Below are 114,186 nucleotides of genomic sequence, written 5' to 3'. Positions count from 1 at the left end.
CTACTTCTTAGCGTGCTACGGCGCGTCATCCCAGCACAAGACGCGGATGATTCAAGATTTGGTAAGGAATTGGTAAAGAAGAGTGACACGTATACGTGTCATCGAGGCAATGCGAGGATGGCGCGATGAAGCTCGACGAGAGTGTGTGGTCGCTGATCCCGGACTTCTCCGGCCAACTGAGCGCTGCGATGGATCGTGCCGGCATGTCCGCCCGCGAGGTTGCAGAAGCCCTGCAGCAGCTCGGCTTCGGCACTTCGCGCAACCAGATCAACCGGCTCGTTGCCGGCGAACTCGACCGGACCACAGGGCAACGCCGCCGGTCCAACCCGACCCTGATCCTGCTGGCCGGACTCACCGAGGTGCTCGAGGTGCCGCCTGCCTGGTGGTTCGAGCGGTCACCCGAGGTGCTCGCTGCTCAGATGGAACGGTTCTACTCCGAACGATCCAGGAAGCGCACCAGCTGACCGTCCTCAGCCCGTATGACGAAGCGCGTCAGCTGTCGCGCGGCTTCTTGATCGGGAACACGTTCGTCGTCACCACGATGGCCTCGGCGTCCGGAATGTCCTCTCGGGAGTGCGCCATCGACGCGTACTTCTGGCACACCGTGACCAACTCGTCGGTCAGCGCGGATACCTCGTCGCGGGTCAGCCGCAGCCAGTAGTCGTAATTGAGCACGGCCTCGCGCCACTCGTCTGACCAGCCGTTCTCCTGATCGGCCCACTCGCGCAGCAGAACCATCTGGGTTTCGACATACACCCGCATCCAGCGAGCCATCGTGTCCTGGTCGAAGTCGGTCTCCAAGCCCGTCAGCCGCATGCCGCCTTGTATCGCGCGCCAGGGCCGGAACCGCAGTTGCTTGCCCGATCCGTCGTCGACAGAAGTGATGAAGCCGACCCGGTCCATCTCCTGCAGATTGCGCATCATCGTGGCCTCGGAGGTGCCGACGCTCTGTGCGAGTTGGCGGGCACGTAGTGGACCGTGCACCCGCAGCAACTGATAGGCCCGCCAGCGCACCGGGTCGCACATGACGTCGAAGATCTCAGGCGTCGGGTCCGGCGTCCGCTCTACTGGCACGCGCCGAGCCTAATCGCAGCTAGCTGCCGAGCGCGCGAGCCACTATGCTTCACATGTGTTGCAGCCGTGTGTGCGCACACGGCCTGCTTACCCGGTTGAATCCCCCAGATCGGAGTCCCCTCATGAAGGTTCGCGGCAGCGGCGGCTAACGTCCCCCACCTTAATCACCGAAAGACCCGTGGCAGTTGCCCGGGTCTTTCGTCGTTTGGCCGTATGACGGGGCTCATCGGCCGGCCAGCCGGCGCACACCGCCGAGCTTGTTGCCGACCACCGAGACCAGCTCCTCCACCTCGCGCACATGCAGTCGGCGGGCGATCACGACATACAGGGCCATGAAACTCACGGCGGCACCGAGCAGGATCACCAGGTTGGCCGACCGGGTCTCGTCGCCGAGCGCGAGGGCGAGGGCGAAGCGCACTGCGAACGCGATCACCAGCGCGAGCACACCCGCGACGGCCAGTCGCACCCAGGTCTGCATCACGTCGACGATGTGCAGGCGGGGAAGTCGGCGCTGTCGGAGCCAGCGGAAGCCGACGACCGCTTCGACGACGTAGGCGATCGATCCGGCGATGCCGACGCCGAAACCGATCCAGGGGTCGGGCAGCAACAGCGATGGAAGTGCGACGAGCGCGGTCACCACGGTGCATACCGCCTGCATGACGAACGGGGTGCGCGCGTCCTCGTAGGCGAAGAAGACCCGCTGCACCACGACGATCACGGTGAACGGCACCAGCCCGAGCATCATCGCGATCGTCTGCCGCTCGACCGCGTTGCCCAACTCAGCACCGTAGAAGAAGTGCGCGAGCGGGCCGGCCGCCACGAGTGAGCCGAAAGTGGCCGCGATGGTCGCCACCGACGACAGGCGAAGACTGAGCCGGGCGTCCTCGGTCACCGCCCGCGTCGACCCGGCGTGCGCGGATCGCGACATCCGGGTGAACAGCGCGGTGATCAGGCTGAGCGTGACCAGTGAGTGCGGCAGCATGAAGAACAGGAACGCATAGCTCTGCGCCAGGGTGGCGGACGCGTTCTTGGCCGCGTTGAGCACGTTGGTGTTGATCAGTAGCACGCCGACCTGCTGGACCACGACCGCCGCGAACGCCCAACCGGCGATCTTCGAGGTGCTGCGCAGCCCCACACCGCGGAAGGTGAAGTCCGGGCGCCAGCGGTAGCCCGAACGCCGCAGCGGGATGATCAGCACCAGCGCCTGGGCGACGATGCCGAGTGTCGCGCTGCCGGCCAGCACCACGGTCTGGGTCATCGTCCAGTCACCCGGGTCACTCACCGGTCGCTGATCGGTGGAGAAGAGCAGCCAGACGATGCCGGCGATCGCGAAGAGGTTCGCCAACGCCGGCGCCCACATCAGGGCGCCGAACCGGCTGCGCGCGTTGAGCACCTCGCCGAACAGGGTGTAGAGGCCGTAGAAGAACAGCTGCGGCATACACAACAAGGTGAAGAGCACACCGAGCTTGAATGTCTCGCCCGATGCCGACACGTAGCCGATCTTGAAGACCAGCGGCGACGCAATCGCGAAGACGATGGTGGCGCCCAGCAGGATCGTCATCGCCAGCGTCAGCAGCCGGTCGGTGTAGGCCTGCCCGCCGTCCTTGTGGGTCAGTGCCCGGGTGATCTGCGGCACCAGCACCGCATTGATCACGCCGCCGGCCAGCAGGATGTAGATGGAGTTGGGCAGCTGATTGGCGGTCGCCCAGACGTTGCCGACCGTCTGATAGATCAGCGCGCCGAGCAGGATCGTCCGGACGAAACCGAGTAGCCGGGAGACCATCGTGCCCGCGGCCATGATCGCGCTGGCCCGGCCGATGCCGCCCGCCGCGGACTGCTGCGGTGCGGGTATGGCGCCACCCGCGCCCTCCGGGCTGGTCGCCGAGGCGGCGCTCGCCTCCGCCTCCAACTGCTCGCGCCGGGCGGCGACCACCTCCGGATCGGCGACCGGCAGGTAGCCGGAGTCCTCGCCGATCCACTCCGCATAGAGCGCGCCCAGGCTCGCCTGCGACTCCGGGGCTCGCGACGGGCGTGCGGCGGCCTGCTCGGAATACAGCTGTCCCAGACTCGGGCGGCTGTCCTCAGTCATCGGTGGTGCTTTCGGTCGTTCGGTGCGGGGCGTCGGGCAGTTTGGCCACGCGCTCGCCGGCGTCGACGATCGCGTGGTCCGGTGCCGGGGCGCCCGCAGGAGCCGGTGCCGAAGCGGTGCGAGGACCGCGCCGCAGCGCGCGGCGCAGGCCGAAGATCAGCACGAGCACGGCGAGCGCGCCCAGCACCCACATGATCCACCCGGATGTCGGCCGGACGTTGACCGTCAGCTGCGCGGGCGCGTCGGAGCCCGGCCAGGCGGACCCCTTGGGCGTGCTGAGCAGCACGTCGATCGGCACGTTGCCGCTGCCGACCGCCTTGATGCCGAACTTGGCGGCGCCGCGCGAGTTGGCACGGACCGCAACGGTTTTCGACGGGTCCTCGATCTGGAGCTGGTATTTGCGCGGCTGCAGGGTCAGGGTCACGTCGTGCACGGCCCGGTTGAGGTCGTTGGTGACCGTGACTGTGATGTCACCGGAATTGGCGAAGAAGTTGATCGACGAGTCGCGCACCGAGACCTTGTCCAGCACCGCAACCACCGCGGACGCGTTACGGTCCGCGACCGACGCGGCCGCCGAACCCTGACCTCGCCAGCGCGCGGACCCGATGACGTCGAGTCCGCGACGGCGGTCGTCGACCACGTCGTCGCCGTCGACCAGGATCGACTGCAGTGCCGACAGCCGGCGTCGCGACTCGGGCAACTGCTCCAGCAGGGCTGCCGAGACGGCACTCTTCCCAGGCGTCGGGTATGCCGGGCCGGGCCGCGGAGTGGGCAACAACCTCGTGGTCGGCGCGGCCTGCAGGTCGGCGGCGGTCTCCGTCGCGTCGCGCAGCTGCACCCACGGCGCCGCCTGCATGGCCTTGACCTCGGCGGCGAGCACCGCGGGACTCGCGCCACCGGTGCGCGGGGCCACCAACGCAACCGATCGCTGCGTTCCCGGCGACTGCTGATAGGTCGCCATCAGATGGGCGAGCAGCAGGTTGGCTCGTTGTCCCGCAGAGTCGGCCGCGGTGCCGAACGTCTTGGAGAGGCTCTCGTCATACGCCAGCACGCCGCGGGTGCCGGCGAGTGAGCCGGTCGCCGAGGGCACGTCGCGAGCAGGCAGGGCACGGGAGGGCACCAGCGCGATCGGCTGCGACTTGTCGCCGGCGGACACCGTCTTGGCGGCGTCGGTGACCGCGCCGGCCGGGACGTCGCCGGTGGGTGCGAGCACGCGCTGCGTGCTCACGCTCTTCAGGTCGTCCGGTATGCCGCGGGTCAGGTCCCGGGTGGCGAGTGCCTGCCCGGGCTTGCCCGCGGACCGGAGCGCGCCGAGATCCGGGTCGTCCCACGGCAGCCACCACACCGACTGACCCGAGGTCAGACCGGTCAGCCGTCCTTTCAGACCGGCGACCAGGCTCGCGACGCTGTCGGTCTCTTCGGTGGGTGCCGTGCTCGAGGACGACGAGGAGGAGGACGAGGACGCGTCGCTCGGCGACGAGGACGAGTCGGTCGGGGCGGGCGACTGCGCAGCCGCGGAGCCGTCGCTGCCGGCGGTGGAGGTCGCGGACGGCGACCCGGTCGGCGACCCGCTCGGCGATTCACTTGGCGACGGACTCTCCGCCGACGCGGGCGGGACGTTGTCGTCGGCAGGAGCCGGCGGGTCGACGAGTTCGGGATCGATCGCCCAGATCACCGGCGTGCCGTCGAGCGCGTCCAGGGTGCGCTGGACCTGCGAGTCGGGGCCGATCGCCCGCCGCCAGGCCGCCGTGCGCTCCTCGCCGCTCGGGCCGAACAACGCGGGGTCGGCGGGCAGGGTGAGCGGGACGACGACGCTCACCTGCAACGGGTGGTCAACGCTGCCGGTGCGAAACTCCAGCGTGCTGCGGGTCGTGCCGCGCACCGCGGACCCGGACTGGGCCGCGTCATCGGTGACCGCCACGCTCATCGGCAAGGAGGCGAGCCCGTAGCGGTATTGCAGTTTGTCGGCGGGAATGGTGACGCTGAACGTCCCCGACTTGCCCGGGTCGATCGTCCCCGTTTGCGTGGACGCGACCTCCGTCAGCGGCAGTTGCAGCTTGCCGGCGCTCCACGAGTCGACCTCGGAGTGGGTGTCCAGCAGGCGATCCGACAGCGAGAGCCGCACGACGGGCTGCTCGATCGGCTCCGACCCTGAGTTGGTGATGGTTCCGGACACCCGTACCTGCGCGCCCCGGGTCGCCACCGCCGGGTCGTTCGCGCCGAGCCGGATGTCGGCCGACGAGGCGGAGTCCGTGGCCGCGTGCGCGGCCCCCGTCATACCGAAGGGGAGGAGGACCAGGAGTGCCGCCAGGACGACGGCGAGCAGACGGTTACGCGGTGCCGGCGAGATGTTGCCAAGCGGTCTGGACGATGCGGCGCTCATTGGGGAAGGTCAGCCTGCGCTGCACCCGGTCGAGCCGGAACCAGCGCGCGTCGACGGCCTCGTGATCGGGGTCGCCGTCGATGCTGATCTCGCCACCGAGTGCCTCCAGCATGTAGTGATGCACCCGCTTGTGGATGCGGAATTGCGGGGTGCTGAACCAATAGTCGATCGTGCCGAGCGTCAGCAGGGCACGTCCGATGATGCCTGTTTCTTCTTTGACTTCACGAACCGCCGTCTCGACCAGCGTTTCGCCCGGCTCCACGTGGCCCTTGGGCAGGCACCACTCCAGCCGGCCCGCCCGGTTGTGCCGCGCGATCAGCGCGATCCAGCCGAACCCGCCGGCGACATCGATGATCACCCCGCCCGCGGACGTCTCCTCCACAGCCGGCAGCCGCCGCACCGAGCGGCCGGCGCGCGGAGTGTGGAGGGTCATTCAGACACTGTAAACCGCACTTGCTGTCACACCGTCCGGTTCCGGTGATTCGCTGACCTACCCTTGACTCTCGTGCCGACGTCCGACCCCTCCGACTCGTATGACGCGCTGCGCCGCCGCGCCGTGAGCCACCTCGCGCCCTCGCTGCCGCTGCTGCAGGAACTCGGTGACCTCTTCGCCGCCGCCGGCCACGAGCTCGCGCTCGTCGGCGGACCGGTGCGCGACGCGTTCCTCGGCCGCAGCTCCCACGATCTGGACCTGACCACCTCGGCGACACCCGACCAGACCGAGGCCCTGCTGAAGCCCTGGGCATCGGCAACCTGGGACATCGGCCGCGACTTCGGCACGATCGGGGCACGCAAGGGCGACAGTGTCGTCGAGGTCACCACCTATCGGTCGGACGTCTACGACCGGCAGTCCCGCAAACCGCAAGTCGCGTTCGGCGACTCGCTCGAGGACGACCTGGTGCGGCGCGACTTCACCGTCAACGCGATGGCGCTGCGGCTGCCGTCGCTGGATTTTGTCGACCCGTATGGCGGGATCGCCGCGCTCGCGGCCCGCACCCTCATGACACCGTCCCCGCCGGAGGTGTCGTTCGGCGACGACCCGCTGCGGATGATGCGCGCGGCCCGGTTTGCCGCTCAGCTCGGCTTCGCGGTGGACCCGCGAGTGCGTGCCGCGATGAGCGAGCTCGCCTCGTCGATCGAGATGATCTCGGCCGAACGGGTGCGGGACGAACTCATCAAGCTGCTGCTCTCGCCGGACCCGCGCTCCGGGCTCACTCTCCTGGTCGACACCGGCATCGCCGACTACGTGCTGCCCGAGCTGCCCGCGCTGCGGCTGGAGGTCGACGAGCACCACCGGCACAAGGACGTCTACGAGCACTCGCTGACGGTGCTGGAGCAGGCGATGGCGCTGGAAGGTCCGCGGGTCGTGCCCGGGCTGGACGAGCCGGAACTCGTCGGCGGCCCGGACCTGGTGTTGCGCCTGGCCGCGCTGTTGCACGACGTCGGCAAACCGGCCACCCGGCGCTTCGAGTCCGGCGGCGGCGTCTCCTTCCATCATCACGAGATGGTCGGCGCGAAGCTGGCCCGAAAACGACTGCGGGCGTTGCGTTTCGACAAGGCCACGATCAACGACGTGTCGCGGCTGACCGAGCTGCACCTGCGCTTCCACGGGTATGGCGATGCCCAGTGGACCGACTCGGCGGTGCGCCGCTACATCACCGACGCCGGACCGCTGCTGTCCCGGCTGCACCTGCTCACCCGCAGCGACTGCACAACCCGCAATCGCCGCAAGGCAGCGGCGCTGGCTGCGTCATACGACGGACTGGAGGGGCGCATCGCGGCGCTGCGCGCGCAGGAGGAGCTGGACGCGGTGCGACCGGAACTCGACGGCAACCAGATCGCCGAGGCATTGCAGATCAGGCCGGGCCCGGTGCTCGGGCGCGCGTACAAACACCTGCTCGCCTACCGGCTGGATCATGGCCCGGTCGGCGAGGACGCCGCCCGCGAGGAGCTGTTGCGGTGGTGGGCGGAGCAGCCGGAGTCGAGTGCATCCTGATGCGAGCTACTCCGTCATTACCAAATCTTTGCCTGGGGACGAGCACAGAAGCGTGTCGCGCAATGACATGTTGACGTCATGAGTGTCGACGCCACTTCCCGCTGGACGCCGCGTCAAGTGGTCGGCGTCGGCCCGTTCCGCCTCTTGCTCGGGGTCACGTTCCTCGACGTGACGGCGGATTCCATGTGGTACCTCATGCTCGGCTGGGTCGCCGCGTCGGCATCCAACGGCCTGGTCACCGGCGTGATCCTCGCTGCGGCCGCGATCCCGCAGGTGGCGTTCATCCTGGTCGGCGGTCTACACACCGATAAGTACGGCGCGGGCACCATCGTCCGGCGCACCACGCCGATCCGGTTGGCGCTCTTTCTGCTCTGGTCGGTGATCGCGATCGTCGCGCTCGACGTGACCCGATTTGTCGCGATCATCGCGGTGTCCCTGCTGGTCGGCGCGGTCGCCGGCTTCCACGACTCGGCGATGTCGACCTACCCGACCGAGTATCTGGTGCCCGCCGCGCGTGGCACCGCGGTCTCGGTGGAACGGGTCGCGATGCGTGCGGCCCAGGCGGCGGGCGGCTTCCTCGGCGGTCTGCTGCTGGGCGGCGGCGGAGTCTCCGCTCCGACGGTCGGTGCGGCAGCGTGCCTGCTGATCGTGGCCCTGCTGCTGTCCCGACTGCGGCACCATGCACGGATCCCCGATGCTCCGATGCCCGAGGGCGAGGAGGCACCGGAGCTGACGATCCGCGCCGGGTTCGACTTCGTCCGCCGGCATCCGGTGCTGTCGGCCACGATCCCTGCGCAGGGTGTGGTCAACCTGGTCAACGGTGGCGCGTTGATGGCCTTGCTCCCGATCAAGGCGCACCGGATGGGCTGGGGCGCTGGCGATTACGGTGCCGCGATCGGGTCCGCCGGATTGGGCATCACGCTCGGCACCGTGCTCTCGCTGACACTGACCCGGTTGTCGACGCGAGCTCGCACCCTGCTCGGCATCAGCCTGACCATCATCACCTGCTTGGCCGTCTCGACGATCGGCATTGCCGACTCGCGCGCCGCCGCGGCGACCACGGCCTTCGTGATCGGCCTGGCGGTTGGGCCGGTCGGCCCGCTGCTCACCGGCTACGCGCGGGAGCAGACGCCGGCGGCACTGGTCGGCCGGGTGATGTCCATCCTCGGCCTGGTCACCGTCGGGATCGAGCCACTCGGGTCGTTGCTCACCGGTGGCCTGGTTGCCGCCATCGACGTCGACCCGGCGGCGATGGCGCTCGGTTTGGCCGGTGCGGCAATCTGCGCGATCAGTCTGGTGCGGTTGCTGCCGCGGCGGAAGTTCACCGCGGCCCGCACCCACTGATCAGCTATCCGCGATGAGCGACACAACCACGTGGTCCGTGCGGGACGTCGCGGGGATCGCGCAGTTTCGGTCCTATTGGGTTGCCACCGTTGCTGATTCGGTGGCCGCAGGGTTGTGGTCTGCAACGCTGCTCTGGGTCGGCGCAGGTGCCGCAAACCACATCGCCGGCAGCCTGGTGATCGCGGCGGGCGTTGCTCCTGCCCTGCTGCTCGCGCCCTTTGGTGGCATCGTCGTCGACCGTGTCGGCTCCGGCCGCATTCTGGTGGTGACGACCGCGCTGCGCACCGTCCTGCTGGCGGTGTGGGCCGTTCTTGGGGTTGGGGACGTGGACAATCTCGTCCTGCTCGGCCTGGTGGCGATGGGGTTCGACGGTCTCGCCGGTCTGCACAACCCGGCCATTGGTGCCTACGTCTCGACCTTCCTGCCGCCCGATGCGGCGCCGGCGGCCCGGTCTGCGGAAGCGACCGGGCAGCGAGTCGCGCAGCTGGTCGGGATTGCGCTCGGCGGTAGCCTGCTGGCTGCTTCCCTGGGACGCGCGGTCGTCGGCACCGTGGCCGTCGCGGCCTCCTTGCTCGGTTTCGTCCTCTACGCCCTGATCTACCGGTCGGCCGGCGACCGCACCGGGTCGCAGGCTCGATCCCGTGTGGGTGGCGAGCCGTTCGGGCGACGCGTGCTGCGCGGCCTGCAGATCATCGGACAGCACGTCGTCCTGCGCCGCACCATCACCACTCAGCTGGTCGGCAGCGCGATGGCCGAGGGTGCGGTCATCGTCGGCGTACCGTTCTTGATCCGGGAGCACCAACTGCCCGGGATCGCCTTCCCCCTCGGCGTCACCGCGACCTTCCTGGGCGTCTTCGTCGGCACCCTGGCGACGGCCCTGCGCGTCGAACGGATCGGCCACCTGCCGCGACACGGACTGCTCGCGTTCGGCAGTGCTGCCGTCGCGATTGTCGCCATCGGGCTCATCGGTGGCCGGGCGTGGCCGGTGACCGTGCTGCTGGCCGGAGCCGTCGGCTTCGGCATGGCCAGCGGCGGACCAGCGCTCACGGGGTGGGCCGGCCGTCAGGTCCAAACAATGGCCGAGCGCAATGGTGAGGCCGTGATGGGCCGATTCAGCGCCGTCATCGCAATCGCTATGCAGGCCGACAACGTCGGCGTCATCGCGGTCGGCGTGCTGGCCGCGTGGTGGGGCATCGATGCGGCGATCGTGGCCTTCGGGGTGGTCTTGTTGCTGACCGTCGCGTGGGGCCTGAGCGCACGCGCAGTTCGCGAGGCGTGAGCGCTCAGCGCGGGGTGAGTTCGACGATCGGGATCTTGCGCTCGGTCCGTCGCTGATATGCGGTGTAGCGGTCCGCGTTGACCTTGTTGACGATTTGCCAACGGCGCGCGAAGTCGGGGTCGTCGGGCAGCGTTACACGAGCGTGCACCGGGATGCGGCGACGGCCCACCTGCACCTCGATCGTCGGGTCGGCCTTCACGTTGGCCAGCCAGCCCGGTGGCTTGCGGGCGCCGCCGTTGGAGGCGACCACCAGGTATGCCGCGCCGTCGCGTCCATAGGTGAGCGCATTGGTGCGCGCCTTGCCCGTCTTGCGGCCGGTGGTGCGCAGCAGCAGCGTCGGGTTGCCGAAGAGCAGCTTGTGCCCGAGTGCGCCGCCGGACTTGTCGTAGATCCACTGGTGCGCCTGCAAAACCTTGCGGCCGATCTGTTCCGCTCGCGAAGAAGCCATGGCCGCACGGTAAGCGGGTTCTACGGCTGTAGCAAGGGTGCCCGATCGGACGACCACCGATTTTCCAATTATCTAGTGAGTATGCGATTATCGGGATATGGCCTTTGACCACTACCTGCGACACCCCCGGCCCTTCGACGAACGCCCGGTCTATGACGCACTCGGCGAGTTCGGCAAGGTCTTCGCAAACCCGGTGCGGCTGCGACTGCTTGACGTCATACAACAGGGCGAGTGCACGGTGGAGGATCTGGCCGATCGGTCCGGCATCCCGCTGAAGAACACCTCGGCCCAGCTGCAGCAACTGCGGGCGGCACAGCTGGTCACGGCGCGGCGGGACGGGGTGCGGGTCTACTACTCGATCGCCTCGGCGGCCGTGGAGCAGTTGCTGCGCGCGTTCACCGGGTTCGCCGAGCAGCACGTCGCAAACGTGCGCCGCGCGGTCGATGACTACTTCGCGACTCAACCGCACCTCACCCCGGTCTCGGCCGAGCAACTGGCCGAGCTCGGGGACACTGTCACCCTCGTCGACGTGCGACCCGCCGAGGACTTTGCCCGCGGCCACATTCCGGGTGCGATCAGTGTGCCGCTTCCCGTCCTGGAACGGCGCATCACCGACATACCGGGTCATCGGGATGTGGTCGCCTACTGTGAAGGACCCTACTGTCTGGCCAGCCCGAAGGCCGCGGAAATGCTTGCTGCACAAGGGCATTCGGTGCACACAGTGCTCGGCGGGTTCACCGCCTGGAGTCGCGCCGGACTGGAGGTCGCACGGTGAGCGACCTGGTCATCGACGTGCACGCACACCTTTGGACGCACGCCTACCTCGACTGCCTCACCGCCGCCGGGATCGACTGGACGGACATGTATTACCAGCTCGGCGCGACGGACAGCCAAGCCGATCTGGACGCGCGGTTCGAGCTTATGGATCGTGCCGGGATCGACCGGCAGATCCTGTCCTCGGCGCCGCTCGCGCCGCACCTGCCCGATGAGCCCGCGGCGGTCGCCGCGGCTCGGCAGGTCAACGACGAGTATGCCGAGCTGATCGCGACGCACCCGGACCGGTTTCTCGCGTTCGCCTCCCTGCCGCTGCCGCACATGGACGCGGCGCTGGAGGAACTCGCGCGCGCCCTCGACGACCTGTCCTTCGTCGGGGTTGCGGTGACAACCGACATTCTCGGAAAAACGCTGTCGGACAGCATATTTCAGGACCTGCTCGGAGAACTCGACCGGCGCGGCGGGGTCCTCTACGTGCACCCCGCCGGGCAGGACGCACGCAGCGGGCTGATCACAGGGCGCCCGATGCGCTGGTCGGTCGGCGCGCCGATCGAGGACACGATCGCGTTGGCCGACCTGCTCGTGCAGGGCATCCCGGCCCGATACCCGCGGATGCGGATCGTCGGGTCGCATCTGGGCGGGGCGTTGCCGATGGTGCTACCCCGGATGGATGCGCAACAACCCTGGGAGTCGCCGGACACCCCGGAGTCGCCGAGTCAGGGAGCCCGGCGGATGTGGTTCGACACTGTCGCGCATGACAATAGACCGGCCCTGCGGGCCGCCGCGGACGTGCTCGGTGCAGACCGCCTCGTGCTGGGGACCGATTTCCCCTTTCAGCCGGGAGCGGAGTTCCTGACGGCGACGGCGAATGTCCGCGACGAGCTGTCGGCTTCGCAGGCGGATGACGTGCTGTCGGGCAACGCGACCCGACTCTTCAATAGCCGAATGTCCAACAACTGCAAGAAACAGGAGTAGATCATGCTGCTCGACCACACCATCGTGCCGGCCCGGGACAAGGTCGCCTCGGCGCAGTTCGTCGGCCACGTCCTCGGGCGGACGATGAAGCCCAATCCCGGACACTTCGCCCAGCTGCCGATCAACGAGAGCCTGACACTTGACTTCGCGGATGAGATCGAGGATTGGGGTGGACCGGGTTTCGATCCGATGGTCGGGAAGAGTCATCACTTCGCTTTCGTCGTGACGCCCTGGGAATACGACGACATCCTGGCGCGCATTCGGGCGGACGGAATCCCTTATGGCAGTGGGCCGTTCCGGCACACCGACGGCCGTGAATACACAGCTCGTGGCGGTCGCGGGGTCTACTTCGAAGACCCCGCGGGAAACATCTTCGAGGTGATGACCGTGCCCGAGACCGGCTACCCCGAGGGCTTCACCCAGCAGCCGGTAGAGGCCGAGGCATGACCCGCACCTATCGTGTCGGCTGGGCGACCCGTGGGATCAATGGTGGGTATGCGTGGCTGACCAGGCGCGGCGTCGGCGCGGCATACCGGCACATCCTGACGGTGCGCGGACGACGTTCCGGGCAGCCTCGCTCGACCCCGGTCGACGTGATGGTTCTCGATGGCGAGCGGTACCTCGTTGCGCCATACGGGGTGGTGGCGTGGGTGCACAACCTGCGGGCGTCGGGCGAGCTCGAACTCTCTCGGGGGCGTATCCGGGAGAAGCTGAACGCCGTTGAACTTCAGCCATTTCCGGCAGTGCCGGTGATTCGTCGGTACATCCGCGACGTGCCGGTCACTCGCCCCTACTGGGAGGTCGGGGTGGACGCGAGTGATGCCGAGATCGCGGCTATCGTGCCGAAGCACCCGGTGTTTCAACTCGTGCCGCCAGATCCGGCCGCGTGACTAGCGGCCCGCGTGTCCACACGACAAGTGGCGCGGTCGTTGGGACGGATCTCGGCGCCGTCCATGCTTTTCGGGGCATTCCCTACGCCGCCGACCCGGTGGGTGCGCTGCGCTTCGGCCCACCGCAACCCCACCCGGGCTGGCGCGGCCGACTGACCGCGCAGCGATCCGGACCCGCAGTGCCGCAGAGCGCGTCACGGCTGGAGGCGGTGATGGGATCGCGTGACGGGACACCGATGAGCGAGGCCGGTAGTCTGACGCTCAACGTATGGGCGCCAGCCGCGGCCGTTAGCGACTCCCGCAAACGCCCAATCCTGGTGTGGTTGCACGGCGGCGGCTTCACCAGTGGATCCGCCGGCTGGGACTGGTATGACGGGGCGCGCCTCGCCGAGGCCGGCGACATCGTGGTCGTGACGGCGAACTACCGCCTGCACGCACTGGGGTTCCTCTGGTTTCCCGAGATCGGCGCCGACAACCTCGGGCTGCAGGACCAAGCCGCCGCGCTGCGCTGGGTGCACGGAAACATCGCCGCGTTCGGGGGAGACCGTGAGCGGCTCACCATTGGCGGCCAGTCCGCTGGCGCGTACTCCGCGTTGGCATTGTCCTGCGATCCGGCGACACAGCACCTCGGCCGGCGGATCATGTTGCAGAGCACGCCCTTCGGTATACGGCCGGCGGACCCATCCGTGGCACGCAGGACCACGACGACGTTGCTCAAGCTGCTCGGACTTCCGCCGGACGAGCGGGCCGCGCCGATGTTGCGGTCGGTCCCGGTCGATGAATTGCTCTCTGCTTATGGCGAACTCACTGCGATCGGACCGTCAGGGCAGGTTGCGCCACCGATGTATCCGGTGCGTGACGGAGCGGGGATGCACTTCGCGTGGCACGCCGCCGCGGCCCGCGCCTTGCGAAAGGATGTCCTGGTCGGGCGCACCGCACACGAGTCGACGGCCTTCCTTGCCGGCGGTGGAACTCCGCTGCCGGACGGCGCCCCTGACGGACCGAGATGGCGTGCGGCGACCGCAGCGGTGTTCGGCGACGGACTCGATGCATTCACCGGCGCACTCACCGCCGCGGGAGGCTCGCCACACGAATATTGTTTCGACCGTATCAATCCCGAACGCCCCGACCTCGGCGCGACCCATTGCGCCGACCTGCCGTTCGTCTTCGACAACCTGGACGCGTATGCGGGGGCGCCGATGCTGGGGCGAGTCCGAGGCGCCGACCGGGCACTCGCAGTCAGCTGGAGTACGGCGGTCGGCGACTTCGTCAGGACCGGCCACGTTCAATTTCGTTGAGCTGCACCGCTATTCGGTGTGTTCGACTGACATCCGCCACCGCGGAGGGCGGCGAGGGCGTTGTCGACGGCCCGATCGGCGACTGCATTCGTGATCGGTTCCCCGCTCACGAGCAGGCGGTAGTAGATCGGCGCGACCACCAGGCCGATGAGTTCGCCGGCATCGATGTCGATCGCGATGTCATGCCGTTCGCCCGCGGCTGACACGATGGCTTCGGCTTGGGCATACCTGCCCGCAAAGAAGTCACGCTTGAGCGTCGCAATCTCCGGGAGCGTCGACGCCTCGGAGAAGAAGGCATGCAGCACCCCTCTCACCCGTGGAGACCGACTGTTGAGCAACCGCACCAAGGTGCGCGCGAAGTAGCGGAGGTCGTTCACCAGCGATCCCGAGGCCTGCACCGGGAACTGCTGGCTGACCAGATCCGCGACCGCCGCCGCGACCACGGCATCCTTGCTCTGCCAACGCCGATAGATGGTCGTCTTGTGGACACTCGCCCGTGCGGCGATGCTCTCGATCGTCAGGCCTGCGTAGCCGTCCTCGTGCAGCCCGTGCAACGTCGCGTCGTAGACCGCGACGCGAACTCGCTCCGAACGTCCGCCGGGTCGTCGTTTGGGCTCGGCCACCACCACCCCCTAACGCAACTTGCCGTTGCCATCGACTGGACGTCGGACCAGGGTATCTAACGCAACAAGAAGTTGTATTAGCTACCTGAGGAGCGAGATGAGTTCTGCGACAACGCTGAAGCGGCGCGGACGGCACCTGCCGGTCGGCTACCACTCGCTGCATCCCGACCGCAGCGTCAATTTCCAGCTCAACAGATTCTTCGGTTGGGTCGGGACCCCTGACATGCTGACCGACCTTCGCCGCGCGACCGCGGGGCTGGACGACTATGGCCGGCTCTCCGAGGCGCTTCTCGAACTCGCGGACGCCCGCCCGCTGCACGATGCGCTGGAGCGGGCCGCCTACACCCGGATGGCGGAGTTCTTCATCCCGTCAGGGGACCCACGCAAGAACCCCGCTCGAGAGTCCTTCCTGCGCACTGTGAAGGACTACTACCGGATCGAGGACGGCGAGCAGTTCCGCGTCCCGTACGGCGCGAATCACCTGCCGGCATACCGGTTTACGCCGACCGAGCCGAAGGGCACCATCGTGGTCTTCGGTGGTTTCGACAGTTACATCGAGGAGTGGTTCAGCGCCGCCTTCCAGCTGTATAACGACGGCTACGACACGGCGCTCTTCGAAGGCCCGGGGCAGGGCGCTCCGTTGGAGGACGACGGACTGACCTTCACTGCGGATTGGCAGCGCCCGGTCGAGGCGATCCTGGACTACTTCGAACTCACCGAGGTCACGCTGATGGGCTTCTCGATGGGTGGTGGTCTGGTGCTGCGGGCCGCCGCGGCGGAGAAGCGTGTTACACGAGTGATCAGTTACGGCGTGATGCCCGATCTGTTGGACATCCAGTTGCACGCGGTCCCCGCATCGCGACGGCGGCGACTGCGCGAGCTCATCGCAGCAGGCGATGCCGACGGTGTCGATGCGCTGATGCGCGATACCTCGAGCGGTCATCTGCTCCTCGAGTGGGCGCTGCACCAGGGACGGCACGTGACCGGGAAGAGCACGCCGTTCGAGGTGTTCCAGGCATACACCGAGTACGAAACCGACTCGATCTCGTCGCTGATCGCGCAAGACGTTCTCTTGCTGCACGGCAACCAGGACCACTACGTCCCGAACGATCAGTTGCTCCGCCAAATCGGCACGCTGACCAACCCGCGGTCGGTGACGATTCGCGTCTTTTCCGAGGCCGAACAGGCCCAAAACCATTGCCAGGTCGGCAATTACCCAGCCGCGCTGCGGCAGATCACCGGCTGGCTGGCGGCGGTCGGTCAACCCGAAGGTGGGTTCGCTCGATCAGGTGCTGACCAATCCCTTCAATGATCGGTGGCCGGGGGTCGCGGTTGGCCATCGCGCGCCGGTCACGGCCCGCACCACGCTGTCGGCGTCAAGGCCGTATGCCGTCAGCAGGTCAGCGCGCTCGCCCGCCGGGAGAAAATCCACCGGAAGCCCAAGCGGTATGACGCGAGTCGCGAGCCCGGCACGATGCGCCGCGACCGACAGTGCGGCGCCCAGGCCACCGCCGATTGCGTTGTCCTCCAACGTGATCACGATGTCGTGATCGGACACCATGCTCATCAGCTCCGGCGTGACCGGGTGGATCCAGCGCGGGTCGACCACCGTCGCCGACACCCCCAGCTCGGCCAGCCGCTGGGCCGCGTCCACCGCGACAGCCGCCAGCGGGCCGCTGGAGACGAGCAGTGCCTGCGAGTGCAGTTGCCGCGGAGTCAGCACGTCCAACGAGCCGAAACGACTGTGCAACGGGATTGGTGCCGGCGCGAATCCCTTCGGGTAACGCAGCACCGTCGGCCCCGACTCATGGGCGAGCGCTTCGCGCAGGAGCTCTCGCAGGCGCACTTTGTCGCGCGGGGCGGCGAGCCGCAGGCCAGGCACGCCCCGCAGCAGCGTCACGTCCCACATCCCGTGGTGTGACGGACCGTCGGGGCCGGTGACTCCTGCCCGGTCGAGCACGAAAGTCACTGGGAGCCGGTGCAATGCGACATCCATCAGCACCTGATCGAAGGCGCGACCGAGGAAGGTCGAATAGACCGCGACCACCGGGTGCAGACCGCTGCTGGCCAGGCCCGCGGCGCACGTGACGGCGTGCTGCTCGGCAATTCCGACGTCGACCAGCCGATGCGGGAAGCGTTCGCCGAATGCTCCAAGCCCGGTGGGCAACCGCATCGCCGCTGTCAGCGCGACGACGTCGGAGCGTTCCTCACCGATCGCGACGAGTTCCTCACCGAACACGTCGGTCCAGGCTTGCTTCGCAGTCACCGCCGAATCAGTGCTCACCACAGTGGGTTTCGGCGCCGGGCTGACCGTGTGCATCCGGTCTGCTTCGTCCTCCTCCGCCGGGGCATATCCCATTCCCTTACGGGTGACGACGTGCACCACCACCGGACCGGTCGCATCGCGTGCCTCGGTAAGCGCGACGTCCAGCGCACCCAGGTCATGACCGTCCACCGGACCGAGATAGTCAAACCCGAGGATCCGCAGCAGGTTCGGCGCCGATCCGTCGGTGGACGTCCGCAACGCCGATAGGTGTGCCGGCAACGCGCCGATCGTCTCGTCATACGACCGGCCGTTGTCGTTGAGGATCACGACCACCCGTCGGCGGGACGCGCCGATGTTGTTCAGGGCCTCCCACGCCATGCCGCCGGTGAGTGCTCCGTCGCCGATGACGGCGACCGTGTGCCGTCCCTGCCCGGTGAGTTCGAGTCCCCGGGCCAGGCCGTCGGCATACGACAATGACGTTGAAGCGTGGGAGTTTTCGACCAGATCGTGCTCGCTCTCGGCACGGCATGGGTAGCCGGACAGACCGCCGGCGGTGCGCAGTGTCTCCAGCCGGTCGGCACGGCCGGTGAGCATCTTGTGCACGTAACTTTGGTGACCGGTGTCCCAGACGATGCGGTCGCGAGGCGCATCGAAGACACGGTGCAGCGCGATGGTGAGCTCGACAACCCCGAGATTCGGTCCGAGGTGGCCACCGGTGCGGGACACCACGTCGACCAGGCGTCGGCGGATCTGGGCTGCAAGTTGCGGCAGCGACTGCTGCGGCAACACCTTGACGTCGGCCGGACCCGCGATCCGACCGAGCAGATCCGGCGCGGACATCAGGCCACCGCCGCCCGGATGGTCTGCTTCAGCGAATCCATTGTCGCCAGAACGGCCGTCGGCTCGTAGCCGCAGTGCGCCATACAGTTGGCGCAGCGCTCGTCCTTGCCACGACCGAAGGCCTCCCAGTCGGTGTCTTCGATGAGCTCCTGATAGGTCGACACGTAACCATCGTCGAGCAGGTAGCAGGGCCGCTGCCACCCCTTCAGGCTGTATGACGGGATCGCCCAGGGCGTGCACTCGTAGTCGACCTTGCCCTCGAGGAAGTCGAGGAACAGCGGCGAGTGGTTGAGCCGCCACTTCTTGCGTCGCCCGTCGCCAAACGCCTTGGCGAACAACGACCGGGTCTCTTCGACCCCGAGGAAGCCCTCCTGGTCGGGTGCCTTCCAGTAGGCATATCCCGGAGCGATCTGCATGTTGTCGACCTTGATCTCGTCGTTCAGGTAGTCGAGCACGTCGATCACGTCCTGCGGCGAATCACTGTTGAACACAGTGGTGTTCGTCATCACCCGGAAGCCACGCGACTGCACCAGCTTGATCGCGTCAATGGCGGCTTCGAACCCGCCCTCCTTGCTGACCGACGCGTCGTGCCGCTCCTTCATCCCGTCCACGTGCACCATCCAGGCGAAGTTGCGGTGCGGCGTGAACTTGTCGATGTGGCGAGCCATGAGCAACGCGTTGGTGCAGAGGAACACGATCTTCTTGCGGTCCAGCAGCTCCTGCACGATCTCGTGGATCTGCGGATGCATCAACGGTTCCCCGCCGGCGATCGAGACCATCGGGGCACCACATTCCTCGATAGCCGCGACGGCCTGCTCCACCGGCATCCGCTGCTTGAGCATGGCCGCTGGCTCCTGGATCTTGCCGCAGCCGGTGCACTTGAGATTGCAGGCGAAGAGCGGCTCGAGCTCGACCAGCAGTGGGAACTTGTCGCGTCGGGCGACCTTTTGCTTCATGAGGTACTGGCCGAGACGGATGGACTGGCGAAGTGGCATGTGTGGCATGGGATCTCTACACGACCTCTCGGGGCAGGGTGAATTGAACGGTCTCGGTGACGCTGCCGTGGCGGGTCTGCGTGATCTCGCCGAACGCCGACAGCGCGGTGATGAGTTGGTCGACCAGGGCCGGGGGAGCGGACGCCCCTGCGCTGACGCCGACGCGGCGGACGCCGGTCAGCCACTCCAGACGCAGGTCGCTGGCGTCCTCGATCAGGTGCGCGCGGGTCCCGGCTGCGCGCGCGACTTCGACCAGGCGCATCGAGTTCGACGAGTTGGCCGATCCGAGCACGAGCACCAGGTCGGTATCCACCGCGACCTCTCGTATGGCGTGCTGCCGGTTGCTCGTGGCGTAACAGATGTCGTCACGGCGCGGCGCCTGCAGTGCCGGGAACCGTCCCCGCAGCACAGCTGCGATCTCGTCCGCCTCCTCGACCGAGAGCGTCGTCTGCATGACGTACGAAACATGCTCGGGATCAAGGACTTCCACCGACTCGGCCTCCTCGACGGATCCGATCACCTCGACGCGATCCGGTGCCTCGCCACGGGTTCCGACGACCTCCTCGTGGTCGGCGTGACCGATCAGGAAGACCGTCCGTCCTGCGCCGCTGAATCGCCGTACCTCCTGATGCACCTTGGCGACCAACGGGCAGGTTGCGTCGATGACCTGCAGGTGGCGTTCGCGTGCCTGCATCCGGACTGAGGGCGCGACGCCATGCGCGGCAAGCACAGCGAGTGCGCCCTCCGGGACCTCGTCGAGCTCCTGCACGAAGACAGCGCCTCGTGCCTCCAGGTCGGCGACCACATGCGTGTTGTGCACGATCTGTCGGCGCACGTAGACCGGCGCACCGTGCCGTTGGAGAGCACGTTCGACGATCTCGATCGCCCGCTCGACGCCGGCGCAGAACGACTGCGGCTCCGCGCGTATGACGGTGCGAGGACCGCAGGCATCGAGCCATTGCTGCAGCACAGGTGCCGCGCGGCGCAGTGTGCGGAGAGCGGCCACCCCCCGGCGCAGCGTGCCGGTGTGCAGGAGCGGGTAGTCGGCGGTGTCGACGACGGCACGCACGACGGCGAGCCGTGCGGGGTCCAACTGCCTTGCCAGGTAAGCAGATTCGGTATCGACTGCCAAGCCTCCCTTGCGGGCGAGGGCGCTCCGCTCGCCTCCGGTCACGACGTGATCCGCGCTCTCCAGCGTGCCGACGTGCACCCGCAGGCCGGCCCGTCGCAGGGCGGCGGCCAACGGCTGTGCGGAGTTGAGCAGCACCTCGCCGCCGTCGGCGTGCAGTCGGTCGGCGACCACGACATCGGCTGGCCGGACCGTCGGGTCCAGACCGCCGGCGACCCCGGCGAGGACGGTCGGCACGTCGGTCACCGGGGCGACGCCGTCGGGCCCGCGTCCCGAGACGTGCACCGGGTCGCGCAGGCCACGCTCGACCGCCGCGCGTTCGATGCGCAGTGGCGTCAGCAGCTGGGCCTTCGTCATACCAGCTCCAGAGTGGGCCGGTCGCCCTGCTCGCCGCCGCGTAGCGCGGTCATTGCACGACCCAGCGCCCAGATCGGGAAGATGTGCCGGTAGAGGTGATAGGCGATGTAGAAGTCACGGGGGAAGCCCGTGCCGGTGAACATCGCCTCGTCCCAGCCACCGTCTGCGCGCTGCGTTTTCGTCAGATAGTCGATGCCCCGGGCGAGCGGCTCGCCGAGCTCACCGGCGGCGACCAGAGCCAGCAGCGACCAGGCGGTTTGCGAGGGAGTGGACTCGCCGCGGCCGACCCAGGACGGGTCCTCGTAGGACCGGAGGTCCTCACCCCAGCCGCCATCGTCGTTCTGGTGCGCGACCACCCACCGACGTGCCGCTTGTATGGCGGGGTCGGTTGCCGGCACGCCGGCCGCGACGAGTGCCGGCACGACGGCGCCGGTGCCGTAGAGGTGATTGGCTCCCCACCGCCCGAACCACGATCCGTCGGCCTCCTGGTGATCGAGCAGCCACTGCACGCCTCGCTTGCAGCGGGCTCCGCCCTGTCGACCTACCGCGGCGAGCATCTCGACGACGTGCGCGGTGACGTCGGCAGACGGAGGGTCGGTGACGGCGCCGAAGTCGCAGAATGGAAGTTTCCCAGGCAATTTCGCGGTGCCGTCGGCGTCGAACGCTCCCCAGCCGCCGTCCTTGGACTGCATGCCGGCGGTCCAGGCGATCCCTCGGGAGACGGCCTGATCCACCAGGGGCTGGCGGCGGGAGATGACCCGGTTCAGGGCCATCACGATGACGGCACTGTCGTCGGTGTCGGGGTAGGTGTCGTTGGCGTATTCGAACGCCCAGCCACCGGCGGGCAGCTTCGGACGCTGGACGGTCCAGTCGCCGGAAGCGGTGATCTGTTCGTCGACCAGCCAGTCCGCGGCCTTGCGCACGGCTTCGTCTCGCGGGTCGACGCCCGCCTCGAGGAACGCATTCAGGGTGAGCGCTGTGTCCCAGACCGGCGATTGACATGCCTCGAGCCGCCGGACCGGCCCGTCGGTGGTGTCCTCGGTGATGACGAAGCCCTCCAGCCCGTCAAGCGCGGCCCTGAGCACCGGATGGTTGAGTGGGTAGCCGAGCGAATGAAGCGCGAGAATCGAGTAAACCCAAGGGGGTTGGATGCCACCCCAGCCGCCGTCGGCTTCCTGCCGGGCGAGGATCCACTCCGCTGCCTCGCGGAGCGCATGACGGCGCAGTGGGCCGATCGGGTGCTTGCTGTATGCATGAAGTGCGGTGTCGAGCTTCTGGAATGCTCCGGCGATGCCGCCGGCCGGCACCGCCTCGCCGCGGGTTGTGCCGGTGCGCAGCTCGTCGAGGTCCCACGTCATCCGGCGCCGCGGATGCAACGTGCCGACGACGGTCAGCGGCACGATCGTCTGGCGTGCCCAGCAGCCCCAGTCATAGATGTTCAGCGGGACGTGCTTGCCGAGAAACATCACCTCCGGCGGAAGGTTCGGAAGGTCGCGCCAATCCCACCATCCGAACAGCGCGCACCAGATGCGGGTGAAGACTCTGGTCTGCTCCAATCCCCCTGACTGCACGATGAATTCGCGTGCCGCGACCATGTGGTCCGCGGTCGGCTTGTCTCCCGCCATCCGCAGCGCGATCCAGGCCTCGACCGTGGTCGACAGCTCGCCGGGCCCACCGTGGTAGATGGCCCAGGTGCCGTCCGCCCGCTGCTGGCTGCGAATCCACCGAGCAGTCTGGTCCCGGGTCTGCTCGGTGTCGATGCCGAGGAAGACGCGCAGCATCATGTCTTCGGCGTCCATCGTCACGTTGGTCTCGAGCTCGCCCTTCCACGCCCCAGAGGGCAGCTGTTGCTTGCGCAGATATGCGATTGCCCGGTCGGCGGTCCCGCGTGCTTGCTCGGCGGTGATGGATGCGGACATGCCTGTCCCGGTGAGTGTTTCGGTCATTGGGTCATGCCTCCCGTCCGGCGACGTAGTGCGCCACCTCGGTCAGGCCGGCCACGGCGGCCGGATCGAGTTGTGCTTGGTGGAGTGCTTCGAGCGCCGCCGCAACCTCGGTGTCGGCACTGCTGCGGCACCAATCGCGGGCGCCGATGTCGGCAAGGTGGGCGGCGATGCCGGCGATCGTGTCGTCGTCGGTCGGTCCGTTGACCAGCCAGTCCTGCACGCGACCGGACCCCGGCTGTTCCAACGCCCAACTGATGGGCAATGACCGCTTCTTGGCCCGCAGGTCGGAGTGGTTGGACTTGCCGGTCACCTCGGGGTCTCCCCAGATGCCGAGCAGGTCGTCCACGAGCTGGAAGGCCGCACCCACGTGCCGCCCGTATGACGTGAGCGCCGCTCGCTGCTCGTGGGTCCCACCGGCAAGCACTGCTGGCACGGCTGCGCTGCAGGCGAGGAGCACTCCCGTTTTGGCAGCCGCCATCGCGCGGCAGTCGGCCAGCGAAACCCGCTCGCGTTGCTCGAATTCCATGTCGAGCACCTGGCCGTGGATGAGCTCGCGAGTGGTTGTCGCAAGCAGGTGTGCTGCAGCGGCTGCGTGCGGGCTGGGGTCGCCGAGCAGGGTCTCGAAGGCAAGCGTCTGCATGGCGTCACCGGCGAGGATCGCGGTCGCGTCGTCCCAGACCGCCCACACCGTTGGTCGGTGCCGTCGGGTGCGATCACGGTCCATGATGTCGTCGTGCACGAGTGAGAAGTTGTGCACGAGTTCGACGGCAACCGCGGCGCCGACGACCTGCGCCGGGTCAATCCCGACCGCTTGCCCACCGAGCAGGACCAGCGTCGGACGCAGCCCCTTGCCGCCGTCATGAGTGACAGGATCGCCTGCCGTGTCGACGAAGCCGAGATGGTAGGCCACGACGAGCCGCTCCTGGCCGTCCAAGCTGTCGACCGCTTTGTGCAGCGCCGGTGTGACGAGGGTCCGGGTCTGTTCCAGGACGGTGCGCAGGTCGCTCATGTTTGCCTCCGATCGGGTGGTCTCGATAGGCGCCGCGTTCCGTGCTGCCGTGCGGGCCGAGGTCGCTTCAAGAGGCCCGGCCAGGATCGCCTCAGCAGCCGAATTACCGCTGCGGACAGCGCCTTCCATCGTCGCCGGCCAGCCGGTAGCGGTCCATGCACCGGCGAGGAAGACACCCCTCGCGGCGGTGCGCGCCACGGCTCGCTGGCGACCGCTGCCCGGAGCCTGCCGAAACGTCGCTTCCGGTTCGCGGGTGACGAAGAAGTCGCGCACGTCGGCGTCCGCCAGCCGTGGCAGCAACGCGCACAGATGCGGCATCGCCCAGGCGCGCAACTGCGCATTGGTGTGTCCGATCAGGTCGTCTGCCGCGGACAGCGACACTGCGAGGTATTGGCCCTCGGTGAGTCCGGACTGCTCGGTCCGGTCGAAGACCCACTGCAGCGGACTGTCCACAGCGGCAACGAAATCGGTGTCCATGACCGGTCGGTCGAGCACCAGGTGCAGGTTGACGATGGGCGCGGCACCCAGCCGCTCGGCAACGTCCGCGGGCAGCCCGAGAAGAGTCGGGTCGAGGATTCGCTGCAACGCGGTGGGTGGCACCGCGAGCACGACCTCGTCGAAACTCTCTGGCCCGTCGCCGGTTTCGAGTCCGATGCGATCGTCCGCGACACCTACTGCGGTGACTTTGCTGCGGGTGCGGACGAAGACGCCGGCTGCATCCAGGGCGCGCACCGCCGGGTCACCATGCAAGTGCTGCAGTGGCACGTCGGACCAGCCGAGGTCAGCGGCAGACTTGTCGGCCAGCATGCCGACCTGGAAGACCGTCGCGGCCAGCGCCAGCGAACTGTCATCCGCGCCGGCGTTGAGCGTCGCCTTTCCGATCAGCTCCCACATCACCTCGATCGCACGATCGCTCACCCCGCGCCCGCGGAGCCAGGCGCCGAACGACTGGTCGTCCACCGCGGGGTCGGTGCGATCCAGCCGACCGATGCCGAGCGCGACCGCGCCGACCAGCGCCCGTTGACTCCACGGCATCCACCGGTGTCGCAGGAGAGCACCGGACAGTTGCAGCGGGGCGGGAAAGTTGTTGCGAGACAAGCGAGTTGTCGCAGAGGTCAGCTCGCTGGCGACCGGCACATCGAGACGATCCTGCAGGTGCGTCAGGTGACGCACCCCCAGCCGGTCGAGCAACTGGAGGTAGGCGGTGCAGCAGCGCATGAACACGTGCTGCCCGTTGTCCACCCACAACCCGTCGCGCTGGAAGGAATGCGTCAGGCCACCGAGCCGGGCCCGGCTCTCGAGCAGCGTCACCTCAAGGCCGGCGTCGGCAAGCCGCAGGGCAGCGGTGATGCCGGCGAGTCCACCACCGACGACGCACACCGAGCGAGCGGGCGCCGTCATACCGGCAACACCGCCCTGCCGAGTGCGGACAACGCCACGCGTCCCTTCTCCGTCGCGGGCAGGGAGAGCCGCTGGCCGTAAACCTGGGTCGGGTTGCGCCGGATGCGGATCAGGAGGTGGTGGTAGATGCCGGCCATTGCGGCGCAGCATGCCGAGCTGCGGTGGTCGAGTTCGGGCACCAGCCGCAGCCCGAGTGTGTACCAGTGCTCGGCACGACCGGCCGCGAACTCGATGTATGACGCGAGCCGCGCATCGGGATCGTCGAGCGCCCCCTGGTCGTCGAGCTCGAGACGCACCCCGTGCTCGGCCAGCTCCGCGGTCGGCAGGTAGACGCGTCCGAGCAGGAGGTCCTCGCGGATGTCGCGCAGGATGTTGGTCTGTTGCAACGCAATCCCGAGCTGATCGGCATAGAGCGGCGCACGCGGGTCGGTGCCGGTGCCGAAGATCGACAGACAGAGTCGACCAATGGATCCGGCCACGCAGCGGCAGTAGACCCGCAGGTCGTCGAAGGTGTCGTAGGTCGCCCCGGACAGGTCCATCTCGACGCCGTCGATGAGTTCCTCGAAGGCTTCGAGCGGCACCGGGTAGCGGCGCGCGGTGTCTGCCACGGCGACCATGACCGGGTCAGTGGTCGCGTCGATGTCGGACAGTTGTTTGCGCACATCGGCCAGCGCCGAGGTCTTCTCGGCCAGCGGCGCCTCGTCGTCCCCGATGTCGTCGATGCGGCGTGCCAGGGCGTAGAGCGCGCACAACCCCTTGCGCTTGGCCGGCGGCAACAACCGAATGCCGTAATAGAAGTTGCGCGCCTCGGTGCGGGTGATCGCCTCAGCCTGCGCGTAAGCCTGGTCGATGGTCACCGTCGTCCCCCTGATCGCAGCACCAGTCGAATGCCGTGTCGTAGCTGGTCGATTCGTCGCGGACGCACCGGATCTCCGGTCACGTCCCCGCCGGCGCGCTCCAGCGCGTCGGCGGTGGCCAAACCGCCTGCGACGAACCCGCAGACCGCAATCCGTGCCCAGCCGTGCAGCTCGGCGATCAGCCGCGGACCGTCGTCGAGCAACGTGCGCGACCTGCGAACCTGTTGCAACACCACGGTTTTCAGCGCATCGGCACTGCGGGGCGCCAACGGATCCTCCGGATCGACACCTGCGGCGCGCAGGTCGTCCCGGGGCAGGTAGACCCGGCCGGCGGCGTGATCCTCGACCACGTCCTGGCAGTGCTCCAGCACCTGCAGCGCTGCACATACGTTGTCGGACAAGCGGATTCGCCCAGCTGTCGACTGACCGAAGATCGCGAGCACGAGTCGACCGACCGGGTGCGCCGAGTAGGAGCAGTAGTGCAGGAGAGCGGCGAAGTCGTCATACGTCGACACCCGCTGATCGATCAGGTTGGCCTCGATCAGGTCGTCGAAGGGTTGCACCCCCACTCCATCCCGTATGACGGGAGCCACGCGCCGCAGCACCTCCTCACGAGGGACCGACCCGTCCCGCACCCGGTGCAGGTCCTCCCGGAACGCCACCAGTGCAACGACGCGATCACCCGCGGCGGCGTCCCCGAGCTGGTCGATGTGTCGCGCGACGTCGTAGACGCGCAGCAGTGCTTGCCGATGCCGCGCGGGCAGGATGCGCAGCGCGACCGGAAAGTTCTCGGTCGTGGCGTCCGGAGCGGCGGTGTCGTCGGAGGTGGCGGCAACCGTCGGGGAAGGCGAACCCGACATGAAAACACAGTCTGCTCTTCCGGAGGATTCCTCCGGTAGTCTCGAAGGTGTGAGGTTCGGCCCACAGATTTGTCACAGAGTGATAGACCTGATGGGGAATGACATCGGGGAAGCATGGAGCGTGACTCACGCTATGACAGAACGAGCTCGGCTGAGCGTCGCGCACGCACGAAACGCCCAATCGCAAGCATTGGAGCGGCTACTCACCGAGCAGTTCAACGCGATCATGCTCGATGTATCGGCCGAACTCGACATCGTCTGGCCGGCGTGCCTGGCATTCGCGGACCAGCATGGCACCCAGTTGAGCAATGCCGCGGATCGGGTGATCCCCCGGTTGGTCGGCACGATCGATGATGACGCGCTCGAGCACACGGCGGTGTCGCCGGAGCTCGATCCGCTGCTGGTCGCGATGTTCGAACAGCTCGGACGCACCCAGTTTCAACAGGGTCGCGATCTGAACGGGCTGCTCACGGCATACCAGTCCGGTGCGCAGGTGGCGTGGGAGCACATCTCGCGGGCCGCCATCGAGGCGCAGCTGGACTCCAGGCGGGTGTCGCGGCTGGCGCAGACACTTTTCATGCTGACCCATGACATTTCGGCGCGAACGACCGACGGTTACGTGCGTGAGCAGTCCGAGCGCGGTCTGGTCTCGCACCGGGCCCGTGGAGAACTGTCCGGTCTGTTGATGTCGAGCCTGCCGGATCGCAACGGGGTGCTGCTCGCCGCAGACCGGGCCGGCTGGGCGGTCCCGGACCAGCTCGCCTTCGTTCTGCTGCGGGATGACGGTGAGCCGCCGCTGCGCACCAGTCCTCGTCTCGACCCCGAATGGCTGGTCGTGCACGTCGATGATGTCGTCGGCTGGCTGGTGCCGTGGGTTGCCGGCATACGGTCTCGGCTCGAGCGGGCCGTGGGTGACACGTCTGCCGTGATCGGGCCGCCCGTGCCGATCACCGACGCTCGGCGCAGCATGCGGGTCGCGCGGATCGCGCGCCGGCTCCAGGTCGGCGGCGCGTTGCCCGACCGGCTGGTCTTCGTGCCGGACCACCTCGACACCATGCTGGTGCATCGAAACCCGGATCTGCTTGCGGCACTGCGCGATCGAGTGCTGGCGCCGCTGGACCGGGTGCCGGAGGGCACCCGCGACCGTCTGGTCGAGACGTTGACCTCCTGGTTGCGGCATTTCGGCTCGCGTGCGGCGGTCGCTGCGGAGCTGCACATTCACCCGCAGACGGTGCGCTACCGGATGGATCAGGTGCGTCAGGTCTTCGGGGACGTGCTCGATGATCCGGAGCAGCGCGAGCAGCTCTTCCTTGCGCTCGTGTGGGGCTCGCCGCCGGGGCGTTAACCCGGTCTAGGGGTATGACGGCGCGCACTCGCGGGAGGACAACTCAGCGCAGGTGTCGCAGGTAGCGTTCGGGTGCCTCACAGAATCTGCGGTAGTGCTGGACGACGTCGAGTTGCTCCCACGCTCTCGGATGGAAGCCGTTGTCATCGAGTTCGAGCACCTTCCGTGCATTGTCTCGGCGCGCACGAAGTAACCCCACCGCGACGCGCCGGCTCCGCGCACCAGCCGAAGCCAGTCGTGCAACGGTGACTCGCTGCGCCAGGTGCTGTGCGTGGCGCCGGTCGAGCCGCCCTCACCGTTCATCCCATAGGCCATCGCGATGGCCTCGATCAACGTCGACTTGCCGCTGCCGTTCTCGCCGACGAGCACCGTCGCCTGGCCGAACTCGAGGCCGGCGTCGATCAGCTGCCGCACCGGGGCGAGAGTGAGCAGCCAGTGCCCAGGTATGACGTCGTCGCGTGCCACCCCCACTTCGCGGAGCGGCTGCCCGGTCGCGATCACGCGGCCGCCCGGTTGCGGCCGGGCATGCGCCCGGGGATCAGGTCCCAGGTCACACCGTCGGGGCGCACTTGTGCGGTGAACCCTCGGCGGTGGACTTCCTGGTGATGTCGGCAGCAGAGCATGGCGGAGTTGGTCAGGCTGGTGGTGCCGCCGGCCCACCACGGCGTCACATGATGGACTTCGCAGAAACCCGGCGGCCGATCGCAGCCGGGGAAGGTGCACCCGCCATCACGTATCAGCACGGCCGCGCGTAACCCCTTGGTGACCAGGCGTTCTCGCCTACCCACATCCAACGGCTGACTCGGCCCACCCAACACCGCCGGGATCAGCTCCGCATCACACGCGGCCCGCCGGGCCGCGCCCGCATCGAGCACGTCACCGGCCGGGGTGGTCGCCCCACCGATCCCCTCGGTCAACGCGGCCAGGTTCATCGTCAGCAGGACCGTTGCCGCCGACCCGACCGGCGCCACCTCACCGGCAGCGACTTTCGCACCCGCAGTCACCAACTCGACCAACGCGTCCGCGCGGCGTTTGCCCGGGGTGCGGTCATCCCGCACGGTCGCGCTCGCATCGGCCGTGCCGGACGTGTCGCCCGGTTCGGCGGGAGTGGAGCCGTCGGTCCCGCCCGGACTGGCAGGTCGAGGCGCGGAGCCGGCGGTGATCGCCGCCTTCACCACCGCAGCATTCGCCGGCGCCAACTCCGCCACCAACCGCGTCATCCCGGTCGCGGTCGTACCCCAGGTCAACGTTTCGACCTGCTCGAGTTTCGCGTCCTGCGCCGACAACGCCTCCGATGCGTAGGTCGCCAGGATTTTCCGGGTCAACGCCTGCACACCACGCACACCCAGGGCCGGGTCCAGTTGCAGGAACCACGACAACACCTCACCCCGATCCGCGAACGGCACCACCGGCGCGACCTTGTCCGCGTTGGTCAACGCAGCCCGCGCCGTGCTCACCGTGCAGGTGCCTTGCCGGACTGCTGCCGCGATCACCGCGTTCTTCGGTTCCCGGCACGCCTCCGCAACCACCGCGATCGACTTCGCCTCCACCGGTTCGACCGGCACCCCAGCCGCCGCGGCGTGACGGGCCACCCACTGGGTGGTGTTCGCCGCCGTCGAGCCCGCGACAGTGCCCCGGTCCACCGCATCCGCGGTGACCACCGCAGCAACCTGCGCCGACCGCCCATGCAGGCGCAACAACACTTGCGTCAACGACTCCACCTGCGCGTCGCCGAGCTGATGGACGACGTCCGGCACCTCATCCAGCAACGCCGCAAGCTCCCGCACCCGCTCCAGCACGACCGGTCCACGACCCGGCTCAACCGGCACCCGCGCACCACCCTGCGGCACGTCCGGACGTTCCGGCAGCGGCAGGGCAGAATCGAGAGACATAGGCTCGAATCTCCTTCCGCCGCAGTGGTTTTCGTCGTTGTGATCATCATAACGTCGACCACCGACAACCCACGTCCTCCGTACGAAGTTCTGATCTCCGTGGCGTCGAGCGGTCACGGATGATCGCCCGCGACCCATAGGATCGTGAGAGTGCACACCGATCGCAGTGGCAACCCGCACCGTGTCCTGGCTATGTACGGGAGTTCGTGGCGAGCCTTCGGGATACAGCTGGTGTGGGTGTTCGGAGTAGTTACGCTGCTGAGCAGGTTCTTGTTTCGCGACAGCTGGTCGGCATCACTGACCAGGGGCGCCATCTGGTTCGTGTTGTGGCTCGTGGTGATCGGCGGTCTCAGGCTGTGGGAGTCCCGACGCCGCGAACGTTAGGGGCGGGTGCGCCGTCGCGGCAGACGGATCCCCAATTGACACGGCCGATCCGGCACCCGCAAAGCAGGTCGTTCATGGAACCGGCTTGTCAATGAGCGGTGAGGCCACCGTCGATGACCAGTTCGGCGCCGGTCATGAATGACGACTCGTCGGAGGCGAGATAGACGATGCCGGCGGCGACTTCCTCAGCACTTCCGGCGCGCTTCATCGGGGTGCGTTGGATGTCTGCTTGCTGGTCACCCTCGGCTTGCAGGATCTCGGAAATCATCGGTGTCGAAATCACGCCAGGGTGCACAGAGTTCACCCGGACGCCGCGCTCGGCATACTCCACGGCGGCGGTCTTGCTCAGCAGTCGCACTGCGCCCTTTGTGGCGTGGTACGCGGCGGCACCGCCGCCGCCGATGATGCCCAGGACCGATGAGGTATTGACGATGCTGGCTGTGTCGGACGTCAGGAGTGCGGGCATCGCCGCCTTCATCCCCAGCCAGGTACCGGTCAGATTGACCGCCACTACGCGATCCCAGTCGGTCTGCTCAGTGGTCTCGATGCCTTCCCACGCCACGATCCCGGCGACGTTGATCAGCGTGTCGAGGCCACCGAAGGCGCTTACCGCCTGAGCGACCGCTCTCTCCCATTGCGCGGGATCGGTGACATCAAGGGCCGCCCCGTCGACGTCGAGGCCATCGGCAGCCAGGGTCTCGACGAGTGCATCGACGCGTTCGCGGTCGTGGTCGGTCACCAGCACCGCCGCCCCCTCCATCGCGAACTGGCTCGCCGTGGCGGAGCCGATGCCTCCGGTTGCACCGGTGATGAGTGCCCTCTTGCCGCTGAGGCGGTTCATAGTGTTTTCCTTCGCCACTTGCGAGATTGTCGGATGGTCAGAGTGCGGTGTAGCCGCCGTCGACGGCCAGGAGGGCGCCGGTCACGAAGCTGCTCTCGTCGCCGGCGAGGTAGAGGACGGCGTCGGCGATCTCGGATGGTTGCGCGATCCGGCCCAACGGGTGTGCTGCACCGAACGAACGCAAGTACTCCTGTCCGTCGGGACGGATGTGGTTGAGGAACCCCGTGTCCACTACCCCGGGGGCGATGGCGTTCGCCCGGATCCCGAGGCGTGCCCCTTCGACTGCCGCGACCTTCATGAGTTGGCTGAGCGCCCCCTTGGATGCGGTGTACGCCGACCCTTCGGCCAGGGCGACCGTCGAGGTGAAGCTGCCGACGTAGACGATGTTTCCGCCGCCGTCTTGTTCCATGATCTTGAACGCTTCCCTCGTCAGCAGGAACGCGCTGCGCACGTTGACGCGCATGACGCGGTCCCACTCCTCTGCACTGGTAGCGGTCAGCGGCTTGTTGAGCGTCGTCCCCGCATTCGAGACAAGCACGTCGAGTCGGCCGAATTGGCTGCGTGCCGCAGCGACGGATTTCACCGCCACCGCTTCGTCGGCCGCGTCGCCGACGACGCTTACGACGCGTCCGGGGTGCTCTGCTTCCAGCTCAGTGACGGAGGGAGACAGATCCTGGACGACCGCGCGTGCGCCACGACGGAGCGCACCCTGCACAACCGCCCTACCGATTCCGCCCGCTGCGCCAGTGACAAGGACCACGCGATCGGCGAGGTCTTCGTCCCGACTGATTCTGTTGCGGTCTCGCTCCTGGGTCTGTTTCGACATGTCCCACCTTCCGCCAGTTGTCGCGGCGCAGCCTTCTGCGCGTGACCAGCATCGGATGGTCGGCATCGACGAGGGAGAGCGCGGCGCGGCTGGTTGTCTCACACCCCCCATAGGGTGCTGAGGGAAGGAAATGCTGCCGGCGTACCGTGGCAGGAATGGGGCTGAAGACTTCGGAGCTTGGGCTCTTCCTGCGCGCGAAGCGGGGCGCGGTGTCTCCCGAAGAGCATTCGTTGGTGTCCACCGGTGCACGTCGTGTCCCAGGTCTGCGCCGCGCGGAGGTCGCCGTTGTAGCCGGAGTTTCGGTTGACTACTACACCAAGCTTGAGCAGGGTCGTGAACTCAACCCGTCTCCTCAGGTGTTGCGAGCGCTGGCCGAAACCCTGCGCCTGGACGAGGAGGAGACGGCCCATCTCTTCGTTTTATCGGGTGCATCCGTCAGGCAGTCTCAGGATGTCCGGTCGACGTCGCTGGCGCCCAGCCTGCGCGTCCTGCTCGACGGTTGGTCCGAGCACCCTGCGATGGTCGTAACGCGAGGCCTGGACGTCCTTGCTCGCAACCCGTTGGCCGAAGCGTTGTATAGCGGGTTTGAGATAACGGACAACATCGCCCGAATGACCTTTCTCGATCCCGCAGCTCCCGAGTTCTACGTCGAGTACGACCGGGCGTGCGAGACATCCGTAGCCAATCTGCGCAAGGCGGCCGGTCAACACCCGCATGACAGCCGGGTTCGTGGCGTCATCGATGAACTGATCGATCAGAGCCAGGCCTTTGAGCAACTGTGGTCTCGGCAGTCAGTGCGTGGAAAATCCCAAGACGTCAAGACTCTCCAGCATCCACAGGTCGGTCGTCTCGTGCTGTCGTACGAGACGTTCTCGGTCAACTCCGCTCCGGGCCAGGAGCTTGTGGTCTATAGCGCCGAGAGCAGAAGCTCAAGTGCGACACGACTTGCGCTACTCCGTTCCATCCCCCAAGCGGGACCGGGCAGTCAGTAACGCCCGGCGACCGGAGTCAGACGTCCTGCCGGACCACTCCGGACGGCTCCAGCAACCGCGCCTCCAGCCGCTCCACCACCGCACGCGCATCCAGCACGGACGCATCGGTGACGACCGTGACCCCGAGGCGGCCGTCCCAGCTGAGCGCCCCGATGGTCAGCGGTATGCCGGGGGCCGGCGGCAGGATCGGCAGCACCCGGCTGACCGGGCAACCGACCATTGTGAACGACCGGTCCGGACCCGGCATGTTGGACACGATCGCCTGAAAATACTTGGGGCCGTAGACATTTCGGGCAAATGCCCGACGCCCCGTCCGCGGGACGGCACGCAGCGCACTCGCCATCACCCAGCGAGAAGCCAGCGCCCGGGTCGGGGACCGCAGCGGTGCTGCCTGGCGGCATACCTCATCGCGCAGCTCGTCGACGGACGCGTTGCGGGCGGGGCTGTCCAGCAGCACCGCGGCGGTCAGGTTGCCGTCCTCGTCGCCCGAGCCCGGCGCGCGCAGCATCATCGGCACCGACACCCGCAACTGCCCGCCGCAGCGGGAGGCCAGCCCCGGCTCGACACCGGCCACCGCACTGCCGGTCGCGGCCAGCAGCAGCTCGGTCACCTTCATCCCGCGCGACCGGGCGGCGGCCCGCACCGCGGCGAGCGACACCTCGGTGGTCGCCAAGCCGCGGGTCGCGCCACCCGGCGGGAGCACCGCGGCCGGTTTCCCGTCGGTAGCCAGCTGAGCGAGCCCGGCGACAACACCGGCGCCGCGCTGCAGCGCACCCGGCGCCTTACGGTCGGGCACCGGCAGCTCATAGCGCGGCTCCAGCAGGCAGAGCAGCTTGGCGACCGCACCGACGCCGTCTGCCATGCAGTGGTGCATCACGATGCAGAACGCGGTCTTGTCGCCGACCCCGCGCACCAGCCAGGCGCGCCACAGCGGCCGATCCTGCGGCAGCTCGTCGGTCGTCAGCCGGCCGATGAGCTCGTCCAACGCGGCCAGCTCCGATCCAGCGATGCCCGCCCCGCCCGGCAGGTCCACCTCGGCCAGATGCCACGACCAGTCGATCGGACCGGCCGCCTCCCACCGGGCGGAGCCGCCGCCCGGCGCCAGCCGGTCGGTGAAGTGCGGCAGGTCGGCCAGGTGCTGATCGAGCAGGTCGCGGATCTCGTCATACGTCGGTGCACCGGTGAGCAGCACCAGCCCGCCGACATTCTGCCCGTTGCCGGGCGTTTCGATGTCGAGGAAGAACGCGTCGGCGGTCGGCAGCCTCGAGCCCGACCCGCGCATCAGCCAGGCGGCCGCACCGACCCCGACCCCGACGACCACGACCGCGCCCACCGCGTCGAGCAGGTAGTGGTTGGCGGTGGCGAGCACGACATACAGGGTCAGCAGCACGTGCACCGCGCTCGCCACCTGCAGCCAGCGCCGCTGCGACATACGGGCCAGCATGACGCTCACCCACAAGGCCCACGCCATGTGCAGGGACGGCATCGCGGCGAGCTGGTTGGCCCCGGCCACCACCGGCGAACCCCACGAGCCGACGGTGCCGCCACTCGCCACCGTGTCGACGAATCCGGGCATCATTCGCGGCGGCATCAGCGGGTATGCCGCAAACACCGCGAACGCCAGCAGATTGAGCAGCACGAACGAGTTGCGCGCCTGCCGGTAGACCTGCGGGGCCCACAGGTAGCTGATCACCAGCAGCAGCGCCGCGCTGATCAGGTAGGTCGTCGCGTATTCGTAGTTGGCCGCGGTCATCAGGCCCGGCCGGGCGGACAGCCAGTCGTTCAGCGAGCGCTCGATGTCGAGGTGCAGCCACTGCTCGAGGTCGATCAGGTGGGCGGCGTTGTGCCGCGCGGTCGCGGTGCGCCCCGGGCCGCGCCACGCGTCGACCAGGAGATAGACCGCGAAAAGTGCTGCGCCGATGAGGAATTCGCCCAGCAGCTTCGGCCGCTTCGCAGCGGGTATGGCGGGAAACCGCAGCCGCGGCAGGTGCAGATGCGGGCGGTGCGAGTGGGTGGCGCTCACCGGGCTACCCCCGCCGGCAACCTCAGGCGAAAGCGACCGTGAAGCCGGGCATCCGACGCAGCCTGCTCCAACCCCATGCGGTGCAGATCAGCACCGACAGCACGGTCAGCGACGAGCTGAAGACACCCCGGGACAGCACCGCGCTTTGCGCGCCGAGGTGCAGGAAGCCCAGGCTCATGCCGACGTCGATCAGCCGGGACAGGCCCCACAGCACGCAGACCTGGGTGAACATCCGGTGCGCCCGGCGGTCGTGCATCAGCGTCTGCGGCAGGGCGATGAAGTCGCGGGCCAGGTGTTTGGTGATCGGACGGCCGATGGCGGCGCTGCCGAGGAAGATCAGTGCCATGAAGAGCGATCCGGCGATCGGTTGCAGCAGGTAGACGTAGACGCTGGACAGTGCCAGCGAGATCGTGGTGCGTCCGACCAGCATCAGCACGGCCATCAGCAGCGTGCGCGGCACGCTCTCCCGGCTGCGCCAGCGGATCCCGACGATCAGCGCCGACCAGGCGAGCACGCCGATCAGACCCCAGAACTGCCCGACCGTGGCCATCGCGGCATACAGGATCAGGGCGGGCACCACGACTGCCTCCAGCAACAGCCGTCCCGCCCGTAACGTAGAAGAGCGAAGGAACGCCCGATCGATCAGCAGCTGATGGGCATGCGGCTCGGCCGCAGCGGTCGCGGGCATATTTCACTATGACACCGGCACCTGTGATTCTCAGACGAAATGGGACAGAGGAGCTCCGCCGGCGCGTGGTCACGGTCAGCTCGCTGCCCGTGACTGCGCGCCGGCCGGAGTGACCTGTGCTTTTCGGGGGGTTTCACTCCGAGAGAGCGGGGAGTGGGCGAGCCCACTGATCCCGATGCCGACCAGCACCGCGGTCACGCAGACCGCGGCGAGCGCGCCCGCCGTGTGCGGCGGGGTGACGTGGAAGCCGAAGATCCCGGCCAGGTAGCTGGCGACCGGGTTGGTGATGCTCATCGCCGCGACCGCCCACGGCAACGTGCCGCCCGCGAACGCCGCCTGCTCGATCAGCAGGCCACCCGCGGTCGAGATCGCCAGGCAGTAGCCGGGCCAGTCGAGTGCGGTGTGCAGCACCCCGGGCCCGAAGAGGTCGGCGGTGGTGAGCTTGATGAGTACGGCGCTGGCCGCGAAGCACATGCCGGCGGCGATCGCGAGCAGCAGGCTGGAGGTGCGGCCGGAGCGGGCCCGCGCGACCGCGACAAGGGCGACGACGCAGGCCGCCATCACGATCAGCACCAGGGCCGCCTGGTCACGGTCGGGTGCACCACTCAGTGGGGCGGCCCCGCTCACCGACAGCAGCACGATCAGCCCGGCGCAGATGCACAGCACGTAACCCCAGTCGCGCCGGGTCGGATGCATCCGGCTGCCGACCCCGGTCAGCAGCAGCGCGAACAGCACCTGGCTGACCATCACCGGCTGCACGACGGCGACGCTGCCCAGGTGGAGTGCGGCCGCCTGGATGAGGAAACCGAGGTTGTTGATCAGGAAGCCCGCCACCCAGACGCGGCGGCGCACGAGGGTGCGCAGGAAACCGGAGAAGCCGTGCACCGTGCCGAGCGAATGGTCGTCCTTGATCCGCGCGGCCTCGCGCTGCTGGAGCATCGCGGACAGCGCGAAGGCGAAAGCCGCCGCGCACGCCAGCAGGAGCACCAGCCAGAGCATCTACTCGGGATCTCCTCCTCGTAGTCTCGTCTGATCACCCCAACGCCCCGCCAACCGGTTGTATGCCGCAGGCCACGCCGCACGCAGCACCGGCGCCACGCGCAGGCTGCGGTCGGTGAAGCGCTCCGGCTGGCCGCCCTCGATCAGCGAAACCAGTTGCTGCGCCACCTGGTTCGCCGGACGAGGTCTCGGCGACGACCTGGTGTAGGGCACGCCACGGGTGGCGAAGAAGCCGGTCTCGACGACCGCCGGGACCAGCGTGCTCACCTCGACGCCGGTGCCCGCCGCTTCCAGCCGGAGCGCGTCGGCGAAGGCGTCCAGCCCCGCCTTGGTCGCCGAGTAGACCGCTTCCCCGGCGACCGCGGTCCGGCCGGCGATGCTGCTGACGAAGGCGACGTGCCCGGCGCCGCGCTGCAGCATCCCGGGCAGGACGGCGCGGGTGAGCAGGAGGGGCGCGGTGAGGTTGGTGGCGACCAGGTCGTTGATCGCGGCCTGCGTCATACGGTCGAAGGGGGAGTGGTGGCCGATGCCCGCGTTGTTGATCAGCACGTCGATCCGGCCGTGAAAAGCGTTGGCCTGCTTGCTGATCGACTCCACCGATGAAGCGTCGGTGAGGTCACCGACCACGTGGTCGCAGTGCAGTCGAGCGGCGAGCTGCGCCGTACGTGCGGCATCGCGTCCGTGCACGATCAGGTGGGCGCCCGCCTCGGCCGCCGCAGCAGCGGTCGCGGCACCCAGGCCACCCGTGGCCCCGGTGACGAGTGCGACGCTCCCCGAAAGCTGCATATGAACACGATATTGCCGGCACTCGAAGTGACCTCCCTTCGGGTGAGGCGCGGGTGCCGCTCGCCTTGTTTTGATGAGTGATTGGTGGGTAGTCACCCATTGCGCTAACAACTCGATCCGACTGGAGGCAATCGCATGGCCACGTCCGCACGCCGTTCGACCAAGTCGTCCAAGGCTGCTGCTCCGGAGACGGTGATCGGCAACGCCGGGCAGCTGGAGCAACAGGCGGCGCCCGGCGAGGAGGCGCTGACCACCGCGCAGGGTGTGCCGGTTTCCACCAACCAGGACAGCCTCACCGCCGGTGAGCGCGGCCCGACCCTGCTGTCCGATTTCGTGCTGCGCGACAAGATCTTCCGCTTCGACCACGAGCGCATCCCCGAGCGGGTCGTCCATGCCCGTGGCTACGGGGCGCACGGCACCTTCGAGTCGCTGGCCGACCTCAGCGACACCACTCGCGCCCACCTCTTCGGCAAGAAGGGGCACAAGGTCCCGGCGTTCGTGCGGTTCTCGACCGTCGCGGGCGGCCGTGGATCGTTCGACCTGGCCCGCGACGTGCGCGGGTTCGCGGTCAAGCTCTACACCGAGGAGGGCAACTGGGACATCGTCGGCAACAACATCCCGGTCTTCTTCATCCAGGACGCGATGAAATTCCCCGACCTGGTGCACTCGGTCAAGGAGGAGCCGGACCGCGGCTTCCCGCAGGCGCAGTCCGCGCACGACAACTTCTGGGACTTCGTCGGCCACATGCCCGAGGCCACCCACATGACGCTCTGGCAGATGAGCGACCGGGCCATCCCGCGCTCGTTCCGCTTCATGGACGGCTTCGGCGTGCACACCTACCGCTTCGTCAACGCCGACGGGAAGTCGACGTTCGTGAAGTTCCACTGGAAGCCGGCGCAGGGCGTGCAGTCGGTGATCTGGCCCGAGGCGGTCAAGATCAACGGCGCGGACCCCGACTTCCACCGCCGCGACCTGTGGGATGCGATCAACTCCGGCGACTACCCGCAGTGGGACCTGGCCGTCCAGCTCTTCGACGAGGCGACCGCCGACGCGCTGCCGTTCGACGTGCTCGACCCGACCAAGATCATCCCCGAGGACGACGTGCCGCTGCGGGTCATCGGCCGGCTCACCCTCGACCGGGTGGTCGACAACGAGTTCGCCGAGATCGAGCAGGCCGCGTTCTGCACCCAAAATGTTGTGCCCGGAGTCGATTTCACCGATGACCCGCTGCTGCAGGGCCGCAACTTCTCCTATCTCGACACCCAGCTCAGCAGGCTCGGCAGCCCGAACTTCACCCAGCTGCCGATCAACGCGCCCAAGTGCCCGGTCGCCAACTTCGCCCGCGACGGCCACATGCAGACCGAGGTGCCGAAGGGACCGGTCAACTACGAACCCAACGGTTACCCGGTGGGCGAGCGCGGCCCGCGCCCGGACCAGGAGGCCAGCTTCCACTCGTTCGCCGAGCCGGTCGAGGGCACGACCCGCCGGCTGCGGGCCGAGAGCTTCGGCGACCACTACAGCCAGGCACGGGTCTTCTGGATCAGCCAGACCCCGGTCGAGCAGCAGCACATCGTCGACGGCTACGTCTTCGAGCTGAGCAAGGTGCAAAAGCCCGAGGTGCGCGCCGAGGTGGTGGCCAACCTGCGCAACGTCGACGAGGACTTCGCCCAGCAGATCGCCGACGGGCTCGGCATGCCGCTGCCCAAGGCCAGCAAGCCGTTCATGCCGGTCCGCACCGACCTGCCGGCCAGCCCGCAGCTGTCGATCCTCGGCAACCCGCCCGACACGTTCGCCGGCCGCAAGCTCGGCATCGTGCTGACCGACGGCTCGGACGCCAAGGTGCTCGCCGCGCTGCAGCGCGCGGTGAAGTCGGAGAAAGGCACCGTCGAGCTGATCGCCCCGAAGGTCGGCGGCGTGACCCTGTCCGACGGCACCAAGCAGCCGGCCGACCAGCTGCTCAAGGGCGCCCCCTCAGTGCTGTATGACGCAGTCGCCCTCATCCCGTCCGCCGACGGAGCCGACCAGCTGTCGCGCGACCCGGCGGCGAAGGACTTCGTGAACGACGCGTTCAACATGTACAAGTTCATCGGCGTGGGAGCCGACTCGGCTCCGCTCTTCGAAGCGGTCGGGCTCGAGGATCGGCTGGACGAGGCGTGCCCGACGGTCGGCACGCCCGCGCAGGCCAAGTCCTTCGTGGCGAGCCTGAAGGCGCTCCGCTTCTGGGAGCGGCCGGTCGACGCGTGAGGGCGTCGACCCCGGACCGGGGCGGCGGTCCTAGACCCGCCGCCGCCCCGGCTCCACCCCACGGCGAACCGTCCCGTCCGGAAGGCTGACGATGACTCACTTCGGTTACACCCTGATGACCGAGCAGAGCGGCCCGAAACCGTTGGTGCGCTACGCATCTGGCGCCGAGCGGGCAGGGTTCGACTTCGAGGTGATGAGCGATCACTATTCGCCGTGGCTGGCCAGTCAGGGGCATGCGCCATACGCCTGGAGCGTGCTGGGGGCGATCGCCCAGACCACGGAGCGGGTCGAGCTGATGACCTACGTGACGTGCCCGACCGTGCGCTATCACCCGGCGGTCGTCGCGCAGAAGGCGGCGACCGTGCAGTTGCTCGCCGACGGTCGCTTCACCCTCGGGCTCGGCAGTGGTGAGCGGCTCAACGAGCACGTCGTCGGCGAGGGTTGGCCCGGCGCCGACGTCCGGCAGCAGATGCTGGTCGAGGCGATCGAGATCATTCGCGGCCTGCACGGCGGCGAGGTGGTGGATTTCCACGGTGACTATTTCGAGGTCGATGCGGGCCGCCTCTGGGACCTGCCGGAGCAGCCTGTGGAGCTGGCGGTGGCCGTCGGCGGCGAACACGCCATACGACGGTTTGCCCCGCTGGCCGATCACCTGGTCGCCGTCGAGCCCAATGCCGACTTCATCGCCCAATGGAACGACATCGAGGGTGCGGCGCCGATTCCCAAGTCCGGCAGGGCGATCGGGCAGATTCCGGTGTGCTGGGCGCCGGACGAGCAGACCGCCAGGACGCGGGCGCGTGAGCAGTTCCGCTGGTTCGCCGGCGGCTGGGCGGTCAACGCCGAGCTGCCCACCGCGGGCAGCTTCAAGGCGGCCACCCAGTTCGTGACCGAGGACGACGTCGCGTCGTCCATCCCGTGCGGACCCGACCTGGACGCGATCGCCGAGGTCGTCCGGCCGTATGTCGATGCCGGCTTCACCGACGTCGCCCTCGTGCAGATCGGCGACGACGGCCAGGACGACTTCCTCGCCGAGGCCGCCGAGCCGTTGCTGCGCAAGCTGCGTGCGCTGTGACCGCCGTCGTCCTCCTGGACGTCGACGGCACGCTGATCGACTCGACCTATCTGCACGCGCTCGCGTGGGAGCGGGCCTTTGAGTCCGTGCAGGTCTACCCGCAGTGGTGGCGGGTGCACCACGCGATCGGCATGGGTGGCGACCGGCTCGTAGCGCATGTCGCGGGTGACCAGGTCGAGGCCGCGCACGGCGACCAGTTGCGCAAACTGTGGAGCCGCGAGTACGCAGCCGTCCTGGAGGAGGTGCGGCCGATCGACGGGGCCGGGGACTTCGTGCGCTCCTTGCAGGACGCCGGGTTGCGGGTGGCGCTCGCGTCGTCCGGGGCGCCGGACTTCACCGAGCACGCGATGGAGCTGCTCGGGCTCGGTCACGACGACGTTGCCGCGGTGACGACCTCCGACGACGCCGACTCCTCCAAACCGGCGCCCGACATCCTGCAGGTCGCGCTGGACCGGGCCGGCGGCGGCGAGGCCGTCGTCATCGGCGACAGCGACTGGGACGCACACGCCGCAGGACGTCTTCGGGCACCATGCCTCGGCGTGCGCACCGGCGGCTTCTCCAGCGCCGAGTTGCTCGACGCCGGTTGCGTGGACGTGCGGGATTCGGTGGCCGATCTGACGCCGGACCAGGTCACCCGGTTGCTCTGACGTCGACATGCCGCTCACCTTCCCCACTAGGGTTGCCGCCGACATGACGACGACTCCCGCCGCGCCGCGCTACTCGGTCGCCGATTCCGCATTGCTTCTGGAGTCGTATGACGCCGTGCCCCCGGACCAGCTGCTCAGCCTCGACGAACAGGTGCGCTGGCGACGACTGCGCCGCCCGCAGGACCGGGACGACTTCGTGGCCGCTCGCTTGCTGGTGCGGCTGCTGCTCATCGACGGATCACCGACACCGTCCGCACTGACCAGCATCCGGCTGCGCCAGGTCTGCGCCACGTGCGACGGGCCGCACGGGCGCCCGACGGTGCTCGACGCACCCGAGGTGGCGGTGTCCTGGGCGCACAGCGGAGGCGCGGTCGCGGCCGTCGTCGGTGCCGCCGGTCCGCTCGGCGTCGACGTCGAGCGCGCGGTCACCGCGGCACCGCAGCTGTCCCGTCCGATCACCTGGCACGAGTGGACCCGCGCCGAGGCGCTGGTGAAGGCCGGGATGCTGGATCTTGACGCCGCCGCTGCGCGGGCAGAGCGGCTGCAACCTGCGGAATTTGGTTTGGTCGCAACCGATTTCACCGTCGAAACCCCGACCGGACCGGACGTCTTCGGCACCGTCGTCGCACCGACGACGGCTGCCGCCATACCTGCTGAAACGCTGGTATGACGGCAGCCTGACGGCGACGGACGGGCCTGCCTCAGCCGACCTCGAGGGCGGTCGTCTCGGTGTCGCGCAGTTGCTCGACTGCGCTGTCGGCGTCGCGTTCGGTGGCCGACGCGCCCTTGGACGGGCGGCGCATCACCAGCATGACCAGCACGAACGCGACCAGCAGCAAGCCGCCGGCGACCTGGAACCCACGGTCGGCCCCGGTCACGAAGACGTGGATCGCGTGCGACGAGGCACCGGGCGCAACCGCGGGATCGCTTCCGGCAGTGGCGAATACGGTGACCAGCACGGCGAGACCAAGCGCACCGCCCAGCTGCTGGGTGACGTTCACCAGGCCGGATGCTACCGAGGTGTCCGACGGTTCGACACGGGCCAGCCCGGCAGTGGTGAGCGGCACGAACGCGATGCCGTTGCCCAGGCCGAAGACGAACAGCGCGGGCAGCAGCGTGAGATACGAACTGTGCGCGTTGAGCATGGACATCAGCATCAGGCCGATGCCGGACAGCAGCGTGCCGGTCGCGGCAATTGCCTTGGTGGAGAAGTGATTGACGATCACCCGCGCCACCAGCTGCGACGACGCGAAGATCGTCACCGGGATCGGCAGGAACGCCAGACCCGACTGCCACGGCGTCCAGCCGAGCACGATCTGCATGTACTGACTCATGAAGAAGAACGCGCCGAGCGATCCGGCGACCAGCATCAGCCGGGCGATGTATGCCGTCGCTCGGTCCCGGTCGGCGAAGAGCCGCAGCGGCATGACCGGCTGCGTCGCCCGCAGCTCGACGGCAATGAACACCGCCATGAGCACCAGCCCGGCCCCGAACGCGGCAAGCGTGCCGCCCTCAAGCCAGCCGTCAGAGGCCGCCCGGATGAATCCGTAGACGAGAGAGGTCATTCCGATGGTCACCAAGAGGGCACCGAGCACGTCGACCGAGCCGCGCTGTCGGGCCGCGCGCGGCAGCACTCGCAGCGCGACCGCGAGCACCGCGAGGCCGATCGGCACGTTGACGAAGAAGACCCAGCGCCAGGACGCGACCGAGGTGAGCACGCCGCCGGCGATCAGGCCGATGGCCGCGCCGGACGCGGAAACGACGGTGTACCAGCCGATTGCGCGGGTCTGCTCCTTACCCGGCTTGTAGAGCGACATCAGGATCGCCAGCGCCGACGGCGCGGCAAAGGCAGCACCGGCACCCTGCAGCGCCCGGGAGGCGAGCAGCAAGGTCTGGTCCTGGGCGAGGCCGCCGGCCAGCGAGGCGGCGACGAACACCGTCATACCGGCGAGGAAGGTGACACGGCGGCTGAAGATGTCCCCGGCACGAGCGCCGAGCAGCAGCAGCCCACCGAAGGCCAGGGTGTAGGCGTTGACGATCCAGGACAGCGAAGTGGAGTTCATGTGCAGCTGGCTGCCGATGTCGGGCAGCGCGATGTTCACGATCGCGGCGTCCAGCACCAGCATCAGCTGGGTGACGAGCACGGCGGCCAGGATCAGCCCGGCGAACGGTCGTGGGTTGGCGGACTCGGCGGCATCGGTGGAGCCGGCCGGGCGAGTAGCGCCCGAGGCGCTACGTGACTTGGTAGTAATGGTCACTTGTTATGTCCTTCGCTACTGCGAGGCGTACCATGAATGGAAGTGGAGCTTGACTCCGGTTAGAACTATACGGAGGAATCCTCCGGTTATGCAACCGGGATTCCGTGAGGTGTGACGAAGATGGCCCGAAACAGCTCGGCGACGAAGCCGGCGACCTCGGCGAAGACGGCGACCAAGCCGGCCGCCGATGCTGCGAAATCTGGTGCAATCAGTGCAGATTCAGCGGCGTGTGGGGCAGACTCCGGTGCTCCGGCCAAGCCGCTGCGCGCCGACGCGGCGCGCAACCGGCAGAAGCTGATCGACATCGCCACCGAGGCGTTCACCGACGACGTCGACACCCCGCTCGACGAGATCGCCCGCCGCGCGGGTGTCGGCATCGGCACCCTCTACCGGCACTTCCCGACCCGCTGCGACCTGGTGCTGGCGGTGTACGGCGACCAGGTCGACGCCCTCGAGCAGCGCTCGTTCGACCTGCCGAAGTCACTCGGCCCGGGCGAGGCCCTGCACGAGTGGATGCGCGGCTTCGTCAGCTATTACGCGGTCAAGATGGGCCTGATCAACCTGCTGCGCTCGATGATGCAGGGCAACCCGCAGACCTTCGAGGACGCCCGTCGCCGGATGCGCGAGTCGGCCGCCCGCGTGCTCACCCCCGCGATCGAGGCCGGCGTCGTACGCGCCGACGCCACCCCCGAAGAGCTCACCCGCGCGCTCGGCGGCATCTGCCTGGGCGCCTCGGGCAGCACCGAGGGCCAGGAGACCTCCCTCGCGGTCGTCGACCTGGTGTATGACGGCCTGCGTTTCGGAGCGCCGGGCACGCGCGAGGCGAAGTAGCCCGCCGCCCGCCCACTGACGTCCGTCGCAATGACTGACGTCCGTGCAGCGACGTCACTCGTTGGTGCGGACGTCACTCGGGGTCGCACGCTCACTGGAGGATCCACTGCGAGATGGTGAACGCCCCGACGAGCATCAGCGCCACGACGAGGGTGACGAGCAGCAGGCAGCCCGCTGCGCCCCATCTGTGGCCGCCTTCGGAGAGCACGATGTCCTTGCCCAGCTGCTTCCCCGGGCCGGCATCCTGCCGGGCTGCCGACCGCAGTTGTGCCAGGTGGCGCCGATCGACCGCAGCGCGGACCGGCGGCGGGATGCTGTGCCACTGCGCGTGCGGACCGCCATACCGCTGCCGCCACGCGGCGCCCGCTTCGTGTGCCTCGTCGTCGTCGCGTCCGGTGACGAACCAAAGCGCACCCGCGGCCGGCAGGTCACCCATGCGGTGGTAGACGCTGGCGAGCAGGTCGAGGACTTCGTCGTCCTGGCGTTGGAGCAGCAGGCCGACCAACCTGTCTCGCGCCTTCCAGAGCCGTCGTGCTTCCAGATCGGCTCGGGCACGTTCGATCGCGGACGACATCGCCGAAGCTTCGCAGGTCCCGCCACCCCTTCGCACTCGGACCGTCAGGGTTGGCGCGCGCTATGACGCGGCGGGGAGCGGCTTGCCGTTGAGATGCCAGACGGTGCCAGTCAAGGGGACCAGGCTTCGAATTGCGCACCGATATTTGCTGCCGGATTCCAGCGCAACCGCGTTGAGCGCGTCCGAGTCGAGCGTCTGCCCGGAGTAGGTCCGAGCGCGGTCCTGGCATTGAGCGGTGGCGTCGGACCTGACGGCGCGATCGGCCCACGCGGTGGTGAATTCAATCCGGTGGGGCACCGCACACGCGACGAAACCGCTGCCGTCCGGCTGCGTGGCGCATTGCAGCAGAACTGAAGGAACGCCGGTGGCGCTGAGTCCGGCGATGTCGTTTCCGGTAGCCCCGGCGCTGTAGATGATGCATTCGCGGTTTGCGGTCGTGGCCTTCAGTCTGAACTGAAGTGTCGTGTCCACTCCCCGCGAGTTGAGGAAGTCGCCGGGCGTGCAGGCTGCCGCCGGCGATATCAGGCCGCTGCCGTCAGAGTCGCAGCTCACTTTCTTTCCGTCGCGAGTTGCGCACCCGGTGCCGACCTCGGGAACGCTCGTCTTCTGCTGCGACTCGGTTACCGCCGATGTCCCCGAGCTGCCCGGCTCAACTGCGGCGCCCGAGTTCTTACCGATCGAGTTGACCCAGTTAGCGATCACCGGAGCGGCGAACCAGCCGATGACTGCAATGACGACGGTGATCGCTCCGCCTATGTAGGCGGCCCGAACGCCCGAGTCGGGGCCGCTCAACTGGATACCTTCACGACGACCAGGGCCGCGCTACTGCCGTTGTACGTGCAGGGGTCGGTCGCGTCCGTCACGGCGACCTTCACGACCGTGACGCCGCTGAGGTTTGTCTGCACTGAAGCTTGCTGGTTGAAAGCGAAGTTCTTCGCCGGTTGCGGCTTACCGTCGACGATCAGCCCGACGCTGAGAGTGTCGTCGGAGTTGCTGGCTTGACCGTCCTGAGCAGCTTGCACAGTGAGCGTGCCCGGCGCTCGTGGAAATCGAAACTCGAGCAGATTCGGGGCTGTCGAGCCGCACGAAAGTTCGGTCCTTAGCGCACCGTCCAGTGGGGCGGAGGCCCCTGCCGGAGTGAAGCTACCGGCCGCCCACGCGTCCGTCTGGCCGGAGACGTCGGCAAGCGTCAGAGTGCGTTCGCCACCGGTCACGGTGATGGGTCCCGTCGGGGATTGAGAGTCCGCGGGAGTTTCGGTGCCTTCCGTGGTGCTTTGGGTGGTCGGATCAGCGGCGGATCCGGCTGCGGATGTGGCGGTTGGACTTGCGGTAACGGTGACCGTCGAAGGAGCAGCCTTGCTGAACTCCGACGAGCTACTGGAGACGCTGTTTCCTGAGCACGCGGCCAGGCTCGCAAGTCCGATGACTGCAAGTGACGCCGCGATTCCCCTGCCTATCCCCTGATACATGCCAGAAGGCTAGTTACGGCAGCCGAGAGATAGGCCGCTCCCGAACGGTTGATTTTTCTTGTACGTGGCGCGTACTGGTCGGCCCGAGATGCCGCCCACCCGCGATCCGTCATACCCCGGTCGTGACATTCGGCACGGGTGCGTATGACGGGGCATTCCTACTGTTGAGGTCAACGCGGAGATGCCGCGACCGACGGGGGACGAGGAGCACGTCATGATCCAGCTACTGCGCAGCAACCGGTCCGCACTCTGGATGCTGATCCCGATCGGCTGGGTGCTGGTGGCGATGACCGGCGGGTGGCTCGTCTTCCCGATGGTGCTGCTGACGATCTTCCTCGGCGGCGGCCTCAAGGCCGGCGGCTGCTCGGGGCGTCGGCTGCGGCACCGGGAGCCGGCGCAACTGGACGCCCCGACCTACGACCGGCCGCGCGTCGACCTGGCAAAGCCGGCCGCGCCCGAGACGCTGACCCAGCTGGCCGACGACTCCCGCCTCCCGCGGGACGTGCGCGACCGCGCCCTCCAGCTCGACCGCGACGGCACCGCCGCTCTCACCTACCTGCGCGACCGCGGCGCCGACGCCAAGGAGATCTTCGACGTCGAGCAGTTGGTCACCGACTTCGGCCCGCAGGCGGTGCGTTCCTACCTGGCGCTCGCGCCCGGCGCCGCCGACACCGAGCCGGTGCTGGACGGCAAGACCGGCCACCAGCTCGTGGTCGAGCAGCTCGACCTGCTGATCGGCGAGACCGCAGCCCGCGTGCGGCACGCGGCCCGGCTCGGCAGCGACCAGCTACTGGCCAACCATCGCTTCCTGACCGAGAAGTTCGGCACGAAGAACAAGCAGGGCGAGTTGCAACTCTAAAGGAGCGCTCGCCCCGTCATACAACAGAACACCGGCGCCACTCCTCGGGGGAGCGGCGCCGGTGTTCCTCGGGTATGACGAGGCGTCAGCGAGCTTCCTCGCCGGTGATGAACGCCTCGAGCTTGGCGCGACCGACTTCGTCGCGACGCTGCTCCGGCGGGGACTTCATCAGGTAGGACGACGCCGACAGCAGCGGGCCGCCGATGCCGCGGTCCTTGGCGATCTTCGCCGCGCGCACGGCGTCGATGATGATGCCGGCCGAGTTGGGGGAGTCCCAGACCTCGAGCTTGTACTCCAGGTTCAGCGGCACGTCGCCGAACGCGCGACCCTCGAGTCGCACGTACGCCCACTTGCGGTCGTCCAGCCACGCGACGTAGTCCGACGGGCCGATGTGCACGTTCTTGTCGTCGACCTTGCCGGCGAGCGGACCCTCCAGGTTGGAGGTGACCGCCTGGGTCTTGGAGACCTTCTTGGACTCCAGGCGCTCACGCTCGAGCATGTTCTTGAAGTCCATGTTGCCGCCGACGTTGAGCTGGTAGGTGCGGTCGAGCACGACACCGCGGTCCTCGAACAGCTTGGCCATCACGCGGTGGGTGATGGTGGCGCCGACCTGGCTCTTGATGTCGTCGCCGATGATCGGCACGCCCGCGTCCTCGAACTTCTTGGCCCACTCCGGGTCGGAGGCGATGAAGACCGGCAGCGCGTTGACGAAGGCCACGCCCGCGTCGATCGCGCACTGCGCGTAGAACTTGTCGGCCTCCTCCGAGCCCACCGGCAGGTAGGACACCAGCACGTCGACCTGTGCGTCCTTCAGCACCTGCACGACGTCGACCGGCTCGGCCGCCGACTCCTCGATGGTCAGCCGGTAGTACTTGCCCAGCCCGTCCAGGGTGGTGCCGCGCTGCACCTCGACGCCGGTGGTCGGCACGTCGGTGATCTTGATGGTGTTGTTCTCGCTGGAGTTGATCGCCTCCGCGAGGTCCTTGCCGACCTTCTTGTCGTCGACGTCGAACGCGGCGACGAAGTTGACGTCACCCACGTGGTAGTCGCCGAACTTCACGTGCATCAGGCCCGGCACCGTGGTGTCTGCCGGAGCGTCCTTGTAGTACTCGACGCCCTGCACGAGCGAGCTCGCGCAGTTGCCGACGCCGACGATCGCGACGCGGATCTCTGCCATGTCTTACTCCTTATCGGTGGCCGGCTTTCGGGCGCTGTGCGCCGAGCCGGTTGGTGTGTCGGTGCTGTATGCCGATCGCTCGGTCTCGATCAGCTCGGACAGCCAGCGCACCTCACGCTCGGTCGACTCCAGACCGTGCCGGTGCAACTCGGCGGTGTATTTGTCCGCGCGCTCGCGCCGCTCCCGGGACTGGGCCCGGGCGACGTCGAGCCGCTCCTCCAGCCGGCTGCGGCGGCCCTCCAGGATGCGCAGCCGCACATCCGAGGAGGCCTGACCGAAGAAGGCGAAGTGGACGTCGAAGTTTTCGTCCTCCCACGAGTCGGGGCCGGTCTGGGCCATGAGCGTCTGGAACTGCTCCTTGCCCTCCGCGGTCAGCTCGTAGGTGATCCTGCTGCGCTTGCCCTTGCCGGCCAGCCCTTGCCTGGCCGGGGAGTCGCCCTCGCGCTCGGTGATCCAGCCACGCTCGACCAGGCCGCGCAGGCACGGGTAGAGCGAGCCGAACGACACGACGCGGAAGGCGCCCAGCACGCCGGACAGTTGCTTGCGCAACTCATAACCGTGCAGCGGCTGGTCGTGCAACAGGCCGAGGACGGCGAGCTCGAGGATGGCGCCGCGACGAGACATCGGCATACCTCCCTGTTTGCTCGCTGTTCGACGGGTGTTGTCCGTCACCATACACTCCACGATGTATCGGTTCGATACATCGTGCGGCGTTTCATGGCGGATTCCTAGATTCCCGACCGCGCCATCCCGCGGGTTACGCTGCCATGCGTGACTGATGAGACTCGGGGCTCCCGGATCGGATCCGCGGTGCGCCGCGGCCGTCCGCGCAAGGAGCACGGCCTGGCGTTCAAGGTGTTCTGGCGCACCGTTCTCGGCCTGTTCAGCCTCTTTGTGATCGGCTTCGTGGTGCTGCTGGTCATCTACCTGCGCACCCCGATCCCGCAGCCGCAGGCCAACGCCGGCAAGCAGTTGTCGATCGTCTATTACAACGACGGCAAGACCGAGCTCGGGCGATTCAGCACGGTCAACCGGCAGGACGTGAAGCTCGACCAGGTGCCGAGGACCGTGCGCTATGAGTTCCTGGCCGCTGAGGATCGCAACTTCTACAAGAACTCCGGCGTCTCCTTCAGCGGCACCGTCCGGGCGGCGTGGAAGACGCTGACCGGCGGCGGTGAGCAGGGCGGTTCGACGATCACCCAGCAGTACGTCAAGAACTACTTCCTGACCCAGGACCGGTCGGTCAAGCGCAAGGTCAAGGAGATCATGATCTCCTTGAAGATCGACCAGAAGTATTCCAAGGACCAGATCCTGCAGGACTACCTCAACAACATCTACTTCGGTCGCGGTGCCTACGGCATCCAGGCCGCCTCGCAGGCCTACTTCGGCGTCGACGTCGAGAAGCTCAACCCCAGCCAGGGCGCCTTCCTCGCCTCCGTCATCAACGCGCCCGGCCTCTACGACCCGCAGTACGGCGACGCTGCCGCCGCCCGGGCGAATGCCCGGATGGTCTACGTGCTGGACGGCATGGTCAAGGAAGGCTGGATGACCCAGGCCGAGCGGGAAAAGCAAGAATTCCCGAATTTCGTGCCGTACAAGCCGAATTCGCAGATCACGCCCGGTCCGAACGGCTACATCGTCGCCTCGGTGCGCAGTGAGCTGCAGAACAAGCTGAAGCTCAGCCCGGAGGACATCGACCGTGGCGGTCTGCGGATCACCACCACGATCGAGAAACCGGCCCAGGACGCCGCAGTGGCCGCGGTCAACAAGAGCGTGCCCAGCGAGGTCGCCCGGCTCGATCAGCTGCACACCGGACTGTTCGCCCAGAAGCCCGACGGCGCCGTCGTCGCGATGTATGGCGGCAACGACATCAGCAAGAACGCCGTCAACGCCGCGACCGGCGCCCAGATCCAGGGCGGGTCGAGCTTCAAGGCGTTCGCGCTGGCTGCCGCGCTGCAGGACGGTATGACGATGCAGACCCGTTTCAGCGGCGCGTCGCCGTTGGTGCTCAACGCCGGCGGGGGCAAGCAGACGCGGGTCACCAACGACCACGGGGACCAGTACGGCAGCCTGACGCTGGGCCAGGCCTTCGCGGTCTCCTCCAACACCGCGTTCGTGCGGCTCAACCAGCAGCTGGGCACGGGCAAGACCCTCGCGGCCGCGCAGCAGCTCGGCATACCGGCCAAGGCGCCCGGCATGAACGACCCGTCCGCGGTCGACGTGCTCGGCTACGCGGCCGTGCACGTCAGCGACATGGCCAACGCCTACAACACGATCAGCGCCGAGGGGAAGAAGGCGGCGCCGTACTTCATCACCAAGGTGTCGAGCACGGCCGGCGACTACGACTACTCCGCGCACCCGAACACCACCCAGGCGATCGACAAGGACATCGCAGCCAACCTGGCCAATGGGATGCAGGGGCCGCTGGTCGGTGCGGGCGGCTACCAGGGCACCGCGGAGTCGACGGCCGGCACCCTGAACCGCCCGGCCGGTGGCAAGACCGGTACGACCGGCGCCAACGGCAAGTTCATCGCCGCCTGGTTCACCGGGTTCACCCCGAACCAGCTGACCACCTCCGTCGGCATGTACGCCGGGGACGGCACCAAGGCGCTCAACCAGGCGGGCGAGTCGTTCTACGGGGGCGACATACCTGGCACGATCTGGCGAGACTTCATGAGCGCCGCGCTGAAGGGGCAGCCGGTGGCCAAGATGCCGACGCCCAAGGACGTCAAGCCGTCGGTGACCAACACTCCGCCGCCGGTGACCCAGACCCAGGCGCCGCAGCCGACCACCACGCCGCCGTCGACAACCCGTTCGTCCACCCCGCCGCGACCGACCACCACCAGCGCCCCGCCGACACCGAGCTCGACGCAGCGGCCGACCCCGTCGACCACCCGCTCGACCACGACGCAGCCGACCCCGACCACCGAGCCGACCCGCCCGACGCAACCGACCCAGCCGACGCCCACCGTGACGCGGCCGACCCAGCCGCAGACCCCACCGCCGGCGAGCGGGGTCGCTCCCCGCGCGGGGCAGCAGTCTTCATCGCCCGTCGGGTAGCCGCGACCAGGTTCGCGATCGGGGATCGGCAGGTAGGCTCGCCGGCGTGTCTGCGCCCAACCGATTGACCGCGCCCAGCCGCGGAGAGAACCCGGCGGCGCTCGCGACCGAGGTGATCGGCGGGCCGGTCGGCAGGTTCGCCGCCATCGGTCGTCGCGGCTGGACCTACGTCGCGGCCATGCTCTCGGCGCTGGCCTCGGTCTTCGTGGCCCTCGGCGTACTCCAGAAGAACCACTGTGTGCGCGAGGGCTGGGGATCACCGGGTTCGTTGTGGCGAGAGTGCTATTCGGACCTGCCGGTCGCCGCGACCGGAGCGCACGGTGGCACGCCGTGGGACGGTGCCGGCGGCTCTCAACCGGTGCTGACCGCGATCCTCGGCTGGCTGGTGGGCCAGATCACGCCCGGCGGCAGCGACCTGTCGATGCAGCAGATCTACTTCGCGATCGGCGCGGTCATCATCGTGCTGCTCGTCGCGGCCACCACGCTCGCGACCGCCTCGATCGTGCGCGGCACACCGTGGCTGGCGGCGCATGTGGCGCTGTCGCCGGTGCTGATCACGGCCGCACTCGTGTCCTTCGACATGCTCGGCGTGGCGCTCGCCACTTTCGGCCTGGCTTGCTGGGCACGTCGCCGCCCGGTGGCGGCCGGTGTGCTGTTGGGCGCCGCGGTCATGGCACGCACCTACCCGCTGGTGATCATCGCCGCGATCGCGCTGATTGCGTTGCGGGACAAGCAGACTCGGCCGCTCTGGCGGCTGCTGGCCGGTGCCGCGGCGGCCATCGTGGTCTGCCTCGGGCTGGTGCTGGTGACCGGCGGCAACCCGTTCGACCCCTACCGCACCTGGTGGGAGGCAAAGGCCAGTTACGGCGCGCCGTCATACCTGTTCACCATCACGCACATCTCGGTGCCGGGCGCGACGCTGTCGATCGTGGCGATCTTCGGCTGGGTGATGGCGCTGCTGCTCGGGCTCTACCTGACCGGCCGGGCCAAGGAGCAGACACAGCTGGCGCCGCTGGCGCTGACGATGCTCGTGGTGGTGCTGCTGACCGGCAAGTCGATGTCGGTGCAGGCCTGCCTGTGGGTGCTGCCGCTGCTGGCGATCAGCGCGATGCGGTGGCGGGACCACCTGATCTGGGCCGGGGTCGAGATCGCCTACTTCGTCATGGTGTGGCTCTACATCGCCGGTCCGTCCAACCAGGGCAAGGCGATGCCCGCCGCGGTCTTCAGCTTCTTCCTGATCGTGCGCGCGATCGCCTACGTCGGCATCGCGTGGGCCGCGTGGGAGTCCTCCGAGGACCTGCCGAGCGACCCGCTCGAGCCGTCTGCCGAGCCGTCCCCCTCAGCCGCCGCCGGTCGCCGATTTCCGCATCCCGCTGCCTGACCGATAAACTCGGTCTTTGGTTCGCGAGCTCACGTCTGCGCCGTCATACCCACCGGTTGTCGGTGCCGCGAGGCAGAGTGTCCTCACACCAACGGTGACGACCTCGGGTTTCGCGAGCCAACGCTGCTAGAACCCTCCTGTCACGGAGAGACCGTGACCGTTCAGACCGAAGGAGGTGGGTTACCGCATGCGTCAGTACGAACTGATGATCATCATCGACCCCGAGCTCGACGAGCGCACCGTCCAGCCCACGCTGGACAAGTTCCTCAAGGTGGTCACCAAGGATGGTGGCAAGGTCGACAACCTCGACATCTGGGGCCGTCGCCGTCTTGCATATGACATCAAGAAGAAGTCCGAGGGCATCTACGCCGTGGTGACGCTGACCGCCGAGTCGGCGACCGCCAAGGAGCTCGACCGCCAGCTCACGCTGAACGAGTCGATCATGCGCACCAAGCTGCTGCGCGTGGACGCCTGATTCCTCGGCACGACTAGGAGACTGACATGGCCGCAGGCGACACCGTCATCACCATCATCGGCAACCTGACCCAGGACCCGGAGTTGCGGTTCACCCCCAACGGGGCAGCCGTTGCCAACTTCACCGTTGCGTCCACGCCGCGTTACATGGACCGGCAGACCAACGAGTGGAAGGACGGCGAGACGCTGTTCATGCGTTGCTCGGTGTGGCGCGAGGCGGCGGAGAACGTCGCCGAGTCGCTCACCCGTGGCTCGCGCGTGATCGTCTCCGGCCGGCTGAAGTCGCGCTCCTGGGACGACAAGGAGACCGGCCAGAAACGGTCCGCCATGGAGCTTGAGGTCGACGAGGTCGGCCCCTCGCTGCGCTACGCCACCGCGAAGGTCAACAAGACCCAGCGCGGCGGCGGTCAGGGTGGCGGCTTCGGCGGTCAGCAGGGCGGCGGCAACTTCGGTGGCAACTCTGGCGGCGGCCAGCAGGGCGGCTTCGGCGGCGGACAGCAGTCCGACCCGTGGGCGACCGGCGGACCGCAGCAGGGTGGCGGCCAGGGTCCGCAGTCCGGTGGCCAGGGCGGTCAGGGCGGCTGGAGCACCGGCCCGTCCTACGACGAGCCGCCGTTCTAGTTGTCTCGCTCCAATCCGCGCGTCGGGACTGACCTCGCAAGCTCGGTCTGTCCCGGCTGGATTGGAGCTGGTGCCGGTCTCGCTGCCGGAGTCCGGTGGTCGAGTAGCGGCGAGCCCCCAGGGGCGAGCCGCGTATCGAGACCACCCACGTCATACAAAAAGTAGAAATCCATCCCGAGCGCCGCTCGGGCTCTCCGCAAGAGAAAGAGAGCACCACGATGGCCAAGCCCGCCATTCGTAAGCCCAAGAAGAAGGCCAACCCGCTGAAGGCGGCGAAGGTCGAGACGATCGACTACAAGGACACCGCGCTGCTGCGCAAGTTCATCAGCGACCGCGGCAAGATCCGCGCTCGCCGGGTGACTGGTGTCTCCGTCCAGGAGCAGCGGCTCATCGCCACCGCGGTCAAGAACGCCCGTGAGATGGCGCTGCTGCCCTACTCGAGCTCGGCTCGCTGATCGGAGGACACCTGATGAAGATCATTCTGACCCACGAGGTGCCCAGCCTCGGCGCGCCCGGTGACGTCGTCGACGTCAAGGACGGCTACGCCCGCAACTACCTGCTGCCCCGCAACCTGGCCACCCCGTGGACCAAGGGCGGCCAGAAGCAGGTCGACGCGATCACCAAGGCGCGCGAGACCCGCGCGGTGAAGTCGCTCGAGCAGGCTCAGTCGCTCAAGGGCAATCTGGAGTCGGCGGTCGTGCGGGTGCCCGCGCGCGCCGGCGAGTCCGGCCGGCTCTTCGGTGCCGTGACCACCGCCGAGATCGCCGAGGCGGTCAAGGAGGCCGGTGCTGGTGCGATCGACCGTCGCACGATCCACGTGTCGGCCCCGATCCGCAATGTCGGCTCCCACGAGGTCCAGGTGCGGTTGCACCCGGAGGTCGAGGCCGTCGTCAAGCTGGACGTCGTCGCCGCCAAATGACGCCTGCGGCATACGCCGCGGCAATTCGCAGCTGAGCCGGTCGCCCCACCCGGGGTGGCCGGCTCAGCTGCGTTGGTGTTGGCCTGCCGGGACGTTGCCCGGAGCTGACTCGTCGCGTCCGGCCGGACTTGTCACGTGCAGTGCCCACTTGTCACGTGTAGGGCCGACTTGTCGCGTGCTCTAGCACGTGACAAGTCCACAAAACGTGGACGAGTGGCTGCCAGCCGTGCAGCTGCCGAGCCCGATCTCGTATGACGTCAGGCGCCGGTGACCAGCCAGCGGTCGCTGCGAGCGCGCATCCCGAGTGCGACCAGCCGCAGCGCCATGAAGCCGGTGAACGTCCACCAGAGCAGCACCAGCGCGTGCGTGGCCCCGTCGGCGCGCAGCGCCGCGGCGTTCGCGTGCACCAGCCACAGCAGCGGCAGGTAGGCCACCAGCACCAGCACCTGTAGCAGCGCCAGCGCCCGGCCGTCGCCGGCACCGATCAGCACGCCGTCGAGCACGAAGACCAGCCCGCTGATCGGCTGCCCGATCGCAAGCACCAGCAACGCGGCCGCGAGCGCGTCGCGGACCTGCTGATCGCCGGTGAACAGCACCGGCAGCACCGTGTGCAGCGCGGCGACGCCGACGCCGAGCGCGACACCCATCCACCAGCCCCACCAGAGCATCAGCCTGGTCATCGCACGGGTGCCCTCGATGTCGCGCGCGCCGAGCGCCTTGCCGGTGAGCGCCTGCGCGGCGATCGCCAGCGCGTCCAGCGCGAATGCCAGGAAGCCGAAGATCGTCATCGCCACCTGGTGCGCGGCGAGCGGCACGTCACCGAGTTCAGCGGCGACCCAGGTGCTGGCGAGCACCGCGGCCCGCAGCGCGAGGGTGCGCACCAGCAGAGGTATGCCGAAGAGCGCCGCCGCCAGCACGCGTGCTGGATGTGGCCGGAGCGGCGTGCCGAGCCGGTGGGCGCGGCGCAGCACCACCACGAGCAGCCCGGCGGCCATGCCGGTCTGGGCGAGCACCGTCCCGAGCGCGGATCCGGCGATGCCGAGGCCTGCGCCATACACGAGGAGGAGGTTGAGCAGCAGGTTGCACGTGAAACCCACCGTCGCGGCGACGAGCGGGGTGCGGGTGTCCTGGAAGCCGCGCAGCACGCCGGTCGCGGCCAGCACTGCGAGCATGCCGGGTATGCCGAAGGCGCTGATCCGCAGGTAGACGCTCGCCTCGTCGGCGGCCGCGGCCGACGCGCCGAACAGGTCGCAGATCGGGCCCGCGAAGATCGCGACCACGACTGCGGTGATCGCACCGAGCCCGAGGGACAGCCAGACTCCGTCGATGCCCGCGCCGACGGCCTGGGACTCGTGACCGGCGCCGAGCTGGCGGGCGACCAGCGCGGTCGTGCCGTAGGCCAGGAAGATGTAGACGTTCGCGGCGGTCAGTAGGGCGGCGCTTGCCACGCCGAGGCCGGCGAGTTCGTCGGTGCCCAGGTGGCCGACGATCGCGGAGTCGGCGAGCAGGAAGAGCGGCTCGGCGACCAGCGCCAGGAAGGCCGGGACGGCGAGGCGCAGGATCTGCCGGTGCACCGACGGCTGCTCCGCCGTGGCGGGCGTTTCGTCGACGGGCACCGGGTCAGCCTATGGGGCGGCCGCGGGTGCGGTGTCACCGCTCCCGCGATGCCGGAGGGTTACCGGCAAGTTCGCGAAATCTCACGATATGGACCAAGTGTGTCTCGCCATACAAGCACGTTCGGAACAATTTGACCGGCGGCCAATCGGGTTTACCGCCGCCGCCCCGAACCCCGTAAACTCGCCAAATATCACGGAACGGTCACGGGGTGGCACTGGTCAGCTGTGTGACTGGTGTGACATCTGAGGGCCTTGCTGTGGGGCTGGGATCTGCCGAAAGGCTTTGGTAAGTCGCGCGCGTACGCCATAGTCGATGCCCGTGCGCCGGATCGGGGAGCCGGTAAGCGCAGCAGGCGTCACCGCGGAGCGGTGTGTGGGCAATGCGGCCCAGCCTGATCGTCAGCAGTCACCGAAGCTACGAAGGGTCCCTTAACTCCATGGGTTCTTACTCTCCGCGTCACCTGAAGCAGCAGCCGACCGCCCTTAACAAGATGGGTCGCCGCGGCATCGCGTTCGCCGCGGCCGGAGCCGTCGTCGTTCCTCTCGCCGGGATGGAGACCGCGTCCGCGGCCCCCGGTGGCACGCTCGTGCAGGCTGGCGCCGTCAAGCAGGCCGGCGCGATCAAGGCCACCCCGGCCAAGGCCGGCCCCACCGTCTACTGGGGTTCGCGCGGCACTGCCGTGAAGGTCGTCCAGTCGCGTCTCGGCGGCCTCGCGGTCGACGGCATCTTCGGTCCGCTGACCAACCGCGCCGTCCGTAATTACCAGCGTTCGCACGGGCTGGTCGTCGACGGCATCGTCGGCCCCCGCACCTGGGCGTCCCTCGGCGGGTACGGCGGCGGTGGCGGCACCGCGCCGAAGCCCGCTCCGCGCAGCACGTCCGGGGTGACCGGCATCGCGCTCAGCCTGCAGGGTGTGCCCTACCGCTGGGGCGGCAACACCCCGTCCGGTTTCGACTGCTCGGGCTTCACGTCCTACGTGTTCGCGCGTGCGGGCAAGAGCATCCCGCGCACCGCGTCGCAGCAGGCCTACGCCACCACGCGGGTGTCCAACCCGCAGCCGGGCGACCTGGTCTTCTGGGGCTACCCGGCCTACCACGTCGCGATCTACCTGGGTAACGGCAAGATCATTGCCGCGCGTAAGCCCGGCACGGTCGTGAGCGTGCAGAACCTCTGGGGCAGCTACTACTTCGGTCGCGCCTGATCGGAGCGCTTGCTGCGCCATACACGTTGGGGTCTCGACGGTTTCACCGTCGAGGCCCTTTCGTATGCGGTGAGCGTAAACATCCGATCGTCTCGCAATATGAGACAATCCCGGAAACAATTTTCGTTCGGCGTGTCGTTCGAACGCGATCGATGAGGTCAGTGCTATAACCGCCGCCAGGCGCCGCGACCAGCCCCGGGATTGCAACCAATCCGGGCGGTCCGCCGGCATTGCCCAGCAAATCACATCAGTCACATCAGTCACACAGTGCTCACAGGTCCATTGCTGACCAACTTTCGCGTCTTTCACAGGGCACTCGGCACCCGGCATAGTGCGTGATCGTGCAACCGCCTTCTTCGGGGAAGGAGTGGGCGACTCGGGGGATGCCTGCAGGGTCGGGCGTCCCCTTTGCGCGCGTATCTGACAGGACGAGGACCGAGAGGGTCAGATGACCACGATTACAACTCCGCGCCACCGCAGACCGAGGCCGAGCCTGACGGCCAAGGTCAGCCCAGTGGTGACATCGCGCAAGGGCCTGGTGCTGACCGGGTCCATGCTCAGCATCCCGGCCACCGCGGCGAGCCTCGTGCACGCCGCTCCGGCCCAGGCCGACCCGGGCTCGGGCAGCAACTCCGCCACCTCCGCGAACGCGGGCGGCGGGACGCGTGTCTCGGCGCCCACTCAGGTGGTCTACCTGCGCTCGGGGTCGACCGGCAGCTACGTGCGCATCGTGCAGCAGCGGCTGGGCGGGCTGGCGGTGGACGGCATCTTCGGATGGCGTACCAACGCGAAGGTGAAGTCCTTCCAGTCCAGCAAGGGTTTGGTGCCGGACGGCATCGTCGGACCGTTGACCTGGAACGCCCTCGGTGGCTTCCCAGGCGCGTCGCCGGCGCCGACGCCGACTCCGCAGCCGACCCCGCCGAGCTGCTCGGTCAGCCAGATTCGCTACGGCTCGACCGGTTCGCTGGTCTCGACCGCGCAGCAGCGGCTGGGCGGCCTGGCCGTGGACGGCATCTTCGGGGCCGCGACGCTGGCCAAGGTGAAGTCGTTCCAGGCGAGCAAGGGTCTGGTCGTCGACGGCATCGTTGGCACCGCGACCTGGTCGGCGCTTGGTGGCTACCCCTGCGGCAGCCCGACGCCCACGCCGCCGACGCCGACCCCGAAGCCGCCGTCGACGGATCCGCCGTCGACCGGTTCGGGTCTGGCTGCGGTGATCTCGATCGCCCGCAAGTACCTCGGCACGCCGTATGTCTGGGGCGGAGCCTCCCCGTCGCAGGGCTTCGACTGCTCGGGGCTCACGTCATACGTCTATAAGCAGGCGGGGCTGTACATCCCGCGTACGGCCAGTCAGCAGCAGACGTACATGAAGGCCACCAACAACCCGCAGCCGGGTGACTTGGTGTTCTTCGGCTACCCGGCGTACCACGTGGGTATTTACATCGGCAATAACCAGATGATCGCCTCGCCGAAGCCGGGCGATGTCGTCAAGCAGCAGCAGATCTGGACCACCCCGGCGGGATACGGCACGTTGCGCTGAACGGCTGTTTCGGTCCGCGGCCCCGGTCACCCGTAGTGGGTGGCCGGGGCCGTCGCTGTATGGCGGGGCCTTGTGCCGCCTGTGGATAACTTCTGCGGGGATTGGGTGTTCGTTGGCAGGCTGTGGGGCGGCCCGGGCGTCGATAATCGCGTGCACCCGGTTGTTGGAGGAAGGCATGTCGATGGAGAGTGCACGAGTGACTACCACCCGCGGTGCGGTTGCCGCGCTTGCGGTGGGCGGGATGCTGGCGGTCGCCGGTTGTAGTGGTGGTTCGAGTGGTGGCGGGACGGCGTCGCCGACGAGTTACTCGGTGCCGGCGTCCAGTGAGAGCTCGTCGAGTTCTGGTGGGTCATCGAGTTCGGCGGTGGTGTCTGAGTCGTCGGCTGGACCGTCGTCTGGCACGGCCGCTGGTGCGCCCGGGGTGCCCGAGCCGGCCCGGCAGCACACGGAGGCGGGTGCGCGGGCGTTTGTGGAGTACTACTTCCAGCTGGTCGATGATGCGTATCAGCGACCGACGGTCAAAACGCTTAAGTCTCTAAGTGCCCCAGGGTGCAGTCTGTGCAACTACTACATCAAAGACATTGGATCTATGGCTGAAAGTGCGCGGCACTATACGTCGTCGCAGTTCTCGCTGATTATTCGTCGGACGCTAAAAGTTGACTCGAACGAGATTCACGTCTTTTTGACAATGAACGGTAACAAGGCGGACATGGTGGATGCTTCCGGAAGCATCTTAGAAAGCTCGCCGTCAAAGTCAGTGAAGTTGGTGTCGCGAATTTCGTGGACTCCGTTGGGTTGGACACAAATTGGGGTCGATAATGAATAGAAGGCGGCGCCGGATGGTCACAACGCTTGCGACTATTGCATTCGTCGCCACTCTTGATCTTGCTTTTTCAGATTCCGCGAATGCCGGATGCGCGGTCTGCGGAACAGATCAGAACGGCGCATATTTAGGGCTTTCGAAATCTCAGACAGCGGCCCTTCCTAAGTCTGGTAAAGAGAAGTTCGTGTCTGGCGGTAAGTCTGTTGTGCGGATGGTGCCGTATGAGTATGAGGCGGTGTTGGCGTGCCCGCAGAATGCGGTGCCGGGGCAGGCGGCGTCGTGTCCGCGGGCGGTGACGGTGTGTGTGGATGTGCCGGATGCGGTGGGTCCGTTGGTGCGGTTCTTCTCGCGTCCGGTGTTCCCGGATGGGAAGAAGGGTGGGTGGCGTCCGGGTGGTGAAACGTGTTGGCCCAATTTGATTCCTGGGGGTTCGAGTAGGCCGCAGTTGACGGTGGCGATGATTTTGAAGGCGTTCACGCAGACGCCGTTCGCCAAGCCGCAGGTGTCGGTGCAGCCGGTCGGGAACCGCACCCTGGTCAATTTGCCGACCTATTTCCAGACGGTCTTCCCGGGTGCCGGGTTCGCGCCGGGCGAGGTGCGGACGGTCACGCTGTTGGGTCACCGGGTGCGGATCAAGCCGGTGTTGAAGACCAACACCTACCACTTCGGTGACGGCAGCACCGCCGGCCCCACATCGTCGATGGGTGGGGTGTGGCCAACCGGCGACATCAAGCACACCTACCGCAAGACCGGGACCGTGACGACCCGGATCAGCACCGTGTATGGCGGTCAGTTCTCGGTCGACGGCAGCGACTTCCAGGACCTTCCCGGCACTGCGAGGATCAGCGGACCAACCCAGGCGCTGACCGTCGTGGGCGCCAAGACGCGGCTGGTGCGCTGAGCGGCCGCCGGCGTCATACGGCACGGTTTCCTACGCATTGGTAACAGGGGTCCCGCCCGTCCCGCAAGGGCCGTCCGTCCCGATGCCCCCTGTGGGTAAAGGCCTGGCAAAATCCACCGAGATTATTTCTCGTCCACACCCGGTGGACCGCGTTTGTGCAGGTCAGCAGCCTGCTCGGGGCAGAGGTGTTTCGTCATCCACAGGACTATCCCCAGGGTGTGCACCGTCGTACCGGAGATATCCACACGTTGTTCGCAGGTAGTCCACAGGGGTGATTCGGCGACGTTTGGCGCGTCGCCGAAGCGGGTCGTAGCGTGGCGTCTTCCGTGTCGATCGCGGCCGTCACCACCACTGTCAGTGCCTACTGCTGCAATCGACACATGTTCGAAAACGGGTCCAAGGAGCACGTGCGTGGCAATAGCTGAGTTCCCCGGTGACTACCCCCCGGACTCGGGAGGCACCGGAGGTGGCTTGGTGCCGCCGCAGGACGTGCCGGCCGAGCAGTCGGTGCTCGGCAGCATGCTGCTGTCCAAGGACGCGATCGCCGACGCGGCCGAGGCGGTCGACGGGCGCGACTTCTACCGACCGGCGCACGAGGCGATCTACGAGGCGATCATCGACCTCTACGGTCGCGGCGAGCCGGCCGACGCGATCACTGTCGCCGACGAGCTGACCAAGCGGGGCGAGCTGCAGCGCATCGGCGGTCAGGCCTACCTGCACGAGCTGATCCAGGGCGTGCCGACGGCCGCCAACGCCGGCTTCTACGCCGAGATCGTCGCCGAGCGGGCGGTGCTGCGCCGACTGGTCGACGCCGGCACTCGCATCGTCCAGCTCGGCCACACCGACGGCGGCGGCGACGTCGTCGACATCATCAACGCCGCCCAGGCTGAGGTCTTCGGCGTGACCGCCGGCAAGGAGTCCGAGGACTACGTCCGGCTCGGCGAGGTCATCTCCGAGACGGCCGACGAGATCGATGCCGCCAGCAGTAGCAACGGCGAAATGACCGGTGTGCCAACGGGATTCACCGACCTCGACACGCTGACCAACGGGTTGCACCCCGGGCAGATGATCGTCGTTGCGGCGAGACCAGCTGTCGGCAAGGCGCTCGCGCTGGACACCCCGCTGCCGACTCCCACCGGCTGGACCACGATGGGCGAGGTCCGGGTCGGCGACCAACTGCTCGACGCGGAGGGCCGCCCGACGACCGTTGTCGCGGCGACCGACGTGATGGAGCAGCGCCCCTGCTACGAGGTCGAGTTCACCGACGGCACCGTGATCGTCGCCGACGAGCAGCACCAGTGGCTGACCGACACTCGCGCGAGCCGCCGCTCGGAGCAGGCTGCGCGTGACCACCGCAACCGCATGGTCAACCAGCGCACCCTTCCCGAGGTTCGCACGACGGGAGAGATCGCCGCGACGCTCCGCACCACCACCGCCGACCGGCGCCTCAACCACAGCGTGCGGTTGCCCGAGCCGCTGCAGTTGCCCGACGCGAAGCTGCTCGTCGCGCCATACGTGCTCGGGGCGTGGCTGGGCGACGGCACCACCGACGCCGCGACGATCACGACCGCGGACGACCAGATGGTGATGCTCCTGGAAGGGCAGGGGCTGCGGGTCACGAAAACCTCTGCCACGATGCGCTATTCGCTGCACTTCTACCCCGAGTATGTCGACGAGCGCGCGTGCGTCGTGTGTGGGACACCGTTCCTGCCACGCACGTCGGAGGTGCGCACCTGTGGCCGGAGTTGCGGGGGCAAGGCGAAGGGTGTCGGTGAGCGGATCGCTCCGACGTGCCCCGACTGCGGTCGGCCGTCGTCCGGGATGCATCGTTGCCAGGCGTGCCACAACCGGCACGGCACCGTGCAGGCGCGTCTGCGCACGATCGGGGTGCTCGGCAACAAGCACATCCCGGCGGACTACCTGCGCGCGAGTGAGCGGCAGCGGTGGGCGCTGCTCGCCGGACTGCTCGACACCGACGGCACGGTGACGGCGTCCGGGTGCGTGCAGTTCACGACGACGAGCGTTCGGCTGCGCGACGACTTCGCGGAGCTGCTCGCCTCGCTCGGCTTGCGCTGCGGTCTCGCGCGCAAGCAGGTCCGCGGTCGGTCCGAGGCGACGTCGACGGCATACACCTTCACCTTCTCGACCGACCGCGACGTCTTCCGGCTCGACCGAAAGAACCTGCTTCACAAGGAACTTCGCGCTCGCACCTTTCAGCGGCGCAACTCGCATTTCATCGCTGATGTCCGGCGGGTCCCGTCGGTGCCGGTGCGCTGCGTGGAGGTCGACAACGCGGCCCACCTTTACCTTGCCGGCCGATCGATGATCCCGACGCACAACTCGACGCTCGGTCTGGACATCGCGCGCGCGGCCTCCATCAAGGCCGGTATGGCGAGCGTCGTCTTCTCGCTCGAGATGAGCAAGACCGAGATCTCGATGCGACTGCTGTCCGCCGAGGGCGGCATCCAGTTGCAGCATATGCGCAAGGGCACGATGCGCGACGAGGACTGGACGCGCCTCGCGACGACGATGGGCAAGGTCGCCGACGCCCCGCTTTTCATCGACGACTCGCCCAACATGTCGCTGATGGAGATCCGGTCCAAGTGCCGCCGGCTGCGCGAGCGCAACAACCTCAAGCTGGTCATCATCGACTATCTGCAGCTGATGACCTCCGGCAAGCGCGTCGAATCCCGCCAGCAGGAAGTCTCGGAGTTTTCCCGTGCGCTCAAGCTGCTCGCGAAGGAATTGAACGTCCCGGTCATCGCGATTTCTCAGCTGAACCGTGGACCCGAGCAGCGCACCGACAAGCGTCCGCAAATGTCGGACCTGCGTGAATCCGGATCGATCGAGCAGGACGCCGACATGGTGATCCTGCTGCACCGCGAGGATTCCTACGATAAGGAGTCCGAGCGTGCCGGTGAGGCTGACCTGATTGTTGCCAAGCATCGTAATGGCCCGACCGACACGATTACGGTTGCTTTCCAGGGGCATTACTCGCGGTTCACGAATATGGCGCAGAATTTCTGACGTTGTTGTTGTCGAGATGCAGGCCCGACGTCATGCATCTGATGTCGACGTATTCCCGCAATCCTCATCCTGGAATGGTGTCGAGATGCAGGAAAGATGAGCAAAACGGAGATGTTGTTCATCTTCGGCGGGACTTGGGGGTCTGGACGGGTCGTCGTCGGGTGCCGCCCAGCAGCATTCGTTAATGGGGATGATTCTCACGCGTCGACGTGTGTCCGAGCTTTTCGGATCGCTGCTGGTCAAGGCGTCGTTATTGGGGATCATCCCCAGTTCACAGGTTACTGAGCGGTACAACCTGTGAGCGGAATATAGCGGTTGAATGATCTGTGCGATGCGTCCGACTTGGCGGTCAGTCTAAGGCGTCCCGGCCGTCGCCTCCAATGCCCCGCAGCGGCCGACGCACGCTGGCGCGGCAGTCGAAATTCACGTCACCCGCGGGGGTCGGTAGCAGGGGAACCGGTGTTCATGATTGAGGATCCTGAGGACCCGTACCGCAGACCCCCACGTGCAACGTGACTCCATCGTCCGCGGTCACACTCAGTGATTGCATGGCGCCACATTGGCAGTTTCGACGCTTGCCACTGATGGCCCGCTCGGGAGGACATACCTGCTGACTCCAGATGACCGTCTTGGTCTCGCACGTGCCGGTCGTTGGCGCCCACGCGCCGAAGTCGCGTCGGGGATCTCGTCACGTGAGGGTGACCCTTAAGGGGATAGCCAGGGCGCTGAGCTTCCAGGTCACGCACCGCTACTACCGAAGTCTCTGCTGCTAGCGCGAAGGTCCGGTGTCGTGCGGTCCCATCGGGCAAAGACGCTACGTGGCGTCGTTTGGTCGGCTCCTCGTGGGCTTATTTCAAGCGCCGTACCTGAACGGCCTTGCTCATGCCCTCGACGAGCATTTTGTCCCCAGTCACCTCGGCCTGAGGACGGTAAGCGTAGTGATACTCATAGTGGTACTCCACCTGCTTCCAGATGGAGCCATCCGTCATCTCGATCAGGGTGTCGCCTGCCCATCCTCTCCAGGCCCCGTTCACGGTGTATGTCATGGTTCCAGTATGTGGCGCGACGGCGACAACAACCTTGAAGTCTCGATAGGCGTTCCTCGCGAGAACGCCGCAGGGAAGCCACGTGACGCGTCATGGTGTCTCGATAGACCCGCCCTCTGAGGTGCCCGGTGAGCGGACCCGAGTCGCCACGCCATCGTCTTTGCGTTCGCCGGGCGTCTTGGTGTTGGCGATCTTGACGATGCGCGGGTCTTCGGTCTCGCCGCGCTTGGTCGCGTTGCGAACCAGGGCTCGCGCCAGTCGGATCGCGGATGCGGAGATCTCGGTCGTCTGGCTCATGACTGCTCCTATTGCTCGGCTCCATTGTGACTGGGACTGCTGGGGGCGTCCACTGCGACGTTTGGTCGGGGTGGTAGCGATATCCCGTCTGGCAAGGTCATCCCGTCTGGCAAGGTCTAGGTCGGCGTGGCTGCCCACAGGCAGCAACTTCTTGAGTTGCGTGTCATCTTCCGCGCGGCTCATGAGGTCCACCCTTCACGCGTCATCGAGAGCGGCGGAGATGCGGTGGCGGGGAGGGCCTTGTCGGCGGAGTAGACCCGCATACACGTGACGCGGCACAGCCAAACGACTGAGCGCCTACATGATGTTGCCCTCGACCTCTCAGGCGGTCACAAAGTTGACCGACGCGCACGTGAGTGATCAGCTCGCTCCTCGGATCAGAAATCTGTGAAACTGGCGGGTCATCCGGAATCTCTTGGAACGGGCAACGCGACAGTTCTCGTGTCAATAGTGTGTTTAGTGTGTAATGCATGTAACGCAATTCCCGAACTCGGAATCTTGGGGTAGCCGAAGGGTATGGCCGTGGTTTAAGTTCGCACGAGAGCGCCGCCAATCTGGGCGGTTGCGAGAGTGCAGGACGTGATCACAGCAGAGCGTTAACGGTCGAGGGTATCGCTGGGAGCCCGTTATCCCCCAGACATGCCAAGAGCCGGGCGGGAACCCGGCTCGGCGTGTGACAAGCGCTGCAACGAACAGTGCTTTTGAAAGATCGCATCTGAAGTGAAGGACTTCCGTATGTCATTTTGCAGTATCAAAACGCACCATGTCAACGCTTTCGCCAACGCCACTTCGTCCGTCGCGGAGGCGCTCTCATGGCGTTGAGTGGAGTGTCCTGGGCGTTCCGCGTTGGTGAGGGCGCGAATCTGGTGACGTGGGATTGGTCGACCGGATGGCCGCCGGTGCGGGAGCTTCGCAGCGTTCGCCGACCGGTGTCGCATGCCCGGTCGCGGCATATCCCGGTGCGTGCTGTGAGTGTCCGGACGGGGTCGATGCTGCGGTTGGAGTCCGGGTTGGAGCATTCGTTGTTCCGCGTGCTGGACAGGGATCCGGGAGTGGCGTGGCTGGTGGCACAGCCCGTCCGGTTGTCCCTGTCGCCGGAGGTCGGTCGCTGGCAGCATGTCCCGGACCTGCTGGCCCTGATGACGTCGGGAGAGGTGGTGTTGTGGGATGCCCGGCCGCGTGAACGCGTCGACGAGGCGCTCACGCGAGCCGTCGCGCTGACCGCGGACGCCTGCCGGGAAGTGGAGTGGTCCCACCGGGTATTTCACGGGCAGTCCGCGTCCGAGGGCCTGAACACGTTGTGGTTGCACGGGTTCCGTCACGACAAGCCGTGGCACGAGCAATGGGCCGACCGGCTGGTGGATGTGGTGCAGCACGCCGAGGACCCTGTCACGGTCGCGGATGTCCTCGCCACAGACGACGGTTCGGGTGAGGCCGTGTCCACGTTCTGGCACCTGGTGTGGTCTGGCGAACTCGTCATGGATCTATCGGCACCGATCGGTCCAGACACGACCGTCACCGCACCGACGACGATCGAGGTCGCGCGATGACAGTGACGGGCAGTGCGTCTCGAGGGCGGACGCCGTTGAAGGCCGGCACGACCCGCGTGCTGCGGCACGATGGCGTCTTCCTGGTCGAGGAGATCGCTGCCGCCACGGTCACACTGCGATCTGCCGTCGGTGAACGCGTAACACTGCCGTGGTCTGAACTCGGACCAGTCACCGATGCCACGTCCGGGGCACCTGTGGCGGTTCACGAAGCGCTGCTACCGCGGTGGGAGGCGTTGCCGGAGCCGGCCCGGCAGGTGGTTTTGGACCGGCTCGAAATCGTGCTGGAGGTGCTGACCGGATACAGGTCCGGATTCGCCGATCTGCCGCTGCCGGGGGAGCCGCGGGCGGTGTTCGGGCCGGACCGGTCCATGTCGCAGCGGTGCCAGTCTATGGCCCGTCACTTGACCGCCGAGCGGGAAACTGACCGCAGCCGGCGTCGCCGGGTCGAGGCGGGCCAGCTGGACGAGCGTGACGTCGGTTCCTCCACGATCCGACGCTGGGTGCGCGAATACACGGCCCACGGAGTGTGGGGGTTGGTCGACAAGCGGGCGACCCGCCGCCCAGCAGGTTTCGGCGACCTGGACGCCAGGTTTCGGGAACTGGCCGAAGCCGAGGTCGCAGCCTTCGACGGCGACGTCTCCACGGTGAACGTCCGAGAGGTCCTGCGCCGCATCCACGTCGCGGCGAAAACCCAGGGCGTGCAGATCGACGTGCCTCAGCGCCGCAGCCGCGCGTTCGTCTCGTGGCTGATGCGCGAACGAGGCCGCGGCACCCGCTCGCAACGGACCCGGTCCATGCGTGACACCGCCGGGTACCGGCACTACCCGGCGCTACGCCCTGGCCAGGTGGTCGCGATCGACGCCACCCGCGCCGACGTCCTGGTGTGGGACGACCTACATGAGCGATCGTTCTCGGTCGAAGTCCTCACCGCCTTGGACGTCGCCACCCGGTGTGTCCTGGCGCTGCGGGTCGTGCCGAAATCGGCGACCGCCGTGGACGCCGGCCTGCTGATGTATGACGTGCTGCGCCCGTTCGCGATGCAGGTCGACGGCACCACGGTCACCGACTGGCGGTGGGTAGGGATCCCTGAAGCGATCGACTTCACCTGCGACCACACGCGGGACACGTCCCGCGCTGCCGAAGGCGCCGACCCGAGTGAGGCGAACTCGTCCGGGGCTGTAGCGAGGTCGTGGCCGGGCGGTTCGTTGCGGGGCGAGCACCGGATCCCGGGCCTGGTACCGGACGCGATCCGTTGCGACCACGGCGCGATCTTCATCTCCTCGACGTTCACCCGGCTGCTGACCGACCTCGGCATCGACCTGATGCTGTCGCGGGGGACACGCCCCACCGACAACACAAATATTGAGCGGTTTCACGAGACGTTGCAGCGGGCGGTGCAGCAGATCGCCGGGTACAAGGGGCGCAATCCGTTCGAACGAGGCCGCACCGTCGGCAAGACCAGCACCGACCGCGGGTTGCCGCTGATCACCGCCCGCGAACTGGAACGGCAACTACGACTGTGGGTGGCCTTGGACTACCACCGAGACTGGCACGAAGGCCTTGTCCACCCGTCGGTGCCGATCGCGAAACTGTCTCCGATCGAACTGTTCGACGCCTACCTGCAGATCACCGGCCGCCTCGATGTGCCGCAACATCCACGGCTGATCTACCAGTTCCTGCCCACCCGGTGGGCTACGATCCGCCACGACGGCGTCGAGATCAAGAACCTGACGTATGACGACCCGATCCTGGACGGGTTTCGCACCAGCCCGGTCGGACGGTTCCGCGCCCAGGATGCCGCAGCGCCGTTCTTTTACGACCCGCGCGACGTGTCCCGGGTCTGGTTCCCGCACCCGACCACCGGACAGGTGCATCCGATTAATTGGCGGGGCGCCTGGCGCACCCAGGCACCGATGACCGACAAGGTCCGCGACCTCATCCTCGAGCGGCTGCGTGACCGCGGCGGCAACGCCGCGCTCACCAAGACAAGTGCGACCGAGCAGATCCTGCACGAGCTCACCGACCTGTCCGCGGCGGGTGTGCCGAAAGCCGACCAGGCGTTGTGGTCCGCGGCCGCAGTGCGCGTGGACTCTTCGCGACGCGACCACCTGGAAGCACAGCTGGCGGCATACTCCGCACACCGCCGGCGCACCCACGGCGAAGACGATCGGCGCGAGGACCACGAGGAGATCGCAGCCACTACGGCGGTGGGTGGAGACCACCCGGTCGTGAACGAGGGTGCTCCGGTGGCGGCCCTGTGGGCGCACCTGCGGGACAGCGCAGCCGTGATGCCCGACCCACCGCGCGAACGGCCCGACGCAGCAGATGACGCGGCGATCACGGCGGTCGCACTTGAGACGGGCGCGTCAGCGTCGTGGCGGTGGTGACGGGTGGACACCATCCAGTTTGACCAGCAAGTCGCCGTGTCACCGGGGCAGCCACCACGCCTGACCCGGGAGGAGTTGGCGAACCTGTCCGATGCGGACTTGTTCCGGCACGTTGACGCCGTCACTGCCTGGCTGGCCGGCACCTTCATCGACACCCCGGCGACGGCCGCCGTGCAGGCCTCCATGGACATGACGGTGCGGTACAACAGCGCCACGTTGCCCGGGTCGAAAACGATCCTGGCGGTGACCGGCGCCAACGGTGCAGGCAAATCCACCGCCTGCCACCAGTGGTCGGCCCGCTTCTACCGCGCCCAAACCGCGGACCTGCCGCGGGCGGGGCGACTGCCGCAGTGGAACCCACACGAAGGGGTGCGCGCGGACGTGGCACCGGTGGTGTGGATCAACCTGCAAGCCAACGCCAAGATCGCCGAACTGGACGCACAGATCCTGCAATTCCTGCGCGTCGGAGTCTCCGGCACCATCCGCGACATGACGTTGCGGGCTGTCCGCGCGATGGCACGCCACCGGGTCAAAGCGCTGCTGATCGACGACGTGCACCTGCTGAACACCCGCTACCGCAACGGCTCGGACGTCCTGGACCACCTCAAGCACCTCAACACCGAACTCGGCGAGATCGGCGGCACCCTCATCCTGGTCGGAGCCAACCTCGAGCAGACCGCACTGCCGGGGGACCCGCAGATCGCCACACGCCTTCGGCTGCTGCGGGTCCAGCCCCAACCAGTGGAAACTGCTGCCGACCGGACCGCGTGGGCACAGACGCTCACCGCGGTCGAGCAGGCGATCTTCCCGGTTCTACCCGCTGCTGTCGACGGGGTCCTGGCCGAGCAGCACGCTGGGTTGCTGCATGAGTTGACCGGCGGGTACCTCGGCGAGCTGGTCACACTGGTCAAGCACGCCGCGATCCAGGCCACCGGAACCCGGGTCGGCACCATCACCGAGCAGATCCTGCACGAGTGTCCCCGTAGCGTCCGCGCCGTCAGCAACCTGTTCACCAGGGAGACGCGATGAGGCCGCCGTCCTGGTCGTCGTGGCAGCCGCCCACCGCGCCCGCCGCACCGAGCCGGGTGACATTGGCGCCGGCACGTGTCACCTGGGACCCCGACGGCGGGTTCTACCGGTACGCGCAGTCTTTGGCGGCAGCCAACGACTGCACCGTCGAAGAGTTCATGGGTGCCCGCTTCACGGCGACGCAGTGGCGCACCGGTCGCCCAGACGTCCTGGCACGCCTGACCGCGCGCAGCGGAACACCCGTCGAGCAGTTGTGGGAGCACAGTCCCGCCCGGTACCACCCACTGCTCCGCCGACATTGGCTGATCGGGCACCTCGACCCGGGCGGGCCAGACTCCGTGCTGATCCTGGACCTGCTCCCCGACGACGACCCGCGGACCCCGACCATCCGAGCCGACGTGACCACCGGACAGTGGACGGCACCCGACCTGCGCAGCCTCCTGGATCTGGCCACCCGAGTGATCCCGCACCTCAGCGACACCTGGCCGCTCGGCCACCACGACGGTGACCATCGAGCTGAGGCCGTGCGCGACCCCACACGGACGCTGCCTTGGGCGCAATGGTCAGTCACGGTCCGGACCTACGCCCTGCTCTGGTTGTGGGACGCGGACACCGTCGACTTGCATGCGACCGGCCGCTGGCTCACCGCCGCCAACAGCCTCGACAGCACCACACCCTCGCTCGGGACTGCTTTGCGAACCGCTGCCCTCACCAACACCGAGCCCGCTTTCGCCGCTGGTGTGGTCGCGATCGGGGAGCCGGTCACCGGACCGTTCAGCGTGCCATCCCTCACCCACATGGATGACGACGTGCTGCGGGTCCTGCACGCCGCCGACCTCGCCCTGCACACCAACCGAATCTACGAGTCCGCCCGTGTGCAGGAGTCGGCGATGCTGGCAACCGAGGAGTCACTGCAACCACCAGAAAGAGCAGGTCCGCGCCGCCGGAAGGTCAGCTGGGACGAGCCGCACTGGCCGCGGCACGTCACCGATTCCGCCCGTCTCCTGACAACACCCGCGGGACGGTCGTTCCTGGCCGAAGTGCGCGACCGCATCCACCAGGACCCGGCACCACTGGACCGCGATGTCGCCGCCACATGGTGGTCCGCGCACGCTGCCCGCGCCACCCGGTACCTGGCAACGGCCATGCCGAACAGGCTGAAATACGGGCTGTACGTCGCCGACGCATTCGACCTGATCTGGGTCGACCTCACCGGCCACCTGCCCATCACGCTGCGTGCCCGCATCCAACTGGACCGGCTCGTCGCGGCCAGCCGCCGTCTCGACCCCGAAACCTTGTTGTCCGTGCGCCACCAGATCCTCGAGTGGACCGGGACCACCAGCCTCGACCAGACCGCGCGCCAGCACGAGACCGTGGTGCCGGCAGGAGAGGAGTTGGCATGACCACCGTCCTGCACCTGCCCGTTGAGGTCGACCGTCGCCCGCAGGAGGCCGTCGACAGCTACCTGGAACGCGTCGCCGAGGCCAACGACTGGGACCGCTCGAACGCGCAGGCACCGATTGGCGCGTGGACGCCGACACGATTTCGGCACCGCGCAGCCGGTGATCCCGACCTGCACCCGGCGCATCGCCTGGGCCGTGACGGGTGGGCACCCGGCGCGATCGTCCAAGCCTGCCCCGACTGCCTCGCCGCCGACGGCGCCTGGTCCCGGCACTGGTATGACCCGATGACCACCTGCTGCCTGCGGCACGGCGCCTACCTGATCACCGCCTGCCCGGGCTGTGGGCAACCCCTGCGCAACTCTCAACACCTGACGCTGCGACCCGCAGGCACCGGCACCCGATGCGCGAACCCGCTCGCCGCAGGACGTGCGGCACGATGCGACACCGACCTGGCCGGCACCACCCCACCCCCGGCACCGCCGGCGGTGCTCGACCAGCAGGCACGACAACGGCGCGCCTCACTCTCCGGTGCGTCCGTCCTCGGCCAACCAACTGACGGCGCGGCCTACCGACAGACCCTGAAAAACCTCGCCGTTCTGTTGCTCCACATCGCCGCCCACAGCCCGGCCACGCCCACCACATTCGGCCTCCAACCTGACGAGCTCGCCAGAACCGTGCGCTGGTACCTACGCCCGCCCCGAGCAGTCACCGCCCGCGCGGCCGCACTCACCACCGCCGGCCAGATACTCCGCGCACCAGCGCTGGACGAGGCTGCCGCGACGTTCGGACCATGGTTCGACGCGATCCCGCCCAGCTGGGACGGACGTATGTCCTGGGCCGCTGACCACACCACCGCCGACCCGACCATCACCCGGCTCCTGCTCGCAGCCGCGACACCCCGGCGACGACTCAGCCACCGGCTACCCACCGAAACAGGCCTGCAACTGCCCCTTCACTGGATCCCGCATCACCTGCCCGCCGGCCTCGACGACGTCTTCGCCGAGTGCGGGCTCAGCCGCGCAACGTTCCGAGCGTTCGCGGCCCTCTGCCTCGCGAAAGCACAGAGCCCAGTGGGCAGTTGGGCCGACGCCGCCCGAGCCCTCGCCCTGCCCGACGACCACGGAAACGCCCTGGCCCGCACCGCCAGCACCCACCTGGCGATCACACTTGACGACTGGACCGGCCGGTTGCGGACCGTCGCCCCGCACCTGCGCGCCGCCCGCATCGACTACCGGCAACGCGAACACGATCTCCGCGCCATCGCCGACACCAGCGCGGCACACGGACTCCTGGCCGCCCTTCAAGACGCACGACCCGGAACCCGGGACAGCAGTCTCGACCTGGTGATCCACTGGGCATGGGACCAATGGGCCCGCGCCGACCCCGCACTCTCACCCGTCGCCGTGCACGACAACCGGCGCAGCCGCGCCCGCTACGCCCAGTTCCGTGACTCCCTGCGCGAGCCGCACCGGAGGACGCTCATCGCCGCCATCACATCCTCGAGGAACGTGCCATGAGCCGCACCGAACCCGACCCGCAGACACCTTCCATGCCGTTGCCGGTTTACGGCACCACCACGCACATCTCGAAAACAATGCGCCGCCGCCTCGCAACCGCGTGGCTCGAAGCACTCCACATCCATCCCACCCCGCGGCGAGTACGTTCCCTGGTCGCCCACGTCTACCGGTTCCACCCGCTCAGCCCACTGGGACAAATCGCCAACCGCATCGTCCGCGACGGTGGCATCCCCTCCTCTGAAGCCGTCCACCAACGCGCCGCGATCGAACGCGACCGCGGGCGCATCGCCGCCAGTCGAGAAGCGGTCCAAGCACGGGCGCTCGATCCGCGGCTGCAACACCACGTCCGCCTCTTCATCGCCACCTACCGTCTCCAACACGGGTACGGCCCAAGCTGGCGCGACGTCGGCGACCATCTCGCCCTGCCCGAGCGACAACTCAGCGCACTCCTGATCGCACTGCGACAACACCAAGTCGTCACCTTCAGCACCGATCACCGATCACTCGACATCTGGCGACACCAGCAACTCGAGCGCCACCCAGCCGACAGAACCAACGCCCTTACGGCGGGTCCTCCCGGACGACCCCAGGCAGTGCACCCGCCACCACCAACGAACAACCGCCATGTCCGACGACAGGAGTTCACTGATGACCATGATCCTGAAACCGATCTACCAACTCCCACAACCAGATCCCGACGCGGTTGTGGTCGTCGACATGAGCACTCCCTCGCCGGGAGAAGACTTCGCGTTCACCGTCGCCGGGATAACACCACAGCCGCGGCAGATCGTCGGACATCACACGATCGAACCCGTCATCTTCACCACGGCACTCGCCCGGGTCCTGTCGCAGCGACCGCGTGCCGCGCTTCAACAACTGCAGAATGTCGCCTACGCGGTCATGGCACTCGCCGACGATGCCGCACCCGTCCAACGCGGCGAACGCGCCTGGCGGGAACCCGATGTACTCACGGTGCCGGCCGCAGATGAAAGGCCGAGAATCGTCCTGGACGAGGGACGTGACGCGTGGTCCGTCAGGGCCAACCAGAGCGGTCTGTGGTTTGAACTGCGTGACGACGACTCAGTCGGGTTCTCCTGGCCCACGGACGCCCTCTGGAAACTCCTGTCCGCTCTGACCTGGCGCACCCACTGCGTAGACCATGGTCGGGCCCTCTCCCGAGTGCCAACCGAAATCTACGTCGACACCGTCGCCGCGGTTAGCGCAGACCTCGAGCCGGCCGCCGCGGCTGAGCCGAGATCGCCCGACGAAGCAGCCGAGGAAGCCCGGTATGCAGCCTTGTCGGATTGGTACGCAAACGCCAGCACCCCTGTCGCCGGCACCGGCAAGGTGCTCCGCGATGAAGATGCTGCATCTTACGGCCGAACTCTCATCGCGGGCACTCTTCGACCCAACGACCTGAGGCTCCGATTACTCACCACCTGAGGCGTCGAACCCAAGCCATTCACCACACCGATCTCGTGTTACGGAGTGGAGGAAGGGATGTCAGTGTAAGTTGCCAGAATAGGCACACTGGCAGCTGAGAGGACGGCTCGCCGGATCGCGCGTCTGCGCGGAGCATCCTGGAGGAGTCAGCCAATGGGTTCGACACGCGCACAGCAGGCGAAGCGTTTCAAGTTTGTCGACCTCTTCGCGGGCCTCGGCGGTTTCCACGTCGCACTAGACGATCTCGATGGCGAGGGAGTCTTCGCCGTGGAGTGGGAGCCAACACTTAACGCGCTGTACACCAAGAACTTCAATATGGCTGCATGGTCTGACATCAACGACCTTGCCTCAGACGAGATCATCCGAGCGCAGGTCCCCGACCATCAGGTCCTGACTGCGGGGTTTCCGTGTCAACCGTTCTCCAAGGCCGGCGACCAACTCGGTTTCAAGGACACTGCTCAGGGTCACTTGTTCTACAAGGTTCACGACATCCTCCGAGTCAAGCAGCCTCGAAGGTTCATCCTGGAGAACGTCCCCAACATCCTGGAGCACGACGGCAGGAAGACTGTTGCGGCAATCAAGCGGATGCTAGAGGAGATCGGCTACTCGGTCGACGTTCGGCGCTACTCTCCGCACGAGTTCGGCATCCCGCAGATTCGCGACCGGGCATACTTTGTCGGTTCGCTCGATGGGCTCGACGACTTCAAGTGGCCGAAGAAACACAAGGACCCGACCGACATCACCTCCGTTCTCAGGCAGGACGTGATCGACCCGCGTCCGATCCCGGAGGGCACGCTCCACGCCATCAACATGTGGGGCGATTTCCTGCGCAGGTCGCCAACTGACCTCAAGCTGCCTTCGTTCCCGATCTGGGCCATGGAATTCGGCGCCACCTACCCATACGAGGATGAGACGCCTTCTGGGGTGTGGAAGCGGCGTTCAAGCCGTGGCTTCAGCGGGATGCATGTCCTCGGCAGCTTTGGATTCACGCTCGACGGGATGACGATCCCCGATCAGAAGGATCTGATCCCCAGCCATGCTCGTCGCGAGGACGATTTCGTGTTCCCACGCTGGAAGCGCACCTTCATCCGGCAGAACCGCGATTTCTACCACGACAACGCCGAGTGGATCGATCCCTGGCTCGAACAATGGCAACCGTGGGACCTCAACTCCAGTTTCCAGAAGCTGGAGTGGAACGCCCAGGGTGAGGAGCGCGATATTGACAACTTCGTTCTCCAGGTTCGAGCCTCTGGCATTCGAATCAAGCGGCCCACCACGGCGCCAAGCCTGATCGCGTTCACGCAGACCCAGGTACCCATTCTCGGCGCGAACCTTGCTGGTAGGAGGCGCTACATCACGCCTCGTGAGTGCGCCCAACTCCAAAGCCTCCAGGACCTCGACTTGCCTGAGAATGACCACGACGCCTACAAGGCGCTCGGCAACGCCGTCAACGCCCGAGTGGTCCACGCGATCGCTGAGGAGCTCACCAAGGGGTTGGATGTGTCAATGGGGCGTCGGATCAGGACCGTCAAGACCCGTAACGCTGACAACGACACTTTGGGAGCGATCGCGTGACCGACGACATAGAGGCCAATGACATTCCTGAGCACGAGGAGGAGGGCTCCAAGGCAGCGCTCCACGAGAGCATTGCCGAGGGGCTGGCGTCGCTGTCGGACGCTACTGACGCCCCGACCGGGGTGAAGCTGGCCGCCTACGCGTTCACGGCCGACGATGTGGACTTCAGTACTGGGGCGTGGACGTCACGTCTCTCATCGGTGCAGGGGTGGCTGAGCTTTGAGTCGGACCTTCCCGAAACGAACCACCAAGACTTCCTGCTTGCCCTGCTGAAGGAATTCGCACTGAGCGAGAGCGAGGGTCTGGACTCTAACGCTTCATCCTTGGCGCTGTCCGAAGACGGCCTGAACGCGCTGGCCAATCGAATCGACACGGCTATCAAGCTCCAGCAACGTTTCCTAGACGACCTTGATGCCGACGGCGCGACGAAGACTGCCGCCACTGCTAGTTGGGTGACTGCGTGGGGGGAGTTCGACGACGATGAGCCGATTAGCCCAGAGCCTGTTAGGGCGAAGGCTGAGACGTGGCCGATTTACCAGTTGGTCGACAGCCCCTTGAACCTGACCCCCTCCTACCAGCGCGGAGACGTATGGAGCGCCTCGGACCGCTCCGCCTTGATCGAGTCGATATTGCGCGGCATCCCGCTGCCTTCGATAATCCTCCTGCGGAAGAAGGGCTCCGAACCTCACGAAGTGGTTGACGGCAAGCAGCGCCTGACCACAATTCTGCGCTTCGTCGGCGCTCATCCAATCGCGATGCAGAAGGTCGAAGAGGCGCACTCCCGTCACCCGGACAATGACCTCAAGACGCTGTTTCACGAGGACTACCCGGCTTTCCGCCGAGCATGGAAGTCTCTGGAGGGAGAAACCCTCACAGCCCGTGTTGAGAACGAATACTACTTCCCGTTCCGACTTCGCAAAGGCAAGGAGAGCGCGCTGGCGAACGCTCTGAAGTCACTGCAAGGCAAGTACTATTCCCAGATCAAGACCAACGAGGTAGCCGTCGCTGACCAGGATCTTCAGATCTTCCAGCTCTTCACGAAGCTGGCTGACTACAAGATTCCGGTGATCGAGTACACCAAGGCTGAACCGCGTCAAATCCATGAGGTCTTCAAGCTCTACAACAAGCAGGGGGTCCAACTCAACGCCGAAGAGATACGTAACGCGGTCTATCACGAGATTGCATTAACCCCCGCCATGCTGTTCGCTGCGGGAGACGCGGATCCGAGGATCAGCGCTCCCGATATCGCCCCGTTCCTTGCCGATGTTCCCGATTTAGAAAACCTAGGCACTACCTTGCGCCTGCATGGCTTCGGAGACTCGCGCTACAAGCGCACCAAGGTGCTGTCGTGGATAATCGCGGTGTTACTGCACGACACTTTCGATGCCAAAGAAGGGGAACGCAAACCCCTCACGTCGACGGCGAAGCACATCGACCAACTCCTCGATCAAATCCAGACTGTCTCGAACCATCCGCTGACGCAAGGCTCCACCCTTGCTAGGCTATTCACTTGGATCGCCGAAGCGGTAGAATTACATGCTAGTCACGACGAGCTATGGGCGGATTCTTTTAAGGATGGGGCTGCAGGCAAGAAATGGCAGGAACTTCAATTAGTGGGGTCACTGGTGGGCATCGCTTTGGCGCTGATCGCGGCTCCTAATGACATCGAGGAGCGCCTTGCGGTCAAGGCTGATGCGATCCGCGCAGCCAGCGCTACGCAATGGAAGCGCATCAAGAAGACCCAGACCAAGACGCAGTGGGACTATATCCGCCGTATCGTTATTGGTCTGCTGGAGCTTCTGGATATCGACCCTGCAGACGCGTCTGAGGTTGTGCGCGAAGAGTACGGCTCGTCGGGCCTGGAGTCCCTGCAAATGATGGTCCTGCCACCTGACAACGAATAAGTCAACTCATGACCGAACATCTTAGCACCGAGCGCGTCTATTTCAACCCTCCGTCCGGAGCACAACAGGATGAGTCTTGGTGGGCGCATTACATAGCGGAATTAGCTAATCTCACACCAACAGCGCGCGCAGCCTTAGAAGTGGACAGCCGCTATATCGTCGAGCGCGGTGTGTTCGGCGAAGGTCCGCCTGGCTCGAACAATTGGCCGGCCAGCCGGGCGCGCACCGGTCTTGTCATGGGCTCCGTCCAGTCAGGCAAGACCGCTTCCATGCTGGGAGTGACCGCACTGGCCATCGACCAGAAGGTTGACATCGTCATCCTCCTTGGGGGAACCCGCATTTCGCTGTGGCGACAGACCTATGAACGCTTCGTCCAGCAACTCGACGCTGGCCAGGACTCCGCGCACAAGAGGTCCCGGCGGCTGCTGTGCCCCGCACCGGGGGTCGTGCTGTCTGAGGATCAGTCCAGATTGTCGGACACCTACCGCATGGCGCCGGCTGCTGTTCGGCGCAAGCTCAGGGACACCAACCCCATCATCGTCGTAGCGATGAAGCAGACCGACCACCTGCACGCGCTGGGCCGCGTCCTTCGCCAAGCCATTTATGACGCGGTTGAGGCGCTGGACCGCCCCGTTCACATGCTGATCCTGGACGATGAGGCGGACGATGGATCAATTCTCGACGCAGTCGTGGAGAGCGGCCGCGACCCCGCTTACGGCCATCTCAAGCAAATTCCTCGCGCCATCGCCAATCTCTGGGATCCCGCGAACCCCGCCCCGGGGAACCTGTACACCACTTACATCGGCTACACCGCGACGCCGCAGGCGAATCTCCTGCAAGAGGACCACAACCCCCTCGCCCCGCGGAACTTCCTCATCTCGCTACGGACCCCGCTCGACATCGGTCACATGGTCGATCCCTCGGACCTGACCAACCTCGACGCACCGAGGTCCTCCACCTATCCTGAACCGGCGGGGTCCCATGCCTATTACACCGGTGGAGAGGTCTTCTATCGGCGTGGAGAACGTGCGGGATTGTGTATACCCACGACACCCGCGCCGAACGAAGATCTCGCGGACGCTGTGCGGGCCTTCCTGGTGGCCGGGGCGATCCGCCTCCATCGATCAGGCAAGCTTGGGCCAGCCTCGGCGCTCTTCTCCTGGTTCGACACGCGTCGCGCCGCACAAGATGCCGTCAGTGATTTCCACTCCATGTTGTTTCACCCGTCGTCCAGCATCCAGGAACACTTCGATGCTGCCGAGCAGGTGCTTCTGTGGGCGGGTGTGCGGACCTCTGGCGAGGCTCGGACACTGCTGGAGTCAGGAGAGGCGTTCTTGCCTCCAGCTCTCATTGCGACCTTGGACAGTGACCCTGCCAACTGGAAAATGTGGCTCGACCACTACCGAGCCTCGGCCGCAGCGATCCAGAACGAGTTCAATCTGCTGGCCTCCAGTTCGATGCCCGACTGGGAGGACACGAAGCGGCTGCTAGCCGATGAGTTGATCCCCGGCACGCGAGTGGCCGTGATCAACAGTGATCCGACCGCAGACGACCGCCCTGTCTACCAGCCGGTGCGAGACGAGGGCACTGGGTTGTGGGCACCCGCTCGCGATCTGAGTACCATCTTTGTCTCTGGCAACGTCATGGCCCGTGGGATCACGCTCGAAGGGATGACCACCGCCCTCTTCCGCCGGGCGTCCAACAGCCCGGTGGCCGATACTCAGATGCAGATGCAGCGATGGTTCGGCTACCGCGGTTCGTACATCGAGTTGTGCAGGGTCTTCGTCGATCAGGTCCAACTTGACTTGTTCCGTGCCTACCACGACATCGATGAGGCGATCCGCACCGCGATCACCGAGTCGATGAGGGGCGGAGCGCCTCAGCCGGTCGTTCTACAGGGCCGTGATTTCGCGGCGACGGGAAAGATCGCCAACATCGATCGGGTGCCCATGCTGCAAGGTGCCAAGCCCTTCATCGACACCATCAACCGCGCCGACCAGCCAGACCCGAACGCCGACGTCGTTGCTCAGGCCTTCGGTTCCGGCGACTCCAGCGAATTGGTTGTGGCCGGCACGGTCCGTGGACGGATCATTGACCGGCCGCTGACCCTGGGACAGGCAGCAGACCTCCTCGGGGGCCTCCAGTATGAGTCCTATCGGCCTGGCGACCGGTCCCAGCAGGCGATGCAGTGGGCTCAGATTGAGTCTCGCGTGGCAGCGATGCAGGTCTTGAACCCTCCAGGTCTGTACCGACCGCCGACCAGCGGCCCGGGGGACACTCCCCGGAGTGCCTGCCCCTACGGCATCGCGGCCTACCTGAGGCTTTGGGAGGCCTGCCTGACTCGTCCGGTCAGGGGGCTGTTCGTGACGGGGCAGCCCGGTGCCCTCTGGTCGATGCTGGACCTAAAACAGAAGCAGGCGCAGCAGCCGCGGTTCTGGGTCGGCATCCGCTTTGGCCAGGGTCGCGAGATAAACACCGGTTCGCTTGCGGACCTGCCCTTCAAAATCAAGGCGACTCAGAAGGACAGTGAAGGAGACAGAGTGACGACGACCTGGGGGTCCAACAACCCCAACGCGGGCACGAACCAGTATCGAGGCGACGAGTACTTCGACTACTACTACCGCGGCGAGCCGCTGCCGAGCCTCACCGGTGAAGGAGCGTGGCGTCCCGTTGGCGCCCCCGGCCAGATCCTGTTCTACGTCAACCAGCGCCAGGATCAGTCACACCCGGTCGTGGCGGTAGGCGTGTCAATCCCGGCCGGTGGGCCTGAGCAGTTTGCGGCGACCCGCGCTGCGATCATCTGAGAGGTGTCCACATGACCAGCTACGAAGACATCCTCCAACTCGTTGCGGGTGTACATCGCGCTACGACAGGTGATGTTCGAGACGTCTCCTGGGTGACCAACGGGGAGGTAATCGGCGTCGCGCGCGACCAGGCTGGAAGGCTGGAGCTCTTCCTCGCTGGGGAGGAACTTCGCCCCCACACGTTGACCGTCAGAGGAGTCCTCCAGCACCACGAGTGGCACCGGGCTGCTGGCGCACCTTTGGCCGCAAGTCGGCTGCTCCTGCCCGCTTTCGGACACTTCGACCAAGTCTGCGCCTTCATCGCGACCGAACTGTTACGCAACGGCGCTGACCAGGACCTTGAAGCCGCCTTTGGAGCTACCGAACCTATCGTCGAGTTAGCCATCCAGCGCCTCCAACTCTCAGAGTCGGCGATGCTGGGCCTCGCCGGAGAACTGCTGCTCCTCGTCGCGATGTGCCGCCAGGCGGACGACCAGTTCGTCGGTCAGGTGGTCAACTCTTGGTACGGTTGGCGCCGCTCTGCCCGCGACTTTGTGTGGGATGCGACCGGCGTCGAGGTCAAGACCACGAGCCGGACCAACTCGACGCACGAGATCCAAGGGGTCCACCAGATCGAGCCGGCTGACCCCGACGACGGTGGCGGCGAACAGCGCTTGCTGTTGGTCAGTATCGGCCTGCAGGTCTCCGAACCTTCCAATAGCTCATTCAGCGTGCCGATGCTGGCCCAGCGAGTCGTGGACCGACTGGACGCCACGGGCAATCAGGCGCTGATCGGCCAGTTCCTGTCGAACGTAGCCGCCTATGGATCTGAGTCCGGCATTGGCTACAACCACCCCACCATGAGCAATGACGCGCCCTTCACCACCACCTTCTCGACGGCCTTCGCGCGCGGCTACGATATGGGCGATCCAGACATCGAGGTACTCCGCCGCGAGGACGTCGCCGAGCGTCACCATGTCGAACTGCAGTCAGTGACGTTCCGCATCAATCTGCCGGGTGCAGTTAGCGCACATAACCCCATCCCTGGGGTGAACCCTGTGGCTCGCGCCATCCTTGGCTTGCCGCAATAGCAGCACGTGTTCCTGCAGGACGGCCGCGGAAGAGATGGACCCGAAAAGGGGCTCGACGAGGACAAACCGCAGGTCTTTGCACACGAAATGACTTCACCCACGGGGAGGTAAGGGCCACATCCGGAACCAAAAGACGAACTCGCGGGATACCCAATGGAAGTACTTAATGCATCGCGCCGCGACATCCTAGGCAACCCGGATCATGGGTCGACGCAATATTGAGTGACCTCTACTTTCGGCATGCAAGTCGAATCGCCCACGGGAGCGTCCGTGTTCGAAACATGCCAGGTGTAGATGCTGGATCCGTTTTATGTGACCCAGTTCTGAAGTGTGCGGTACTCCGCGTTGGAGTCAGGGCGGGCCTCGATAACGTCTGCGAGACTGCGCAAATGTTCCACGAGTCGAGTCGAGTAGAGAGCCCAGATTTCGACGCCAATCGGTAAGGTGTGCCATGCGCGCAGGCTGGGGGACGCCGACTGGCCAAGCGGGGCAGCTAGTCGGGCTCGAGCAGACCGCGGAACGGGCATGATGCCACTCTACGAACGAGTCGGTTTCAAGTCATCACCCGCCGTCGATCAGCGAGACATGGTCGCCAAAATGAGCACGGCCCTGCGCAAGCCCGCCGTTGGCGTCTCTCTCGAAGAGTCGCGTCTCGCTGTCACGGAGCGGCGAATGCACTGCGCTGGCGCTGCAAGACTCTAGGTCTCGTCGACTTCGGTCATAGGCGGCTTGAGGGCGCAGTGCAGTATGTTGCAGTCGTGTCGACCCCGCAAGATGGAAGCACCGACGAAACGGCGTTCTCCGAGTTCACCCTGACAGGTGAGCGCTTCCGCGGTGGCCGCCTACCAATCGACGCTCTTGCCGAGTTGGAACGGTATCGATCACTCCTCTTGGAGGCAGCTCAGCACGCTTGGACTCTGGACCATCCGAAACTCCCTGTTCCGGATGGCTTCGCGGAGGAATTCGACCTCGCGATTACTGAGATACGTGACGGAAGTGCGGTCTCAACGTTAGAGCACCGGGCCTCGGCGTACGATAGCTATTTTGACCGCGGACGCGACGAGGTCGATTCGCTATTTCGCGGAATAGTTGAGAATTTGGCCGGCCCGATGTTTGACTTACTGGCACCAGAGGCTCGTGACGATGAGATACTGAGTGGTGAAAACCGTAATCCGGATACCGATCCGGCTAACACCACTCATGCTGGAAGGGTAGAATTGAAAGCAGCGCCCGCATTGTCTCGCGAAGATTACATGCGGTTCGCAATACTCCCGGCCTTTAGAGAATTCGGATCCTCTCTCCATGGTCGAGAAGAAGCAAAATTTGGAGCCCCTGATGCGCCACCAGTGGTCATCTCTCCCGAGGTAAGGACTGAGCGGATAGAGCCTCTCATCAAGCGGATCGACAGCCTTATATCTCCCCCGAAGCCTAAGCGCATACACGATCAAAACAGCGTGGCCGGGCGACTCGTGGCTCTAGATGCGGATCGGCGCAATTACACGCTTCGGACGCTTCTGTTTGGTGACGTTCACGGGCGTTATAAATCTGAGGAGATGACTGAGGATCTTAAGGCAGTGCTCAACTCAAGTGCGCACGCCCCAGTGATCCGTGTAGTCGGTCGGATGGCGTGGGAAGGGGAACGCCTGTCGAGGATTCTTGAAGCTCGGGAAGTTGAGTTGCTCGAGGTGGCAGACGAACAGTGGAGCCGACGGATCGTCGAACTCGCAAGTCTGCCTCGGGGATGGGACGAGGAATCCGGTCTTGGGTACCCCATCGCGTTCGTTGCGATCGAGCTCGCACGAGAGCTACTTCGAGCGATCGCGGATGAGTTCCTGGACGCGCCGCGCGCGGGCCTATTTCCTCTGATCGATGGTGGAGTCCTCGTGGAATGGACGTCATCCGGACAGGTGCTGAGTGCGGAAATATCATCTGCTGGCGACATCTATGTCCATGATTTCGTGCTTGAACCACGTTCGACGAGCGAACTCGAGACGTCTGACCTGGCAGCCGCCACGAGAGCCGTCATCGAGGCGTTGTCGTGAGTAAGCCCGTGCTCCTACCACAAGAAATTGTCGTGCAGCCAAGCGACGAACTTTTGTTCCGACAAGTTACCCGTCACAATTGGGACGAAGTCGCGAAGACACCGGCATCCCATGCCTTCGGGCCGTCGACCGTGGACGCCAGATGCCCATCATTTGCGCGGTCAAGCGCTCCCGGCGTCACGCCACAGAGTTCGCGGGACTGGCATCAAGACCACGCCAAGACGCCGTCGTTAGGAGTCTGGGCGGTGACGACGCAGGAAGCGCATGACGAATCAATCAGGGCGATAGATGATACGGCTGTCAACCCCACTCCTGGAGAATTACGGTCACCCGGTCACACATATCTGGACTATCGTGCACTATCCAAAGGTGAAGAAAGGACGGTGCGTAAAGCGCTCCTGCTCTTTGCACTGCGCCGCGGAGAGTTGCCGACGATCGACAAGCTAGCCAGTTAAGACGCAGGATCAGTCCCCCGTGGGCCACACACAATGTGTGAATGTCAAGGCGACACGCAGACTGGCGCCTAGATGAAGCACCGGCTTTTCCGGAGCCGATTTCGTTCAATCTTCAACGCATGCCTCGTTTCATCTTCGCTGCATCTCGACAAATGGGACGGGACGGTCGCCGTCGAGGTTGACGACCGGGTCCGTCGCCCGGAGGCGCGCAATGCGAAGTACGCGCCACTACCTGAGGTGAAGGCCGCTGCGCTTGGGCTCGGGAGCGACACCGTCCCAGCGCGGCAGCTGGGCGGCCCCGTGGGTGGCACGACCCTGGTTGACGCGTAGGAAATTTCCTACTTATCATCAGGCATGGCTATCAACACTGTGAAGACCGTGACCGTGTTCGTTGGTGACCAGGTCCGTGCCCGCGACTTCTATGTCGACGCGCTCGGGCTCGAGGTGAAGACAGACCAGGCCTTCGGCGAGAACCGCTGGCTTGAGGTCGGTGCACCGAGCGGCACCACCCTCGTCCTACACAAGCCGTTCCCCGGCATGAGCGCCGGCGGTGGACAGGGCACCCTGTTCGAGAGCTCTGACCTCGATGCCGACGTTGCACGCCTGCGGGAGGCCGGTGTGGTCGTCGACGGACCGATCGACATGCCGTGGGGCCGGCAGGCCACCTTCTCGGACCCGGACGGCAACAGCTACGCCCTGCAGGGCTGAGGGCGCCCGGTTTTGCCTCGCCGTCTCAAGAGCGGTCCGCTGGACGAGGTGTTCGGCGCACTCGCCAACCCCACTCGTCGCGACATTCTCGACGCACTCCTCGGCGGTGAGCACACCGCTGGGGACCTCGCGGGGAAATTCGACATGGCCCGCCCCAGCGTCTCCGAGCATCTTCGGGCGTTGCGCGAGTCCGGACTCGTAGAGGAGCGCCAGGAAGGCCGTCACCGCTTCTACCGCGTCACGGGAGAGCCGATGGCAGAGCTGATCGACTGGCTCACTCCATACGAGCGCTTCTGGCGCGACCGGATGACCGCCCTCGGCGGTGTCCTCGACGAGATGGACGATGATGACCACGCATGAAGATCTGACCCGGATCGAGGTCGACCAGTTCTTCCCACACCCGCCGTCGAAGGTCTGGCGTGCCCTGACGACGCCGGAGCTGATGGCGCAGTGGCTGATGCCCAACGACTTTGAACCCATCGTGGGACACCGGTTCGCGTTCTGGGCGCGTCCGGTCGCGCAGACCGGTTTCTCCGGACGGATCGCGTGTCAGGTGCTCGACCTGCGGCCTCGGAAGATGCTCCGGATCAGCTGGGCTGACGCCGAACAGCCCGACGGGATGGCGACCACCGTCACCTGGATGCTGCATCCCGAGGGAAAAGGCACCCGCCTGTTCCTGGAGCACGCGGGCTTCGATCTCGACGACCCCACCCAACAGCTTGCCCGGAAGTTCATGAACGGCGGCTGGCGCAGCCACGTCCTGCGGCGATTGGGCGAATTGCTCCAACACCTGGGGTGACCGCACCGGTATCGACCCGCACCACTACAGACCACGTGCTGACGCATGTCAGCAGATTCCACCGACAAGAAGGGGCCCGAGCAGTGAGCACTGCTCGATCCTCTTCCCGAAGACATCACTGTCGTCGCCGGGATCGACACGGATCACCGCCGACGTGCACGTTGCGCAGGTACTTTAGCGGCGTTAAAGTCAACGGGTAATGACTGCTCCTGGAAGTGGCGTGATGATGCCGGAGGACACCAGCTCGATGCTGGAGCGTGCCGCGAGCGTGCAGGCCAGGATCCGGCAGGGCGGCCGGTGGTATCCGGCGATGATGACCGTGTACGCCGTGGTCACGGTCGCACTGGTGACCTGGCTGCCGCTTGTTCGCAGTAACTGGGCCGGCGTCGCCTTCGCGGTGGTCGCAGTGGCTTGGGCGGTCGTGATCTTCGCGTGGAAACGCGGCAAGGGTGTTCGTCCGGCACGTAGTCGCGACACCCGGCGGTGGCTGATCCCGTGGGTGGTGCTGTATTCGACGGGCGTCTTCTGGTTCGGCCCGACATACCTGGGTCGCGCGGTGGGTTGGTGGGCATTGATGGGTGTCGTAGTCGCCTCGCCCGCATTCGTCGAGGCGACCCGTGCCTGGCTGCGAGTACGCCGATGACCCACCCGCGCCACCGGCTCAACAGCCGTATCCACACCCCCGTGCGGTTCTCGCTCATGGCCGCCCTGGCCGCCACCGGAGAGGCCGAGTTCAAGGTGCTGCGAGACACCCTCGAAGTCAGCGAATCCCTACTGTCCCAACACATTCGAGTGCTCGAGGACGCGGGCTACGTGCACGTCCGCAAGGGGTATGTCGGCAAACGCCCCCGCACCTGGTTGTCGCTGACGCCCGAGGGCAACGCGGCGTTCGGCGAACACTGCGCGGCGTTGCGGGCCATCACCACCACGTCGGTCACGTCGTTCTCCGGTCAGGCCGGCACCGAGATGCCCGCGGCCGCCGACCTGCGACGCGACGGGGCGTAGCGACAAGCCAGATCGATCGAAGCAAGTTCACCGAAGAGGAAGGTTGCGCAATGGGCTGGTTCAAGGACCGGAAGCTGCGGCGACAAGCCCGCGAGGACCGGGCACACCAGAAGGCATACGACAAGGCGATCGCCGAGGGGCAATCGCCCGATCAGGCGACGACGAGCGCCGATCGCGCCGTACGACGGCGGCGTCGGATCCGGCGCGCCGCTGTGATCACCGCAGCCGGCAAGTAGTGGCCGGCCGTGCCGAAGACAACGCACGGCCCATAGCTCGGCGCTCAGCGCTCGCGGCCAGTCTGCCGCTCGGCGCAGTCCTGCTGGCCGGCTGCGCACCGGGCACCTCCCAGCCGCGGCCGTCAGCCTCGGCCGGCGCCGCGTCCACGGCGTTAGCGGCATCGGCGGAGTTGGCGGCTCTGGAGCGCAGGTTCGGCGGGCGGCTCGGACTGTCGGCGTTGGACACCGGCACCGGGCGACGGCTGGCCCACCGCGCCGACGAGCGATTCCTGATGTGCTCGACGCACAAGCTGCTGGTCGTGGGCGCGATCCTGCAGCGCGACCAGCAGCAACCGGGTTTGCTGAGACGCAGGGTCCGTTACGGCCGCGACCAGTTGCTTGAGTACGCACCGGTCACTTCGCGACATGTCGCCGACGGCATGACGGTCTCGCAGCTGTGCGACGCGGCGATCACGCGCAGTGACAACACGGCGGCGAACCTGCTGACGCGACTTGCTGGCGGCCCCGCGGAGGTCACCGAGTTCGTCCGCACCCTGGGGGACTCCGTCACTCGCCTCGATCGCACCGAGCCCGACCTCAACGTCAGCGCGCCCGGCGACGTACGGGACACCACCACCCCGGCTCACATGGCAACCGACCTGCACGCACTGACCCTCGGTGACGGAGCGCTCGCAGCCGCGGGCCGAAACCGGATGGTGGGCTGGTTGAAGGCGAATAAGACCGGGGCGACCTCGATCCGCGCTGGGCTGCCGACCGGTTGGCCGGTCGGCGACAAGACCGGCAGCGGAAGTCGCGGCGAGATCAACGACGTCGCGGTGATCTGGCCACCGGGCCGCGCCCCGTTGATCGTCAGCATCTACACCGCACCCCAGCGACGTGACCCCGCCGCCGGCTACCGCACCGTCGCGGACGCGGCTCGCATCGCCGTCTCGGCGCTGGTCCCCAATCCCGTATGACGAAAAACCAATGACAGACGAAACGTATGACGAAGAGTCGAGAGGACAGACACACCATGGACAAGACGCCGACGGACGGCAGGTTCCGGGGGAAGGTCGTCGTGATCACCGGCGGCGGTGAAGGGATCGGGGCCGCGGCTGCCGACCGGTTCGCCGCCGAGGGAGCGACCGTCGCGATCGTCGGCCGGACGAAGGCCAAGCTCGATCGGGTTGCCGCGCAGCGGCAGGGGTCGACGATCGAGAGCGTGGTCGCCGACGTGAGCGATGAGGAGGAGATCTCCCGCGCCATCGAAGCCGTCGCCATACGGCATGGACGGCTGGACACCCTCGTCAACAATGCCGCGACATACGGCCCCGGCCCGATCGACCAGATCGACTCGGCGACCTGGCGGACCGTGATGGCAACCAATCTCGACGGGGTCTTCTTTGCCTCCCGCGCTGCCTTGCCGCATCTGCGAGCCGTGCGCGGCAGCATCGTCAACGTCGGCTCGGTCGCCGCTCTCGGCGGCGAGTGGGGTATGCCGGCGTACAGCGCCAGCAAGGCCGCGGTCGGCAACCTGACGCGCACCATGGCACTGGACTATGGGAGTGACGGCATCCGAGTCAATGCGGTGCACCCCGGTGTCACGCACACCGAGCAGCAGGCCGCGCTGCTCGACAACGACGTGGTGCGCGACGGCATCCGCAACCGGGTCGCGCTGGGGCGCGCGGGCCAACCGTCCGAGGTCGCGGCGGTGGTCGCCTTCCTGGCCAGTGACGACGCCAGTCTCGTCACCGGCGCGCAGATCCCGGCCGACGGCGGCACCAGCGCCACCAGCGGCAATCCACATCTCGGGTGATCCGGCCAGGGCTGCAGGAACTCCGGATGCCCCGCGCTACTGGGTCAAGACCTCGAGTAGTCCTGGAAAACGCTGATCCAGGTCCTCACGGCGCAGCGCCGTCAACCGTTGGGCGCCCTGCGGCAGTGTCCGGGTGAGACCGGCGTCGCGGAGTAGCCGGAGATGGTAGGAGAGCGTGGAGTTGGGCAGGCCCAACAGGTCGGACAGTTCGCCGCAGGCCCGCGGGCGCTCGTCGGCCAAAGTGCGCACGATCTGTAACCGGATCGGATCGCCGACAGTGCGCATCACGGTCGCCAGCTCGAGCGCTGCAGTGGCGGGGTGTTGAGCCCGCTCGCGCAGGTCGGTCCGTGACATGTCCCCGAGATTATCACCTCTGCCATATTTCCAAATATTTGGAAATATGGCAGAGTCGAGGACTGTGTCTACCGCAATGCCTCCGTCCCTGACCACAGCGCGACACCGGGGTGCGTGGCCGTTCGCCGCCGCGACCTTCGCGCTGGCCGCGCTCCTGATCGGCACCAACCTCCCGACGCCGCTGTACCCGACGTACGAACGGGTCTTCTCGTTCGCGCCGTTGGGCGTGACGCTGATTTTCGCGACGTACGCGATCGTGCTGATCCCCTCTTTGCTCATCTTCGGTCCGCTGTCCGATGTGGTCGGGCGCCGACGGGTGCTGCTTCCCGCGGTCCTGGTCGCGGCCTTGGCCTCAGCGCTGTTCGCGGTTGCGGACGGCGTTGCCTGGCTGTTCGCCGCCCGCGCCGTGCAAGGGATTGCGCTCGGCGCCGTCCAGGGCACGGCCACCGCCGCGCTCGTTGATACCGAACCGGGCGGCCGGCACAAACGTGCCGCACTCGTCGGTTCAATTGCTACCGCAGCGGGTGGCGCCGCTGGGCCGCTGCTGGGTGGCCTGCTCGCCGAATACGCTCCAGCGCCCCGGGTGCTGCCCTACCTGGTCGAGATCGGGCTGCTCCTGGTCGCCTTCGTTGGGTTGGCGCGCTTCCTCCCGCCCACCGCCTCGACCGGCAAGCGTTGGCGACCAGAGCGCCCCTCGGTGCCGGCCGCCATCCGCGGCACGTTCGCCGTCGCCTCGGTGGTGGCCTTCCTGGCTTGGGCAGTCACCGCGTTGTTCATGGCGCTGATGCCGTCCTACCTCGCCCAGCTCACACAGACACAGAACTTGCTGCTGGCCGGCGGCATCGTCGCACTCATGCTCGGTTGCTCCGCGGCGGCCCAAACCGCACTACCCAAACTGGGGTCCACGCGGGCCCAAACCGGCGGGCTGATACTGCTGATCGCCGGCCTCGGCGGCATCATCGCGGCCGCGCAGACCAGCTCCGTCACAGTCGTCTTCGTCGCGACCGTGCTCGCCGGCGTCGGACAAGGTATGGCGTTCGCCGGGTCTCTCGCCGACACCAACGCCGTCGCACCTCATCACCGACGCGCGGACGTCCTCTCCAGCTTCTACGTTGTCATGTATGCCGGTGTTGCGTTACCCGTCATCGGCATCGGCTTCCTTGCCATCCCGCTGGGCCTGATCCACGCGGTCGAGATCTTCTCCATCGGCACCGGCGTCGCCTGTGTGCTCGCCCTCGTCTTGCTCCGCGTCACCCGTCAGCGACGCCATCCACTGGTTGACGGGTAGACGACGAGCTTTGACAGGTCACCGGCGCGACGTTCTCGGCATCGAGTCTCAGCCGAGGCGACGCAGTGTCCGTTCGACGACGGTCTCCACCCGCACCGTCATACCCCGAGAGTCGACCGGACGACGACCGGCGACCTGGCGGCGGATCCATCGCGGCTGGCTGTCGTCGTGGTGCAGCAACGCGAACAGGTCCCACCATGGATCGAGCGCGACTCCGGTGATCGACTCGTAGCGCGCTCGGAGATCTTCGGATGCTTCCGGTGAGTAGAGCGCGGCGAGATAGCGACGGCAGTGCCCGAGGTCGACCGCGCGCGATCCGCGATGGACGCCGTTCCAATCGGTCAGCCCGGTGATGGTCCCGTGCGACCAGAGGAGATTGACCGGCAGGAAGTCGCCGTGCAGGAAGACCGCGCTGTCCTCCGGTGGCGGTGCGGCCATCGCATCGAACGCCGCTCGCCATACGCCCGGCCGCTGTGCGTCCGCAGGCACCCGCAACTCGGCAAGCGGAGCGATCCAGGAATCCGCCCAGGGCCGGAGGGTTGGGGCGGGCAGATCGAGCGAATGCACGAGGGCGGCGAGCTCGGCGATCTTCGTCCGCCAGGAGCCGGGTTCGGTCGGGTTGAGCTCGACCCGCCCCGGAAGCCGGGTCATTAGCAGCGACGGGGAACCATCGGTCGACTCACCGGCAGCATCTGCGGCCAGCACGCGCGGGACCGGCAGGCCGCTCCCCGCGACCAACTCGAGGTTGGCGATCTCGTTCGCGAGCGTCTCATGCAAGCCGAGGCCACCCGGATATTGGCGGAGTATGACGAGAGTCCGCGCACCGCGCACGTCCACGATGACCTCGTGCACCGCAGAGGAGACGCCTCCCGTCAGACGGCGGCAATCGGTGACCTGCGCGCCCGGGCCCATCGACTCCGCGACCCAGGCGAGCGAGCCTGGCGACGGCGCCCGTTGGCGGAAGTCGCCCTCCCGCCAGTCGCCCACACCCGAGGTCATCCTGAGGGCGTGCCCGGCGTGCCCGACACCGCACCCGCTGCGGGCCGCGCACTGGTCAAGAGGCGGGGCGCGAGCGTGGCAATCGCATAGACGGTGTTCGCGGGCGCGTCGCCTGCTGCCTGACCGAGTAACCAGACGCGGTGCGCGATCAGTGGGTCCACCATCACATTGTGGACGGCTGCGTGAGGAGGAGTGCGATTTCGCAGCGGTTTCGCAGTGGCCGTTGCAACGCTCGGTGCCGTGCCTGCCAGGCATGAACGTGACCAGACACGGAGAGCGGGAGAACTCTTATGACAGACCGTCAGGAATCGTCCAACCTGCCCAGTCGACGACTGATCCTCACCGGCGGTGCAGCGGTCGCCGGCCTCACTGTCGCTGGCATCGCCATCGCGCCGGAGGCGCAGGCCGCGTCATACGTGCGGCCGGTGAAGAACCCGACCGCGCACCCGATCACCGCCCAGTGGCGCCAGCCCGGCAACTGGGCGGCCGGCTATCACACCGGTGTCGACATCGGCTGCCCGATCGGCACGCCGGTCTACGCAACCATCGGCGGCGACGTGCGCACCGGCCGGGCCAACTGGGGCTCGGCATACGGCACGATGATCCTGATCAACGACAACGTCGACGGGTCCGACTGGGGCTACTGCCACCTGTCGCGCCGGGTGGTCAGCGACGGGCAGCGGGTCGCCACCAACCAACTGATCGGCTACTCCGGCAACACCGGAAACACCACCGGTCCCCACCTGCACCTCGAGCGGCGTCCCCGCTACGGCGGCTACGGCACCGACAAGAACCCCAACCTGTGGCCCTGACCCACGCCTAACGACCTCCGGGCGGCGCGTATGACGGGAGTCGCGCGCCGCCCGGAGGTCTGTTGATGTAGACCCGACCCGTCTCAGCCGGACTGCTCCGACACCGGGACGACCGACCGCTCCGGCGATCCGTCGCTCGGCTGCTTCGTCAGGTCCGCGCGAGGCGCCGGCGCGGGCGTCACCACTCCCGGACCGCCGAGCGCGGACCGGCGGCCACGGGTGCGGCGCGGCTTGTCCAGCACCAGGCGCGTCTGCAGGCCGGTGCCGGGGAACGCGTCGACTATCTGACCGGCGAGCCGCTCGTAGGACGCCCGCACCGTGTCGCCGGTGGCACGGTCGTCGAGCGGTGCGGTCACCAGCTCCATCCGGCCACGCCGGCTGTTGACGGTCTTGGCGTTGGCGCCGGTCACCGGCCCGTGGTCGATCAGCTCCTGCGCGACCACGGACTCCAGCGGGCCGGCCTCGACGGTGAGCATGCCGGTGCCCTTCCCGTCGCCGGTCGCCGGCACGGTGAAGGAACGCACCCGGGCCCGGCGCAGGTGCGCCAGCAGCCAGTAGAGACCGAGCAGCGCGAGCACGACGCCGGCCGCGGCGGTCGCCCACGGCCACCAGTCGGAGTGCGACCACTCGACCAGCCGGCCGAGCTGCAGCCGGCGCGGGTAGTCGCTGCGCACGATGTGCTGCTTCCAGTCGATCAGCAGCAGGCCGCCGGCGATCAGCACCAGGCCGACGAATCCCGTTGCGAATCGGTCAAATCGGAAGGGTGCCCGGCTCATCGCGTCACCTGCCGGCTGCGCACGGATATCGGCATGTCACTCAGCCCTTCCAGTTGACTCTCGACCTGTCGCTGCACCGCCTGGTCCATGCCGTCCAGCTGCCGGTCGGCGTCCGCCTGCACCGACACCTGGATCCGGCGGCGGGTATGACGCGCGTCGGCGCTCACCACACCGGGCGTCCTGCGCGCGGCGACAGCTGCGATCGTGGCCAGCGCTGCCGGGGAGACCCACGCGTCGTCGGTGCCCGGCACGCGGCGGTGCGTCGCCCGACGGGGCTTCACCGCCGCAAACAGCAACATCAGACCGACGACGACCGCTGCGATGCCGGCGGGCAGCGCCCACGAGGCCGGCGTCGCGTGCTGGGCGTTGTCGATGACGGTGCTCAGCCACGGCTTGCCGCTGACCCAGTCCTGCCGGGTCAGCAACTCCTGCACCCCGACGACACCGAGCCCGATCAGCCCGAGCGCCAGCAGGGCGGCGGTGTATGCCGCGGCCGGTCGCGCCTGGGGAGGTGGCAGCTTGCTCATACGACCCTCCGTTCGTTACCCGGATCGGCGCTCACCAGATGCATCACCACATCCACCTCGGCGACCGTCGTGCCGGACAGCTCGGTCGCCTTCGCCTGCACCCGGTCACGGGTCGTGGTCATGATCTGCTCGACCGCACACGGCCAGACCGCGGCGACGTGCAGGGTCACCCAGCTGGTCGACCCTTTGACGGTGATGTCGGCGTGCGGGTAGCCGCGGCCGCGCAGCCGGTCCAGCCCGGATCGTTGCGTCACCGTGCCGGGGACGGTGGCGGCGGCGTGCTCGACCAGGTGCTGGAGCGCGCCGGTGCGCACCTCCAGCCGGCCGCGGGTGGCCGGGTCGCCCAGTTCGGCGGTGTCTGCGGGTGCGGCGTCCTGCTCAGCCACGGCGGTTCCACAGGGCAGTCAGGTCGAGCTCACCGCCGACATGACCGCCGACCAGGTAGCCGCCACCGCCCAGCACGATCGCCAACAGCAGGCCGACCCAGCCGCCGGCCACGATGGCGATGGTGAGCAGCAGTCCGGCGAACAAGCCGGTTGTAGAGGCAGTCATCTGAAGAAATCTCCTTCGTGCGATACGAACGTCGAGTGGTGCCTGGTCCGAGCGATCCGTCGGAAACGGGCCGTCACAGCTGGCCGTAGCGGCGAGCGCCGGGCCAGCCGCGGGGGATGCGCCGTCGTACGGCGGTGGTCACCGAGCGAGCACGCCCGGCGACCAGCCGCACGGCTCGGGCGCCGGTGGTGGTGTGCGCCACCGTCATACCCGCGGCGCCGTGGTGCAACGCACCCATCGCCGCCGCGCGGCGCTGCTCGAGCGCTTGCATGGCGGCGATGTAGTCGTCCGGGTCGCCGCCCAGGTCCGGATGCAGCCGCCGCGCGACACGGCGCCGCTCGGCAGACCAGACGTCTTCGGTCATGCCGAGTCGGCGTGGTCGGCGATGTCCTCGACCGCCACGTCCACCGGGCCTTCGGCGCCGGCCGTGCGAGCCGCGGCCCGTATGGCGTCAGCGGTCGCAGCGATCGGTGCACCGGCCGCGAGCACCACGTGGATGTCCCAGCCGTTGTCGCCGCGGCGGATGCCGGTGACGCGCCGCCCGGGCAGGTAGGTGCCCACCTGCCCGAACGCGCCACCGTGCAGCCCCTGGACGCCGCGCACGTCCTGGACGCGCGCGGCGATCAGCTCCGAAAGGTCACGCGTGGTGTCCGATGAGGACTCATTCGACACGGGACTGTCCGTTGTCGCTGTCGTCGCCGTCGTCCAGGAAGACGTCGTGCACGGTGATGTTGACCTCGGTCACCTGCAGACCGGTCATGCTCTCCACGGCGTCGATCACGTTGCGGCGCACACCGGCAGCCAGGTCGGCGATGGCGACGCCGTAGTCGGCGACCAGGTCGATGTCGACCGCGGCCTGGCGCTCACCGACCTCGACGCTGACGCCCTGGGAGTGGTTGGTGCGCGAGCCCGGGATGCGCTCGCGGATCGCGCCGACCGCCCGCGCGGCGCCGCCGCCGAGCGAGTGCACACCGGAGACCTCACGGGTGGCGACACCGGCGATCTTGGAGACCACCGTGTCGGCGATCGAGGTGCGTCCCTTGGAGGTGACCAGCGGCCCGTCGGCGCGCTGCTCGACCTGACCGTTGCCCTCCCGCTCGCTGCGCTTGGTGGGCGAGGTGTCCTCGTCCTGGGCGCGGTGGGTGCCGGTCGGGTTCGGGGTCTGAGTCATGGGCAGTCCTTTCATCGGCGCTGAATCGGATACTGGTTGGTCGTTCCGACTGGACGAAACCTCACGGTGATCTACGTCACATTCTGTGATCGGTCAGGATGGCACGGTGCGAAACGACAACTGCGCTCCGGAACGCCCGGACGTCGAGTTGGCCCGCGCCGCCCGGCTCGGCGACGAGGACGCGTTCGAGCAGATCGTCGACCGGCACGGGCCGGCCATGTATCGCTTCGCACGCCGGTTGTTGCTGCACGACGCCAACGCGCAGGACGTGGTGCAGGACGCGTTCGTGTCGGCCTGGAAGGACCTGCCGTCATACGCCGGTCGGTCGAGTCTGCGCACCTGGCTGTTTCGGCTCACTGCCCGCCGGGCCGCGGATCTGCAACGTCGGCGGACGCCGACACCGGTCGACGACGACGTGCTCAGCACCTTGTTGCCCGCTGCCGCGGGCAGCCCGCAGCAGGCTGCGCTGGATCGCGAACTCGTGACGGCGCTCCGGCGGGCGCTGGCTGAACTGCCGTGGCGGCAGCGCGCGATCTGGTTGCTGCGCGAGATCGACGGACTGAGCTACCGGGACATCGCAGAGGCCCTGGCGATCCCCGAGGACAGCGTTCGCGGGCAGCTCTACCGGGGCCGCCGGGCCCTCGCCGAAAGGATGAACTCGTGGCGATGAACCAAGCCGAGGATCCGTTGTCCCGTGCCACCGCGGCGCTGAAGCGGAGCGAGGAGCCGGTCTGGCCCGGAGATCAGCGTGCGCATGTGCTGCGCACGGTCCGCACGGCGATCACACCTGCCGAGTTGGTCACCACCCGCGCCGCCGGTGGGATCGATCAGGACTCCGACGGCTCGACCACGTCCGTCTCGACCCGGGTGCTGCGTCGCGCGCTGCGCGAGGAACTGCCTGCGGACGCCGCGTCGGCGCTGGACAACGTGAGTTTCACCGTCACGGACGGCCGGTTGACCGCTCTCGCGATGCAGCTGGTGGCCGCGTACGGACCCGACCTGCGGCAGGTCGCGCAGCACCGTCGCGACCGCGCGCGGGCGATCCTTGCCGGGCTGCTCGGCTACGACGACTTCCCGATCGACGTGTCGGTCACCGATCTACTCGCGGACGGCTGACCCGTCTGACTCGTCACGGTCGCCGCTGCGGCCGCGGCCCAGCCGGTCGGGTCGTCGCCGGCCGGCACCAGCAGCAGCGAATACCAGAGCACCAGCGGCTCCCACCAGCTCGCCTCGGCCGGCGTGAGCGGGTGCTGCGACTCGTAACCGGCGCGCAGCGTCGCGCGCACGTCCGGCGTCACCGGACCCCAGTTGTGGTAGCGGGTGCCGAGAAGCACTGCGGATCTTGCGAGTTCGCCGATGCAGTGGTCGATGCGGGCCTCCTCGAAATCGAGGACTGTCGTGACGCGGCCTGCGTCATACAGGATGTTGGCGGAGCGATAATCGCCGTGCACGAGCTGCATCGGTGGCAGGTCCGGGTGCGCGGCGGACAGCAGCGCCCGCAGCCGGTCGAGGGCGTCGGCCGGCAGGTGATCGGGCGCTATGGAGAGCCAACCGGTCAGTTGCTCGCGCAGCGTTTGGCGGAAAGGCTCGACCCCCTCCAGCGGCCCGTATGACGAGAGCGCCTCATGCATCCTGGCGAGCGTCGCGCCGGCCGCGCGCACCTGACTCGCATCCTCGACCTCCAGCAGGCCACCGGCGACCGTGCGCTGCAATCCCATTGAGACGCCGGCGATTTCGACCTGTAGCCGGCCGTCCCGCGCCGGGACCTGCATCGAGACGGGCAAGCCACGCGCACCGAGCTCGGCGGTGAGTTCGGCGAGCGCGGTCAGCCGCGGGAAGTAGCCCTCCGCCACCGACCACTTCGCCAGCATCGGGCCCTCTGTGGTTGTGACCCAGGCCAGCGTGTTGTGACTGCTCAGCACGATGCGATCGCAGCGCTCGACCGCGATCTCGTAGGTCTCGGCCAGCGTCGCGGTCACCCAAGCTTCGGCGGCACGCGCGTCGGCGAAGCCGAACTTCGTCACGAGGACCTCGAGCGGGTCCTTGTCCTCCCAGAGCATGTGCACGGCCGGCGCTGTCACGGGTCCAATCAATCATGATTTCAGCCGATTCCGGTGCGTCTCCACGACTGGGGCGGCGCCGCAATCGACATGAGACGGGCGGGCGGGCGTCGCTGGCGCTGGCGTACTCTCGGCGAGCGCCCGCCAGCGTGCGGGCAGTGTCGCACTGACTGACCGGGCGGTCGGTTGGCGACCGAACGGTCGAGGAGAGGTCTGGCGCGGTGACGAACGAAGAGGCCGGCGGTCGGCTGGAGACGACGGTGCAGGGCTCCGTCGCCACGATCACCTTGCACAATCCGGCCAAGCGCAACGCGATGACCACCCGCATGTGGGAGTCCCTGCCGCCACTGCTCGCCGAGCTCGCACAGAACCCATCCGTCCTCGCGGTCGTGCTGACCGGCGCGGGGGAGCACTTCTGCGCCGGCGCTGACATCACGTCGTTGGTCGACACGCTAGGCATCGAATCTCCTTTGCCTCCAGATGAATCCGGGATAGCACTGTCCGCGCCCGAGCGGGCTGAGGAGGCGTTGGCTGCTTTTCCGAAGCCGACCGTGGCCGCGATTCGCGGCTTCTGCGTCGGCGGGGGTGTCGAGTTGGCGCTGGCGTGCGATCTGCGAATCGCGTGCAATACCGCCAGGTTCGGTATCACCCCGGCCAAGATCGGGGTCTACTACCCGCCGCGTACGACGGGTCGTCTCGTGGCGGCGGTCGGCCCGGCGTACGCCAAGCAGTTGCTGTTCACCGGCGAGCTGATCCTGGCCGACGAGGCGTGGCGGATCGGACTGGTCAACCAGATCGCCGAGCCGGACGCGCTCGACAACGTTCTCGCATCACTGCTCGAGACGATGAAATCGCGCTCGCAGCTCAGCATTCGCGCGGGCAAAGCCATCGTCGACGCCGCCGCGACGTATGGCGTCGACGGGCCGCAGGGCGCGGTCGCCACCGCGCGAGAGTGGCAGGGCGTGATGGTGCAGTCCGGCGATCCACAGGAGGGCATCTCCGCCTTCAAGGAGCGGCGGGCGCCGGAGTTCCCCTGGCGCTGATCACACGAACATGACATCATTGATGTCATGAGTGATCGAGGCGAAGCGGTGTACGGCCTGGTGCGATTGGCCAGGCCCATCGTGTTGGACTCGGCGCGCATCGTCGAGCGTGACGTGCGCACCCTGGGGTGGACCGTAGCGACCCGGGCAGTCGTTGAGATCCTGCATGCAGCGGGGCCATCGACGGTGCCGCAGATCGGTCAGGAGCTGTCGCTGGCCCGGCAGAATGTCCAACGCGTCGTTGACACCCTCATCGACGCAGGTGACGCGCAGGCGGTTGCCAACCCGGCGCACCGGCGTTCGATGTTGATCCGGCTCACCCGTCGAGGGACCGCGTCCTACGAGACGTTGCACCGCCGCGAGGTGCAGGCCTTGTCGGCGATGGCGTCCGATTTCACCGATGCCGAAATTGCCTTAGCAGAAAGGGTATTCGCGTCGCTGGCTGCCGACATACACGAGCGATCTCGCCATGGGGAGGCGCAAGCTCATGATCGCGCGTGACATCTATGACCGGACGACCCGCAACCGGTTGGCATTCGCCGATCTGCTGGACTCGCTCACGCCGGAGCAGTGGCGAGCGGCGACGCTGTGTGCCGGTTGGACGGTGCACCACCTGGCCGCCCACCTGCTGCAGCCGATGCTTGTCGGATTCGGCCGCTTCCTTCTCGCCTCGGTCCGTTATCGCGGTGATACGGCCGCAACGGTCGATCACTTCACGAGGCGCCTCGCTGCTCGGTCTCCCGATGAGCTGGTGGCGCTGCTCCGCGAGCATGCGCACGACCGGGTGGACCCTCCGCGCGTGGGGCCGATGGGTCCCTTTGCCGAAACCTGCATCCACCTACGCGATGTCGCCCGGCCACTGGCGCTGCCCAGCACCGTGCCGGCGGAGGACTGGATGACGCTGCTGGACTACTTGACCTCGTCGCGGGTTGCCCCCGGCCTGGTGCAGCGGAAACACCTTGCCGGCGTGCGGCTTCGGGCGACCGATGCCGATTGGGCGGCCGGGAGCGGAGCAGAGGCCGCCGGCCCGCTGGAAGCGTTGGCGATGGCGGTCACCGGCCGGTCGGTCGCGCTGGACGAACTCGGCGGACCCGGTGTGCCCTTGCTGAGAAGATGAGCAGGTGATCCTTCCGAAGGTCCGCGACCCACGCATGATCACCATCCGGCGCGGCGGCACTCTCACCGACGAGCACCACCGGCTGCTCGCGCTGTGGGCAGCCGATTGTGCCGAACACGTGCTGCCGCTCTTCCAATCCGAGCAGCCCGACGACCCGCGACCGCGTGCGGCGATCGAGCACATCCGCGCATGGACCCGGGGTGAGGTCGGGATGATGGCAGCACGGGCCGCCGGCGGACACGCCATGGGAGCAGCCCGCCCGCTGCGGGGCGCACCACGGTTTGCGGCGTATGCCGCAGGTCAAGCCGGGGCCGTCGGGCATGTTGCCGAACACGACCTGGGTGCTGCGGCATACGCGATCAAGGCGGTGCGCGCCACTGCCCTGCAGGGTGAGCAGGAGGCCGCCGGGATCGCCGAATGCCGTTGGCAACGTGCGCAATTGCCCGATGAGGTGCGTGCGCTCGTGCTTGAGGACCAGCGCGTCCGCAACGACCTCTGCTGGTCGGTCTTCGAGTGACCGCCCGCCGCTATCCCGCGGCCGTATGGGTCGATGACACGCTCTCGCTGCGGCTGGCGACTGACGCTGACGCCGCATTGATCAGCGGCTGGACGCAAGCACGCGAGGTGTATGCGTTTTGGGGCGGCGCGCCGCTCACCGTCGCCGAGGTTCTCGACAAATACACCGGTCGCCGAGCTCCGCAGGTTGCGTCATACCTGGTGATCGACGGTGACAACCCGGCCGGTTACCTGCAGGCGTGGCAGGCGGAAAGTTGCTGCGGTCTAGACCTTTTCATCGCCGCGCACGCACAGGGGCGAGGTATCGGACCGCGCGCCGTCCGGTCGCTCGCGCTCGAGCTCGACCGGCTGGGTTGGCGGCCGCTCACCGTCGACCCGGTGGTCGGCAACGACCGTGCAGTGCGGGCCTGGCGGGCAGCCGGGTTCGTCATGACAGACGGGCGGGGCGTTGACCACGGACAGCCGACTCAGGTCATGGTGTTTGCCGGCGAATGAAGCCGTGCCACGTCGGACGCCGCGTCGACGCGGTCATGGAACTCGTGGCCGCTTTCTGCGACGTCGATCACGTGACCCTGTGACCCCTCGTGGTGGGCCGGCGTCGGCAAGGCTCAGAGCGGACCGATCCGGTTGTTCATCCGCTGGTTGTGCGCGGACGCCTGGTTGATCGTGTTGCGGGTGTCGTCATCAAAACGGTCGGCACGCTGCCGCCAGGTGCGCCCGAACACGCCCGCCACGATGGCGAACAGGACAATTGCGACAATCCACCAGAACATTGCATTGTTCCTTCCCCTGAAGCACGAGGGGCAACCGGATGGCGGAGATCCCCGCCGGCCGACGTCGAAGCGGCCCTCGTGAAGTTCATTCGAACCTATCGGACTTCCGGCTCCCCGGGGACCTTTCGCAGATTGCAGTCCGGCAACGACGACCGGCCCACTGTGCGAGGTCACCCCGGTCGAGGCGGCGGTCAGCGCGGGTCAATCACCGAGCAGGTCGTCTTCGACGATGCGGCGTGCTTCGTCCGCAGTCACCTGCCGGTACCACCGATCGCCCGGATGACAGACGATCACCGGAGCACCGTTGCACGGGTACAGGCAACCGGTGAGCGCCACCAGGACGTCGCGATCGACCATCTCGCGTCGAGTGAGCTCATCGGTCAGCGCGGCCGAGGTCTCCTCCGCACCCTTGGCGTTGCAGCGCGGGCCACGGCACACCAGCACGTGATGGCGGTATGGCGGTGCCTCCTCCCAGGCCGGGCTTTCCAGCGGCGCCTCGCCGCCGGTCACCAGACGCGCCGGCGCCGAACACGCAGCCCGCACCTCGATCAGTCCGAAGCCCCGGGCCAGAGCACCCGCCACCTCTACCTGCAGCAAGCCGCGGGTGCGCACCCAGTGCCCGGCGACCCGACCGAGCCAGGAGCGGCCGGTGTGGGAGGTCGTGCGCGCCGCCGCGACCAGCCGCACCGACGTGCCCGCCGCCTCGGCCGCGATCGTGTCCAGCACACCGACGAGACTCGGGCCGCCACCTTGCAGGCAGGCGACGGTCGCCCCGAGATCGTCTGCGGTAGCGAACAATTCAGCCAGGTGATCGTCGTCGAGCCCGGTCAGACTCACCAGCACCAGCCGCTGATCCGTCATCGGCCGGCGCCCTTCCGTGCCCACGAGACCCGCAACCGGTCAGTCCGCCCGACCCTCGCACGCACCCCGAAAACCGCGTCGATCAGGTCGGCCGTCAGCACCGCTTCGGTGTCGCCGGCCGCGGCGACCCGACCCTGCGACATGACGATGATCTGCGGGCAGAAGGCGGCGGCAAGGTCGAGGTCGTGTAGCACCGCGAGTGTCGTAATGCCCTGCCGCGACACGGTTTCCAGCAAGGACAACTGATGATGCAGGTCCAGATGGTTCGTCGGCTCGTCCAGCAAGAGCAGGCGCGGTTGCTGCGCCAGGGCGCGCGCGAGTTGCGTGCGCTGCCGTTCCCCGCCGGACAGCGTCGACCAGGTGCGGTGCGCGAGGTGGGTGACGTCCGTCTCCTGCATGGCGGCGGGCACAAGCTCCTCGTCGGCGTCCCGGGCACCCGGCCATCGGCCGACATGCGGGATGCGTCCAAGGGCGACCACCTCCCGGACGGCCAGCTCGAGCGAAGTGTCCGGCTGCTGCTCCAACAACGCCACACTGCGTGCCCGATCGCGAGATCGGATGTCGGACAGCGGTTTTCCGTCATACCGGATGTCGCCGCGGCTCGGTCGGCGCAGACCGGCGACCAGGTGCAGCAAGGTGGTTTTGCCGGAGCCGTTCGGGCCGACGACTGCGGTGAACGACCCCGGCGTGAGCGTGGCCGTGACGTCGTCGACGATCGCCGAACCGCCTGCGTCCCAACCGATCCGGTCCACCTCGACCTTCATGAGCGCGCGGCCTGACGCCGCAGCAGCACGATGAGCACAGGGGTGCCGACAGCGGCGGTGACGACACCGATCGGGATCTCGCTGCCCCCGCCGGCCGAGCGGGCTGCCGTGTCAGACCAGAGCATCAGCAGCGCTCCACACAGGGCCGCCGCAGGGAGCAGGATGCGATGTCCGGGCCCGGTGACCAATCGCACCAGGTGCGGCACGACAAGGCCGACGAAACCGATCGGTCCGACGATGGCGACGGTTGCCGCCGTCACCAATGCGGTGCCGCCCAACAAGATCCAGCGGATGGTGGTCACGTTGATGCCCAGCGCACGCGCTGAAACCTCACCGAAGGCGAAGGCATCCAGTGTTGGCGCGCACAGCATGAGACCGATCATCGCGGCGACGAGCAGGACGACGATGAAGACTGCGTCACCACCACGGACCCCTGCAAACGAGCCGAGCGTCCAGTCCAGCACTGCCCGTGCCCCATCTCTCGGGCCGAGCACAATGACGATGAAAGACGTTGCGGCACTGCACAATTGACCGACGGCGACGCCGGCCAGGATCGTCCGCCCCGGTGGCAGCTGCCCCGACCTGCCGGTCGCCAGCGCCAACACCAGCACGAGCGCGACGAGCGCCCCGACGAAAGCCGCGCCGGCCACTCCGTATCGCGACGGGACGCCTGGCAGAGTCCAGCCCAGGATCAACGCCGCCACCGCTCCCACTGCGGCGCCGCTCGAGACACCGAAAAGGTAGGGGTCGGCCAGGTCGTTGCGAGTCAGAGACTGCAGCACGCAACCGCACTGCGCCAGCGCTGCACCGACCGCCATTGCCGCGATGATCCGCGGCAGCCGCAACTGCCAGACGATCTCGTCGTCCAACGGCGACACACCGGTGCCGCCGACCAGCTGCATCCGGCGGGCGATCACCTCGATGACCTGGTCGGCCGGCACGTGAACCGGCCCGGTTCCCAACGCAATCACCGCGCTTGCCAGCGCTGCCGCCGCACCGCCGGCAAGGACCAAGAGCCGGAGCGCCGCCGAAGGCGTCCGGTGACCGGGCGAGGTCATTTCGCCGGTAGTGCTGCGAGCTGGTCAGAGACTGTCTTCGCGCCGTCGACAAGTCGGACACCAGGGGTGCTCTCGCTGAAGGGGAGCACGACGAACCGGTTCTGCTTCACCGCCTTCAGATTTCGCAGCACCGGGTCGCCGCGTAGATGCTTCTTCTTCGCGTCCGCAGTGCTCCAGGATGCGTCGGCGAGCACGATCACGTCCGGGTCGGCGGCGACGACCTTCTCCCAGGATCCGTCCGCCCAGCCGCCGGGAAGGGCCGAGAAGACGTTGCTCGCACCCACCGCGTCCATCACCAGTTGCGGCCCGCCCTTGCCGGCGCCGACGAACGGCGTCTTCTCGCCCGAGTCGAACCACAGCATCTGTAACCCTTCGCCGGCTGCGGCCGAGCGGATCTTGCCGAGTTCGGCGCGCTGTCCGTTGACGAGCTCGGTCGCCTTGTTGGGTACGCCGAAAATGCTTCCTACATCGGTGATTTCACGCCACGCACTCTCAAACGTCGGCTCCGCGGCCGGCGTGCCCTTCGGACAACCGAACGGACTCAGGTAACTGCCGATCCGCTTGTCCGCCAACTCCGCGCGGGTGCCGATCGCCTTGGCGTCGAAGGCACTGGCATACGCGGCATACGCGAAATCCGGCCTGGCCGCGACGAATTGCTCCTTCGTCGGATACTCCTCGGACAACACCGGCACCGTCTTGTATGCCGCGGCGTACTTCGGGGAGACCCGGTCGTCCAGATAGGCACTGCCCGCCATTCGGTCCTGCAGGCCGAGCGCGAGCGCGACCTCGGTGGCGCCCTGGTTGAGGGTGACCAGTCGTTGAGGCGGAGCGCTGACCGTCTCCTTGAACCCGCAGTTGTCGAGCTGCACCGGTGTGAACGACGACGCGGTGGAGCTCGCTGCCGGCATACCGCCGGACGGTGCATCGGCGCACGCGCCGAGCAGGAGGGACGTGGCGACCGCAGGGCCGGCCGCAAGGAGGATTCGACGTGGACGCATGGCGCGGTTCACTTTCATCAGGGGCCGAACGCGAGGCCTACCGGTGTGTCCGACACCGGCAGGTCTTCGGGCTCGGGTTCGGCCGACCGTGGCGCCTTCCCGGGCCGGAACCCAGTGGCGTCATGCCACGCTCGTCACCCCTACCGCTGCGCGTCAGCTCCGGATTTGGACCGGATTCCCTTGCATCGGTGATGCGACCAGTGTCGAGTGGGGAGTGCCCCCACGCCGCCGATCCTAACGGCGAGACCTGCCTGCGGATGCGCCCGACTCCCAGTCGGCGTCGATGATGCGGTCGAGCGTCGCCCGCAACCGGCGCACTTCGTCCGCACCGACCTGCTCGTCCAGCCAGTCGTCGAACCGCTGGACGATCGACCGGCCCACTTCCAGCGCACGCCAGCCGGCGTCCGTCAGCTGCACCAGCCGCGCCCGCCCGTCGGTCGGCGACGGTTGCACCGTGAGGTAGCCGTGGTCGGCGAGGTAGCGCACCAACTCGCCGGCGGACTGCTTGGTCAGATGCGCACGCGCGGCCAGTTCGGTCGAGGTCGATCCTTCCGGCGCGATCGCCAGGAAGAGCGGAGCGTGCGCGGCCCGCAAATCGGGGAAGCCCGCCTCGCGTAGTGCCCGGTCGAGGTCGCCACCGAGTCGCCGGCCGGCGAACGAGAGCAGAGTGCCGAGCGGCGTCGGGCGATCCGCGAAGGGATTAGTAAGGCTCTTGACCATCTCGCGTCAGTGCTCCTATCGTCAGTGGTCAGGAACCTGACTATATCGGAGGCGTGGCATGGAGTGGATGGATAGGTATCGCCGCTGGGGAGGATGGATCTGGCTGGGGCTGGGCCTCGTCCTGCTGCCGGTTGCCGGTCTACTCGGATGGCCGATGCCCGGAGTCATCACTTGGGCGCTGACCGCAGTCCTGCTCGCGCTCGCGGTCGTGATCGCCGCCCGGCCGGGTGGGGGCGCGGCCCGGGTCAGCGCGAAACTGACGGCGCTGCTGCTGGCCGTCGACCTTGCCGCGGCAGTGGCCGACCGCTTCGGCATCTTTGGTGGTCCGGGCGAACCCGGTGTGTCCTGGGGCAATTGGACACAGTTCACCGACTACACCGCCGTGCTCCTGCATCACCCGAGTCCGGTGTTGGTGCAGACGGCTGCCGTCGGGGCGACCGCGGCGGAGGTGGTGCTCGCGGTCCTTCTTGCGAGTGGCCGGCGCCGCCGCCTGGTGGGTAAGGCGACCGCGGGGCTGTTCTTCGTCTACACCGCGGCACTGGTGCTCGGCCCCGAGCACGCGACGGTGGTGCGCTATGGCATGCCGTTCCTGATCGGTGCAGCCCTCGTGCTGTCCGCGACCCCGGCGGCCGGATCGGTGCGGCAGACTGAGGGCGGCAACGACAAGACGAGGAGTCGACATGTCCGACACGACGATGGACGCAGCGGCGAAGCAGCGGGTCAAGGACGCGCTCGTGCGACACCTGAAGGGTGAGCTCGATGCCTCGCAAACCGCGGCGTCCACCGAGCAGCGCACTGCTCAGGTCGACCCGGACGACTCGCACTCGGTGGATGACACCGCGCAACTGGACGAGGCGGGCGACAAGAACGCGTTGTTCGAGCAGGTAACCGACACCGAGCGCTCGGACGTCTCGACCGCCGAAGGTCTGGACATGTCGGCGACCGACGTCGTGCGGCCCGGTGCCATCGTCGGTTTCGGCGGCGACCGCTACGTGGTCGGTGTCGTCACCGACTCCTTCGACGCGAACGGCGTGAGCTACGAAGGCATTTCGCAGGACTCGCCGGTGTATGCCGAGATCGACGGCAAGCGGGCCGGCGACACGTTCACCATCAACGACCGGCAAGCACGGATCGACTTCCTGGCCTGACCGCGGCCCGCCCGCGCACCATCGCGATGCTGACCACCAGGGTCCAGAGGCTCCACACCAGGCCCATGGTCGCTGTGGTGCCCCAACCCTGCGCGCTGTAGAAGTTGGCGGCGTCGTCGCCGAAGTAGACCGCCGGCAGGAACGCGAGATTGGCGATGGCAAGGACGACGGCCGACCGTCCGACCCACCGCGGCAGCAGGTCCGACCGCGAGATCACGACCGCGAAGGCCAGCAGGAACGCGGCCATCAGTAGCCGGGACACTCCGCCCTGCAGCAGATATTGGGCCGGCGCATACGGTCCCTCCGTCGTGGTGTCGATATCGCGACTCGTCGTGATGGCCGCGCCGACCTCCATGGACTGCGGCACGAAAACCACCACGGCCCAAGCCAGTCCGGCCAATTGCATGACCCCAGCCGGCCAGTCGAGCGCCGGCTGGTGCTGCACGATCCAGCTGCGCAGGCCGGTGAAGAAGACGATGTAGAACGTGCACCCGACGACGCCGATCAGGCTCCGCGTGAGGATGTTGGCATCGGGCGGGGCGCCGTCATACAGGAAATAGAGGGGGACCTGGAGCACGATCAACGCACTCGCGATCAGGCCGAACATGCCGACATTCCGGTGGGTTGCCATGAGGGTGACTCCGCTCAATCGTGTTGATGTGCAACGTGATTGAGGCTATGAGCCAGCTGTGTCCGGCACAGTGGGCTCAGGTCGTGGCTTCCGGCGGCGTTGAGGTGGAGCTAGCTCCCTTGTGCAGGATCACCAGTCGCGGCGTGGCACGGGTCAGCGCGACATGGCGGTCCACCGCACGCCTCGTGGCGGCACAAAACTCACCGAATAGGTGTGCGACGCGCCGCAGTCGGGCGTGTTCTCGGCGCGTCAGCCACCTTTTCGGTGAGTTGTGCGCCTCGGTGAGTTGCGCGCCTCGGTGAGTTGCGGGCGTGGGCGTCGGACCTGGCCCGGGTCGCGCCGGTCAGCCGAACAGCTCGTCCATCGACGGCACGGTGACCGGGGTGGGGGAGCTGCCGGCGGCACAGTCGATGTCGACCGGCGACGCGGGGCGCGTCACGTCGACCCGGTCGGCGGCCGCCAGCACCTCCGGGGTCAGGAAGCGGCTGGGTCTCGCCAGCACGTGCCGGGCGTGGAAGCTCGTCGGATGGGTGGGCAGCCGGCTCGGCGAGTAGACGCGCAGGTCGTCGCGGGCGCGGGTGACCGCGACGTAGAACAGTCGCTCCTCCTCGGCGAGGCCCGCGTCGGAGGTGAGCGCCATATCCGACGGGATGGCGCCGTCGGACGCCCGGATCAGATGCACCGTCGTCCACTCGAGCCCCTTTGCGGAGTGGATCGTCGACAGGGTCAGGTAGTCCTCGTCGAGGTGTGGCTGCTTCGCCCAGTCGCTTGCGACGTTGGCCGGGTCGATCGTCGCGTCGGCGATGAAGGCGCGCAAATCGCTGCCGCCCGCAGCAGATTCGACCAGTCGCTCGATGTCGGCGGACCGCCGGGACCAGTCGGCGTAGTGCACCCGCAGCAACGGCAGCACCGCTGCGTGACACGCCTCGACCACCGCCGCCGACTCGTCGGCAGACTGCGCGGTCCGCAACTGCTGCAGCGTCTTGGACAACCCCGGGCGGGCCTTGTCGGAGGCGGCGCGCAGCGCTTGGTCATACCTACCCTCATCGGTGCCGGACAGGATGCCCGCCAGGGTGCGTGCGCCGGCCTTGCCGATCGCTCGGTGCCTGGTCAGCAGGCGATACCACGAGACCTCGTCGGCGGGGTTGAGCGCGAGCCGAAAGGCGGCGAGTAGGTCTCGCACGTGGGCGGTTTCGAGATAGCCGATGCCGCCGTACTTGACGAACGGGATCGAGCGGACCTTCAACTCGATCTCCAGTTGGTGGGAGTGGGTGCCGGTGCGCATCAGCACCGCCTGCTCGCGCAGACCCAACCCGTCCTGGTGGGCGGCGAGCACGGCGTCGGCAACCTGGCGTGCTTCGTCGTCGGCGTCCCGGCACCGTATGACGCGAGGCCGCTCACCGATCGCGCCGCGGTCGGCGGTCAGCCGCAGCCGCAACCGGCCCGGCCGGGCGGCATTGGCCAGGTCGAGCACCGGCTGGGTGGAGCGGAAGTTGCGCTCCAGCCGCACCAGCGACGCATCGGGCAGCTCGTCCAGCAGTGCGAGCAGGTGCTCCGGGCTCGCGCCGCGGAAGCCGTAGACGGCCTGCGCGTCATCGCCGACCACGGTCAGTCCGTCACCGTCCGGCCGCAGCCCGCGGACGATGTCCACCTGCACCTGGTTGACGTCCTGGTACTCATCGACCAGCACCCAGTCCCAGCGCGCGCGAAGGCGCGGGCCGACGCGCGAATCGTCAAGCAGCGCACGCCAATAGAGCAGCAGGTCGTCGAAGTCCAGTAGGCCGCGAGCACGCTTGCGGGCGCCGTAGTCGCGCAGCAGGCCGGTGATGGCGTCGGCGTGCGGCAGGCACCACGGGAACTGCTCGGCCATCAGCTGCCGGGCCGGTGTGGCGGTGTTGACCGCCCGCGAATAGATGTCGGCGATCGATTGCGAGGTCGGCAGCCGTTGCCCGGTCCCGGCAAGGCCGTGCTCCTCCCGGATCAGGTCGAGCAGGTCAGTGACGTCGCCCGGGTCGAGCACGGTCACGTCGGCCAGGCCGAGGTGTGGTGCGTGCTCGGCCACCAATCGGTGACCGACGGCGTGAAAGGTGCCGCCCCAGATGCGTCCGGCGGCCTCGGGTCGTACGCACGCGGCGGCCGCCCGTGTCGTCATCGCCGCAGCCGCCCGGCGGGTGAAGGTCAGCAGGAGCACCCGCTCGGGCGGCACGCCCGCGTCCAGCAACCGGGCGACCCGCGCGGTCAGTGTGCGGGTCTTGCCGGTGCCCGCGCCGGCCGCGACGACCAGCGGCGAGCTGTTGTGCTCCACGGCGACCCGTTGCTGCTCGTCGAGGCCGGCGGACCAGTCATTGTCAGACATGCGTTCGAGGGTAGGGAGGCGCACCGACACCAGGTCGAGGATTACTGCTGCGGTGTCGTGCCTCGGCCTCAGGCGTCGCGGACCGCGGCCAGCGCGCGGTCGATCGCCGGGCCGAGCATCGCGGGCTTGGTCTGCAGCGTCTCGTCTCGCGCGGCCTCGACGCACGCGGTGACCGCGCCGACCACCGCGCGCACGACGAGCCAGTCTCCGCCCCGCTCCTTGACGAGCAGGTCGGTCACGATGCCTTCGAAGAGGTCCCGTCGGGCCAGGTAGGAGTGGCGCAGTGCCGGAGTCGCGGCGACGATCGAGTCCACGGCGAGCGACTGTTCACGCCGCTGCGGGTCGGCGTAGTGCTGGATCACCACGTCGTACATCCCCCGGAGTGAGTCCCAGATCGGCTCGTCCTGCGGGCGTTCTTCGAGCGCGGTGATCATGTCGAGCCCGATGAGATCCCACTTGCCGACGATCACGTCGTCCTTGGCGTTGTAGTAGCGAAAGAACGTGCGGCGCGACATGCCCGCGCCTGCGGCGATCTGGTCGACGGTGGTGTTCTCGTAGCCGTCGCGCAGGAAGAGCTCGAGCGCGACCGCGGTCAGGTCGCGTCGGATCGCGATGCGCTTGCGCTCCTTGAGACTCAGATCGGGCACCGCCACATTATGTCGCAGACAGGTGTATGGCATCCAGTGCCACATATGGCATAGAGTGAATTGATCGTCACCAACTGGAGTCTGGAGCTCTCGATGACCGCACGCCGTTACTACCGCGATGAGCGCGCCTGGCGCGACCAGCAGGAGTTCCTCCCCGAACGGCTGCGGCTGACCGACGAAACGGCGCCGGAGGAGGAGCACTGGGACTGGTTCGGGCACCAGGTGCACCTCGACCGATACCGCAACCCGGCCGGGCAGGCGCGCGTCGTGCTGCACCATGGCGTCGGCACCAACGGCCGGCAGATGTCGCTCATCCTCGGCCGGCCGCTCGCTGAGCGTGGGTATGACGTGGTCGCCCCCGACAACCTGGGCTACGGCATGACGACTGTCGCGAAGGGGCGCACCCCGTCATACGACGACTGGGTGCAGCTCATGGTCGATTTCCTGGAGGCGGAGAACTCCCGCGATCCCAAACCGACCGTCTTCTACGGCCTGAGTGCGGGCGGCATGCTCGGCTATCACGTGGCCGCCGCCGCGCCGGCGGATTCGCTGCGCGGTCTGGTCGGGATGACCTTCCTCGACCAGCGCTTCCAGCAGGTGCGCGACGAGACGGCGCACGACATCGTCAGCTCTCGGCTGGGAGTGCCGATGTTGCGTATGTCGGCGCGGACGCCGATGGCCAAGATGAAGTACCCGATGACGCTCGCCTCGAAGATGACCGCACTGGTCAACGACCGCGCCGCGTTGAAAACCTTTCTGCGAGACCGCAGTTCGGCAGGCAACTGGGTCAGCATCAAGTTCCTCGCGAGCTACCTCGACTACCAGCCGGCGGTTGAGCCGGCCGCGTTCGACGCCTGCCCGATCCTGCTGACGCAGCCGCAGAACGACCGCTGGTCGCCGCGCGAGCTGAGCAGGCCGGTGCTCGATCGCATCACCCAGGTCGCGGTCGACGAGGTGACACTGCCCGGAGCCGGGCACTACCCCTTGGAAGACGCCGGTCTGCGCGAGCTCGTCGACTCGGTCGACGACTTCGCCCAGGTTGTGCTCAGTTGAACTGACTCTGCGGTAGGTTCGCCGCCACTCCGAACGAAGGAATCCCCGTGCGTAAGTCCGCTGTTGTGATCGGTTTCGGCGCCTTCTTCCTGACGATGGCGCTGATGCTGAAGTTCTACGCCTACGACAAGCTTGCCGTCATACCCAAGGACATCAACACCAGTCAGTCGTTGACCGACCCGAAGGCGTACTTCTTCGATGCCGACACCCTGAAGTACCGCACCGCGCCGATGACCACCCGGCTCACGGTCGCGGTCGACAAGGAGGAGAGCAAGCGGGTCGGCGGCAACGCCATCGTCCTCGACAAGTGGCAGTATTCCGACAACAACGGCAAGCCGCCGCCTATGGACGCCTCGACGGCCCACTACGCGGTCGACCGGCACACCGGACTGCCGGTGCGCATCCCGGACGAGAACGCCAACGGCAAACCGGTGCAGACACAGGGCTACACGATCAAATTCCCGTTCGATCTGGTGAAGGGCCGCAGCTATCCCTACTGGGACGGCACGCTCGGCAAGGCGATCGGGATGAAGTATGTCGGGACCGAGTCCATCGAGGGGATGCAGACCTACAAGTACGTCGTCGACATCCCGCCGACGGTCTACACCAAGTTCGAGGTGCCAGGTTTCCTCTTCGGCCTCGGCCAGGACAGCCCGGCGCAAAACGCCGACCGCGCCTACGCCAATCAGCGCACCGTGTGGGCCGACCCGCAGACCGGCGTCTTCATGAAGGTCGAGGAGCGGCAGACCCAGACGGTGAGCATCCCCGGTCACGACCCGGTGCCGCTGGTGCGCACCGCGACGATCATGGACGACGCCACGGTGAAGGCGAACGTCGACGAATACAAAACCAAGGCAATGCAATTGAAGGCGCTCAAGATCGCGCCGTGGGTGCTCGGGATTCTCGGCGTACTGCTGCTGATCGGGGGCGCGGCGCTCGCGGTGCTGCTCGGTCGCCGACCGGGATCCGCGTCCGGCACCGGCCGGATGAACGGGCCGGATGACGAGGAGTCGGCCACGCAGCCCGACGACGAGTTCGCCGATCGGACCTGACGCCTCGCGGGCGCAGTGTGATCAGTTGTCAGACCGAGGGGCCGAGTCCACCGCCTCGATGGATTGCGGAAGGCTCAAGTCAATGCGCACGTAGGTCGAGCGAGGCGTCGGCGTTGCCGGACAGCACGACGCTCCCTTGGCTGAGTCGATCTGTCATCGGGACCTCGTCCATTCCGAATCTTCGCCACGGTGATCGTGTCGATGTCATCTCATTGCAAAACGAACCAAGATGTGATTGACGGGTTCTGCGTGTTTGTGAAGCTCACAAACAGGTGAAAACCACCGGGGTGCGAGGTGCCCAGCAACGTAATGCGAGGACCACGAATCCGGATCGGATTCGTGGTCCTCGCGTCGTGATTGCGCGCCGCTCGATCAGGGAGCGGGCGGGGGTGGGGTCTGCCCGGCCGGCGGTTGCTGGCCCACCGGCGGGGTCTGCGGCGGGGTCTGGCCGGTCGGCGCGCCGGGTGCCTGGTCCCCGGTCGGCTGACCGCCAGGTGTCTGCGTGCCTGGTGCCTGGTCGGCGAGCTTGTCGGCGCCCTTGAGCGCGGCGTCCTTGGCCTTGTTGATCTTGTCGGAGTACTTGTGCGACGTCTTGTTGTCGATCGTCGAGGCGAGCTTGCCGAGTGCGCCACGGATCTTGTCGCGGTTGTCGTGGGCGAGTTGCCCGGCCTTCGCCTTGGCCTGCTGGGCGGCGTCTCCGGCCTTCTTGACCTGGTCGTTGTTTGCCACGATCGGGCTCCTTCCCGGGTGTGCTTATAACCACCCAGCGTATGACGAATCGCAATGGTGCCCGTTCTTCGGGCGTGTCGGATCCGCCCCCGAACCATGTCCGACGCAGGCAATAGGGTCGGCCCGTGGCCCTCATCCTGCACCGAGCGGAGCGCACCGGCCCGCTCGCCGACGGGCTCGGGCGGCTGCTGGCGCAACCGCTGCCCGACCCGTTCGAGCAGGAGCTGGTGATCGTCCCGACCCGCGGTGTCGAGCGGTGGCTCACCCAGCGCCTGTCGCATCACCTCGGCACCTCGCAGGGACGAGACGACGGTGTCTGCGCCGGTGTGCGGTTCCTCGCCCCGCACTCGCTGGTCGCCTTGCTCACCGGGCGAGACCGGGACGACCCGTGGCACCCGGACCGACTGGTCTGGCCGCTGCTGGAGGTCATCGACGCGAGTCTCGACGAGCCCTGGTGCGCCACTCTCGCCGCCCACCTCGGACACCACTCCGCCGGACCGGACGCCGAGCACCGGTCCGGGCGGCGCTACGCGGTGGCGCGCCGGATCGCCGGCCTTTTCGCGTCCTACGCGACGCAACGGCCGACGCTGCTGGTCGACTGGCGGGCCGGCCGGATGACCGACGGTTGTGGGGGTGACCTCGACCCGGATCTGAGCTGGCAGGCCCACCTGTGGTGCCGGTTGCTGGACCAGGTCGACCAACCTGCCCCGGACGAGCGGCACTCCGCCGCCTTGGTCACCCTGCGGTCGGGACAGGATCCGACGCCGAGAGGTGAACTCCCTTCCCGCCTCTCGATGTTCGGGCACACCCGGTTG

General features: G+C 67.4%; 112 protein-coding genes and 1 riboswitch (1 of these 113 running past the window's edge). Of the genes, 62 read left to right on the top strand and 50 right to left on the bottom strand.

Translation table 11 applies throughout. The annotated features are described in order from the left end of the window. Positions 1-125 precede the first annotated feature (125 nt). Positions 126-464, top strand: a complete 339-nt coding sequence (locus tag N2M23_RS00825) for a helix-turn-helix domain-containing protein (protein ID WP_265442595.1) — start codon at positions 126-128, stop codon at positions 462-464. A 28-nt stretch (positions 465-492) separates the two neighbouring features. Here N2M23_RS00825 and N2M23_RS00820 read toward each other — a convergent pair whose 3' ends face one another. The 4 genes from N2M23_RS00820 to N2M23_RS00805 all read right to left on the bottom strand — a co-directional run bounded on the left by N2M23_RS00820 (position 493) and on the right by N2M23_RS00805 (position 5,979). Further along, entirely contained in the window at positions 493-1,074 is a 582-nt protein-coding gene (locus N2M23_RS00820; protein WP_265442594.1) for a winged helix-turn-helix domain-containing protein, read from the bottom strand. Between the two features lie 223 nt (positions 1,075-1,297). Continuing rightward, entirely contained in the window at positions 1,298-3,163 is a 1,866-nt protein-coding gene (gene murJ, locus N2M23_RS00815; protein WP_265442593.1) for a murein biosynthesis integral membrane protein MurJ, read from the bottom strand. Further along, positions 3,156-5,546 (bottom strand): DUF6049 family protein, encoded by a 2,391-nt coding sequence (locus N2M23_RS00810; RefSeq protein ID WP_265442591.1) that lies wholly within the window; start codon positions 5,544-5,546, stop codon positions 3,156-3,158. The genes murJ and N2M23_RS00810 overlap by 8 nt, the downstream gene beginning before the upstream one ends. Beyond that, positions 5,494-5,979 (bottom strand): NUDIX hydrolase, encoded by a 486-nt coding sequence (locus N2M23_RS00805; RefSeq protein ID WP_265442590.1) that lies wholly within the window; start codon positions 5,977-5,979, stop codon positions 5,494-5,496. Before N2M23_RS00805 ends, N2M23_RS00810 begins: the two co-directional genes overlap by 53 nt. A gap of 72 nt (positions 5,980-6,051) precedes the next feature. Between N2M23_RS00805 and N2M23_RS00800 the strand changes: the two genes are divergently transcribed. The 3 genes from N2M23_RS00800 to N2M23_RS00790 all read left to right on the top strand — a co-directional run bounded on the left by N2M23_RS00800 (position 6,052) and on the right by N2M23_RS00790 (position 10,165). Next, positions 6,052-7,542, top strand: coding sequence for a CCA tRNA nucleotidyltransferase (locus tag N2M23_RS00800; protein ID WP_265442589.1), 1,491 nt, complete (start codon positions 6,052-6,054; stop codon positions 7,540-7,542). A 78-nt stretch (positions 7,543-7,620) separates the two neighbouring features. Next, a complete protein-coding gene (locus tag N2M23_RS00795; protein ID WP_265442587.1) occupies positions 7,621-8,886 on the top strand; it encodes an MFS transporter in 1,266 nt (421 codons plus the stop codon). A 13-nt stretch (positions 8,887-8,899) separates the two neighbouring features. Beyond that, the gene (locus N2M23_RS00790) at positions 8,900-10,165 is read left to right on the top strand and encodes an MFS transporter (protein ID WP_265442585.1); all 1,266 of its coding nucleotides are present in this window, start codon (positions 8,900-8,902) and stop codon (positions 10,163-10,165) included. A gap of 4 nt (positions 10,166-10,169) precedes the next feature. Here the strand turns inward: N2M23_RS00790 and N2M23_RS00785 are convergent, their stop codons facing one another. Then, positions 10,170-10,613 carry a nitroreductase family deazaflavin-dependent oxidoreductase gene (locus N2M23_RS00785; protein WP_265442584.1) on the bottom strand — a complete coding sequence of 148 codons (444 nt, stop codon included), beginning with the start codon at positions 10,611-10,613 and terminating at the stop codon, positions 10,170-10,172. A 97-nt stretch (positions 10,614-10,710) separates the two neighbouring features. Between N2M23_RS00785 and N2M23_RS00780 the strand changes: the two genes are divergently transcribed. From N2M23_RS00780 to N2M23_RS00760, 5 genes are read left to right on the top strand one after another with little or no spacing between them, the layout of a single operon-like run. Next, a complete protein-coding gene (locus tag N2M23_RS00780; protein WP_265442583.1) occupies positions 10,711-11,388 on the top strand; it encodes an ArsR/SmtB family transcription factor in 678 nt (225 codons plus the stop codon). Beyond that, positions 11,385-12,362, top strand: coding sequence for an amidohydrolase family protein (locus N2M23_RS00775; RefSeq protein WP_265442581.1), 978 nt, complete (start codon positions 11,385-11,387; stop codon positions 12,360-12,362). The genes N2M23_RS00780 and N2M23_RS00775 overlap by 4 nt, the downstream gene beginning before the upstream one ends. A gap of 3 nt (positions 12,363-12,365) precedes the next feature. Continuing rightward, positions 12,366-12,809, top strand: a complete 444-nt coding sequence (locus tag N2M23_RS00770; RefSeq protein ID WP_265442579.1) for a VOC family protein — start codon at positions 12,366-12,368, stop codon at positions 12,807-12,809. Continuing rightward, on the top strand, positions 12,806-13,252 hold the full coding sequence (locus N2M23_RS00765) for a nitroreductase/quinone reductase family protein (RefSeq protein ID WP_265442577.1): 447 nt from the start codon (positions 12,806-12,808) through the stop codon (positions 13,250-13,252). Before N2M23_RS00770 ends, N2M23_RS00765 begins: the two co-directional genes overlap by 4 nt. Continuing rightward, entirely contained in the window at positions 13,249-14,550 is a 1,302-nt protein-coding gene (locus N2M23_RS00760) for a carboxylesterase family protein (RefSeq protein ID WP_265442576.1), read from the top strand. The genes N2M23_RS00765 and N2M23_RS00760 overlap by 4 nt, the downstream gene beginning before the upstream one ends. Here N2M23_RS00760 and N2M23_RS00755 read toward each other — a convergent pair. Then, positions 14,538-15,173 (bottom strand): TetR/AcrR family transcriptional regulator, encoded by a 636-nt coding sequence (locus N2M23_RS00755; RefSeq protein ID WP_265442575.1) that lies wholly within the window; start codon positions 15,171-15,173, stop codon positions 14,538-14,540. The two genes, N2M23_RS00760 and N2M23_RS00755, sit on opposite strands and share 13 nt — an antisense overlap. Before the next feature lie 97 nt (positions 15,174-15,270). Between N2M23_RS00755 and N2M23_RS00750 the strand changes: the two genes are divergently transcribed. Next, positions 15,271-16,485 carry an alpha/beta fold hydrolase gene (locus N2M23_RS00750; protein ID WP_265442574.1) on the top strand — a complete coding sequence of 405 codons (1,215 nt, stop codon included), beginning with the start codon at positions 15,271-15,273 and terminating at the stop codon, positions 16,483-16,485. Here the strand turns inward: N2M23_RS00750 and N2M23_RS00745 are convergent. Genes N2M23_RS00745 through N2M23_RS00710 form a run of 7 tightly spaced genes read right to left on the bottom strand, consistent with a single transcriptional unit; the run spans position 16,459 to position 26,833 of the window. Next, positions 16,459-18,279: a 1-deoxy-D-xylulose-5-phosphate synthase gene (locus tag N2M23_RS00745; RefSeq protein ID WP_265442573.1), complete on the bottom strand. Its 1,821-nt coding sequence runs from the start codon at positions 18,277-18,279 to the stop codon at positions 16,459-16,461. The two genes, N2M23_RS00750 and N2M23_RS00745, sit on opposite strands and share 27 nt — an antisense overlap. Continuing rightward, positions 18,279-19,274 (bottom strand): adenosyl-hopene transferase HpnH, encoded by a 996-nt coding sequence (hpnH, locus tag N2M23_RS00740; RefSeq protein ID WP_265442571.1) that lies wholly within the window; start codon positions 19,272-19,274, stop codon positions 18,279-18,281. The genes N2M23_RS00745 and hpnH overlap by 1 nt, the downstream gene beginning before the upstream one ends. Before the next feature lie 16 nt (positions 19,275-19,290). Continuing rightward, positions 19,291-20,760 carry a 4-hydroxy-3-methylbut-2-enyl diphosphate reductase gene (gene ispH / locus N2M23_RS00735; RefSeq protein ID WP_265442569.1) on the bottom strand — a complete coding sequence of 490 codons (1,470 nt, stop codon included), beginning with the start codon at positions 20,758-20,760 and terminating at the stop codon, positions 19,291-19,293. Then, on the bottom strand, positions 20,757-22,706 hold the full coding sequence (gene shc, locus N2M23_RS00730) for a squalene--hopene cyclase (RefSeq protein ID WP_265442567.1): 1,950 nt from the start codon (positions 22,704-22,706) through the stop codon (positions 20,757-20,759). Before shc ends, ispH begins: the two co-directional genes overlap by 4 nt. Before the next feature lie 4 nt (positions 22,707-22,710). Continuing rightward, positions 22,711-25,116, bottom strand: a complete 2,406-nt coding sequence (hpnE, locus tag N2M23_RS20530) for a hydroxysqualene dehydroxylase HpnE (protein ID WP_279671313.1) — start codon at positions 25,114-25,116, stop codon at positions 22,711-22,713. Continuing rightward, entirely contained in the window at positions 25,113-25,973 is an 861-nt protein-coding gene (gene hpnD / locus N2M23_RS00715) for a presqualene diphosphate synthase HpnD (RefSeq protein WP_265442566.1), read from the bottom strand. Before hpnD ends, hpnE begins: the two co-directional genes overlap by 4 nt. Then, positions 25,970-26,833 carry a squalene/phytoene synthase family protein gene (locus N2M23_RS00710; protein WP_265442565.1) on the bottom strand — a complete coding sequence of 288 codons (864 nt, stop codon included), beginning with the start codon at positions 26,831-26,833 and terminating at the stop codon, positions 25,970-25,972. Before N2M23_RS00710 ends, hpnD begins: the two co-directional genes overlap by 4 nt. Before the next feature lie 133 nt (positions 26,834-26,966). On the opposite strand from N2M23_RS00710, the gene N2M23_RS00705 reads away from it, so the two are divergent. Then, complete coding sequence (locus tag N2M23_RS00705) at positions 26,967-28,178, top strand: PucR family transcriptional regulator (protein WP_265442563.1); 1,212 nt, start codon at positions 26,967-26,969, stop codon at positions 28,176-28,178. 6 nt (positions 28,179-28,184) lie between these two features. Here N2M23_RS00705 and N2M23_RS00700 read toward each other — a convergent pair whose 3' ends face one another. From N2M23_RS00700 to N2M23_RS00685, 4 genes are all read right to left on the bottom strand, one after another. Next, positions 28,185-28,643, bottom strand: a complete 459-nt coding sequence (locus tag N2M23_RS00700; protein WP_341870569.1) for an AAA family ATPase — start codon at positions 28,641-28,643, stop codon at positions 28,185-28,187. 32 nt (positions 28,644-28,675) lie between these two features. Next, positions 28,676-30,070, bottom strand: a complete 1,395-nt coding sequence (locus N2M23_RS00695) for an HNH endonuclease signature motif containing protein (protein ID WP_265442561.1) — start codon at positions 30,068-30,070, stop codon at positions 28,676-28,678. 472 nt (positions 30,071-30,542) lie between these two features. Next, a complete protein-coding gene (locus tag N2M23_RS00690) occupies positions 30,543-31,313 on the bottom strand; it encodes an SDR family NAD(P)-dependent oxidoreductase (protein ID WP_265442559.1) in 771 nt (256 codons plus the stop codon). A gap of 19 nt (positions 31,314-31,332) precedes the next feature. Next, complete coding sequence (locus N2M23_RS00685; protein WP_265442558.1) at positions 31,333-32,121, bottom strand: SDR family NAD(P)-dependent oxidoreductase; 789 nt, start codon at positions 32,119-32,121, stop codon at positions 31,333-31,335. 155 nt (positions 32,122-32,276) lie between these two features. Here N2M23_RS00685 and N2M23_RS00680 point away from each other — a divergent pair, with 155 nt between their 5' ends. Further along, entirely contained in the window at positions 32,277-33,113 is an 837-nt protein-coding gene (locus tag N2M23_RS00680) for a helix-turn-helix transcriptional regulator (RefSeq protein WP_265442556.1), read from the top strand. Between the two features lie 16 nt (positions 33,114-33,129). Here N2M23_RS00680 and N2M23_RS00675 read toward each other — a convergent pair whose 3' ends face one another. From N2M23_RS00675 to N2M23_RS00660, 4 genes are all read right to left on the bottom strand, one after another. Continuing rightward, positions 33,130-35,136, bottom strand: coding sequence for a bifunctional phosphatase PAP2/O-acyltransferase family protein (locus N2M23_RS00675; RefSeq protein WP_265442554.1), 2,007 nt, complete (start codon positions 35,134-35,136; stop codon positions 33,130-33,132). A gap of 22 nt (positions 35,137-35,158) precedes the next feature. After that, positions 35,159-35,824 (bottom strand): DUF3159 domain-containing protein, encoded by a 666-nt coding sequence (locus N2M23_RS00670; protein WP_265442552.1) that lies wholly within the window; start codon positions 35,822-35,824, stop codon positions 35,159-35,161. Positions 35,825-35,899: 75 nt separating this feature from the next. Next, positions 35,900-36,823 carry a DMT family transporter gene (locus tag N2M23_RS00665; protein WP_265442550.1) on the bottom strand — a complete coding sequence of 308 codons (924 nt, stop codon included), beginning with the start codon at positions 36,821-36,823 and terminating at the stop codon, positions 35,900-35,902. Beyond that, entirely contained in the window at positions 36,824-37,609 is a 786-nt protein-coding gene (locus N2M23_RS00660; RefSeq protein WP_265442548.1) for an SDR family NAD(P)-dependent oxidoreductase, read from the bottom strand. 135 nt (positions 37,610-37,744) lie between these two features. On the opposite strand from N2M23_RS00660, the gene N2M23_RS00655 reads away from it, so the two are divergent. The 4 genes from N2M23_RS00655 (at position 37,745) to N2M23_RS00640 (ending at position 42,242) form a co-directional block, all read left to right on the top strand. Further along, positions 37,745-39,853 carry a catalase gene (locus N2M23_RS00655; protein WP_265442546.1) on the top strand — a complete coding sequence of 703 codons (2,109 nt, stop codon included), beginning with the start codon at positions 37,745-37,747 and terminating at the stop codon, positions 39,851-39,853. Between the two features lie 91 nt (positions 39,854-39,944). Further along, entirely contained in the window at positions 39,945-40,925 is a 981-nt protein-coding gene (locus N2M23_RS00650) for a TIGR03557 family F420-dependent LLM class oxidoreductase (protein ID WP_265442545.1), read from the top strand. After that, positions 40,922-41,572, top strand: a complete 651-nt coding sequence (locus N2M23_RS00645; protein ID WP_265442544.1) for an HAD family hydrolase — start codon at positions 40,922-40,924, stop codon at positions 41,570-41,572. The genes N2M23_RS00650 and N2M23_RS00645 overlap by 4 nt, the downstream gene beginning before the upstream one ends. A 43-nt stretch (positions 41,573-41,615) precedes the next feature. Then, positions 41,616-42,242 carry a 4'-phosphopantetheinyl transferase family protein gene (locus N2M23_RS00640; protein WP_265442542.1) on the top strand — a complete coding sequence of 209 codons (627 nt, stop codon included), beginning with the start codon at positions 41,616-41,618 and terminating at the stop codon, positions 42,240-42,242. A 31-nt stretch (positions 42,243-42,273) separates the two neighbouring features. Here N2M23_RS00640 and N2M23_RS00635 read toward each other — a convergent pair whose 3' ends face one another. Beyond that, on the bottom strand, positions 42,274-43,830 hold the full coding sequence (locus N2M23_RS00635; RefSeq protein WP_265442540.1) for an MFS transporter: 1,557 nt from the start codon (positions 43,828-43,830) through the stop codon (positions 42,274-42,276). 120 nt (positions 43,831-43,950) lie between these two features. On the opposite strand from N2M23_RS00635, the gene N2M23_RS00630 reads away from it, so the two are divergent. Further along, on the top strand, positions 43,951-44,661 hold the full coding sequence (locus N2M23_RS00630; protein WP_265442539.1) for a TetR/AcrR family transcriptional regulator: 711 nt from the start codon (positions 43,951-43,953) through the stop codon (positions 44,659-44,661). A 91-nt stretch (positions 44,662-44,752) separates the two neighbouring features. Here N2M23_RS00630 and N2M23_RS00625 read toward each other — a convergent pair whose 3' ends face one another. Genes N2M23_RS00625 through N2M23_RS00615 form a run of 3 tightly spaced genes read right to left on the bottom strand, consistent with a single transcriptional unit; the run spans position 44,753 to position 46,704 of the window. Beyond that, positions 44,753-45,235, bottom strand: a complete 483-nt coding sequence (locus N2M23_RS00625) for a DUF6584 family protein (protein ID WP_265442538.1) — start codon at positions 45,233-45,235, stop codon at positions 44,753-44,755. 60 nt (positions 45,236-45,295) lie between these two features. Further along, the gene (locus N2M23_RS00620; protein WP_265442537.1) at positions 45,296-46,027 is read right to left on the bottom strand and encodes a hypothetical protein; all 732 of its coding nucleotides are present in this window, start codon (positions 46,025-46,027) and stop codon (positions 45,296-45,298) included. Next, positions 46,024-46,704 (bottom strand): hypothetical protein, encoded by a 681-nt coding sequence (locus N2M23_RS00615; protein WP_265442536.1) that lies wholly within the window; start codon positions 46,702-46,704, stop codon positions 46,024-46,026. The genes N2M23_RS00620 and N2M23_RS00615 overlap by 4 nt, the downstream gene beginning before the upstream one ends. A 214-nt stretch (positions 46,705-46,918) precedes the next feature. Here N2M23_RS00615 and N2M23_RS00610 point away from each other — a divergent pair, with 214 nt between their 5' ends. Then, positions 46,919-47,563 carry a hypothetical protein gene (locus N2M23_RS00610; protein ID WP_265442535.1) on the top strand — a complete coding sequence of 215 codons (645 nt, stop codon included), beginning with the start codon at positions 46,919-46,921 and terminating at the stop codon, positions 47,561-47,563. Between the two features lie 85 nt (positions 47,564-47,648). Here the strand turns inward: N2M23_RS00610 and N2M23_RS00605 are convergent, their stop codons facing one another. Continuing rightward, positions 47,649-48,740: an inositol-3-phosphate synthase gene (locus N2M23_RS00605; RefSeq protein WP_265442534.1), complete on the bottom strand. Its 1,092-nt coding sequence runs from the start codon at positions 48,738-48,740 to the stop codon at positions 47,649-47,651. Between the two features lie 3 nt (positions 48,741-48,743). Beyond that, the gene (locus N2M23_RS00600; protein WP_265442533.1) at positions 48,744-49,364 is read right to left on the bottom strand and encodes a PadR family transcriptional regulator; all 621 of its coding nucleotides are present in this window, start codon (positions 49,362-49,364) and stop codon (positions 48,744-48,746) included. A 147-nt stretch (positions 49,365-49,511) separates the two neighbouring features. Here N2M23_RS00600 and N2M23_RS00595 point away from each other — a divergent pair, with 147 nt between their 5' ends. The 6 genes from N2M23_RS00595 to rplI all read left to right on the top strand — a co-directional run bounded on the left by N2M23_RS00595 (position 49,512) and on the right by rplI (position 55,195). Next, positions 49,512-51,800, top strand: a complete 2,289-nt coding sequence (locus N2M23_RS00595) for a transglycosylase domain-containing protein (RefSeq protein WP_265442531.1) — start codon at positions 49,512-49,514, stop codon at positions 51,798-51,800. Between the two features lie 46 nt (positions 51,801-51,846). Next, a complete protein-coding gene (locus tag N2M23_RS00590; protein WP_265442530.1) occupies positions 51,847-53,181 on the top strand; it encodes a glycosyltransferase 87 family protein in 1,335 nt (444 codons plus the stop codon). Between the two features lie 187 nt (positions 53,182-53,368). Beyond that, positions 53,369-53,656, top strand: coding sequence for a 30S ribosomal protein S6 (gene rpsF / locus N2M23_RS00585; protein WP_265442528.1), 288 nt, complete (start codon positions 53,369-53,371; stop codon positions 53,654-53,656). A gap of 26 nt (positions 53,657-53,682) precedes the next feature. Continuing rightward, entirely contained in the window at positions 53,683-54,276 is a 594-nt protein-coding gene (locus tag N2M23_RS00580) for a single-stranded DNA-binding protein (RefSeq protein WP_265442527.1), read from the top strand. Positions 54,277-54,494: 218 nt separating this feature from the next. Continuing rightward, entirely contained in the window at positions 54,495-54,731 is a 237-nt protein-coding gene (gene rpsR / locus N2M23_RS00575; protein ID WP_265442525.1) for a 30S ribosomal protein S18, read from the top strand. Positions 54,732-54,745: 14 nt separating this feature from the next. Next, complete coding sequence (rplI, locus tag N2M23_RS00570; protein WP_265442524.1) at positions 54,746-55,195, top strand: 50S ribosomal protein L9; 450 nt, start codon at positions 54,746-54,748, stop codon at positions 55,193-55,195. 257 nt (positions 55,196-55,452) lie between these two features. Here the strand turns inward: rplI and N2M23_RS00565 are convergent, their stop codons facing one another. After that, on the bottom strand, positions 55,453-56,811 hold the full coding sequence (locus N2M23_RS00565) for an MATE family efflux transporter (RefSeq protein ID WP_265442523.1): 1,359 nt from the start codon (positions 56,809-56,811) through the stop codon (positions 55,453-55,455). Between the two features lie 437 nt (positions 56,812-57,248). Between N2M23_RS00565 and N2M23_RS00560 the strand changes: the two genes are divergently transcribed. From N2M23_RS00560 to dnaB, 5 genes are all read left to right on the top strand, one after another. Next, positions 57,249-58,013 (top strand): C40 family peptidase, encoded by a 765-nt coding sequence (locus tag N2M23_RS00560; RefSeq protein ID WP_265442522.1) that lies wholly within the window; start codon positions 57,249-57,251, stop codon positions 58,011-58,013. 517 nt (positions 58,014-58,530) lie between these two features. After that, positions 58,531-59,550 (top strand): C40 family peptidase, encoded by a 1,020-nt coding sequence (locus N2M23_RS00555; protein WP_265442521.1) that lies wholly within the window; start codon positions 58,531-58,533, stop codon positions 59,548-59,550. Then, a complete protein-coding gene (locus tag N2M23_RS21075; protein ID WP_425270167.1) occupies positions 59,492-60,376 on the top strand; it encodes a DUF6318 family protein in 885 nt (294 codons plus the stop codon). The genes N2M23_RS00555 and N2M23_RS21075 overlap by 59 nt, the downstream gene beginning before the upstream one ends. A 13-nt stretch (positions 60,377-60,389) precedes the next feature. Further along, positions 60,390-61,274 (top strand): hypothetical protein, encoded by an 885-nt coding sequence (locus N2M23_RS00550; RefSeq protein WP_265442520.1) that lies wholly within the window; start codon positions 60,390-60,392, stop codon positions 61,272-61,274. 411 nt (positions 61,275-61,685) lie between these two features. After that, positions 61,686-64,301, top strand: a complete 2,616-nt coding sequence (gene dnaB / locus N2M23_RS00545; protein ID WP_425270166.1) for a replicative DNA helicase — start codon at positions 61,686-61,688, stop codon at positions 64,299-64,301. 848 nt (positions 64,302-65,149) lie between these two features. Here dnaB and N2M23_RS00540 read toward each other — a convergent pair. Then, a complete protein-coding gene (locus N2M23_RS00540; RefSeq protein WP_265442519.1) occupies positions 65,150-65,347 on the bottom strand; it encodes a hypothetical protein in 198 nt (65 codons plus the stop codon). 90 nt (positions 65,348-65,437) lie between these two features. Continuing rightward, complete coding sequence (locus N2M23_RS00535; protein ID WP_265442518.1) at positions 65,438-65,644, bottom strand: hypothetical protein; 207 nt, start codon at positions 65,642-65,644, stop codon at positions 65,438-65,440. Positions 65,645-66,456: 812 nt separating this feature from the next. On the opposite strand from N2M23_RS00535, the gene N2M23_RS00530 reads away from it, so the two are divergent. The 19 genes from N2M23_RS00530 (at position 66,457) to budC (ending at position 89,366) form a co-directional block, all read left to right on the top strand. Further along, on the top strand, positions 66,457-67,194 hold the full coding sequence (locus tag N2M23_RS00530; protein ID WP_265442517.1) for a TnsA-like heteromeric transposase endonuclease subunit: 738 nt from the start codon (positions 66,457-66,459) through the stop codon (positions 67,192-67,194). Beyond that, positions 67,191-69,581, top strand: coding sequence for a Mu transposase C-terminal domain-containing protein (locus N2M23_RS00525; RefSeq protein ID WP_265442516.1), 2,391 nt, complete (start codon positions 67,191-67,193; stop codon positions 69,579-69,581). Before N2M23_RS00530 ends, N2M23_RS00525 begins: the two co-directional genes overlap by 4 nt. Before the next feature lie 3 nt (positions 69,582-69,584). Continuing rightward, positions 69,585-70,610, top strand: a complete 1,026-nt coding sequence (locus N2M23_RS00520) for a TniB family NTP-binding protein (protein WP_265442515.1) — start codon at positions 69,585-69,587, stop codon at positions 70,608-70,610. Next, complete coding sequence (locus N2M23_RS00515) at positions 70,607-72,013, top strand: hypothetical protein (protein WP_265442514.1); 1,407 nt, start codon at positions 70,607-70,609, stop codon at positions 72,011-72,013. Before N2M23_RS00520 ends, N2M23_RS00515 begins: the two co-directional genes overlap by 4 nt. Further along, positions 72,010-73,530 (top strand): TniQ family protein, encoded by a 1,521-nt coding sequence (locus N2M23_RS00510; RefSeq protein WP_265442513.1) that lies wholly within the window; start codon positions 72,010-72,012, stop codon positions 73,528-73,530. Before N2M23_RS00515 ends, N2M23_RS00510 begins: the two co-directional genes overlap by 4 nt. Before the next feature lie 705 nt (positions 73,531-74,235). Next, a complete protein-coding gene (locus N2M23_RS00505; RefSeq protein ID WP_265442511.1) occupies positions 74,236-74,973 on the top strand; it encodes a hypothetical protein in 738 nt (245 codons plus the stop codon). A gap of 153 nt (positions 74,974-75,126) precedes the next feature. Further along, a complete protein-coding gene (locus N2M23_RS00500) occupies positions 75,127-76,548 on the top strand; it encodes a DNA cytosine methyltransferase (protein ID WP_265442510.1) in 1,422 nt (473 codons plus the stop codon). Next, the gene (locus tag N2M23_RS00495) at positions 76,545-78,452 is read left to right on the top strand and encodes a DUF262 domain-containing protein (RefSeq protein WP_265442509.1); all 1,908 of its coding nucleotides are present in this window, start codon (positions 76,545-76,547) and stop codon (positions 78,450-78,452) included. The genes N2M23_RS00500 and N2M23_RS00495 overlap by 4 nt, the downstream gene beginning before the upstream one ends. 8 nt (positions 78,453-78,460) lie before the next feature. After that, positions 78,461-81,256, top strand: coding sequence for a Z1 domain-containing protein (locus N2M23_RS00490; protein ID WP_265442508.1), 2,796 nt, complete (start codon positions 78,461-78,463; stop codon positions 81,254-81,256). A gap of 11 nt (positions 81,257-81,267) precedes the next feature. After that, positions 81,268-82,326 (top strand): PD-(D/E)XK motif protein, encoded by a 1,059-nt coding sequence (locus N2M23_RS00485; protein ID WP_265442506.1) that lies wholly within the window; start codon positions 81,268-81,270, stop codon positions 82,324-82,326. Positions 82,327-83,084: 758 nt separating this feature from the next. After that, complete coding sequence (locus N2M23_RS00480; protein ID WP_265442504.1) at positions 83,085-84,368, top strand: hypothetical protein; 1,284 nt, start codon at positions 83,085-83,087, stop codon at positions 84,366-84,368. An 809-nt stretch (positions 84,369-85,177) separates the two neighbouring features. Continuing rightward, on the top strand, positions 85,178-85,531 hold the full coding sequence (locus N2M23_RS00475) for a VOC family protein (RefSeq protein WP_265442503.1): 354 nt from the start codon (positions 85,178-85,180) through the stop codon (positions 85,529-85,531). Between the two features lie 12 nt (positions 85,532-85,543). Continuing rightward, positions 85,544-85,891, top strand: a complete 348-nt coding sequence (locus N2M23_RS00470; RefSeq protein ID WP_265442502.1) for an ArsR/SmtB family transcription factor — start codon at positions 85,544-85,546, stop codon at positions 85,889-85,891. Continuing rightward, positions 85,878-86,330 carry an SRPBCC family protein gene (locus N2M23_RS00465; protein ID WP_265442501.1) on the top strand — a complete coding sequence of 151 codons (453 nt, stop codon included), beginning with the start codon at positions 85,878-85,880 and terminating at the stop codon, positions 86,328-86,330. The genes N2M23_RS00470 and N2M23_RS00465 overlap by 14 nt, the downstream gene beginning before the upstream one ends. Before the next feature lie 199 nt (positions 86,331-86,529). Beyond that, positions 86,530-86,973 carry a hypothetical protein gene (locus N2M23_RS00460; protein WP_265442500.1) on the top strand — a complete coding sequence of 148 codons (444 nt, stop codon included), beginning with the start codon at positions 86,530-86,532 and terminating at the stop codon, positions 86,971-86,973. Continuing rightward, positions 86,970-87,335 (top strand): winged helix-turn-helix domain-containing protein, encoded by a 366-nt coding sequence (locus tag N2M23_RS00455; protein ID WP_341870568.1) that lies wholly within the window; start codon positions 86,970-86,972, stop codon positions 87,333-87,335. Before N2M23_RS00460 ends, N2M23_RS00455 begins: the two co-directional genes overlap by 4 nt. Positions 87,336-87,385: 50 nt before the next feature. Next, positions 87,386-87,571, top strand: coding sequence for a hypothetical protein (locus N2M23_RS00450; RefSeq protein WP_265442499.1), 186 nt, complete (start codon positions 87,386-87,388; stop codon positions 87,569-87,571). A gap of 32 nt (positions 87,572-87,603) precedes the next feature. Then, the gene (gene bla, locus N2M23_RS00445; RefSeq protein WP_425270183.1) at positions 87,604-88,527 is read left to right on the top strand and encodes a class A beta-lactamase; all 924 of its coding nucleotides are present in this window, start codon (positions 87,604-87,606) and stop codon (positions 88,525-88,527) included. Between the two features lie 26 nt (positions 88,528-88,553). Further along, on the top strand, positions 88,554-89,366 hold the full coding sequence (budC, locus tag N2M23_RS00440) for a meso-2,3-butanediol dehydrogenase (protein ID WP_265442497.1): 813 nt from the start codon (positions 88,554-88,556) through the stop codon (positions 89,364-89,366). Between the two features lie 36 nt (positions 89,367-89,402). Here the strand turns inward: budC and N2M23_RS00435 are convergent, their stop codons facing one another. Then, the gene (locus N2M23_RS00435) at positions 89,403-89,720 is read right to left on the bottom strand and encodes an ArsR/SmtB family transcription factor (RefSeq protein ID WP_265442496.1); all 318 of its coding nucleotides are present in this window, start codon (positions 89,718-89,720) and stop codon (positions 89,403-89,405) included. A 76-nt stretch (positions 89,721-89,796) separates the two neighbouring features. Here N2M23_RS00435 and N2M23_RS00430 point away from each other — a divergent pair, with 76 nt between their 5' ends. Continuing rightward, positions 89,797-91,008 carry an MFS transporter gene (locus N2M23_RS00430; protein ID WP_265442495.1) on the top strand — a complete coding sequence of 404 codons (1,212 nt, stop codon included), beginning with the start codon at positions 89,797-89,799 and terminating at the stop codon, positions 91,006-91,008. A gap of 48 nt (positions 91,009-91,056) precedes the next feature. Here the strand turns inward: N2M23_RS00430 and N2M23_RS00425 are convergent, their stop codons facing one another. Continuing rightward, the gene (locus N2M23_RS00425; protein WP_265442494.1) at positions 91,057-92,007 is read right to left on the bottom strand and encodes a phosphotransferase family protein; all 951 of its coding nucleotides are present in this window, start codon (positions 92,005-92,007) and stop codon (positions 91,057-91,059) included. 290 nt (positions 92,008-92,297) lie between these two features. Here N2M23_RS00425 and N2M23_RS00420 point away from each other — a divergent pair, with 290 nt between their 5' ends. Beyond that, on the top strand, positions 92,298-92,819 hold the full coding sequence (locus tag N2M23_RS00420; RefSeq protein ID WP_279671309.1) for a M23 family metallopeptidase: 522 nt from the start codon (positions 92,298-92,300) through the stop codon (positions 92,817-92,819). An 83-nt stretch (positions 92,820-92,902) separates the two neighbouring features. Here the strand turns inward: N2M23_RS00420 and N2M23_RS00415 are convergent, their stop codons facing one another. From N2M23_RS00415 to N2M23_RS00385, 7 genes are all read right to left on the bottom strand, one after another. Next, positions 92,903-93,595: an Asp23/Gls24 family envelope stress response protein gene (locus tag N2M23_RS00415; protein WP_265442493.1), complete on the bottom strand. Its 693-nt coding sequence runs from the start codon at positions 93,593-93,595 to the stop codon at positions 92,903-92,905. After that, on the bottom strand, positions 93,592-94,122 hold the full coding sequence (locus tag N2M23_RS00410; RefSeq protein ID WP_265442491.1) for a DUF6286 domain-containing protein: 531 nt from the start codon (positions 94,120-94,122) through the stop codon (positions 93,592-93,594). Before N2M23_RS00410 ends, N2M23_RS00415 begins: the two co-directional genes overlap by 4 nt. Further along, positions 94,119-94,508, bottom strand: a complete 390-nt coding sequence (locus N2M23_RS00405) for a hypothetical protein (protein ID WP_265442490.1) — start codon at positions 94,506-94,508, stop codon at positions 94,119-94,121. Before N2M23_RS00405 ends, N2M23_RS00410 begins: the two co-directional genes overlap by 4 nt. Continuing rightward, the gene (locus tag N2M23_RS00400; protein ID WP_265442489.1) at positions 94,501-94,674 is read right to left on the bottom strand and encodes a DUF2273 domain-containing protein; all 174 of its coding nucleotides are present in this window, start codon (positions 94,672-94,674) and stop codon (positions 94,501-94,503) included. Before N2M23_RS00400 ends, N2M23_RS00405 begins: the two co-directional genes overlap by 8 nt. Before the next feature lie 73 nt (positions 94,675-94,747). Continuing rightward, on the bottom strand, positions 94,748-95,038 hold the full coding sequence (locus N2M23_RS00395) for a hypothetical protein (RefSeq protein ID WP_265442488.1): 291 nt from the start codon (positions 95,036-95,038) through the stop codon (positions 94,748-94,750). After that, complete coding sequence (locus tag N2M23_RS00390) at positions 95,035-95,346, bottom strand: hypothetical protein (RefSeq protein WP_265442487.1); 312 nt, start codon at positions 95,344-95,346, stop codon at positions 95,035-95,037. Before N2M23_RS00390 ends, N2M23_RS00395 begins: the two co-directional genes overlap by 4 nt. Beyond that, positions 95,336-95,845, bottom strand: a complete 510-nt coding sequence (locus N2M23_RS00385) for an Asp23/Gls24 family envelope stress response protein (RefSeq protein ID WP_265442486.1) — start codon at positions 95,843-95,845, stop codon at positions 95,336-95,338. The genes N2M23_RS00390 and N2M23_RS00385 overlap by 11 nt, the downstream gene beginning before the upstream one ends. Positions 95,846-95,951: 106 nt before the next feature. On the opposite strand from N2M23_RS00385, the gene N2M23_RS00380 reads away from it, so the two are divergent. Beyond that, entirely contained in the window at positions 95,952-96,515 is a 564-nt protein-coding gene (locus N2M23_RS00380) for an RNA polymerase sigma factor (RefSeq protein ID WP_265442485.1), read from the top strand. Next, on the top strand, positions 96,506-96,961 hold the full coding sequence (locus tag N2M23_RS00375; protein ID WP_265442484.1) for a hypothetical protein: 456 nt from the start codon (positions 96,506-96,508) through the stop codon (positions 96,959-96,961). Before N2M23_RS00380 ends, N2M23_RS00375 begins: the two co-directional genes overlap by 10 nt. Here the strand turns inward: N2M23_RS00375 and N2M23_RS00370 are convergent. Next, positions 96,907-97,926 (bottom strand): phosphotransferase enzyme family protein, encoded by a 1,020-nt coding sequence (locus N2M23_RS00370; protein ID WP_265442483.1) that lies wholly within the window; start codon positions 97,924-97,926, stop codon positions 96,907-96,909. The two genes, N2M23_RS00375 and N2M23_RS00370, sit on opposite strands and share 55 nt — an antisense overlap. A gap of 200 nt (positions 97,927-98,126) precedes the next feature. On the opposite strand from N2M23_RS00370, the gene N2M23_RS00365 reads away from it, so the two are divergent. From N2M23_RS00365 to N2M23_RS00345, 5 genes are read left to right on the top strand one after another with little or no spacing between them, the layout of a single operon-like run. Beyond that, positions 98,127-98,948 (top strand): enoyl-CoA hydratase/isomerase family protein, encoded by an 822-nt coding sequence (locus tag N2M23_RS00365; RefSeq protein ID WP_265442482.1) that lies wholly within the window; start codon positions 98,127-98,129, stop codon positions 98,946-98,948. A 27-nt stretch (positions 98,949-98,975) separates the two neighbouring features. Next, on the top strand, positions 98,976-99,449 hold the full coding sequence (locus tag N2M23_RS00360; RefSeq protein ID WP_265442481.1) for a MarR family transcriptional regulator: 474 nt from the start codon (positions 98,976-98,978) through the stop codon (positions 99,447-99,449). Continuing rightward, positions 99,436-100,065, top strand: coding sequence for a maleylpyruvate isomerase family mycothiol-dependent enzyme (locus N2M23_RS00355; protein ID WP_265442480.1), 630 nt, complete (start codon positions 99,436-99,438; stop codon positions 100,063-100,065). The genes N2M23_RS00360 and N2M23_RS00355 overlap by 14 nt, the downstream gene beginning before the upstream one ends. Before the next feature lie 4 nt (positions 100,066-100,069). After that, positions 100,070-100,582, top strand: coding sequence for a putative immunity protein (locus N2M23_RS00350; RefSeq protein ID WP_265442479.1), 513 nt, complete (start codon positions 100,070-100,072; stop codon positions 100,580-100,582). Further along, positions 100,579-101,076: a GNAT family N-acetyltransferase gene (locus tag N2M23_RS00345; protein ID WP_265442478.1), complete on the top strand. Its 498-nt coding sequence runs from the start codon at positions 100,579-100,581 to the stop codon at positions 101,074-101,076. Before N2M23_RS00350 ends, N2M23_RS00345 begins: the two co-directional genes overlap by 4 nt. Positions 101,077-101,189: 113 nt before the next feature. Here N2M23_RS00345 and N2M23_RS00340 read toward each other — a convergent pair whose 3' ends face one another. From N2M23_RS00340 to N2M23_RS00315, 6 genes are all read right to left on the bottom strand, one after another. Then, positions 101,190-101,354 carry a hypothetical protein gene (locus N2M23_RS00340; RefSeq protein WP_265442477.1) on the bottom strand — a complete coding sequence of 55 codons (165 nt, stop codon included), beginning with the start codon at positions 101,352-101,354 and terminating at the stop codon, positions 101,190-101,192. A 201-nt stretch (positions 101,355-101,555) separates the two neighbouring features. Then, positions 101,556-102,215 carry a (2Fe-2S) ferredoxin domain-containing protein gene (locus N2M23_RS00335; protein ID WP_265442476.1) on the bottom strand — a complete coding sequence of 220 codons (660 nt, stop codon included), beginning with the start codon at positions 102,213-102,215 and terminating at the stop codon, positions 101,556-101,558. Further along, positions 102,212-102,979, bottom strand: a complete 768-nt coding sequence (locus tag N2M23_RS00330) for an ABC transporter ATP-binding protein (protein WP_265442475.1) — start codon at positions 102,977-102,979, stop codon at positions 102,212-102,214. Before N2M23_RS00330 ends, N2M23_RS00335 begins: the two co-directional genes overlap by 4 nt. After that, complete coding sequence (locus N2M23_RS00325; protein WP_265442474.1) at positions 102,976-104,037, bottom strand: FecCD family ABC transporter permease; 1,062 nt, start codon at positions 104,035-104,037, stop codon at positions 102,976-102,978. Before N2M23_RS00325 ends, N2M23_RS00330 begins: the two co-directional genes overlap by 4 nt. After that, positions 104,034-105,035: an ABC transporter substrate-binding protein gene (locus N2M23_RS00320; protein WP_265442473.1), complete on the bottom strand. Its 1,002-nt coding sequence runs from the start codon at positions 105,033-105,035 to the stop codon at positions 104,034-104,036. Before N2M23_RS00320 ends, N2M23_RS00325 begins: the two co-directional genes overlap by 4 nt. Positions 105,036-105,075: 40 nt before the next feature. After that, a riboswitch (cobalamin riboswitch) is annotated at positions 105,076-105,252 on the bottom strand. A gap of 17 nt (positions 105,253-105,269) precedes the next feature. Then, positions 105,270-105,755, bottom strand: coding sequence for a MarR family winged helix-turn-helix transcriptional regulator (locus N2M23_RS00315; protein ID WP_265442472.1), 486 nt, complete (start codon positions 105,753-105,755; stop codon positions 105,270-105,272). A 67-nt stretch (positions 105,756-105,822) separates the two neighbouring features. On the opposite strand from N2M23_RS00315, the gene N2M23_RS00310 reads away from it, so the two are divergent. Together N2M23_RS00310 and N2M23_RS00305 are read left to right on the top strand one after the other, a co-directional pair. After that, positions 105,823-106,509 carry a hypothetical protein gene (locus N2M23_RS00310; RefSeq protein ID WP_265442471.1) on the top strand — a complete coding sequence of 229 codons (687 nt, stop codon included), beginning with the start codon at positions 105,823-105,825 and terminating at the stop codon, positions 106,507-106,509. Then, positions 106,436-106,903, top strand: coding sequence for a hypothetical protein (locus tag N2M23_RS00305; protein ID WP_265442470.1), 468 nt, complete (start codon positions 106,436-106,438; stop codon positions 106,901-106,903). The genes N2M23_RS00310 and N2M23_RS00305 overlap by 74 nt, the downstream gene beginning before the upstream one ends. On the opposite strand, the gene N2M23_RS00300 is transcribed toward N2M23_RS00305, so the two are convergent. The 3 genes from N2M23_RS00300 to N2M23_RS00290 form a co-directional block, all read right to left on the bottom strand. After that, positions 106,866-107,534, bottom strand: coding sequence for a hypothetical protein (locus tag N2M23_RS00300; RefSeq protein ID WP_265442469.1), 669 nt, complete (start codon positions 107,532-107,534; stop codon positions 106,866-106,868). The genes N2M23_RS00305 and N2M23_RS00300 overlap by 38 nt on opposite strands. Positions 107,535-107,877: 343 nt before the next feature. Beyond that, positions 107,878-109,890: an ATP-dependent helicase gene (locus N2M23_RS00295; RefSeq protein ID WP_265442468.1), complete on the bottom strand. Its 2,013-nt coding sequence runs from the start codon at positions 109,888-109,890 to the stop codon at positions 107,878-107,880. Between the two features lie 68 nt (positions 109,891-109,958). Continuing rightward, entirely contained in the window at positions 109,959-110,537 is a 579-nt protein-coding gene (locus tag N2M23_RS00290) for a TetR family transcriptional regulator (RefSeq protein WP_265442467.1), read from the bottom strand. 93 nt (positions 110,538-110,630) lie between these two features. Between N2M23_RS00290 and N2M23_RS00285 the strand changes: the two genes are divergently transcribed. Both N2M23_RS00285 and pgfA read left to right on the top strand, forming a co-directional pair. Then, positions 110,631-111,590, top strand: a complete 960-nt coding sequence (locus N2M23_RS00285) for an alpha/beta hydrolase (RefSeq protein WP_265442466.1) — start codon at positions 110,631-110,633, stop codon at positions 111,588-111,590. Positions 111,591-111,637: 47 nt separating this feature from the next. Further along, positions 111,638-112,642, top strand: coding sequence for a cell envelope lipid trafficking protein PgfA (pgfA, locus tag N2M23_RS00280; protein WP_265442465.1), 1,005 nt, complete (start codon positions 111,638-111,640; stop codon positions 112,640-112,642). A gap of 372 nt (positions 112,643-113,014) precedes the next feature. On the opposite strand, the gene N2M23_RS00275 is transcribed toward pgfA, so the two are convergent. Next, a complete protein-coding gene (locus N2M23_RS00275; protein ID WP_265442464.1) occupies positions 113,015-113,371 on the bottom strand; it encodes an antitoxin in 357 nt (118 codons plus the stop codon). 125 nt (positions 113,372-113,496) lie between these two features. Here N2M23_RS00275 and recC point away from each other — a divergent pair, with 125 nt between their 5' ends. After that, positions 113,497-114,186: the beginning of an exodeoxyribonuclease V subunit gamma gene (recC, locus tag N2M23_RS00270; protein WP_265442463.1), read on the top strand. Its footprint extends 2,700 nt past the window's final position; only the first 690 of its 3,390 coding nucleotides appear in the window; it begins with the start codon at positions 113,497-113,499; its stop codon lies beyond the right edge, outside the window.

This window comes from Flexivirga meconopsidis, assembly GCF_026162425.1.
Taxonomy (GTDB): domain Bacteria; phylum Actinomycetota; class Actinomycetes; order Actinomycetales; family Dermatophilaceae; genus Flexivirga; species Flexivirga meconopsidis.
Note: the sequence above shows the minus strand (reverse complement) of the source record. Positions and strands in the feature narration are given on the sequence as shown.

Coding starts and splice junctions, on each gene's coding strand:
- N2M23_RS00430 (WP_265442495.1), top strand. CDS start 89,797: ATGCCTCCGTCCCTGACCACAGCGCGACACCGGGGTGCGTGGCCGTTC.
- N2M23_RS00600 (WP_265442533.1), bottom strand. CDS start 49,364: ATGTCTCGTCGCGGCGCCATCCTCGAGCTCGCCGTCCTCGGCCTGTTG.
- N2M23_RS00650 (WP_265442545.1), top strand. CDS start 39,945: ATGACTCACTTCGGTTACACCCTGATGACCGAGCAGAGCGGCCCGAAA.
- N2M23_RS00295 (WP_265442468.1), bottom strand. CDS start 109,890: ATGTCTGACAATGACTGGTCCGCCGGCCTCGACGAGCAGCAACGGGTC.
- N2M23_RS00825 (WP_265442595.1), top strand. CDS start 126: ATGAAGCTCGACGAGAGTGTGTGGTCGCTGATCCCGGACTTCTCCGGC.
- hpnH (WP_265442571.1), bottom strand. CDS start 19,274: ATGCCACTTCGCCAGTCCATCCGTCTCGGCCAGTACCTCATGAAGCAA.
- N2M23_RS00400 (WP_265442489.1), bottom strand. CDS start 94,674: ATGACTGCCTCTACAACCGGCTTGTTCGCCGGACTGCTGCTCACCATC.
- N2M23_RS00695 (WP_265442561.1), bottom strand. CDS start 30,070: ATGTCTCTCGATTCTGCCCTGCCGCTGCCGGAACGTCCGGACGTGCCG.
- N2M23_RS00615 (WP_265442536.1), bottom strand. CDS start 46,704: ATGTATCAGGGGATAGGCAGGGGAATCGCGGCGTCACTTGCAGTCATC.
- murJ (WP_265442593.1), bottom strand. CDS start 3,163: ATGACTGAGGACAGCCGCCCGAGTCTGGGACAGCTGTATTCCGAGCAG.
- N2M23_RS00385 (WP_265442486.1), bottom strand. CDS start 95,845: ATGACTCAGACCCCGAACCCGACCGGCACCCACCGCGCCCAGGACGAG.
- N2M23_RS00415 (WP_265442493.1), bottom strand. CDS start 93,595: ATGAGCCGGGCACCCTTCCGATTTGACCGATTCGCAACGGGATTCGTC.
- N2M23_RS00540 (WP_265442519.1), bottom strand. CDS start 65,347: ATGACATACACCGTGAACGGGGCCTGGAGAGGATGGGCAGGCGACACC.
- N2M23_RS00285 (WP_265442466.1), top strand. CDS start 110,631: ATGACCGCACGCCGTTACTACCGCGATGAGCGCGCCTGGCGCGACCAG.
- N2M23_RS00475 (WP_265442503.1), top strand. CDS start 85,178: ATGGCTATCAACACTGTGAAGACCGTGACCGTGTTCGTTGGTGACCAG.
- N2M23_RS00705 (WP_265442563.1), top strand. CDS start 26,967: ATGACAGAACGAGCTCGGCTGAGCGTCGCGCACGCACGAAACGCCCAA.
- N2M23_RS00630 (WP_265442539.1), top strand. CDS start 43,951: ATGGCCCGAAACAGCTCGGCGACGAAGCCGGCGACCTCGGCGAAGACG.
- N2M23_RS00420 (WP_279671309.1), top strand. CDS start 92,298: ATGACAGACCGTCAGGAATCGTCCAACCTGCCCAGTCGACGACTGATC.
- N2M23_RS00605 (WP_265442534.1), bottom strand. CDS start 48,740: ATGGCAGAGATCCGCGTCGCGATCGTCGGCGTCGGCAACTGCGCGAGC.
- N2M23_RS00560 (WP_265442522.1), top strand. CDS start 57,249: ATGGGTTCTTACTCTCCGCGTCACCTGAAGCAGCAGCCGACCGCCCTT.
- N2M23_RS00805 (WP_265442590.1), bottom strand. CDS start 5,979: ATGACCCTCCACACTCCGCGCGCCGGCCGCTCGGTGCGGCGGCTGCCG.
- rpsF (WP_265442528.1), top strand. CDS start 53,369: ATGCGTCAGTACGAACTGATGATCATCATCGACCCCGAGCTCGACGAG.
- N2M23_RS00610 (WP_265442535.1), top strand. CDS start 46,919: ATGATCCAGCTACTGCGCAGCAACCGGTCCGCACTCTGGATGCTGATC.
- N2M23_RS00340 (WP_265442477.1), bottom strand. CDS start 101,354: ATGTTCTGGTGGATTGTCGCAATTGTCCTGTTCGCCATCGTGGCGGGC.
- N2M23_RS00460 (WP_265442500.1), top strand. CDS start 86,530: ATGACTGCTCCTGGAAGTGGCGTGATGATGCCGGAGGACACCAGCTCG.
- N2M23_RS00665 (WP_265442550.1), bottom strand. CDS start 36,823: ATGCTCTGGCTGGTGCTCCTGCTGGCGTGCGCGGCGGCTTTCGCCTTC.
- N2M23_RS00660 (WP_265442548.1), bottom strand. CDS start 37,609: ATGCAGCTTTCGGGGAGCGTCGCACTCGTCACCGGGGCCACGGGTGGC.
- N2M23_RS00710 (WP_265442565.1), bottom strand. CDS start 26,833: ATGTCGGGTTCGCCTTCCCCGACGGTTGCCGCCACCTCCGACGACACC.
- N2M23_RS00320 (WP_265442473.1), bottom strand. CDS start 105,035: ATGCGTCCACGTCGAATCCTCCTTGCGGCCGGCCCTGCGGTCGCCACG.
- N2M23_RS00670 (WP_265442552.1), bottom strand. CDS start 35,824: ATGCCCGCGACCGCTGCGGCCGAGCCGCATGCCCATCAGCTGCTGATC.
- N2M23_RS00790 (WP_265442585.1), top strand. CDS start 8,900: ATGAGCGACACAACCACGTGGTCCGTGCGGGACGTCGCGGGGATCGCG.
- N2M23_RS00395 (WP_265442488.1), bottom strand. CDS start 95,038: ATGACCGAAGACGTCTGGTCTGCCGAGCGGCGCCGTGTCGCGCGGCGG.
- N2M23_RS00795 (WP_265442587.1), top strand. CDS start 7,621: ATGAGTGTCGACGCCACTTCCCGCTGGACGCCGCGTCAAGTGGTCGGC.
- N2M23_RS00510 (WP_265442513.1), top strand. CDS start 72,010: ATGACCACCGTCCTGCACCTGCCCGTTGAGGTCGACCGTCGCCCGCAG.
- N2M23_RS00455 (WP_341870568.1), top strand. CDS start 86,970: ATGACCCACCCGCGCCACCGGCTCAACAGCCGTATCCACACCCCCGTG.
- N2M23_RS00785 (WP_265442584.1), bottom strand. CDS start 10,613: ATGGCTTCTTCGCGAGCGGAACAGATCGGCCGCAAGGTTTTGCAGGCG.
- N2M23_RS00625 (WP_265442538.1), bottom strand. CDS start 45,235: ATGTCGTCCGCGATCGAACGTGCCCGAGCCGATCTGGAAGCACGACGG.
- N2M23_RS00315 (WP_265442472.1), bottom strand. CDS start 105,755: ATGGTCAAGAGCCTTACTAATCCCTTCGCGGATCGCCCGACGCCGCTC.
- N2M23_RS00450 (WP_265442499.1), top strand. CDS start 87,386: ATGGGCTGGTTCAAGGACCGGAAGCTGCGGCGACAAGCCCGCGAGGAC.
- ispH (WP_265442569.1), bottom strand. CDS start 20,760: ATGACGAAGGCCCAGCTGCTGACGCCACTGCGCATCGAACGCGCGGCG.
- N2M23_RS21075 (WP_425270167.1), top strand. CDS start 59,492: ATGTCGTCAAGCAGCAGCAGATCTGGACCACCCCGGCGGGATACGGCA.
- N2M23_RS00325 (WP_265442474.1), bottom strand. CDS start 104,037: ATGACCTCGCCCGGTCACCGGACGCCTTCGGCGGCGCTCCGGCTCTTG.
- N2M23_RS00680 (WP_265442556.1), top strand. CDS start 32,277: ATGGGGCTGAAGACTTCGGAGCTTGGGCTCTTCCTGCGCGCGAAGCGG.
- N2M23_RS00525 (WP_265442516.1), top strand. CDS start 67,191: ATGACAGTGACGGGCAGTGCGTCTCGAGGGCGGACGCCGTTGAAGGCC.
- N2M23_RS00410 (WP_265442491.1), bottom strand. CDS start 94,122: ATGAGCAAGCTGCCACCTCCCCAGGCGCGACCGGCCGCGGCATACACC.
- N2M23_RS00500 (WP_265442510.1), top strand. CDS start 75,127: ATGGGTTCGACACGCGCACAGCAGGCGAAGCGTTTCAAGTTTGTCGAC.
- hpnE (WP_279671313.1), bottom strand. CDS start 25,116: ATGACGGCGCCCGCTCGCTCGGTGTGCGTCGTCGGTGGTGGACTCGCC.
- N2M23_RS00810 (WP_265442591.1), bottom strand. CDS start 5,546: ATGAGCGCCGCATCGTCCAGACCGCTTGGCAACATCTCGCCGGCACCG.
- N2M23_RS00750 (WP_265442574.1), top strand. CDS start 15,271: ATGAGTTCTGCGACAACGCTGAAGCGGCGCGGACGGCACCTGCCGGTC.
- budC (WP_265442497.1), top strand. CDS start 88,554: ATGACGAAGAGTCGAGAGGACAGACACACCATGGACAAGACGCCGACG.
- N2M23_RS00745 (WP_265442573.1), bottom strand. CDS start 18,279: ATGTCCGCGCCGGATCTGCTCGGTCGGATCGCGGGTCCGGCCGACGTC.
- N2M23_RS00310 (WP_265442471.1), top strand. CDS start 105,823: ATGGATAGGTATCGCCGCTGGGGAGGATGGATCTGGCTGGGGCTGGGC.
- N2M23_RS00530 (WP_265442517.1), top strand. CDS start 66,457: ATGGCGTTGAGTGGAGTGTCCTGGGCGTTCCGCGTTGGTGAGGGCGCG.
- N2M23_RS00330 (WP_265442475.1), bottom strand. CDS start 102,979: ATGAAGGTCGAGGTGGACCGGATCGGTTGGGACGCAGGCGGTTCGGCG.
- N2M23_RS00485 (WP_265442506.1), top strand. CDS start 81,268: ATGACCAGCTACGAAGACATCCTCCAACTCGTTGCGGGTGTACATCGC.
- N2M23_RS00465 (WP_265442501.1), top strand. CDS start 85,878: ATGACCACGCATGAAGATCTGACCCGGATCGAGGTCGACCAGTTCTTC.
- N2M23_RS00360 (WP_265442481.1), top strand. CDS start 98,976: ATGAGTGATCGAGGCGAAGCGGTGTACGGCCTGGTGCGATTGGCCAGG.
- N2M23_RS00640 (WP_265442542.1), top strand. CDS start 41,616: ATGACGACGACTCCCGCCGCGCCGCGCTACTCGGTCGCCGATTCCGCA.
- N2M23_RS00305 (WP_265442470.1), top strand. CDS start 106,436: ATGTCCGACACGACGATGGACGCAGCGGCGAAGCAGCGGGTCAAGGAC.
- N2M23_RS00580 (WP_265442527.1), top strand. CDS start 53,683: ATGGCCGCAGGCGACACCGTCATCACCATCATCGGCAACCTGACCCAG.
- N2M23_RS00780 (WP_265442583.1), top strand. CDS start 10,711: ATGGCCTTTGACCACTACCTGCGACACCCCCGGCCCTTCGACGAACGC.
- N2M23_RS00435 (WP_265442496.1), bottom strand. CDS start 89,720: ATGTCACGGACCGACCTGCGCGAGCGGGCTCAACACCCCGCCACTGCA.
- N2M23_RS00335 (WP_265442476.1), bottom strand. CDS start 102,215: ATGACGGATCAGCGGCTGGTGCTGGTGAGTCTGACCGGGCTCGACGAC.
- shc (WP_265442567.1), bottom strand. CDS start 22,706: ATGACCGAAACACTCACCGGGACAGGCATGTCCGCATCCATCACCGCC.
- N2M23_RS00655 (WP_265442546.1), top strand. CDS start 37,745: ATGGCCACGTCCGCACGCCGTTCGACCAAGTCGTCCAAGGCTGCTGCT.
- N2M23_RS00685 (WP_265442558.1), bottom strand. CDS start 32,121: ATGTCGAAACAGACCCAGGAGCGAGACCGCAACAGAATCAGTCGGGAC.
- N2M23_RS00765 (WP_265442577.1), top strand. CDS start 12,806: ATGACCCGCACCTATCGTGTCGGCTGGGCGACCCGTGGGATCAATGGT.
- N2M23_RS00515 (WP_265442514.1), top strand. CDS start 70,607: ATGAGGCCGCCGTCCTGGTCGTCGTGGCAGCCGCCCACCGCGCCCGCC.
- rpsR (WP_265442525.1), top strand. CDS start 54,495: ATGGCCAAGCCCGCCATTCGTAAGCCCAAGAAGAAGGCCAACCCGCTG.
- N2M23_RS00355 (WP_265442480.1), top strand. CDS start 99,436: ATGATCGCGCGTGACATCTATGACCGGACGACCCGCAACCGGTTGGCA.
- N2M23_RS00535 (WP_265442518.1), bottom strand. CDS start 65,644: ATGAGCCAGACGACCGAGATCTCCGCATCCGCGATCCGACTGGCGCGA.
- N2M23_RS00425 (WP_265442494.1), bottom strand. CDS start 92,007: ATGACCTCGGGTGTGGGCGACTGGCGGGAGGGCGACTTCCGCCAACGG.
- N2M23_RS00490 (WP_265442508.1), top strand. CDS start 78,461: ATGACCGAACATCTTAGCACCGAGCGCGTCTATTTCAACCCTCCGTCC.
- N2M23_RS00300 (WP_265442469.1), bottom strand. CDS start 107,534: ATGGCAACCCACCGGAATGTCGGCATGTTCGGCCTGATCGCGAGTGCG.
- rplI (WP_265442524.1), top strand. CDS start 54,746: ATGAAGATCATTCTGACCCACGAGGTGCCCAGCCTCGGCGCGCCCGGT.
- N2M23_RS00770 (WP_265442579.1), top strand. CDS start 12,366: ATGCTGCTCGACCACACCATCGTGCCGGCCCGGGACAAGGTCGCCTCG.
- N2M23_RS00550 (WP_265442520.1), top strand. CDS start 60,390: ATGGTCACAACGCTTGCGACTATTGCATTCGTCGCCACTCTTGATCTT.